This is a genomic window from Fictibacillus enclensis (genome assembly GCF_001457035.1).
In the GTDB taxonomy this organism is placed as follows: Bacteria; Bacillota; Bacilli; order Bacillales; family Fictibacillaceae; genus Fictibacillus_C; species Fictibacillus_C enclensis.
The window spans coordinates 403546-518888 of record NZ_KQ758619.1 but is presented as its reverse complement, the minus strand read 5'-3'; the positions used below and the strand labels follow the sequence as shown (position 1 = coordinate 518888).

General features: G+C 42.1%; 114 protein-coding genes, 4 pseudogenes and 1 other annotated feature (2 of these 119 only partly in view). Of the genes and pseudogenes, 39 read left to right on the top strand and 79 right to left on the bottom strand.

Annotation, left to right across the window (positions count from 1 at the left end):
• Positions 1-565 carry the 5' portion of an RraA family protein gene (locus AS030_RS17840; RefSeq protein ID WP_061974109.1) on the bottom strand. It extends 119 nt beyond the left edge of the window, so the window shows 565 of its 684 coding nt (coding positions 1-565); it begins with the start codon at positions 563-565; the stop codon falls past the left edge of the window.
• A gap of 63 nt (positions 566-628) precedes the next feature.
• Positions 629-1351 (bottom strand): FadR/GntR family transcriptional regulator, encoded by a 723-nt coding sequence (locus tag AS030_RS17835; RefSeq protein WP_061974107.1) that lies wholly within the window; start codon positions 1349-1351, stop codon positions 629-631.
• Between the two features lie 180 nt (positions 1352-1531).
• On the opposite strand from AS030_RS17835, the gene AS030_RS17830 reads away from it, so the two are divergent.
• Positions 1532-2143: a FadR/GntR family transcriptional regulator gene (locus tag AS030_RS17830; RefSeq protein ID WP_061974105.1), complete on the top strand. Its 612-nt coding sequence runs from the start codon at positions 1532-1534 to the stop codon at positions 2141-2143.
• Positions 2144-2213: 70 nt separating this feature from the next.
• Here AS030_RS17830 and catA read toward each other — a convergent pair whose 3' ends face one another.
• A complete protein-coding gene (catA, locus tag AS030_RS17825) occupies positions 2214-2861 on the bottom strand; it encodes a type A chloramphenicol O-acetyltransferase (protein WP_061974103.1) in 648 nt (215 codons plus the stop codon).
• A gap of 357 nt (positions 2862-3218) precedes the next feature.
• Here catA and AS030_RS17820 point away from each other — a divergent pair, with 357 nt between their 5' ends.
• From AS030_RS17820 to eat, 5 genes are all read left to right on the top strand, one after another.
• Entirely contained in the window at positions 3219-4637 is a 1419-nt protein-coding gene (locus tag AS030_RS17820; RefSeq protein ID WP_061974100.1) for an ethanolamine ammonia-lyase reactivating factor EutA, read from the top strand.
• Positions 4638-4664: 27 nt separating this feature from the next.
• Positions 4665-6035: an ethanolamine ammonia-lyase subunit EutB gene (locus tag AS030_RS17815; RefSeq protein ID WP_061974099.1), complete on the top strand. Its 1371-nt coding sequence runs from the start codon at positions 4665-4667 to the stop codon at positions 6033-6035.
• 13 nt (positions 6036-6048) lie between these two features.
• A complete protein-coding gene (gene eutC / locus AS030_RS17810; protein WP_061974097.1) occupies positions 6049-6762 on the top strand; it encodes an ethanolamine ammonia-lyase subunit EutC in 714 nt (237 codons plus the stop codon).
• 11 nt (positions 6763-6773) lie between these two features.
• Complete coding sequence (locus AS030_RS17805; RefSeq protein WP_061974095.1) at positions 6774-6971, top strand: hypothetical protein; 198 nt, start codon at positions 6774-6776, stop codon at positions 6969-6971.
• A gap of 159 nt (positions 6972-7130) precedes the next feature.
• Complete coding sequence (gene eat, locus AS030_RS17800) at positions 7131-8489, top strand: ethanolamine permease (RefSeq protein WP_061974093.1); 1359 nt, start codon at positions 7131-7133, stop codon at positions 8487-8489.
• Positions 8490-8943: 454 nt separating this feature from the next.
• On the opposite strand, the gene AS030_RS23165 is transcribed toward eat, so the two are convergent.
• The 3 genes from AS030_RS23165 to AS030_RS17790 all read right to left on the bottom strand — a co-directional run bounded on the left by AS030_RS23165 (position 8944) and on the right by AS030_RS17790 (position 11416).
• Positions 8944-9036 (bottom strand): zinc-binding dehydrogenase, encoded by a 93-nt coding sequence (locus AS030_RS23165; protein ID WP_141687121.1) that lies wholly within the window; start codon positions 9034-9036, stop codon positions 8944-8946.
• A 54-nt stretch (positions 9037-9090) separates the two neighbouring features.
• Positions 9091-10422, bottom strand: coding sequence for a branched-chain amino acid transport system II carrier protein (gene brnQ, locus AS030_RS17795; RefSeq protein ID WP_061974091.1), 1332 nt, complete (start codon positions 10420-10422; stop codon positions 9091-9093).
• 49 nt (positions 10423-10471) lie between these two features.
• Positions 10472-10716 (bottom strand) — a binding site (T-box leader).
• A 100-nt stretch (positions 10717-10816) separates the two neighbouring features.
• Positions 10817-11416, bottom strand: coding sequence for a GNAT family N-acetyltransferase (locus AS030_RS17790; RefSeq protein ID WP_061974089.1), 600 nt, complete (start codon positions 11414-11416; stop codon positions 10817-10819).
• A 460-nt stretch (positions 11417-11876) separates the two neighbouring features.
• Here AS030_RS17790 and AS030_RS17785 point away from each other — a divergent pair, with 460 nt between their 5' ends.
• A complete protein-coding gene (locus AS030_RS17785; protein WP_061974087.1) occupies positions 11877-12125 on the top strand; it encodes a hypothetical protein in 249 nt (82 codons plus the stop codon).
• Between the two features lie 181 nt (positions 12126-12306).
• Here AS030_RS17785 and AS030_RS17780 read toward each other — a convergent pair whose 3' ends face one another.
• Entirely contained in the window at positions 12307-12891 is a 585-nt protein-coding gene (locus AS030_RS17780; protein WP_061974085.1) for a LysE family translocator, read from the bottom strand.
• A gap of 111 nt (positions 12892-13002) precedes the next feature.
• Between AS030_RS17780 and AS030_RS17775 the strand changes: the two genes are divergently transcribed.
• Complete coding sequence (locus AS030_RS17775; RefSeq protein ID WP_061974083.1) at positions 13003-13560, top strand: helix-turn-helix domain-containing protein; 558 nt, start codon at positions 13003-13005, stop codon at positions 13558-13560.
• Positions 13561-14345: 785 nt separating this feature from the next.
• Here the strand turns inward: AS030_RS17775 and fdhA are convergent.
• Complete coding sequence (fdhA, locus tag AS030_RS17765; RefSeq protein ID WP_061974079.1) at positions 14346-15566, bottom strand: formaldehyde dehydrogenase, glutathione-independent; 1221 nt, start codon at positions 15564-15566, stop codon at positions 14346-14348.
• A gap of 655 nt (positions 15567-16221) precedes the next feature.
• A complete protein-coding gene (locus AS030_RS17760; RefSeq protein ID WP_061974078.1) occupies positions 16222-16539 on the bottom strand; it encodes an antibiotic biosynthesis monooxygenase family protein in 318 nt (105 codons plus the stop codon).
• Positions 16540-16849: 310 nt separating this feature from the next.
• Between AS030_RS17760 and AS030_RS17755 the strand changes: the two genes are divergently transcribed.
• The gene (locus AS030_RS17755; protein WP_061974076.1) at positions 16850-17449 is read left to right on the top strand and encodes a hypothetical protein; all 600 of its coding nucleotides are present in this window, start codon (positions 16850-16852) and stop codon (positions 17447-17449) included.
• Between the two features lies 1 nt (position 17450).
• Here the strand turns inward: AS030_RS17755 and AS030_RS17750 are convergent, their stop codons facing one another.
• The 3 genes from AS030_RS17750 to AS030_RS17740 all read right to left on the bottom strand — a co-directional run bounded on the left by AS030_RS17750 (position 17451) and on the right by AS030_RS17740 (position 20719).
• Entirely contained in the window at positions 17451-18008 is a 558-nt protein-coding gene (locus tag AS030_RS17750; RefSeq protein WP_061974074.1) for an HD domain-containing protein, read from the bottom strand.
• A gap of 20 nt (positions 18009-18028) precedes the next feature.
• Positions 18029-19885: an EAL domain-containing protein gene (locus AS030_RS17745; RefSeq protein WP_061974072.1), complete on the bottom strand. Its 1857-nt coding sequence runs from the start codon at positions 19883-19885 to the stop codon at positions 18029-18031.
• 78 nt (positions 19886-19963) lie between these two features.
• On the bottom strand, positions 19964-20719 hold the full coding sequence (locus AS030_RS17740) for a CBS domain-containing protein (RefSeq protein ID WP_061974070.1): 756 nt from the start codon (positions 20717-20719) through the stop codon (positions 19964-19966).
• Between the two features lie 329 nt (positions 20720-21048).
• Here AS030_RS17740 and AS030_RS17730 point away from each other — a divergent pair.
• A pseudogene (locus AS030_RS17730) lies at positions 21049-21252 on the top strand (KGG domain-containing protein); the annotation flags it as partial.
• 270 nt (positions 21253-21522) lie between these two features.
• Here the strand turns inward: AS030_RS17730 and AS030_RS24865 are convergent.
• Positions 21523-22356 (bottom strand): annotated as a pseudogene (locus tag AS030_RS24865) (M20 family metallopeptidase); the annotation flags it as partial.
• A gap of 295 nt (positions 22357-22651) precedes the next feature.
• Here AS030_RS24865 and yhfH point away from each other — a divergent pair.
• On the top strand, positions 22652-22780 hold the full coding sequence (gene yhfH, locus AS030_RS23155) for a protein YhfH (RefSeq protein ID WP_074440588.1): 129 nt from the start codon (positions 22652-22654) through the stop codon (positions 22778-22780).
• A 1220-nt stretch (positions 22781-24000) separates the two neighbouring features.
• On the top strand, positions 24001-24324 hold the full coding sequence (locus AS030_RS17715) for an STAS domain-containing protein (RefSeq protein WP_240482391.1): 324 nt from the start codon (positions 24001-24003) through the stop codon (positions 24322-24324).
• Positions 24325-24901: 577 nt separating this feature from the next.
• Here the strand turns inward: AS030_RS17715 and AS030_RS17705 are convergent.
• The 6 genes from AS030_RS17705 to AS030_RS17680 form a co-directional block, all read right to left on the bottom strand.
• Entirely contained in the window at positions 24902-25246 is a 345-nt protein-coding gene (locus AS030_RS17705; protein WP_061974058.1) for a hypothetical protein, read from the bottom strand.
• 12 nt (positions 25247-25258) lie between these two features.
• The gene (locus AS030_RS17700; protein ID WP_141687117.1) at positions 25259-25474 is read right to left on the bottom strand and encodes a hypothetical protein; all 216 of its coding nucleotides are present in this window, start codon (positions 25472-25474) and stop codon (positions 25259-25261) included.
• 488 nt (positions 25475-25962) lie between these two features.
• Entirely contained in the window at positions 25963-26682 is a 720-nt protein-coding gene (locus AS030_RS17695) for an endonuclease V (RefSeq protein WP_061974054.1), read from the bottom strand.
• Positions 26648-27106 carry a toxin-antitoxin system YwqK family antitoxin gene (locus AS030_RS17690; protein WP_061974052.1) on the bottom strand — a complete coding sequence of 153 codons (459 nt, stop codon included), beginning with the start codon at positions 27104-27106 and terminating at the stop codon, positions 26648-26650. The genes AS030_RS17695 and AS030_RS17690 overlap by 35 nt, the downstream gene beginning before the upstream one ends.
• Entirely contained in the window at positions 27096-28238 is a 1143-nt protein-coding gene (locus tag AS030_RS24380; protein ID WP_240482390.1) for a YwqJ-related putative deaminase, read from the bottom strand. Before AS030_RS24380 ends, AS030_RS17690 begins: the two co-directional genes overlap by 11 nt.
• 30 nt (positions 28239-28268) lie before the next feature.
• Positions 28269-28625: a hypothetical protein gene (locus AS030_RS17680; RefSeq protein WP_061974050.1), complete on the bottom strand. Its 357-nt coding sequence runs from the start codon at positions 28623-28625 to the stop codon at positions 28269-28271.
• A gap of 463 nt (positions 28626-29088) precedes the next feature.
• On the opposite strand from AS030_RS17680, the gene AS030_RS17675 reads away from it, so the two are divergent.
• From AS030_RS17675 to AS030_RS17655, 5 genes are all read left to right on the top strand, one after another.
• Positions 29089-30135 carry a LacI family DNA-binding transcriptional regulator gene (locus AS030_RS17675; protein ID WP_061974047.1) on the top strand — a complete coding sequence of 349 codons (1047 nt, stop codon included), beginning with the start codon at positions 29089-29091 and terminating at the stop codon, positions 30133-30135.
• A gap of 72 nt (positions 30136-30207) precedes the next feature.
• Entirely contained in the window at positions 30208-31428 is a 1221-nt protein-coding gene (locus tag AS030_RS17670; RefSeq protein ID WP_061974045.1) for an ABC transporter substrate-binding protein, read from the top strand.
• A gap of 144 nt (positions 31429-31572) precedes the next feature.
• Positions 31573-32433 (top strand): carbohydrate ABC transporter permease, encoded by an 861-nt coding sequence (locus AS030_RS17665; RefSeq protein WP_061974213.1) that lies wholly within the window; start codon positions 31573-31575, stop codon positions 32431-32433.
• The gene (locus tag AS030_RS17660) at positions 32433-33254 is read left to right on the top strand and encodes a carbohydrate ABC transporter permease (RefSeq protein WP_074440587.1); all 822 of its coding nucleotides are present in this window, start codon (positions 32433-32435) and stop codon (positions 33252-33254) included. The genes AS030_RS17665 and AS030_RS17660 overlap by 1 nt, the downstream gene beginning before the upstream one ends.
• Before the next feature lie 18 nt (positions 33255-33272).
• Positions 33273-35465, top strand: coding sequence for an alpha-galactosidase (locus AS030_RS17655; protein WP_061974042.1), 2193 nt, complete (start codon positions 33273-33275; stop codon positions 35463-35465).
• A 53-nt stretch (positions 35466-35518) separates the two neighbouring features.
• Here the strand turns inward: AS030_RS17655 and AS030_RS23755 are convergent, their stop codons facing one another.
• Both AS030_RS23755 and AS030_RS17650 read right to left on the bottom strand, forming a co-directional pair.
• Positions 35519-35659 carry a hypothetical protein gene (locus AS030_RS23755; RefSeq protein ID WP_156412590.1) on the bottom strand — a complete coding sequence of 47 codons (141 nt, stop codon included), beginning with the start codon at positions 35657-35659 and terminating at the stop codon, positions 35519-35521.
• Between the two features lie 108 nt (positions 35660-35767).
• On the bottom strand, positions 35768-36343 hold the full coding sequence (locus AS030_RS17650; protein WP_061974040.1) for an SGNH/GDSL hydrolase family protein: 576 nt from the start codon (positions 36341-36343) through the stop codon (positions 35768-35770).
• A 333-nt stretch (positions 36344-36676) separates the two neighbouring features.
• Between AS030_RS17650 and AS030_RS17645 the strand changes: the two genes are divergently transcribed.
• On the top strand, positions 36677-37531 hold the full coding sequence (locus AS030_RS17645) for a hypothetical protein (protein ID WP_061974038.1): 855 nt from the start codon (positions 36677-36679) through the stop codon (positions 37529-37531).
• 21 nt (positions 37532-37552) lie between these two features.
• Positions 37553-38341 (top strand): hypothetical protein, encoded by a 789-nt coding sequence (locus tag AS030_RS17640; RefSeq protein ID WP_061974036.1) that lies wholly within the window; start codon positions 37553-37555, stop codon positions 38339-38341.
• A gap of 17 nt (positions 38342-38358) precedes the next feature.
• Here AS030_RS17640 and AS030_RS17635 read toward each other — a convergent pair whose 3' ends face one another.
• The 22 genes from AS030_RS17635 to AS030_RS17530 all read right to left on the bottom strand — a co-directional run bounded on the left by AS030_RS17635 (position 38359) and on the right by AS030_RS17530 (position 59875).
• The gene (locus AS030_RS17635) at positions 38359-38856 is read right to left on the bottom strand and encodes a YkyB family protein (RefSeq protein WP_141687116.1); all 498 of its coding nucleotides are present in this window, start codon (positions 38854-38856) and stop codon (positions 38359-38361) included.
• A 25-nt stretch (positions 38857-38881) separates the two neighbouring features.
• The gene (locus AS030_RS17630; RefSeq protein ID WP_061974032.1) at positions 38882-39304 is read right to left on the bottom strand and encodes a VanZ family protein; all 423 of its coding nucleotides are present in this window, start codon (positions 39302-39304) and stop codon (positions 38882-38884) included.
• A gap of 71 nt (positions 39305-39375) precedes the next feature.
• Positions 39376-40002: a hypothetical protein gene (locus tag AS030_RS17625; protein WP_061974030.1), complete on the bottom strand. Its 627-nt coding sequence runs from the start codon at positions 40000-40002 to the stop codon at positions 39376-39378.
• Positions 40003-40085: 83 nt separating this feature from the next.
• Positions 40086-41168, bottom strand: a complete 1083-nt coding sequence (locus AS030_RS17620; RefSeq protein ID WP_061974027.1) for a glycosyltransferase — start codon at positions 41166-41168, stop codon at positions 40086-40088.
• Between the two features lie 54 nt (positions 41169-41222).
• Positions 41223-42608 carry a sugar phosphate nucleotidyltransferase gene (locus AS030_RS17615; RefSeq protein ID WP_061974025.1) on the bottom strand — a complete coding sequence of 462 codons (1386 nt, stop codon included), beginning with the start codon at positions 42606-42608 and terminating at the stop codon, positions 41223-41225.
• Positions 42609-42619: 11 nt separating this feature from the next.
• Positions 42620-43948: a UDP-glucose dehydrogenase family protein gene (locus AS030_RS17610; RefSeq protein WP_061974023.1), complete on the bottom strand. Its 1329-nt coding sequence runs from the start codon at positions 43946-43948 to the stop codon at positions 42620-42622.
• A 25-nt stretch (positions 43949-43973) separates the two neighbouring features.
• A complete protein-coding gene (locus AS030_RS17605; RefSeq protein ID WP_061974021.1) occupies positions 43974-45218 on the bottom strand; it encodes a glycosyltransferase family 4 protein in 1245 nt (414 codons plus the stop codon).
• Positions 45215-45775: a putative colanic acid biosynthesis acetyltransferase gene (locus tag AS030_RS17600; RefSeq protein WP_061974019.1), complete on the bottom strand. Its 561-nt coding sequence runs from the start codon at positions 45773-45775 to the stop codon at positions 45215-45217. The genes AS030_RS17605 and AS030_RS17600 overlap by 4 nt, the downstream gene beginning before the upstream one ends.
• Entirely contained in the window at positions 45772-46851 is a 1080-nt protein-coding gene (locus tag AS030_RS17595) for a glycosyltransferase family 4 protein (protein ID WP_061974017.1), read from the bottom strand. Before AS030_RS17595 ends, AS030_RS17600 begins: the two co-directional genes overlap by 4 nt.
• 82 nt (positions 46852-46933) lie before the next feature.
• On the bottom strand, positions 46934-47872 hold the full coding sequence (locus AS030_RS17590) for a glycosyltransferase family protein (protein WP_061974016.1): 939 nt from the start codon (positions 47870-47872) through the stop codon (positions 46934-46936).
• A 33-nt stretch (positions 47873-47905) separates the two neighbouring features.
• Positions 47906-49042 carry a glycosyltransferase family 4 protein gene (locus tag AS030_RS17585; RefSeq protein ID WP_061974014.1) on the bottom strand — a complete coding sequence of 379 codons (1137 nt, stop codon included), beginning with the start codon at positions 49040-49042 and terminating at the stop codon, positions 47906-47908.
• Between the two features lie 104 nt (positions 49043-49146).
• A complete protein-coding gene (locus tag AS030_RS17580) occupies positions 49147-50289 on the bottom strand; it encodes a glycosyltransferase (protein WP_061974012.1) in 1143 nt (380 codons plus the stop codon).
• A 49-nt stretch (positions 50290-50338) separates the two neighbouring features.
• Positions 50339-51502, bottom strand: coding sequence for an O-antigen ligase family protein (locus AS030_RS17575; protein WP_061974010.1), 1164 nt, complete (start codon positions 51500-51502; stop codon positions 50339-50341).
• A gap of 23 nt (positions 51503-51525) precedes the next feature.
• Entirely contained in the window at positions 51526-53040 is a 1515-nt protein-coding gene (locus AS030_RS17570) for an oligosaccharide flippase family protein (RefSeq protein ID WP_162264563.1), read from the bottom strand.
• A 59-nt stretch (positions 53041-53099) separates the two neighbouring features.
• Positions 53100-53627, bottom strand: coding sequence for a serine O-acetyltransferase EpsC (epsC, locus tag AS030_RS17565; RefSeq protein ID WP_061974006.1), 528 nt, complete (start codon positions 53625-53627; stop codon positions 53100-53102).
• Between the two features lie 45 nt (positions 53628-53672).
• Positions 53673-54752, bottom strand: coding sequence for a GDP-mannose 4,6-dehydratase (gene gmd / locus AS030_RS17560; protein ID WP_061974003.1), 1080 nt, complete (start codon positions 54750-54752; stop codon positions 53673-53675).
• A 12-nt stretch (positions 54753-54764) separates the two neighbouring features.
• Positions 54765-55721: a GDP-L-fucose synthase gene (gene fcl / locus AS030_RS17555; protein ID WP_061974001.1), complete on the bottom strand. Its 957-nt coding sequence runs from the start codon at positions 55719-55721 to the stop codon at positions 54765-54767.
• A gap of 12 nt (positions 55722-55733) precedes the next feature.
• On the bottom strand, positions 55734-56381 hold the full coding sequence (locus tag AS030_RS17550) for a sugar transferase (protein WP_061974210.1): 648 nt from the start codon (positions 56379-56381) through the stop codon (positions 55734-55736).
• A 193-nt stretch (positions 56382-56574) separates the two neighbouring features.
• Entirely contained in the window at positions 56575-57465 is an 891-nt protein-coding gene (gene galU, locus AS030_RS17545) for a UTP--glucose-1-phosphate uridylyltransferase GalU (RefSeq protein WP_061973999.1), read from the bottom strand.
• A 35-nt stretch (positions 57466-57500) separates the two neighbouring features.
• Positions 57501-58268: a tyrosine-protein phosphatase gene (locus AS030_RS17540; RefSeq protein ID WP_061973997.1), complete on the bottom strand. Its 768-nt coding sequence runs from the start codon at positions 58266-58268 to the stop codon at positions 57501-57503.
• Between the two features lie 162 nt (positions 58269-58430).
• Positions 58431-59138, bottom strand: a complete 708-nt coding sequence (locus tag AS030_RS17535) for a CpsD/CapB family tyrosine-protein kinase (protein WP_420889659.1) — start codon at positions 59136-59138, stop codon at positions 58431-58433.
• Between the two features lie 14 nt (positions 59139-59152).
• Positions 59153-59875, bottom strand: a complete 723-nt coding sequence (locus AS030_RS17530; protein WP_061973995.1) for a YveK family protein — start codon at positions 59873-59875, stop codon at positions 59153-59155.
• Between the two features lie 383 nt (positions 59876-60258).
• Between AS030_RS17530 and AS030_RS17525 the strand changes: the two genes are divergently transcribed.
• The 3 genes from AS030_RS17525 to gloA2 all read left to right on the top strand — a co-directional run bounded on the left by AS030_RS17525 (position 60259) and on the right by gloA2 (position 63649).
• Positions 60259-60561, top strand: coding sequence for a DUF3846 domain-containing protein (locus tag AS030_RS17525; protein ID WP_061973993.1), 303 nt, complete (start codon positions 60259-60261; stop codon positions 60559-60561).
• Between the two features lie 458 nt (positions 60562-61019).
• Positions 61020-62852 (top strand): family 43 glycosylhydrolase, encoded by a 1833-nt coding sequence (locus tag AS030_RS17520; protein WP_061973991.1) that lies wholly within the window; start codon positions 61020-61022, stop codon positions 62850-62852.
• A gap of 416 nt (positions 62853-63268) precedes the next feature.
• On the top strand, positions 63269-63649 hold the full coding sequence (gene gloA2, locus AS030_RS17515; protein WP_082635869.1) for an SMU1112c/YaeR family gloxylase I-like metalloprotein: 381 nt from the start codon (positions 63269-63271) through the stop codon (positions 63647-63649).
• 177 nt (positions 63650-63826) lie between these two features.
• Here gloA2 and AS030_RS24615 read toward each other — a convergent pair whose 3' ends face one another.
• Positions 63827-63961 (bottom strand): hypothetical protein, encoded by a 135-nt coding sequence (locus tag AS030_RS24615; protein ID WP_276203871.1) that lies wholly within the window; start codon positions 63959-63961, stop codon positions 63827-63829.
• Between the two features lie 150 nt (positions 63962-64111).
• On the opposite strand from AS030_RS24615, the gene AS030_RS17505 reads away from it, so the two are divergent.
• Genes AS030_RS17505 through AS030_RS17495 form a run of 3 tightly spaced genes read left to right on the top strand, consistent with a single transcriptional unit; the run spans position 64112 to position 65401 of the window.
• Positions 64112-64585, top strand: a complete 474-nt coding sequence (locus AS030_RS17505; RefSeq protein ID WP_061974204.1) for a VOC family protein — start codon at positions 64112-64114, stop codon at positions 64583-64585.
• A complete protein-coding gene (locus AS030_RS17500; RefSeq protein ID WP_061973986.1) occupies positions 64582-65076 on the top strand; it encodes a DinB family protein in 495 nt (164 codons plus the stop codon). Before AS030_RS17505 ends, AS030_RS17500 begins: the two co-directional genes overlap by 4 nt.
• Before the next feature lie 52 nt (positions 65077-65128).
• The gene (locus AS030_RS17495) at positions 65129-65401 is read left to right on the top strand and encodes a hypothetical protein (protein WP_061973984.1); all 273 of its coding nucleotides are present in this window, start codon (positions 65129-65131) and stop codon (positions 65399-65401) included.
• A gap of 43 nt (positions 65402-65444) precedes the next feature.
• Here the strand turns inward: AS030_RS17495 and AS030_RS17490 are convergent, their stop codons facing one another.
• Genes AS030_RS17490 through AS030_RS17475 form a run of 4 tightly spaced genes read right to left on the bottom strand, consistent with a single transcriptional unit; the run spans position 65445 to position 68200 of the window.
• Entirely contained in the window at positions 65445-66203 is a 759-nt protein-coding gene (locus AS030_RS17490) for an ABC transporter permease (RefSeq protein WP_061973982.1), read from the bottom strand.
• Positions 66200-66967 carry an ABC transporter ATP-binding protein gene (locus AS030_RS17485; RefSeq protein ID WP_061973980.1) on the bottom strand — a complete coding sequence of 256 codons (768 nt, stop codon included), beginning with the start codon at positions 66965-66967 and terminating at the stop codon, positions 66200-66202. Before AS030_RS17485 ends, AS030_RS17490 begins: the two co-directional genes overlap by 4 nt.
• 26 nt (positions 66968-66993) lie before the next feature.
• The gene (locus tag AS030_RS17480; protein WP_061973978.1) at positions 66994-67857 is read right to left on the bottom strand and encodes a pentapeptide repeat-containing protein; all 864 of its coding nucleotides are present in this window, start codon (positions 67855-67857) and stop codon (positions 66994-66996) included.
• A 13-nt stretch (positions 67858-67870) separates the two neighbouring features.
• Positions 67871-68200, bottom strand: a complete 330-nt coding sequence (locus AS030_RS17475) for a PadR family transcriptional regulator (RefSeq protein WP_061973976.1) — start codon at positions 68198-68200, stop codon at positions 67871-67873.
• Positions 68201-68546: 346 nt separating this feature from the next.
• Between AS030_RS17475 and AS030_RS24375 the strand changes: the two genes are divergently transcribed.
• Complete coding sequence (locus tag AS030_RS24375; RefSeq protein WP_240482389.1) at positions 68547-69329, top strand: hypothetical protein; 783 nt, start codon at positions 68547-68549, stop codon at positions 69327-69329.
• A gap of 274 nt (positions 69330-69603) precedes the next feature.
• On the opposite strand, the gene AS030_RS24860 is transcribed toward AS030_RS24375, so the two are convergent.
• The 6 genes from AS030_RS24860 to AS030_RS17445 are packed head-to-tail and all read right to left on the bottom strand — an operon-like array spanning position 69604 to position 74818.
• Positions 69604-69735, bottom strand: a complete 132-nt coding sequence (locus AS030_RS24860; protein ID WP_420889658.1) for a SunI/YnzG family protein — start codon at positions 69733-69735, stop codon at positions 69604-69606.
• Positions 69736-69773: 38 nt separating this feature from the next.
• On the bottom strand, positions 69774-70832 hold the full coding sequence (locus tag AS030_RS17465) for a BtaManbiosPhlase (RefSeq protein WP_061973974.1): 1059 nt from the start codon (positions 70830-70832) through the stop codon (positions 69774-69776).
• A gap of 12 nt (positions 70833-70844) precedes the next feature.
• Positions 70845-71786 carry an MTP-1 family protein gene (locus tag AS030_RS17460; RefSeq protein WP_061973972.1) on the bottom strand — a complete coding sequence of 314 codons (942 nt, stop codon included), beginning with the start codon at positions 71784-71786 and terminating at the stop codon, positions 70845-70847.
• A gap of 14 nt (positions 71787-71800) precedes the next feature.
• A complete protein-coding gene (locus AS030_RS17455; protein WP_061973971.1) occupies positions 71801-72631 on the bottom strand; it encodes a carbohydrate ABC transporter permease in 831 nt (276 codons plus the stop codon).
• Positions 72618-73499, bottom strand: a complete 882-nt coding sequence (locus tag AS030_RS17450; RefSeq protein WP_061973968.1) for a carbohydrate ABC transporter permease — start codon at positions 73497-73499, stop codon at positions 72618-72620. The genes AS030_RS17455 and AS030_RS17450 overlap by 14 nt, the downstream gene beginning before the upstream one ends.
• Entirely contained in the window at positions 73499-74818 is a 1320-nt protein-coding gene (locus AS030_RS17445; protein ID WP_061974200.1) for an ABC transporter substrate-binding protein, read from the bottom strand. Before AS030_RS17445 ends, AS030_RS17450 begins: the two co-directional genes overlap by 1 nt.
• Before the next feature lie 310 nt (positions 74819-75128).
• On the opposite strand from AS030_RS17445, the gene AS030_RS17440 reads away from it, so the two are divergent.
• The 7 genes and pseudogenes from AS030_RS17440 to AS030_RS24370 all read left to right on the top strand — a co-directional run.
• A complete protein-coding gene (locus tag AS030_RS17440) occupies positions 75129-76154 on the top strand; it encodes a LacI family DNA-binding transcriptional regulator (protein ID WP_061973966.1) in 1026 nt (341 codons plus the stop codon).
• A complete protein-coding gene (locus AS030_RS17435) occupies positions 76151-76654 on the top strand; it encodes a P-loop nucleotide/nucleoside kinase family protein (RefSeq protein WP_061973964.1) in 504 nt (167 codons plus the stop codon). The genes AS030_RS17440 and AS030_RS17435 overlap by 4 nt, the downstream gene beginning before the upstream one ends.
• A 36-nt stretch (positions 76655-76690) precedes the next feature.
• A complete protein-coding gene (locus AS030_RS17430; RefSeq protein WP_061973962.1) occupies positions 76691-78448 on the top strand; it encodes a carbohydrate-binding protein in 1758 nt (585 codons plus the stop codon).
• A gap of 123 nt (positions 78449-78571) precedes the next feature.
• On the top strand, positions 78572-78919 hold the full coding sequence (locus AS030_RS17425) for a VOC family protein (RefSeq protein ID WP_061973960.1): 348 nt from the start codon (positions 78572-78574) through the stop codon (positions 78917-78919).
• A gap of 80 nt (positions 78920-78999) precedes the next feature.
• Positions 79000-80370: a D-serine ammonia-lyase gene (locus tag AS030_RS17420; protein ID WP_061973958.1), complete on the top strand. Its 1371-nt coding sequence runs from the start codon at positions 79000-79002 to the stop codon at positions 80368-80370.
• Positions 80371-80689: 319 nt separating this feature from the next.
• Positions 80690-80845: a hypothetical protein gene (locus AS030_RS24050; protein ID WP_164988954.1), complete on the top strand. Its 156-nt coding sequence runs from the start codon at positions 80690-80692 to the stop codon at positions 80843-80845.
• Positions 80846-80896: 51 nt separating this feature from the next.
• Positions 80897-81115, top strand: a pseudogene (locus AS030_RS24370) (MFS transporter); the annotation flags it as partial.
• 96 nt (positions 81116-81211) lie between these two features.
• Here the strand turns inward: AS030_RS24370 and melA are convergent.
• The 5 genes from melA to AS030_RS17395 form a co-directional block, all read right to left on the bottom strand.
• Positions 81212-82534 (bottom strand): alpha-glucosidase/alpha-galactosidase, encoded by a 1323-nt coding sequence (melA, locus tag AS030_RS17415; protein ID WP_061973956.1) that lies wholly within the window; start codon positions 82532-82534, stop codon positions 81212-81214.
• Positions 82535-82545: 11 nt separating this feature from the next.
• Positions 82546-83442 (bottom strand): carbohydrate ABC transporter permease, encoded by an 897-nt coding sequence (locus AS030_RS17410; protein WP_061973954.1) that lies wholly within the window; start codon positions 83440-83442, stop codon positions 82546-82548.
• Positions 83439-84326: a carbohydrate ABC transporter permease gene (locus AS030_RS17405; RefSeq protein WP_061973952.1), complete on the bottom strand. Its 888-nt coding sequence runs from the start codon at positions 84324-84326 to the stop codon at positions 83439-83441. Before AS030_RS17405 ends, AS030_RS17410 begins: the two co-directional genes overlap by 4 nt.
• A gap of 18 nt (positions 84327-84344) precedes the next feature.
• Positions 84345-85649 (bottom strand): ABC transporter substrate-binding protein, encoded by a 1305-nt coding sequence (locus AS030_RS17400; RefSeq protein ID WP_061973950.1) that lies wholly within the window; start codon positions 85647-85649, stop codon positions 84345-84347.
• Between the two features lie 69 nt (positions 85650-85718).
• Positions 85719-86735 carry a LacI family DNA-binding transcriptional regulator gene (locus AS030_RS17395; RefSeq protein ID WP_061973948.1) on the bottom strand — a complete coding sequence of 339 codons (1017 nt, stop codon included), beginning with the start codon at positions 86733-86735 and terminating at the stop codon, positions 85719-85721.
• 145 nt (positions 86736-86880) lie between these two features.
• Between AS030_RS17395 and AS030_RS17390 the strand changes: the two are divergent.
• A pseudogene (locus AS030_RS17390) lies at positions 86881-87136 on the top strand (VOC family protein).
• A gap of 283 nt (positions 87137-87419) precedes the next feature.
• Here AS030_RS17390 and AS030_RS17385 read toward each other — a convergent pair.
• Positions 87420-88337, bottom strand: coding sequence for an AraC family transcriptional regulator (locus AS030_RS17385; protein ID WP_061973946.1), 918 nt, complete (start codon positions 88335-88337; stop codon positions 87420-87422).
• A 221-nt stretch (positions 88338-88558) separates the two neighbouring features.
• Between AS030_RS17385 and AS030_RS17380 the strand changes: the two genes are divergently transcribed.
• The 3 genes from AS030_RS17380 to AS030_RS24040 all read left to right on the top strand — a co-directional run bounded on the left by AS030_RS17380 (position 88559) and on the right by AS030_RS24040 (position 91053).
• Positions 88559-89542 (top strand): aldo/keto reductase, encoded by a 984-nt coding sequence (locus AS030_RS17380; protein ID WP_061973944.1) that lies wholly within the window; start codon positions 88559-88561, stop codon positions 89540-89542.
• Between the two features lie 37 nt (positions 89543-89579).
• Positions 89580-90431, top strand: coding sequence for an aldo/keto reductase (locus AS030_RS17375; RefSeq protein WP_061973942.1), 852 nt, complete (start codon positions 89580-89582; stop codon positions 90429-90431).
• A gap of 466 nt (positions 90432-90897) precedes the next feature.
• Positions 90898-91053 (top strand): hypothetical protein, encoded by a 156-nt coding sequence (locus AS030_RS24040; RefSeq protein WP_169792707.1) that lies wholly within the window; start codon positions 90898-90900, stop codon positions 91051-91053.
• Between the two features lie 335 nt (positions 91054-91388).
• Here AS030_RS24040 and AS030_RS17365 read toward each other — a convergent pair whose 3' ends face one another.
• The 18 genes from AS030_RS17365 to AS030_RS17280 all read right to left on the bottom strand — a co-directional run bounded on the left by AS030_RS17365 (position 91389) and on the right by AS030_RS17280 (position 112564).
• A complete protein-coding gene (locus AS030_RS17365; RefSeq protein WP_082635868.1) occupies positions 91389-92591 on the bottom strand; it encodes a sugar ABC transporter permease in 1203 nt (400 codons plus the stop codon).
• A complete protein-coding gene (locus AS030_RS17360) occupies positions 92584-94107 on the bottom strand; it encodes a xylose ABC transporter ATP-binding protein (RefSeq protein ID WP_061973938.1) in 1524 nt (507 codons plus the stop codon). The genes AS030_RS17365 and AS030_RS17360 overlap by 8 nt, the downstream gene beginning before the upstream one ends.
• Before the next feature lie 14 nt (positions 94108-94121).
• Positions 94122-95162 (bottom strand): D-xylose ABC transporter substrate-binding protein, encoded by a 1041-nt coding sequence (gene xylF / locus AS030_RS17355; RefSeq protein WP_205728274.1) that lies wholly within the window; start codon positions 95160-95162, stop codon positions 94122-94124.
• 394 nt (positions 95163-95556) lie between these two features.
• Positions 95557-96960, bottom strand: coding sequence for a UbiD family decarboxylase (locus AS030_RS17350; protein ID WP_061973934.1), 1404 nt, complete (start codon positions 96958-96960; stop codon positions 95557-95559).
• Between the two features lie 14 nt (positions 96961-96974).
• Positions 96975-98408 carry a sodium:solute symporter family protein gene (locus AS030_RS17345; RefSeq protein WP_061973931.1) on the bottom strand — a complete coding sequence of 478 codons (1434 nt, stop codon included), beginning with the start codon at positions 98406-98408 and terminating at the stop codon, positions 96975-96977.
• Between the two features lie 19 nt (positions 98409-98427).
• The gene (locus AS030_RS17340) at positions 98428-99258 is read right to left on the bottom strand and encodes a R2-like ligand-binding oxidase (protein WP_061973929.1); all 831 of its coding nucleotides are present in this window, start codon (positions 99256-99258) and stop codon (positions 98428-98430) included.
• 21 nt (positions 99259-99279) lie between these two features.
• Entirely contained in the window at positions 99280-100461 is a 1182-nt protein-coding gene (locus tag AS030_RS17335; protein WP_240482385.1) for an iron-containing alcohol dehydrogenase family protein, read from the bottom strand.
• Positions 100458-101942 (bottom strand): aldehyde dehydrogenase family protein, encoded by a 1485-nt coding sequence (locus tag AS030_RS17330; protein ID WP_061973926.1) that lies wholly within the window; start codon positions 101940-101942, stop codon positions 100458-100460. Before AS030_RS17330 ends, AS030_RS17335 begins: the two co-directional genes overlap by 4 nt.
• A gap of 34 nt (positions 101943-101976) precedes the next feature.
• Complete coding sequence (locus tag AS030_RS17325) at positions 101977-103317, bottom strand: MFS transporter (protein ID WP_082635867.1); 1341 nt, start codon at positions 103315-103317, stop codon at positions 101977-101979.
• 131 nt (positions 103318-103448) lie between these two features.
• Entirely contained in the window at positions 103449-104237 is a 789-nt protein-coding gene (locus AS030_RS17320; protein WP_061973922.1) for an enoyl-CoA hydratase/isomerase family protein, read from the bottom strand.
• 28 nt (positions 104238-104265) lie between these two features.
• Positions 104266-105819, bottom strand: a complete 1554-nt coding sequence (locus tag AS030_RS17315; RefSeq protein ID WP_061973920.1) for a class I adenylate-forming enzyme family protein — start codon at positions 105817-105819, stop codon at positions 104266-104268.
• Positions 105820-105823: 4 nt separating this feature from the next.
• Entirely contained in the window at positions 105824-106315 is a 492-nt protein-coding gene (locus AS030_RS17310; protein ID WP_061973917.1) for a (2Fe-2S)-binding protein, read from the bottom strand.
• The gene (locus AS030_RS17305; RefSeq protein ID WP_061973915.1) at positions 106306-107190 is read right to left on the bottom strand and encodes an FAD binding domain-containing protein; all 885 of its coding nucleotides are present in this window, start codon (positions 107188-107190) and stop codon (positions 106306-106308) included. The genes AS030_RS17310 and AS030_RS17305 overlap by 10 nt, the downstream gene beginning before the upstream one ends.
• A 20-nt stretch (positions 107191-107210) precedes the next feature.
• A complete protein-coding gene (locus AS030_RS17300) occupies positions 107211-107666 on the bottom strand; it encodes an SRPBCC family protein (RefSeq protein WP_061973913.1) in 456 nt (151 codons plus the stop codon).
• The gene (locus tag AS030_RS17295; protein ID WP_061973912.1) at positions 107666-110095 is read right to left on the bottom strand and encodes a xanthine dehydrogenase family protein molybdopterin-binding subunit; all 2430 of its coding nucleotides are present in this window, start codon (positions 110093-110095) and stop codon (positions 107666-107668) included. The genes AS030_RS17300 and AS030_RS17295 overlap by 1 nt, the downstream gene beginning before the upstream one ends.
• 1 nt (position 110096) lies before the next feature.
• On the bottom strand, positions 110097-110705 hold the full coding sequence (locus AS030_RS17290; RefSeq protein ID WP_240482384.1) for a nucleotidyltransferase family protein: 609 nt from the start codon (positions 110703-110705) through the stop codon (positions 110097-110099).
• Positions 110702-111775 (bottom strand): XdhC family protein, encoded by a 1074-nt coding sequence (locus AS030_RS17285; protein ID WP_061973910.1) that lies wholly within the window; start codon positions 111773-111775, stop codon positions 110702-110704. The genes AS030_RS17290 and AS030_RS17285 overlap by 4 nt, the downstream gene beginning before the upstream one ends.
• Positions 111776-112564 (bottom strand): response regulator transcription factor, encoded by a 789-nt coding sequence (locus AS030_RS17280; RefSeq protein WP_061973908.1) that lies wholly within the window; start codon positions 112562-112564, stop codon positions 111776-111778.
• Positions 112565-113116: 552 nt separating this feature from the next.
• On the opposite strand from AS030_RS17280, the gene AS030_RS17275 reads away from it, so the two are divergent.
• The gene (locus AS030_RS17275) at positions 113117-113455 is read left to right on the top strand and encodes an NIPSNAP family protein (protein ID WP_061973906.1); all 339 of its coding nucleotides are present in this window, start codon (positions 113117-113119) and stop codon (positions 113453-113455) included.
• Between the two features lie 205 nt (positions 113456-113660).
• Here the strand turns inward: AS030_RS17275 and AS030_RS17270 are convergent, their stop codons facing one another.
• Entirely contained in the window at positions 113661-114503 is an 843-nt protein-coding gene (locus AS030_RS17270; RefSeq protein ID WP_061973904.1) for a hypothetical protein, read from the bottom strand.
• A gap of 424 nt (positions 114504-114927) precedes the next feature.
• On the opposite strand from AS030_RS17270, the gene AS030_RS17265 reads away from it, so the two are divergent.
• Positions 114928-115343 carry the 5' portion of a patatin-like phospholipase family protein gene (locus AS030_RS17265; RefSeq protein ID WP_061973902.1) on the top strand. It continues 550 nt past the right edge of the window, so the window shows 416 of its 966 coding nt (coding positions 1-416); it begins with the start codon at positions 114928-114930; its stop codon lies off the right edge, out of view.

Here is a 115343-nt window from a genome sequence, read left to right as displayed (position 1 = left end):
TCTCCAGAACAATGGCTGCCTCTTCTTTTGGAACAACCATGACACCATCTCCATCTCCGACGATAAGATCACCAGGCTCAACAGGTACATTCCCACAGCTGATAGTCATATTGATCTCACCAGGCCCTTCTTTATAAGGGCCCCGGGGACTAACCCCTTTCGAAAATACCGGGAATCCCATTTTCGCGATTCCCTCAATGTCTCGTACGGGTCCATCTACGACATACCCTGATATTCCTTTTGTTTTCGCATAGTGGCACATAATCTCTCCCAGTATGGCATTCCCCATGTCTCCAAAAGCATCGATTACAATGACATCACCAGGCTGTGCCAGGTCCATCGCCTTATGTACAAGAAGGTTATCAGAGGGGTGGGTTCGAACAGTGAATGCGCTTCCAACTAAATGTATACCACGTTGACCAATAGGTTTGATCGTGTGATCCATGGCCCAAAGCCTTCCCATCACATCACCTATATTGGCAGTTGCTATTCCTTGAAACTCCTTTACAATGACAGGGTCTACACGTTCGAAATGTTTTCTGATTCGAAATCCTATATTCCCCATATACAGCCTCCTTATTTCATATTTTATTATGGTCAGACCAATTTAGGTAAAAGTAAAGGCTGCCTACAAAGGCTCTTTCTTTACTTTCCGATTGGACCAGATTTTCTTTTCATTCTTGATGAGATGGTTACGCATTGCATCTGCTGCTTTCTTTGGATCCCTGCTCTTCACCCCCTCCAAAATATCATTATGTTCTTCATACACTTCTACAAACCGGCCTGGCACTTTTGAAGATTGCAGCTTACTAATCCGAATTCCTTCTTCGAACTTATCCGCTACATTGTCAAAGACCTCTTTGTAGATGGAATTGTGAGAAGCGAGAATGATGGAATAATGAAACAAAAAATCTTCCTCTAAACCTAATCGTCCTGATGTTTGTGCTTCCAATAGTTTTCTTTGAGCCTCGCGAATGGCACTTAGATCTTCTTCTGTTGCATTGACAGCCGCTAATGCAGCAGCTTCTACTTCAAGCCCCCGCCTGAACTCCAAGATTTCCCTGTAATCCTTCTGAGACAGAAGATTATTCGTTACACGTCCTGCTATGGTGTCTCCATGCAAATCGGTCAAAAAGATACCTGCTCCGGACCGTTTTTCAATGATCCCATTCGCTTGCAGGACACTCATCGCTTCACGAACAGCCGTTTTGCTCACTTGAAAAAGGGATGCCAGCTCATTTTCAGAAGGCAGCCGCTCACCTGAAGAAATGTTCTCTTCCTCGATGTATTCCTCAATTGCAACAATTATTTCTTCAAATAACCTTCTCTTTTTAATCGGTTTTAAACCCATTCAATCACCATTTTCACAACAATGTTTTAATTTTATTTTTTTCATATGGTCTGACCAAATACCATATAGCTTTAATGAAATTTTAAATAATTTCTACTATTTAGTCAATACTAAAATTATGTTCTGTGCAAAAAGGCTTTTTGTTAAAATAGAAGTAACAAACGCTAAAGGGTGGATGAATTGGAAAAAAAGTATACGAAACGGACCGTTCCAAGAATGTTCGAGGAAGTAACCCGGTCAATCATTGAATATATATATAGTGAAAATCTCGAACAAGGAGCAAAACTGCCACCAGAAAGAGAACTTAGCGAGCTATTAGGCGTAAGCAGATCTTCGGTTCGGGAAGGACTTCGGATATTGGAACTATTAAATTATTTGGATTCCCGTCAAGGGGGCGGCACCTTTGTTTCTAAACCTTCGCCTTTCCTTATTCCCTATCGATTGATTAGTCAAAGTATGGACTCATCCAACCTGCATAAGTATTTTGAAATTGCACTTTTAAACGCAAAAGAGATACTTTTGCTTTCTTTAGAACAAAAAATAGCGGTTAACCTTCAGGAAAGTAGCACAACAGAATCTTGGCGGGAGTTTTCTTTATGGATTAATGAACTAGGAAAACAACTTTCAAATGACTACTACTTATCACTGTGGAATTCCATCTACCTTTTACTAGAGGAAAAAGGCTATTTTGCAGAGTTGAAAATGAATATGGAAATAAATGAATTAAAAATCGCGTTTTATAAGAAAGATCAACAAACCTTACTTTCTTTTTTTGATACCTTGGCCAAATAGAATCTCCCTGATATACACCGAAAAGGCCCGTTATCCTTCAAGGGCCTTTTCGGTGTACCACAAACCAGTTTCAATACATCCATTCCTCACATCGGTCAGCCAGCTCCTGAACCTCATTAATAAACAAACTCACATGATAGCCGTCGCAGACCGCATGATGCATTTGTACGGCTAATGGAAAAAGTGTTTTACCGTCCTGGTTAAAATACTTTCCGCCTGTTAGGATGGGCAATAAATAGTTGTTGTCTTCATTAATATTCAAGTTGAACCCTGTGAAACTGACCCACGGTACCATGGAGATCGGAAAGGTGTTTGGAGCTTCATGGCTTTTCGTGAAAAAGCCCTGGACATCGCCATATCGCTTCATATCTTGATTAAAGTTATGATGAAATACAGAAAAATCCGGCGAAAACTCTGTCCATATGCTGGAGAAGGTTTTGGTATCGTTGTGGAAGATCGTATAACTCGGCAGCATGTGATCCCAATAGCCCAATACCCCGTTGTTGAAGCACGTTCGAAATTCGGTATGTGCATTCACTACCTTACTGACCATGTAAATAAATGCAGGGTAAAACTTCAGTTTTTTGGTCTGAAGCCTTTCTATCAACTTCGTAATAACAATATTCGCCGTTACGCTATAGCTGCACTTTTGGCTTAAATAATGTTCATAATAGGGAGCTCGATCCCAATTTCTCCGATCAATGATATGAAATGCCATTTGATTTGCCTCCTAAAATGTAATTTTGCGATTTTAGGAGGCGAACTTATCTGCTTTGACCATTTCCCTCACCTCTACTCTATACTTTCAACATGAATGGTAGGATACCTTTTAACGCAATAAGTCTGGGAGTATCATCCCAAACGGATATAGGCTTTACTACCTGTTTCGTTCCCTTGCTAAAACATGTTAGACTGCTAGAAAGCGGTTACATCTCGTCAAATCTGCCACTATTTTAACTTTTGTAACCTTTTTCACATGAAAGTTTGTTAGATTTTGTGACACAGTTAGTGAAAGATGTCGGAAATCTGTACTATGATAGTCAACATATTCAAAAGGAGATGAAAAATTGGTGATATGACCCGGCAATGGATGACAAGCATAGGATTAGATATTGGAACAAGCACAACCAAACTGATAATCAGTGAGCTGTTGATTGCACAATCACACGATCAGTTCACGCTGCCAGGCTGTCAAATTATCGACCGCCGGGTGACGTATGCCAGTTCCATCTATACCACCCCTATGGTAAACGAAGTTGAAATTGATGTAGAGCAATTAACGCAGTTGCTACAGAAGGAGTACAAACAAGCCGGGGTCACCCTGGAACAAGTCCATGCGGGAGCGGTTATCATTACAGGCGAAAGTGCCCGCAAGCAAAATGCGGAGAAAATCGTTCATTACCTGGCGGAGCATGCCGGAAACTTTGTGGTTGCGACAGCAGGAGCCGATTTGGAAGGCGTGCTGGCCGCCAAAGGATCAGGAGCCATCGAACGCTCCACTCAAATCGGTGAAATAATCGCAAATATCGATGTGGGTGGCGGCACAGCCAACATTGCTTTGTGTCAGGACGGAAATGTCATTGAGACGTTCACCCTTCATGTGGGCGGAAGACTGATTCGTCTGGATAAGGACGGCCAAGTGACCTACGTCTCTTCCTATTTGACTGAATTTTTAGAAAACAGTTTCAATCCATTGAGGAAAGGAGAAAAGGCGAGCTTCGAACAACTCTCTTCCATCTGCCAGCTGATGGCGGAAGAAACGGTCAATTACGTCAAAGGAAGCAGGAAAGCCTCTTCCCTGCTCGTGTCTCCTCATACGAGGTCCGCGATCCATCCCGATACCCTGCTCGTGTCAGGCGGTGTGGGAGCCATGACGAAAGGGAAAAAGCCGGAAACGTTAGAGGAAGTGACCGTGCACGGAGATATCAGCCCGCTTCTTGCCTATCATTTTCAAGCTCTGGGTGTATCTCAGGCACCTGAAACCGCAAGGGCAACCGTCATTGGTGCCGGTATGCAAAATACGGAAGTGAGCGGATCAACCGTCTATATCAAGTCCGACCGGCTTCCGCTAAAAAACATTCCGATTGTGGATGTACCCGTACAGCAGGAAGAGGAGTGGGAGCCCGAGCGGTTTCAAGAACGGGTTCAACAAGCATTAACACAGGCTTCCACTCTTTATAGTGAGGACGATCCTCCGGTTGCTCTGGCGTTATCTCACTTTCCATACTGCAGCTATACAATGCTTCAGCAGTTGACAAAAGTTATCCTTGCTGAATTTACCGCTTGTTTTAAGGAAGCAAAGTGCCTTGTCGTCCTATGTGAACAGGATATCGCAAAAGCGTTGGGGCAGGCCCTCGCCAAACAGAGCAAAACGCTCGATATCATTTGTCTGGATCAGATTGATTTTACACATGGAGACTTTATCGATTTAGGATTGCCAGTCGCAGGAGAAGCTATTTCCGTCTCGGTAAAAACACTGGCTTTTTCATCCTAATCCAAACCACTTTCAAGGAGACTGACCATGTATAAAACGACGACCTTATTAGGAGAAACCTTTTCATTTCATAGTCTGAAAGAAATCATGGCAAAAGCAAACGAAGAACGTTCCGGAGACGAATTAGCAGGAATCAGCGCCGGCTCCATGAAAGAACGGATGGCCGCCAAGCAGGTGCTGGCGGATCTTACGCTTTCTGAAATTCGGAATTACCCTCTGCTCAGTCCCGATGAAGACAACGTATCCGCACTCATCGAAAATCAGCTCGAAGCTGCCGTTTATGAAATCATCAAAAACTGGACCGTCGCCGAGCTGAGGGAATATATCCTGTCCGACCAGCACGTCAGCGATGATCTGTTAACTCTCAGCCAAGGATTGAGCAGTGAAATGATTGCCGCTACCGCCAAAATCATGTCCAATCTGGATTTGATTCAGGCTGCTTCCAAAATTGAAGTGCAAACCACCTGCCAGACGACCATTGGCCAAAAAGGAATTCTCGCTTCCAGAGCCCAGCCCAATCACCCGTCCGATAACATCAAGGGCATGAGAGCTTCTTTATATGAAGCTCTGAGCTACGGAATCGGTGACGCGGTGATTGGAATCAATCCCGTCATTGACACGACCGACAACATCTATGCCCTTCTGCATGAAACGAAAAATGTGATCAATGAATGGTCGATTCCCACCCAAAACTGTGTGCTGTCCCATGTGACCAGCCAGATGAGAGCGATCGAAAAAGGCGCGCCTGCCGACCTGATTTTTCAAAGTCTGGCTGGTACCGAAGCGGGCAATGATTCGTTTGGCATCTCCCTTTCCATGCTGGATGAAGCGACCGCTTTGATCAAGGAAAAAGGAACAGCAGCCGGCCCGAACCGCTGGTATTTTGAAACCGGCCAGGGCTCGGAACTCTCATCTGAAGCTCACTTTGGCATTGACCAGGTGACACTTGAAGCCCGGTGCTACGGCCTCGCCCGCCATTATAAGCCGTTCATCGTAAACACTGTGGTCGGCTTCATCGGACCGGAATATTTGTATAACAGCAAGCAGGTCCTCCGGGCAGGTCTCGAAGATCATTTTATGGGCAAAATGCACGGCCTGCCGATGGGTGTTGACGTCTGCTACACCAATCATATGGATGCCGACCAAAATGACATGGACAACCTGAGCATGCTGCTCGGAACGGCGGGTGTAAATTTTATGATCGGCGTACCGATGGCCGATGACTGCATGCTGAATTACCAGTCCCTGAGCTATCACGACATCGCCACCGTCCGCCAGGTGCTCGGCCAGACCCCTGCTCCCCTCTTTGCGCTGTGGCTTGAAGAGCAAGGCATCACGCAAAATGGCCGCTTTACCTCCAAGGCTGGCGATCCGACGATTTTTATGAATTTAACGTAAGGAGTGGCTTATCATGTTGGCAAATTCAAAACGAGATCCGCTTGAAACGCTCAAACAATTCACCCCTGCCCGCATCGGTGTCGGCCGGACAGGAACTCGGCCCTTAACCAAGGATGTGCTTCAATTTCGTACCGATCACGCCGCTGCTGTCGATTCGGTTTACGGCACCGTGCCTGACAAAATCCTGTCCGAATTCAACCTTTTCTCGGTTACCACACAAGTAGAATCCATGGAACATTACTTAAAACGGCCCGACCACGGAAGATTATTGGCCGACGATGCAAAGGCCTTCCTTCAGAAAAACTGCCTGCAGGCACCGGAGGTACAGGTCGTTGTGTCGGATGGATTAAGTGCAAAGGCCATTGAAGAAAACCTGAGTGACGTTTATCCGGCATTGATCGATTCCCTGGAATCCTACAACCTCCAGATTGGAACCTCCTTTTTTGTCAAAGGAGGGCGTGTCGCCTGCATGGATGAAATCGGCGAGATATTAAAGCCAAAAGCCCTTGTCCTTTTGATCGGGGAACGGCCGGGACTGATGAGTGCCGAATCGATGAGTGCCTATATGTGCTACCAGCCGGGCAAAGGTAAAAAGGAATCCGATCGCATGGTCATTTCCAATATCCATAAACGGGGAACGCCTCCGATTGAAGCAGCCGCCCATATCGGAACCTTGATTGACAAGATGCTTCAGCAGCAAACGAGCGGTGTACACCTCATTGTTTAAGTGCGATTTCGTTGTCTTTGGAAGTGGTTGATTTCCGTTTCAGGTCGCTCGCTTTCCTCGGGCGGGTGCTGAGCCTTACCGGCGTAAACGCCTACTTTACCGGCGTAAACGCCTACCTTACCGGCGTAAACGCCTACCTTACCGGCGTAAACGCCTACCTTACCGGCGTAAACGCCTACCTGGTCTCATCTGTCCCGCTTTTCCCGTAGGACAAGGAAAGCTTCGGCAGCGAGACATCGCACGAAGTAAATGTGAAATTCATTTTCGAGGATCTCGCATCTTCCACTTCAATCAACTAATCAAGGAAGACTTTCTGCAACAAATGTCCCATATCAACTTGAGTAAACGCATTTAAAGGAGGAGTAGAGATGGCGCTACAAAAACAGTTAAAGCCGATTCATTTATGGGCAATTTCAGTAGGGATGGTAATCTCGGGGCAATACTTCGGATGGAACTATGGATTTGAACAGGGTGGGATTATCGGGCTTGCAATCGCTACCCTGATTGTCACTGTTTTTTACACCACCTTCATGTTCAGCTATGCAGAGCTTTCCACCTCCATTCCGCAAGCTGGCGGTCCTTCCGCGTATGCGAGACGAGCCATGGGACCGTTTGGCGGCTATATGGCAGGAATGGCGTGTCTGCTTGAATTCATATTCGCGCCTCCAGCCATTGCGGTATCAACAGGCGCGTACATTCACTTCCTCATTCCAGCTGTGAACCCGGTGTACGCCACGGTCGGAGCATTTATTTTCTTCATCCTATTAAATCTGATCGGCGTTAAGGAAGTTGCCGTGATTGAGCTTACCGCTACCATTCTGGCACTGATCGGCTTGTCCATCTTTTATGTGGCCGGCCTGCCTCATGTGGAGGCTTCCAACATCTTGAACGACAACTCCTTTCTGAATGGACCGACAGGTGTCCTGGCCGCTATCCCGTTTGCCGTCTGGTTTTACCTTGCGATTGAAGGCGGAGCGATGGCTGCGGAAGAAGTAGAGAATCCTAGAAAAGACATTCCGAAAGGTTTTATTGGTGCGATCATCACTTTAGCTACAGCTACATTATTTACGCTTTTTGTTACCGCCGGTCTTGGCGGAGGAAACGGTAAGCTTGCCGATTATCCCCTTCCCCAGGCGCTGTCCTCCGTATACGACAACGGCCTTTCAACCGTTTTGGCCATCATCGGATTGTTTGGCCTTATCGCCAGCTTGAACGGCATCATCATGGGCTTCTCCAGACAGACGTACGCCCTGGCACGGGATGGCTACTTCCCGAAGTTCTTGGCCAAAACGAACAAGAAAGGCGTTCCGGTCGGCGGCCTCTTGATTCCTGGAGCCATCGGTGTGATATGTGCAGGCTCAGCGAGCTTCGCCAACGCGCTCATCATCCTTTCTGTCTTTGGAGCAATGATGATGTACTGCATCAGCATGGTTTCCCTCTTCATTCTTCGTAAAAAAGAACCGGAGCTGGCACGTCCATTCAAGGTAAAGTATCCGGTTGTGCCAAGCATTGCCCTGATCCTCGGATTGGTGTGTTTGTACAGCATCATTAAATACAGCGTATTGACCACCAATATGATGCTGTTTGGCGCATCGGTCCCTTTGATCTATGTGATTCTTGGTATTTTCCTAGTGTCTCTGGTCTACTATGTGCTGTATGGATCTGCCCGGCTTAAGAGACAAGCGAATGCTTCGTATGCGGAGGAAGAGGGAGTTTCGGTGAATTAGAACCTGAATTAAAAAAAAGGAAAAGATACACCCGTACCTGAGGATGGTACGGGTGTTCTTCCCTCTATTCATATGGTTCCTTTGCAGGATCGTATCTTTTCCCTTTATTTAAAATGGAATAACCCTTCCAGGCTATTCCTACTTTTCTTCTAAACTATTTTCTTGGTTAAACCGTCTATTAAACGAAATATAATGGTCTTTATCTAAAATGGGATTATAATACTCAATATCATATTACCGGCTCGCCCTTAAAAAGTCTTTATCATTGAAGCAACTGAAGAACAAGTCTAGTATGATACATTCGGGTAAATTTTGTTAAGGTGTTTCATTCATCCTTTTATGGATCTCCATAAAAGGAAAGGAACCCTTGAATACAAGGGTTCTCCAGCTATTTTTTCTGCTAATAGACTTTAAAATACCTGTACATGAAACCTGAACGACTTGAGGATAATCGTTACCACTTGTTAGATAAAACGATTTTGCCTAATGCCTTCCTGGACTCCAGGTAATCGTGCGCTTTCGAGACTTCATCAAACGTAAAGCTGATGGACTAGTTATAAAAGTTTTTTGGTCTGTAGTTGTTTTAAGTCCTATTTTTAACCTATGATGCCTTCACCGTAACCACTTCTGCTGGAGCTTTTGCGCTGAATCTGCTAATCACCAGGCCTACAATAGTACCGACAAGTGCAGGCACGATCCATTCTAATCCAACAGAGGATAGGGGAAGGAGGTTTCTCAAGGTTTCAATTGGCCCTAAATCAAGGCCGAACGTATTTAAACCGTTGATTACGGCAAATACAGCTGTAAATAAGATCGCGCTTCCGTAGACTTTTTTCGCATTCTTAAAGAAGCGATGGAAAAAGGTTAGTGTGATTAATACGATTGTTAACGGATAAGCAGTGACAAGGAACGGCACCGAAACTTTAAGGATTTGGTTCAATCCCAGGTTTGAAAGGGTGAAGCCTACAAGTGTAACGGCTAACACGACCGTTTTGTAGCTTGCTTTAGGAATCAGATTCGAAAAATATTGGCCACAGGCTGATGTTAATCCGACCACTGTGGTGAAGCAGGCTAACGTAAAAATTAAGCCGAGCAAGGTTTTACCGCTCTGTCCCAATAAAAGGGTCGAAGCCGTTGAGAGAATTTCGGTGCCATTCTCAAACGAACCATTGGCCTGCATTTTTCCACCAATTAATCCGAGACTGATGTATACCAATGAAAGCAATACCCCGGCAATCAACCCGGCTTTCAACGTATAGTTCGTTAATTGTTTTCTATCACGGACGCCTCTTTGCTGGATCGCTGTAAGAATGACAATTCCAAATGCCAGTGCGGCAAGGGCATCCATTGTGTTATACCCTTCAAGGAAGCCTGTAGAAAAAGCACCGGATTCATATTTCGCTGATGGTGACTGGAGTGGCGCATCCAGTTTAACAAACCCGACTACGCACAAGACAACCATAGCTAACAGTAAAACTGGAGTAATCCAACGGCCCATGTATTTTTCCATTTTGGAAGGGTTTAAGCTGATAACATAAACAAGGGCAAAGAATAGAACAGTGAATAAGAATAAAATCAAAGATGAGTTCACTGATTTGCCAAGAAACGGTTTAACTCCCATCTCATAAGCAACGTTGGCGTTTCGCGGAATAGCAAGAAATGGTCCAATCGATAAATAAATGACAACCATAAAGGCTGTACTGAATAGCGGATGAACGCGATTTCCGATGGTTTGGACGCCGCCTTTTACAAGGGAAACGGCGAACAGCACGGCAAAGGGCAATCCCACGCCGGTAACGATAAATCCTGTCATGGCGAGCCAGTAAGATGTACCAGATTCCGCTCCAAGGAATGGCGGGAAGATCAGGTTTCCGGCTCCAAAAAACATAGAAAATAACATCAATCCAATAAATAAGGTGTCCAGTTTTCTCAAAGTAATCTCTCCTTTATTGTTTTTTAAACATAAAAAAACCCGTCCCTAATGCAGGGACGAGTTTGTGCTCGCGTTACCACCCTTATTCCGCAGCTTCCAACAAGCTTACGGCTCTCAGTCAACGTACAATCATACGTGTTCCTTGTAACGGCGGACAACCCGTCAAAGCTTACGAATGTTCAGCTTTGCACCTCAGAGATGATATTCGGACAAGACCTGAACATCGGCTTTCACCAGACACCGACTCTCTTTAGGACAGGATTCCTATCTTACTCTTCTCGTCATTGATTTTAGTTATAAAAGTAATTTAGCAAACAAAAATTGATAAGTCAATATTTTTTGGTAATTTTAAATATTGGTAACTCAACCACTTATATTGGATTGCCGGATTTAATCATTCTAAATTAAGGATATAGGTTTGGGTACTAACAGTATTTTTAAGATAATCTTCTTGGAGAATTCCATAAACTGCACAGTCCTTGTATTGATTCTTGGCATTGCGGATCTTATGCCTGATCATTCCTTCCTGTGTCATCCCAACTTTACTCATAATTCTGCCAGAAGCTGCATTATCGATGTTATGTGCTGCGGATATTTTGTGAATATTCATATACCTAAAACCAAATTCAACAACCACTCTTAACGCTTCAGTCCCATAGCCCTGATGCCACCATCTGCATCCAAGCGAATAACCTACTTCACAGTTTTCAGTGGGAATGTCAAAATTGTACAATTCGATTTCTCCAATTAGTTCACCGGTCGTTTTTATTTCAATGCCCCAGTCACAAAATTCTTTACTGCTATACTCCCTCACAATTCCATCCACCCACTCAAACGTTTCCGAAACTGTCTTGTGTGCTCCTTTGATGAGATTGTCAGTTACCCGTTCATCTGAAAGCCAATGGTCAAACATACTTTGAGCATCAGTAGGTTCCAATCTTCTAAGGATTAATCTGTCGGTTTCTATTTTTGGTGTTCCTAAATAGTTAATCATTCTGTCACCTTCTCCAATTAAACCATTATATTAAAACCAATTTCCTAACACTTTTCTACGTTTTCATTTAAATCACTCTATCTCTCGACTTCAGTCAATATAGATTGTTCCATAAACGATCAATTATCATCCATGATCTGTTTGTGCCTAACATTCCTTCCTTCTCAAACTATGGTAGAGCTGTTTTGCGGTGGAGAAAATTTATGGAGTTTAATGGATTAAACAAATTATTCAGACAGCCATCAAGGGAAGACATTGGCGTTACAATTCTTTTGGTCGTTTGCTCGGTTCCCAAGGGTGAATGTGCGGGATATTTACTATGTGTTCCTGAAGTACCGTTCGATATGTAGTAGAACTTGTTCCCCTGTCAAATAAACAATAGTAAAAGCGTACACAACCTTTGATACATTAGAGGATTTCAATTTATAAAAGAGAAATTGTGATTCATAGAGGGGGAAAGATGAATAAGCGGAGCGTTTTAACCATTGCTTTATCGACATTAGCGTTATCTTTGTTAATTGTATCAACAGATTATTTTTTCTGGAGCCGGATTGGTGTTCCAGAGAACGGACCGATCGATCTATCGGGAGTGGTCGAAACATTCATTACCTGTTTGATCGTTTTCGCATTTATGTTCAGCATCATTGAACGAAAGAAATATAAAAGAGAGAATCAAAGTAAAAAAAGAGGTCGCGATGACCTCTCATGAATTAATCCAATGTTCAAAGGAAGGGATTCGTAACTTACCGGCTTTCGTAAGATTCCGGTATTTAACGAGCCCTTTTCCTCATTTCTCATCCTTATATTTCCTTAATTATAGTAAATTAAGCCAATACAAATAAAACAAGGAGAAAAAATACCCCGTATCAGCTTCTGGTATCGGTATTGTTTTAATGAAACAAAATCGTAGCCGCCGTATAAACAAGCAACAAAGCCATGGTGATATTGAAAACCTTCTGATACTGTGCAATCCACTTCTTAAACAATGAGCCAAACAAGCTCCAGCTGAATGTTCCCAGGAATCCAATGACAGCCAACAAGATGACAAAAAGAAATTGAGACAAATAATGATGGTAAAAAGGAGCAACGAATGTGGCCGTTACGGTAATGGCATAAACGGTTCCTTTCGGGTTGATAAATTGCAGCATCGCACCTGATTTCATATTGTTGTATCGGCTATTGAACTGTTGTTCTTTCCCCAGCTTGCTCTTCATGATCTTAAAGGCCAGGTAAAGCAAATAGAGACAGCCAAATAATTTCATAATGTACTCAACTTGTGGAAAAACGGTGTTTAAGGCAACAGTAAAATAATTAGCGATCGACAATAAAATGAAAAATCCAATACCCACTCCTACACAAAATCTAAACGTGTGTTTCAAACCAAATTGATTGGCGAAATACAATGACATAATATTATTGGGCCCAGGGGTGAAGCTTGCAACAAAAGCATAAACCAACAGTGACAACACGGACATAATGGCAGCACTCCTTGTGTGCTATAAAGCACAAATATACTTTATAGCGTCATGTGCTTTAAATTGTATAATTTATACGTTATATTGTAAATAAAAAATTGAGGGATAATTGTGAAGGAAATCCATGTTGTGGTTGCTGAAAACATGAAGGCATTCAGAAGGATGAATAAATTAAGTTTGGATAAAGTATCTGAGTTGACCGGTGTCAGCAAAACCATGTTAGGCCAAATCGAACGCGGAGAATCGATTCCAACCATAACCACGCTGTGGAAAATTGCGAATGGACTAAAGGTTTCATTCACTTCGCTCATTCAAGAATCAGCGAACGATATAACGATCATTTCAAAAGAAGATTTATTGGAATTGCCCGAGAATGATGGGAAATATAAAGTATATCCCTACTTCCCCTTCGAAAACAACAAGCAATTTGAAATATACATGGTAGAGATTGAGCCAGGGGGCTATTTAGAGGCAGCTCCTCATCACGATGGCACGGAGGAATACATTACCGTTTTTGACGGTCAGCTCGAATTAACAATATCAGGGCAAACCTACTTACTCGAAAAAGATCAGTCGATCCGTTTTAAAGCCGACTGCAACCATGCCTACCATAACCCATGCAGTGAATTAACAAGATTGAATATGACGATTAATTACGGATCCATGTAGCAAAAATGAAAAAGATAAAAACCGTCTAGACGATGTGGGACATGCTCCTCAACTTGAGAACCGGAAGAAACCAATGCGTTTATGAGAGACTTTTCGCAAAATAGCTAAGGGCGTGAACCTTTAGACTTACATTAAACAAGCAGATCCTATAGGGTCTGCTTGTTCTTTTTTTCTGTTTTATATGCTTGTCCAAACAAAAACGAACACAACTGAATAATATAAAATACAGAGAAAAGTTACTATGTTTCTCTGCTCTTTTAAGGAGGGAAGACATATGCCAAAAAAACCCGGAAAAAGAAGCTCTAGCTCTAGCTCTAGCTCTAGCTCTTCTTCTCATCACAAGCGTTCCTCTAAACGATCCTCAAAACGATCATCAAAACGATCATCAAAACGATCATCAAAATGTAGACGTTCTTCTAGTTCATCAAGTTTCATTTTTAAATGTAAAAAGAAGAAAAAAAACCGCCACAGTTGCTAAGATTGATTTTATGTTGGCGTAGAGACTTTGGATAGAATCCTGGTCTCTTTTTAATTTTTCTTTTTTTTTACAAAAACTAATTTTCAATAAAATGTCCAAGCATTTCCTATTGTATTTGCATAGTAAAAGGTAGAAAAGAGAAAGAAGTATTCTCTTTTCTATCGCGCTCATGAAACCACCAAGATGTGAAAAGAAATGAAACCCTAATTTCTCATTTTAATTACGATATGTAATTTCCCTTTGGAACGTACGCACAAAGAAGAAGCTGCCCTTTAGAACAGCTTCTTTCCTCTAAAATATGATTCTATCAACTTCTCACCAGACCATGAGGATCGATAACGAATTTTTTTGATGCCCCGTTATCAAATTCGGCATAGCCGCTCGGTGCTTCATCCAGAGAGATTAATGTCGCGTTAACCGCTTTGGCGATCTGCGCCCTGCCACTCAAAATGGAATTCATCAGTTCCCTGTGATACCTCATGACAGGCGTCTGTCCGGTAACAAATGTATGAGCCTTTGCCCAGCCTAACCCCAAACGGATCTTTAAAGTTCCGTGTTTGGCATCATCGTCAACCGCTCCCGGGTCTCCCGTTACATACAGTCCGGGAATTCCAAGTCTTCCGCCTGCTCTAGTGACATCCATTATAGAGTTCAATACGGCAGCTGGAGCCTCCTCACCTGATCCTGCACCATGTCCATGTGCTTCAAAACCGACACAGTCCACAGCACAGTCCACTTCAGGTGCTCCCAGCAGCTGATCAATCTGCTCACCAAGATTGGCATGTTCACGTAAATTGACGGTTTCACAGCCAAAGCTGCGGGCCTGGGCCAAACGTTCTTCTATCAGATCCCCTACAATCACTCTGGATGCCCCTAATAGCTGGGCGGAATGGGCTGCTGCTAATCCAACAGGGCCGGCACCGGCTATGTAAACCGTAGATCCTGTCTTTACTCCAGCAGAAACCGCACCATGATAGCCTGTCGGGAATATATCAGACAGCATGGTCAAATCTAGGATCTTTTCCATAGCCTGATCTTTATCCGGAAACTTCAACAGCTGGAAATCTGCATATGGGACCATTACATATTCTGATTGTCCGCCAACCCAGCCTCCCATATCTACATATCCATAGGCTGAACCTGCCCGGTCCGGATTCACATTTTCACATACATGGGTATTCCGTTCTTTACAACTTCTACAGCGTCCACAAGCAATGTTAAAAGGAACAGAAACTAAATCTCCCTTTTTAATGAATTCAACATCGCTTCCTACCTCAATTACTTCTCCTGTGATTTCATGGCCTAGTACCAAGCCGCTTGGTGCTGTCGTCCTTCCCCTTACCATGTGCTGGTCGCTACCACAGATGTTCGTTGTAACGACCTTTAAAATAACACCATGATTACACTTTCTGCCCACGTTCAACGGGTTCACTCCGGGGCCGTCCTGCAAAACCAAATCCGGATAACTTATATCCCTTACTCCCACCTCTCCTGGTTTCACATAGACTACCGCACGATTTCCAGCCATACAAAAATCACACTCCCAAAATGTATTGGTAAAGCCACATTTGTAAACGCTTTCATGCAGTCCCTATTATACTATTTATTTTGAGTTTATCAAATTAGAAGTTTTAGAACTGAATTGAGACATTGATCTATCATTTTAGGAGAAAATTAGACTTTAATCCATATCAAATATGTACGGTCCTTTTACTAAACAAAAATAATATGGTCCTGATATTGGCAGTTATTGATTTAAAGTACCTATTATTTGGTTGTCTTGCAGCCTTTGTTTTTTTTGCTTTCCGGAAGTGGAACAATTCATAGAACGTCGGAATAACAATCAGTGTCAAAAGGGTGGAAACGAGATTCCACCCCCTATTCTTGTACTGATTTTCTTGTAATCCATTGTAGCTTCACGTAAAAAAACGATTATTTTCAGTTGATAGATTTCTTCCTTAAAAAGGTGCGTTATCTTATAACGCGCCTTTTGTTTGGGTGTTAATAGGACAAAAAGCAACAGATCATTTATCGCGTACAACGATACTACGCATTCCGCTTAAATTTCAATTTTGGGACGTTTTTAGTGTTTTAGGTATTTTTTTAATAGGGGACAACCTCTAAAAACGCTAGAAAGCCGTGTCCATCACCGCTATAATCGGACTCCAATGTTTAGGAGTCCCTTAATCCTTAATTAGAATCCCTTGTGTCAGATTTACTTTTTCAAAATGTTCCACTGTCGGAAAAGGGTGATAGAAACGATGTAATAACGATTTCCATTCTTGATACTGATTTGATTGTCTGAATCCTACAGTGTGGTCTTCTAAACTCTCCCACTTTACAAGAAGCAAATATTTACCCTCTACTTCCATACAACGCTGTAATTCGTGTGAAATATAGCCCTTCAAAGATGAAATAATCTTAGATGCTTTGCGAAATGATTCTTCATATTCCTGCTCCATCCCTGGTTTCACCTGAAGCATAGCGGCTTCCAGTATCATTGACTTTCCCCCTTTATAAACATGCGATTTGCTACTGAAATCTTGATATCATCCTATTTTACCTTACTCTGTTAATTCTTTAACTCTATCGTTTTTACCAACATGGCTCGGTCCATCTAGTGGCTTTTTACACCTCTCAACTCATTTAAACAGCAAATAAGCTCCACTTCGTCTTTAAGGATGAAGGAGAGCTTTTAACAAGGCAAAGAAGATTTTCATTTTTTATTCTCTTATTCCAACTATTCACAAAAATGGTGATTCACTATAAAATAATAAAGCTTGGCATTTTTATTATGTATGGGGGATTGGTATGGGAAATACGACAAATATGCTGATTGAGCATCTCATTAATGGATTTCATTTTTTTATCGCTTTGGTTTTATGCGCCATCATGGTCTTGGGCGTGGATTTTTTCCAGCCTTTGTTTGGTTATCTAAAGAGCACCAACAAGGATACTTTATTGGCTCTTTTTGTTCTTATGCTTCCCTTTGTTTATACACTTGGTATTTTGATAGATAACTTTGTAGATGATGTCGTTTTTAGAAAGAGAAAAAAAGAAACAAGGGACGAAAACCGAAAAACAGCACGGGAGCTCATCCTTCTCACAAATGACCAAAACCAGGCTAACCAGTTGGACTACATCCGGACGAAAATCCGTATCACCCGTACCGCTTGCTTCAACTTCGCACTCATTACTCTCTTTTCTTTGGTCATCATGTACCGAACGTACCATTTTAAATACATAGCTGTACTGATACTGATTAGTTTACTCGGCGGTTTGCTTACGTTTTTGGCCTATTGGTCATGGGAACATAACACAAAATCCTCCAACAAACGTGTGAGCGACGGGTTTCGGATTTATGAGAAGCACAAGACAGCAAAAAAAGAAGAAACTACAACACCTATGTAGTCTAATTAAAGAGGTTCTGCACCTCTTTTTTTAATTGGAGAAACAGCGGGAACGTCCCTACCCGACGGCCAAGCGCCTCAACAAGTGAGGTATAATACCACTCCTGCAAATCCTTGCCTCGTTTAAAATGGCTCCAAACGGTCTCTCCCTGCTTCTCTAGATCCTGCCTTAACGAAAGTACATTATGGAGCTTATCGGCGCATACAATTTGGCATACCTCCACCGAAGCTTCTTTCTGCAAATACGTAATCGTATGCTTTTTTCTCGCTTCCCACGATTGAGATTTATCCGGTTCAGAGCTTCCCTTCACCATCTCCATAACCCGATCGCCAAATGCTGAACGAATGTCTTCAACAGTGACATCCGTATCCTCGATCACATCATGTAAAATTCCGGCAAGAACCGTCTCCTCCGTGCAGCCTGCATCCAGCAGCAGCATTCCTACAAAATAGGGGTGAGAAATATAAGGCTTTTTATTCCCTTTTCTGACTTGTGATTGATGAGCAGCGGCAGCCATTTCAATGGCAGCGCTCATTTTATCTAATTGTTGGATTTTCATCTTTTACACTTCCCATTGGTTTATCCTTTTAAAAAACCGGCGTTCCATTGGTCGGCATCAATGTCCTTGAGTTTTTTCGCGACAGAACAGAGCCAGCCTTGAACATACTTAATGCCATCCTGTGTAAGCTGCTTCAATTCTTCCTCTTCAACATGTTCAATGACCATTTTCCGGATGTATTGGCGGTCCAAATCCATAATCGCACCATAGTACTCCTGCAGCTTGTTTCTTTTCATTTTTACAAAGGCTGGCTGCAAAACTGTGATTTCTTCCAGCTCAGTTGCCGCTTTTTCACCGAAATCATCCAAAGAAAGAGCAACGCCCTCTTCTTCAGCAATGCTTTTCCAAAGCTCCAAATCCTTCTTTACATGCTCTGTGATTTCAATCGTGAACGAAAGCTGAGTCTGTTTTAGCAGCTCAATGCATTTCACGATCGTCTCTTTCGTCAAATCGGCTTCCAGATTATAAAAAATTCCTTTAATCTTTAACGCTTTCAAATCGTTGGCATTTCGGACAAATTCTTCACAAGTGGCAATCGTAATCTCATCCAATCGGCCATCCCTTCTCGCCAAGTCATACCAGTGATCAGGACTCTTGCTGTTAAATCTCGTCAGGATCTCAACATATTCCATTTCTTTGGTCAATGTATTTACGATCGGCTGTGCGTAAATCGTAAACAACTTTTTCTGGATGATCTGATCGAGTTCCTTACTCTCCCGGTCCGCAGGCCATGCCAGCGGCAAGGACACCTCATTGGGCAAACTAATGTTTAAGCACTGAAGGGCCTTTTTCAGGTTAAATAGGGCATAAACAAAAGCGGCAAACCGGTTCAATCCCTTTATTTTCGTTCTTCTCGCATAAATCAATCCGGCGCATACTCCTGCAATATAGTAGGACGGCTGATAATCCTTAACAGCGATTTCGCCCACTTCTTCAATGAATTCCGCTCCAAAACAAGGCAAGATCTTATCGAACGGAGCAATGCCATCCGGAATATCAAGGGGTTGCTGAAGCTCTTTCATGAGGTCTCGTGTCACATAACTGCCGATTTCCATCCATTTGTCCTGATTGTCACTGGATTCCAACGGAAAGCAATCCAGCAAAAGGTGAAGCTCCAAGTACCGGTAATCATAAAATAAGTTCGTATGCTGCTTTAATTCCGCAAAGTCAATAATAGAAATATCACTCTTGTTTTTATCTGTGACGATAATATTGTTTCCATGGTAGTCTCCATGTGAATGACTGTGTTTGACATACATGGTTTCTTCTTTCCATAGATTTTTATTGTACAGGTAAACGAGGGGATTTGGGAATAGATTCCCATGGAAACTCAGTACGACAGAATTGGTATCTGCCCCCAATTCCTTAATGGGGTTAAACAGCGTCTCCCACCTTTTTGTCCCTAGTGTTTCAATCATATGATCATAAGGAGAAACGATCTTTTTTTTCTCCACGCCCCAACCATTTATAAAGTTTAATGCCTCATTGATGATGCCTGAATAATCAACAGACATCTGTTTTTCAACGGCTTCATTGATTGTAAAACTCTCAGCGGCTCCGGCAAACTCATACATGACCGCATGCTGATTTTCAAACGTTTTAATATCCAGGACACTTGGAATATAATGGTTCATATCTGCTTCACTTGCAAGATGAAGAGCCATTTTGTATGCTGCCTCTTCCCGCTCACCTTCTTCCATGGAGGTAATCTTCACGAGAGCTGGCACCCGGCGGCGTTTCTTTTCTACTTTTTTAATATATTGGACAAGGTAGATCTCTGCCCCTGACTTCCCGGTATTGATTTTTCTATGTATATCCGGTAAAAGATCAAACTCAAACCGATCAAGCCTCTCCTGGCTTTCTTCAAAATTAAACATAGACCTTATATCCCCCAAACCCCTATATGATTCGTTACATTCTACTTAAACGAAAGTTTGGCTGCAACACTTTTTCGCTTAGTCTCTGCTTACCAATAAATCAATCTCAATAAGGTCCCATGAGGTTACAATACCTAAGGGAGCTTCCAGAGGAGAACCGTTCTCGGTGACGATTACTGCTTCCAGCTTTCTTTTTTTCTGAAAGGATTCCTCATAAATGTCCTCTAACTCAAAGATATCCATCGAACGTTTAACAAACACGACATTATGATGCTCTTCATAGGGCTTAAGATTCTCCACTGTTTTTCCTTCGACATGGATACTTCCTTTGTGAATAGAAGCTGCCATCCACTTCGTTAACCCATACTCTGAGATCAAGAACTGAAACACACCCTTCTCATAGACAGGAAATTGATTGTACGAAGAAGTGCCCATGATTTTAATCAGATCTTCAAGCGGTGTTGTGAGGTTTACTGATACAACAAAAGCAGTTGCAATATCCAATACCTTCGGTGGCTTAGTAAGCAGCTTGGCGATATTTTCAATTTTAAGAACCGTGTTTTCATGGGGGGTGGCAATGAAGGTCTTTCGCTCCATTTTTTCATGAACCAGTGCATTTCGCAGCTTAGCAAACTGTTTTAAGTCATAATACACTTGCTGTATCACCCGGTGCTTGCGGCTGGAGTCCGTGAGAAGCTTCATAAAAGCATCGTTGTATTCATTAGGATTCAGGCGTTTTAAGATATGATGGATTTGGTTGAATGCTACTTCAAAGCGTTCAACGGATTCACTGTTTGAAGTCATCGTTGGTTGATCCATATTCGGTTTGTGCATTTTCACACCTCAGGTAAATGATATATAGGAATATTATACCAACCGTATATAGGCTTTTCTACCTGTATATTTTTATTGAAAACCCTTTTTTGACCTCCCTCTTCCTCTGCTCTTAGTAAAAGAGATTTTTCGCTAATTACAAGAAGGACTCCTATTAAATCTTCTCTCCACCAGTGCTTCAAGTGGATCAAGACTTTCGCTTCATGGTCCCATAAACCCCAGGAAGGTTTTGTATTTCAGCTGTGGATGTTTAAGAATGATGCAGGAGGGAATGGCTTTACTATAGCCAAGATCAAACTTGAGCATTTTAGAAAGGGAGATGAATAAACATGGCTAAAAATAATAGAGATGGCATGAGCAGAGAAGAAGCCGGAAGAAAAGGCGGAGAAGCTACATCCAAAAATCATGATAAAGAGTTTTACCAAGAAATTGGTGAAAAGGGTGGAGAGGCCACCTCTAAAAATCATGATAAGGAATTTTACGAGGAAATTGGAAGAAAGGGCGGAGAAGCCCGTAATAATAATGACAACAAGTAACATAAAACCTGATCTCTTATTGGAGATCAGGTTTTTTTGTTGTGGGAAACACGCCAAGTATAATAAATTGGGTTTTGTATCTTGCATATGGTATCACGAAACCTACCATGATACATGTCGGTTCAAAGATGTCTATGCAAACCCTCTTAGCGTACAATATCGCATTTTGTTAATAACTTCAAAAAGTCTTTCTATATAAGCTAAAATATCAATATTACTCACATTATTAAATTTTATTCTCCTGAGCCTAACAAAGGCTAAGCCCGCAATGAGTTCAAGTGTCGCTTTAAAATTTGAATCAGCCTTACCCTGCCGTTTAATAATGTCTTCTATTTCTTCCTCAATTGATGATGCTCCTGCCCTGGAACCGTGCGAATATCAAGTGTGGTCATGCATTGTGCCGGAACCACATTGATCTGGGGTTCTCCTTTAACTGGCGCTTGTAAAATAGTTGGCGTAATACTCGGCCATCCAAGATAGGGATGTTCCCCCAGCCGTTCTTTTTCTCTTTGTTCCAGTTGATCCAATTCCACAATTAATTTGGCCATTCGTGTATTGGGATTAATTCCAGTAAGCGGAATCACGCCATTGGCCATTTTTCCGTGCGTTTTTAAAACAATACGCATCGCACCTTTTTGTGTAATACAAAGCTGATTCTCCTCAGGTTCACAGATGATGGCTCCATCCACCCCATTTGCCCAGCCTTAATGAACAGTAGAAATGGCAGCAGCTAGGTTTCCTTTTGTATCAAAAGGACCTCTTCCATAAATTTTTCCGTTACTGATTTCTCCGCGAAATGGATCATACGTCCAAGAATCAAGGTCCCCTTCCGTTACTACATCTGTATGTCCTTCAATTAAAAGAGTTTTCCCTGGATGACCAGAGTCATAAATCGCAATAACGTTGGCCGTCCTCGCACTACTTCTTCATACTAAACCCAACCTCTAACCCCATGTTCTTCAGATAATGAGCTATAAAACGAGCTACCTTTTCTTCGTTTCCATCATCGACTTTTGGACGATAAACACTTTGAATACGAATAAGACTCCTTGTCAGTTCAACCACTTCTTTTTTATCAACATAATGAAGAATAGATTCTATAGCCGTTGTCATTGCTCCCGTTCTTTCTTAATGAGAATCATTGAGTTTTTTACTTGATGGAAAGCCTTCAATCGCTATAGCATTCTTAACCGCCAGGAGGGTTACCGTAGGCATCCATACACCTTGTAGCCGAGGATTAGCACTTGCTGGCCTATGTAAAACAGAACTTACAAATAAGCGTTTAAGTTAGATCTAGGAGTTTAGTAGTATTTTAAAATAATTATATAACAGCTGTTGACGATTCTTATCTGTTATAATACAATGAATTTAATTAAAAAATAGGAGGTAATGCTGAATGTTGACGTTGGAATTTTATCGTAATTTGCCAAAGAAGCAATGCCGGGAATGCGGAAAAACGATTGAGGAACAGCATGAATCATACGTTTATGAATGTGAGAGATGCATGGGACAACATGAAGCATAGGTGATCGTCAATGAATAATTTATGCAACTCCTAATACCCTGTTTGCCGTGAAAAGGTGAGCAGGGTATTATCTGTTATAAAACAGTTTAGTTTCATAGAGAACCAGGTTCTCCAGTAATGAGAAAACCGCCCACCTTATAAATGAGACGGTTCTCTTAACCTGTAAAGTGCTATACCCATTAATTGAAAATCAAGAATACTGCAAGGAATGAAATCCCCATTCCTAAGATAAAAAAAACCACGTTTTTCCATTTTCGAACAATCGGTTCCACTTCGCACCTCAGAGTTTATGTTACTTTCGTTCAGACGTATCACTGAGCAAATAAAAAGACAGGTCTTGGTGGCCTGCCCTGTCTTGATTAATTTCGAAGTGTCAATAACTTATATAAGCTATTATTCTCTATCCTCTTCGCCCTCGTCTTTGTAACGATTTTTTGTGACATGCCTGGTTTTCCTGGTTTCATTGACCCTCTCATTTGTTAACTAACTTTTTCATCATAATGTATTAAAATGAAGAAATTGATATATTTAGATAACACCCAACTTTTTTGCGTACTCTATCAATACTTCAGCATCCGTTCTAGCATTGGCCGCATCAATAATGAGATCGCTTGGACTAAACATAGTAAACCCATCTCCCCCGCAAACTGTGAACCATCTAAATTATTACAATGCCCTACTTGTTAGACAAGTCAATGACACCCAACGCCTAGAAAAAAGGCATCTAATTACAAGGCTACATTTGGAGATATCGGGGAACCACCAAATTCAAAATGGCAGGGAATCTTGGCGAAAAGGAGCGAGAATAATTTGTATGTACGTTATAGTGCGCAATTCTAAACGTAAGCGTAAAATACTTCCCACCTAGAATTAATATCAAGATAATGAGAACATCTTCCTAGAAGAGGAGGATGTTTATTTATGACAAGACTAGAGCAGCGAATCGAGTGGGAAAACCGGAGAACAAAACTATAGTAAATTATATAGGTATCAAGGTTTTCGTTTTTTATAAATCAGGGGAATAAGCGTTTATCGAAACAAAACCCATCCAAATTAATGTTGAATTAATAATTCTTTAAAATCGAACAATACAGCTTTTATATTTGCGTATTACACTATTAAAGTGAAAGAGCGGTGGCAGTATCAACGAGCAATAGGAAAATCAGATGGTCATCAATTACGACAAAAGTTTTCTAATCTTTCTCCTGGAGGTTTGCCTTATGAGTATGTCAATGGGGAATGTTATGGATCTTAATATTACACATGAAAAATTGAACGGTACACATTATTTGGAATTAGACGGAGAAGTTCAGAGCTACACAGCACCCAAGTTAAAAGCAATACTTTTCCCTTTGTCCGAACAAACTAAACAAAAAATCATTATTGATGTTGAGAAAATTGATTTTATAGATAGTGTTGGGTTAGGAGTGTTCGCCGGAGCAATTAAATCATCGATCATGAACAATAGTACGTTAATACTAAGAGGCATGACCTGTCGAGTCCGCCGACTATTTGAGATAACTGGGCTTATAGAAATGATCTAAGTCAGGTATGTGCCCTTTGTTCAGATTGAAAAGGAAGAAATGCAAATGAAGGGAAAGTTAACCAAAAAAGGGGCGGCCATTTAATCTGTATTTCTATCAACAAACGATTGCAATGCGAAGGCTTATGGAATCTGCAACGAACGAGGACTACAATGCTTCGTTGGAAGAAACAAAAACCCGCTCTCAACTGATTTGAAAGCGGGTTTTACTGTTTGACAGTCATTAAGTTATATTGCCTTTGATACGTTGAATTTCATAAACTGCATTCCATAGTATTAACAGCGCCCTTCTTTGTGTTTCATAAAAGAGTAGCCTTTTGCATTTACCAAATAACTTAGAACCCAAGTCAAAATTCCATATATTACACTGTTCATTAAAAAATAAGTAAGGGTATTTCCCCAAATATTCCAGGAAGCAAAGACACTTTTAAATGTAGTTAAAGGCGCTACCTTTTGATAACTATCGAGCCAGCCAAAGGATTTTCCCTTGCCAGAATTTACTTTGATTGCTTCATTTTCGCGAATATACCCATAATAAACATTATAATTAAATATGCACTGCATAGCATTCCTAGAAATTAATCTTCACCGTACATTAAATCATCTAACTCTTGATTTTGTCGTTGTATTTCTTCGTATCTATGAAATCTATTCATCAAGTATTCAACTGATACTTCTTTATTTTCAACTACTTCACCATCAAACAGTCTTATATTAGCGTGAATATTTATCAATTCATTAATTAAATGTTTTAGTTTTGCATCGTCTTCCTCATCTTTAAATAGATCAATCTCCAATATTGGAATCCCATTGCCTATTCTTTTTTTTATTTCAGATAGTCCAAAATTCGTATTTTTCCTTATTGTGGGTATAAATTTCATTGGATTTTCATCTTGTTCTACTACTAAAAGTACTACTGACATTTTATATCCTCCTTAAAAGTCATTATTGACTGAATCATTTAGAGGTTTACCAGGTAAGCTTTTCTTATAGCTACCACCATGCCATCGATACAAATGCTCTCTAAACGTTACTGGATATATAATTTCACCGTTTTCTCTTCTGCGTTTAAATCTCTTATTCCACCTCAATTGCTTCCATTCTTCTTTTGAGATAGTTCTATTTTTCGCCTTTTCATTCAATTGCTTCACTTTTTGACTACCCATAATTTTATATGGGGTTTCTCTTGAAGTTAAGTCTAAGCCTTTAGCTCTGCGTCTTATGCGAGCTTGCCTGGGTCAATGCCGTATTTTCACCTCTAATTTTTCAGAACCCTTTTCTTTATAACACCATCGATAACATATTTTATTTAAAAAACTCGCCGGCCTTAAACCAGCTTCATCATAATTTACTTTTACATTTACAGAAACCTTTTTTCCTTCTTTTATGAGCTGCAGCCCATTGGTTCTCTAGCTTTTTATACTTACTCAAATTCACACTACTTAATTGGGATAATCCGGAGATCCTCCAAACCTGTCTGCAGCTAAGTGCCCTGCGTGGTCTCCAGGCTTTTTACCAGGTGTATTAGCCCTTTCCAGGCAAGCTATTCTTATTTTCGCGCGGCTTAAATTCCAGACTGACACAGAATATACGTATCAGGAATGTATAAAGGGTGATGACTGTTCGTCACCACCCAAAATTACTTATTCATTAACTTTTGGTATTTTCTTGCTTCATGTGTCGCTAAATCAGCATATCTAATAGTAATAGGCAGTCGACTGTCTTCTTCCACAAAATGCATTGTAATTTGAGTAGCTGTATTTAGATCAATCCAATTCCCGCATGATACAAATATGGGTTTAACATCTACTCTTGTTCTCAATGCTCTTCCATATACTTCTCCATCAACAACAATATCTGTGAACGTACCTTTCGAATTTGGTGGCATCGTGAAATTAACATTTTTTATTTTGGAGTAAGTCTTGGCTACCCCTATGGTTGGTTTGCCTAATTCTATTGATGCATGCGTTGCAATTCCCATGTTACGAATATGCAAATAACCGTTTCCATCAAACATATAAAGGTCCGGAGTATTTTTTAGTTTTTGAACTGCTTTTACTATAAGCGGTAATTCTCTAAACGCAAGATAACCAGATATATAAGGGAATTCGACTTTCCCTACATATTCAACTTCCTCAATAACTTTTTTAGTTAAATAGTCGAAAACTTGAATGCAACAAACACCATAATCCACTTCATTATCTGACCAATAGGCTATATCTACTCCTGCAACAAGTTTTAGTTCATCTAGTGAAAAATTGTTTTCACAGTGAATTTTCTTTCTCAATTGATGTTGTATAACATTTAATTTTTCTTCTACTTTATTATCCATTTGTTTCACTGCTGAATTTTTTTGCATACAATAAATCTGCTTCGCTTGGTTCTGTTTTTTGTTCAATAATATTTCCGTTCTCATCATACTTTGTAAATGTCATCTCTAGTCCAGCAATACATTCAGATTCATACTTTTTATTATTGTTCTCATAAAACTCTACTTGATATCCTTCTGCTGAATTTTTATTCATATTCCCTATTCTTTTAACATTACCATTCGAAAAAAACTCAACATATTTTCCTTGTTTTACACCGTTTTCCACATAGAAATAACTCTCTATATTTCCATCTTCATAAAGATCATAGGCTAATCCGGTAAACAACCTTTCTTTGCCGTCAGGCGTGTACTCTACTATTCCTAAATCATAAGGACCACCAAATTCTAAATGTTCTTCAAACTCTACTCCATTCTGAATTATATAATCCTTAGTTAAAATATCATTTAACATTTTTTGAAACCTCCGTGATAATTTCAGACCCGTCCGTAAGATAAGCACAATGCGGACACCTTGGAAACATCATTCCAGCTGGTTTTATTCTGCTTTGACCCGTACGTATTACATTTACAACAAAATTATCCAAGTCAGCATTCGGATTTGCCCTTAAGGCTTTATTCAGAGCAATTACCTCAGCATGAGATCCTGCACCTTTTGAAAATGCATATGAGTCTATAACCTCTTGGGGCATAGAATTATATCTTGATTTTAATAAAGGATGAAAATCAGGCAAAATCCCATCAAAATCATTTATTGAATAATGAATCTTACCCGTTGTTTTATCATACACACCAGCAAAGGCTGGCCCCATTTTTTTCTTACTTATACCTGTATCCTTTAATTTTTGTAATTCCTTAACGGTTTCACCGCGCAAGTTAATCCTGTAATTCAATTCCTCAGAAGTAAATTTCCCATATTTATTACGCAAATAATCTATTCGACTACTTCCCGCACCCTTAACAACATCCGCCGACCCAACAACTCTCCTCGCTGCCTGACCTTCCTTCGCCACACCAATCACTTTATCAGCGGTTCTTACTAGCTTGAATGCCTTAACACCTTTCCCGATAGGAGTGAGACCAAAGACAAACATTCCTCCGGCCATAACTCTGCTCCATCCGGAGATTTTTTCTCCAGTGGCTGGATCAATACCAGTAGCGGCGCGCTGGGCATCGTATAAGCCGGTTAGTTCTCCGGCAGCGTCTTTTGCGAGCTTGCCTGCGTCAATGCCGTCCGTTTTGCCGGGATCCTTGAAGCGGTCGTCGTACTTGGCAAGGATGGCTGTGGCCTGGGTGAGCGAGAGTGGAACGTTATCCGCACCAGAGGCCTGGTGGGCAAAATATGAGAGCCAGGCGGCCTGGTATTCGAGAGTCTGTACGATCGTTTGGCTCGTTTCCTTTATACTACCATTTGTAGCGGAAATCTGTCCTGAAAACGGAGGCGGGAATTCAGAACGAGAGAGAATGGAACTGGCTTTTCCTGTTTCTCTCTCCAGGCTGTGCTGAAGCTTCTTCACCCGGTTTTGATGCTCCAGCATTCGTTTGGACAGGATTGCCAGCCGATTAGGTTCTATTTTGATTTCCATGAAGTCCCTCCTGCCTTATTTGTTGGATTCCTACTTCTTCAGTGCTTCTTTAATTTCGTGAAGGGACACCGTTAACTTGGATCGTTCGCCCTCCAAATAGGAGATCCAGTAATCCATGTAATAGACCTGCTGTCCAATGTCTCCCTCAAAGCTTGAAAGGGTCTTGTCCAGCGATTCATACATGTCCTTGTACTCCTGCTGCTTCTTTCCCTTCCAGATGTCTTCCCGCGTTTCCTGGGTGACATCACGAGCAATATTCTGAGAGAGCGTATTTGTCTCTTTTTGCAAGGTAAGCAGGCCATGCTGAACCTCTTTAATTTGCTGTATATCCCGATTAATAGATTCAATCTGCCTTTGAACTCGCACACCATCCATAAACCCAAGCATACTGGTCATCCTCCTTTCGTCCTTAACTCTTTACCGTACAAATCCCTGTAAAAGGTAGGTCACCATCATATTTTACCTTATTTTGTTAACCCTTTAACTCTATCCTTTTTACCAACCTGAATTGGTTTATCTAGTTCTTTTGGCACCCGAATTACCCAGCAACAATAAACATTTCGCTCCCTTTATTAGGAAGCTAGTTTACAACTATCACAGTGAATAACTTTAGTAAACAAACCATAAAACAGACTATTATTTTACTAAACACCGTTTAATTACTTACTGAAGAAAGCGCCTTTCAAGCATAAAATATCCTTTAAAACCATGAGTCTAGTCTTTTTTTCGCAAAACTAGTAAAAATTACGAAAAATATATTGTCAGAAAACGCTTTCCATGATATCTTTAATTTGAATTTAGTTAAATTAACTAAACATAACTAACGGAAACAATGGAAGCAGGTGTTCAGATGACGACGATTAGAGATATTGCACGGCATGCCAAGGTTTCTACTGCAACAGTATCCAGGATATTAAATAACGATTCATCCTTATCGGTTTCAGAGGAAACGAAGAAAAGAGTACTTGAGGCAACAAAGGAATTGAAATATAAGCCACTTAGAAAAAAAGCACCCAAAGTGGAAATGAAGCGAACTGACTGTCAAATAGGAGTTTTGATACTTAACGATGAAACAGTCGATACGTATTTTCAATCCATCCGCTTAGGAATTGAAAGGACATGCAGGGAATTTGATTTGAATATCGCTTCTGTAATGGCGGTCGGCAAGTCCGACATTTCTTCTGAAAGTTTCAGTGATTTCGATGGACTCATTGTTATTGGAGATATCGATATCAGTGATTTGAAAACCATTTATCATCAGAATAACAATATTGTTGTTGTCGATTATCTCCCAGTAGAAAAAGACGTGGATGCGGTTATTTCCGATTTTGAAAACGCAACGGATGAAATCCTTAACTATCTTTTCTCGCTGGGCCATTCCAACATTGCTTTTATCGGCGGTAAAGGAATGGTATATGGTTTAAGCAGTAAAAACAACCGTGAGAAAAAAGATGCCCGGCATGCGGCCTTTAACAAGATCATGAAAGAAAAAGGCCTCTATAACTCAAAGTTTATAAAGACAGATGAGTGGGGAACCGCAAACGGTTATGCATTAATGAAGGAATTGCTGGAAGAAGAACATTTGCCGACAGCAGTAGTCGTTGGCAGTGATCCAATGGCCCTCGGAGTTTACAGAGCACTTCATGAAGCAGGATTAAAGATTCCAGAGGATATTTCCATCGTGAGCTACGATGACATTGAAGCAGCTGCCTTTTTAACTCCCCCGCTATCCACTGTGAAAGTTTACACAGACGAAATGGGCAAAACGGCTGTAAAGATACTTTACGACAAGCTTAATGGAAGAAATGTTCCCTTGAAGGTAACCCTTCCCACTGAGTTAGTCATCCGGGAGAGTTCTGGCCCAGTAAACAACGCTTTACTTAGGGAGGTGAATTAACCTTCCGGACCCTTCGTTTTGAAACCGTTGTCATTTTTTAAAATTATTAAATTAGTAGAGGAGATTACTTCTATGAAAAAGACGATTTCATTCGCATTAACAGGAATGCTTGCCATATCGGCTCTTGCCGGCTGTTCTGACTCCAAAGATGCTTCATCTAACGGAAAAGTAAAGATCGAGTTTTTGTCCTATAAATCTGAGGCCAAAGGAACGTTTGATGAACTGATCAAAAAGTTTGAGAAGGAGAACCCTAAAATTGACGTCGTACAGACTCAGCCACCTGATGCTGTGACGGTTTTAAAAACAAGGATCTCCAAGCGTGATATACCGGATGTAATCGGAATGGGAGGAGACATTTCGTATTCCGATGTTGCCAAAGCCGGTGCACTTAAAGATGTTTCTAAGGACAGCCACCTGAACGATATCCAGCCAGCGTACATTGACATGCTCAAGGATATCTCCAAGCAGGACAAAGTATTCGGCCTTCCATATGCTGCGAACGCAGATGCTGTGATCTACAACAAGACGATGTTTAAGGAATTGGGGCTTGAGGTTCCAAAAACTTGGGATGAATTTATTGCAGTGGCCAAAAAAGTACAAGATGCCGGCAAAACCCCGTTCTACTTTACGTTTAAAGATGCATGGACAGCTCTTCCTGCCTATAACGTATTAGCGGCCAATACGCAGGGCGATGACTTCTTCAAAAAGCTTGATCAAGGAAAAACTTCCTTTAAAAAAGACCATAAAGAAGCCGCTGAAAAATTTCTTCAACTGATTCAATATGGACATAAAAACCAGAACGGCAAAGCTTACAATGACGGAAACACAGCATTCGCAAAAGGCGAATCAGCCATGTATCTTCAGGGTATTTGGGCGATTCCTGAAATTAAAAAAGCCAATCCAAATATTGAATTAGGCGTATTCCCTTATCCGGTTGGAGACTCAAAAGTCGTATCCGGTGTAGACTTGTTAATTGCTCAATCCTCTACTACCAGCCATCCAAAGGAAGCGAAGAAGTTTGTAGACTTCCTGTTCAGTGATGAAGCAGTAAAAATTTATTTAAAGGAACAAAATGCGTTCCCTGCCATGAAAGGATACACGCAGGAAGCTCCTGAATTGGAAGGCCTGAAAGAAAAGATTGCAGATGGCGCTTTATCAGATTTCCCTGACCACTACGTTCCAACAGCAGTTGCGCTTGATAAGCAATTACAAGTCCTTACTCAGAAAAAAGATGTAAATCTCTACCTGAAAACATTGGACAGCGAGTGGAAAAAAGTAGCTGACCGTAAATAACAATCAAGAGATGGAGAAATTGGGATTTAATCACTCATTTCTCCATCTTTACTAGGAGTGAACACGATGAGCAGAGAAGATGTTGTTTTAAACAACCCGAAATCTTCTACAGTGACCATTAAGAAAAAGAAGACGAAGATAAAAATGAAAAATATTCATTTTTATCTAATGACCATTCCTGCTTTTATTCTCTTCCTCACCTTTCATACCTACCCAGCTCTGCAAGGAATCTATTATTCTTTCACGAACTGGGACGGCTTGAGCCTAACGTACGATTTTGTCGGGCTTAAGAATTACTTAAACATATTTAAAGACGTGAATGTCTTGAACTCGTATTTATTCACCTTTAAATTCGCTATTGTTTCTACAATTCTTGTAAACATCATCAGCCTGGCCGTTGCCATGGGCTTGAACTCAAAAATTAAGGGCCGGAATTTTTTCCGGGCAGTCTATTTCCTGCCCAACGTACTAGGAGTGCTCATTGTAGGATTTATCTTTAACTTTATCTTTTCCAATGTTATTCCTAAGCTGGGTGACACTTGGCATATCGCCTTCCTTTCCAACAATATTCTTGGAAGCGAAAAAATGGCATGGATTGGCATTGTCATTGTCGCTGTATGGCAGGCTTGTGCCTTTAATATCATCCTGTATCTATCCGGTTTGCAAACGGTTCCAACGGAACTGTATGAAGCATCCGCTCTTGATGGAGCAAACAAATGGCAGGAATTCTGGAAGATTACTTTTCCGATGATTGCCCCTTTCTTCACCATTAACATGGTTTTATCAATGAAAAATTTCCTTATGGTTTTCGACCATGTTGTGGCTTTGACAGGCGGCGGACCCGGACGGGCAACCGAATCGATTTCTTTGATCATTTATAAAGGCGGTTTCTCCGGAGGCGAGTTTGCCTATCAGTCTGCCAACTCGGTCATCTACTTAATTGTCATTGTTGCTATTTCAATTTTTCAAATTAAAGTTCTCCAAAGAAGGGAGATGGATATGTAATGCTGAAGCAAAGAACAAACTGGTTGGTAACCTCACTCATCGCATTAGGTTCATTAGTGATTTTCATCCCTTTGTATCTTGTGATTTCCATCGCGTTGAAAACGCCTGACGAAATGGCTCAATCCGTCCTTTCTTTACCGACAGGGCTTCATTTTGAAAACTTTACAAAAGCCATTGAAGCGACCAATTTTTTCGCAGCCTTCAAAAACAGTACCGTGATTACCGTGGTAACGGTTGTTTTTACCATCCTGACAAATTCTATGGTCGCTTATGCGATTGCGAGAAATATGGATCGTAAATTCTTTAAGGGGCTTTATTACTTTTTTGTAAGCGCCATGTTTGTCCCTTTTCCTATTATCATGCTTCCATTGGTCAAGCAGACTTCCCAATTGGGCATGGATAACCCGGGCGGACTGATTTTCTTGTACATTGTATATGGAGCGGCGCTGAATATTTTTATCTATGTCGGGTATATCCGTTCGATTCCAAGAGAGCTTGAAGAGGCTGCTATTGTCGATGGCTGCAGTCCCTGGGGTGTATTTTGGAAGGTCATTTTCCCGCTGTTAACACCAATCAATGCAACGATCGCTATACTTACATGCCTGTGGGCATGGAACGATTTCATGCTTCCATTAATTATCTTGAACGATCCGGCAGATGCCACATTGCCACTTGTGCAATATATTTTCCAATCTGAGTTTGGAACAGATTTTAACCTTGCCTTCGCCTCGTATCTATTGGCTTTATCACCAATGGTAATCGTCTATATCTTTGCACAAAAATGGATCATTGGCGGAATCGTCAAGGGAGCAATTAAATAAGTAGGAGTTTGATAATACATGGGGATTTCGTTTAATTCTGAAAGCAGACAATTTCACTTGCAAGCAAAAGATACCAGCTATGTAATGGGTATTGAAAGAGATGGCTTTCTTCTTCATCTTTATTGGGGTAAAAAAATAAAAGCCTACCGGAATTCTAATTTTCTCCAACTCCTTGACCGTGGGTTTTCAGGCAATCCTTATAAAGAGGACAGGACGTTTTCATTAGATACCCTCCCTCAGGAATATCCACAATACGGAACCACCGATTTTCGCAAGCCTGCGTATCATGTCCAGCTTGAAAATGGCTCAACGGTTACAGACTTGCGTTACGAATCGCATCGTATCTTCAAAGGAAAAGAGCCTCTGGATGGCCTGCCGGCAACGTATGTTGAGAATGAAAATGAAGCGGAAACCCTCGAAATTACGATGGTAGATACCACGGCTGGATTAAAGGTCCTGTTAACCTATACAGTATTTGAAAACTTCAATGTGATCACCCGCTCCACCAGGTTCGTTAATAAAGGAAAGCAATCTCTCAAATTATTGAGCGCCCTCAGCATGAGTGTAGATTTCAGAGATGCGGATTTTGAATTTTTGCATTTGCACGGTGCCCATGTCAAAGAGCGCCATATTGAAAGGCTGCCGCTTCGGCACGGCATTCAGTCCATTGAAAGCACAAGAGGCGCCAGCAGCCACCAGCACAATCCTTTTATAGCCCTCTTGAGAAAAGGAACTGCTGAAGAGACGGGCGAAGTGTATGCGTTCAACTTTGTCTATAGCGGGAATTTTCTTGCTCAGGCGGAGGTTGATCAGTTTAGTACAACCAGGGTAACTATGGGCATTAACCCCTTTGATTTCAATTGGACGCTTGGCCCTTCAAACACGTTCCAGACGCCTGAAGTGGTCATGGTTTTCTCTTCAGAAGGCCTCGGCGGTATGTCCCGAACCTTTCATGATTTATATCGAACCCGCTTGGTCAGAGGGAAATTCCGTGACGCGGAACGGCCTGTTCTGGTGAACAATTGGGAAGCTACCTACTTTGATTTTAACGCCGAAAAGATTCTGGATATCGTAGAAGTTGGAGCGGAGCTTGGAATTGAGTTATTTGTCCTTGACGATGGCTGGTTTGGAAAAAGAAATAATGACAAAACTTCTTTGGGAGACTGGTTTGTAAACAAGGAAAAGCTTCCGGAAGGGCTGGGCAATCTCGCTGAGAAGGTCAGGTCAAAAGACATGCAGTTCGGCCTCTGGTTTGAACCGGAAATGGTTTCAGTTGACAGCGAGTTGTACCGTAATCACCCAGACTGGTGCCTCCATGTTCCAGGCCGTCAGCGGTCTGAGAGCCGAAACCAGCTCATCCTTGATTTTTCACGAGAAGACGTGTGTGAAGAAGTGATCCGGATGGTATCCGACATCCTTTCGAGTGTACCCATCTCGTATGTAAAATGGGATATGAACCGCCATATGACGGAGATCGGTTCAGCGCTCCTTCCAGCTGACAGGCAAAGAGAAACCGCTCACCGTTATATGCTCGGCTTATACAGAGTGATGGAACATATAACATCTGCATTCCCTGATATCCTTTTTGAAAGCTGCTCCGGCGGCGGAGGAAGGTTTGACCCAGGAATCCTTTATTACATGCCTCAGACGTGGACCAGCGATAATACGGATGCGGTTTCGCGCTTAAAAATTCAATACGGGACCAGCCTGGTATACCCTATCATTTCAATGGGATCCCATGTATCTGCTGTTCCAAACCACCAGGTGAATCGGATCACATCCATAAAAATGCGTGGCGATGTGGCCATGTCCGGAAACCTCGGGTATGAACTGGACTTGACCAAGCTGACGGACGAGGAAAAAGAAGCCGTAAAGGAGCAGGTGGCCACCTACAAGCAAATTCGCAAGCTCATCCAATTCGGCAACTTTTACCGCCTGAAGAGTCCTTTTGAAGGCAATGAAACAGCCTGGCTTTTCGTCAATGAGGATAAGTCGGAAGCCATTGTTTACTATTTCCGTACATTGGAAGAACCCGCAGCTCCTCTACGTTACCTCCGTTTGACAGGTATAAATACCGATAAGACCTATCAGATCGCTGGTACCGATTCCTTCTATGGCGGAGACGAGCTGTCCTATGTAGGCTTGAGTATTCCGACTTCCATAAAGGGAGACTTCCAGAGCTACGTTTGGCATTTAAAGGAGATTAAATAGCAGCCTAAAAAAGCTCCCCTTCATTCTGAAAATGAAGGGGAGCTTTCAAATTGTTACTCAGCCTTATATTTAACACCAGTTCTTCCGCTCTCGCTCATTCCTGTATTAGTAACAGTCAGGTAGGCCGTTCCTGCTTTGGCACCTAATTGTTTAATAGAAATGGTTACACTGGTGCCCGTTGCAGCACTTGACATAGCGAGTCGTTTTCCTCACGTGGAAGCATCATAAACTTTGATTACGTCACCCTTGGTTAATTTGGAAACAGTAATGGTATCGTTTTTACTTTTGTTGTTTACACACTTTTAATTTAAAAATTTCACTTTTTTGACCTCCTTCCAAAGCTTATCAAATATTTTTTGGTGTCCTGCTGTATTAGGATTTACTCCATCATCAGAATAAGTAGCAACCTCTTCGTATGTATACGCTAAATCAAATCTGGCTAAACCCATTCCGTTCGCGCTTGCAACCTCTGCCATGGCATCACGGTAATTTTGAATGGTTGATCGTTTCGGATCAGTAGTTTGGCTCGGCGTGCAAAGGATAATGTCTCCAGTAGGATTGACCGTTCTTAATGTATCGATCACCGTTTGCAGATTTGTTTTGTAGTTCGAGACTGGTACATATCCATTTACGGCATCATTCATACCGATTCCAATGGTGACGATATCAGGAACGACCTTGGTACACCAATGCATATTCTGAACTAAATGATTGGAAGTAATTCCGCCAATCCCGTTATTAACCAACTTTATAGGCCGATAATTTGCAGCGATGGCATCTCTTACTTTCATCGCGTAGAAGTCACTCCCTTTTGTAATCCCCGTGACCGATGCCCATGTTATTGAATCACCTAGAGCTAAATAATAACCCAAATTCATTGTAGCTTACCTCCAAATAATATATTGAACCATCCATTTTCGCATGAGCGGCATAAGGAAGTCTCGATAAGTCATGAGCTACCTTCATAACAAACGATATCATTGTCAAAATTTTATTAAATGTTACTGTATGGTTCTGCTGTAAACAGTCTCCATTCTTCGTATACGTCCATTCAACATCAATCTGCCATCTATCATTTCATTTCCAAGCAAACGTATTACTCCTGCAAAAGGGTCCTGCTCCCCAAAAAATATTTTTAAAACCCATGCCTCCTTTTCCCCCTTTTTCTCTATTTAAAGAGTGAAGACCTTTATATAGAGAGGAAGAGCCACATGGTACCTGGAAAGATTACGAATTTTAAAACCTTGAGTGAGTTTCAAACGGTAAAGGAGTTTAATGAATCCAACAAACACTTTTTGGAGGTACATGGGGAGAAGTTTACGAAGGGGGAGTTGATCGCCTTTAACCAGCTCACACGATATAGTGTCAAAGTCATTGGCGTATGCAATGCAAGGATCGGTACGCTTGTTTCTGCGTGCCATGAAAAAGGCGGCATTTCCCGTTCCACGGTTGAACGCATGCTGCGAAAAGCAAGGAAGTTTGGCGTCATCTCCATCCATCACACCATCCGGAACAAGGGCGGCTATTCCCACAACATTTTTGTGTTCCATCGTTTTGACAGAACGATTACAAAACAATTGACGGGCCGACAAAGTCCTCAAACCACTTGCAGCTCTGGGTTAAATCCCGACATTTCGGTATCGGAAACTAAAAACCCAGAAACAAAAAATATAAAAAAATTAAAAACCAAAACCATACGTAAGCAACCCGCGTTTTCTTCAACAACATTGGATTATTCATATCTTCCTGACTACATACCTATGGATTTTATTTCTGCGGTCAAACCCTTCTTCACAACCGCTGCAGAAATTTGTTCCCTTTGGCAGAAAGCAAGGATTGCCTATAAAAAATTGCAGATGGAACGGCCGCTGGAGGTATTGGTTCCAAATGTCATTCAAGCCTTTAAGATCACGGTTTACCAATACAAACTGCGAAAGATCAAATCCACGTTCGAGCAATATTTTTATGGTGTTGTCTATGGGGTTCTAACGGTTGAGCGCAGAAGAGAGCGGTATGCTGAGGTTCACACGTATGATTGGCTGAATGCAGATTCATCCGCATTGTAAAAATCCTGTTGGAGGTGAATCATGGCATTTATACGAATGGAGGAAGTAAAGTTAAACGACATTGCTTATGATTATAAAATTTTCCCTTCTAAAGCCACCATGGTGAAAAAGTACAGGTTAATGACAAATGGCATTACTGGTCCTCTAATTGAATTGGAAAAAATGAAGGACTGCTACTATGTGGCGGGTCATTTTGAATACTTTTTTAGCTGCCTGTACATGGATGCTAACGGGGTATTTAAATGCAACGTATCACAATACGAAAACAGTAATAAAATTGATCGGTTTATAAGAACGGTTAATAACCTGTTAGTAGAAGGAAGCCGATACTGGATTTTGAAAAATTTCTATGTGAAGAGCATCCTAGCTGATCCCAACTGGGACATTTCTTCCTTATCCGAAAGATTAAAGGTGGATCAGGCGGACCTTGAAAAACTAATACTAAATCCCAACCTGGGAATGAATGAAAAGTTAGCCCACACGTTAGGCGAACAGCCGTTATTCAACTACATAAAAGACTCCAAATTAAGCGCAGAAAATAAGCATTTCCTTTTTTCCATCGCCTCAAAGAACACGGTTAAACTCACTCAAAAAGACGTTTCTACCTTTATTGATTATCACATCAAAGAAGGAAATACCTTTAATTGCTTCCACCCTGGTGCAGAGAAAATCTTCTGGAAAATTGTTAACTATATGGACCATGTCAAGAACGTGCATTGGCGGAATATTGAGCAGCGTTACTTTACGAACCCATTTGTCATAAAGAAGGATATCTCAAACAACTTAAATGTAAATACCCATGTTAAATAACAGACTTAAAATTATGCTTATTTGTATGTACCATTCAAGTAGGAGGAAAACCCAGTATAAGGAGTTTGTTGCTTAGGAAGGGGGTTCTTACGATTTTCAGAAGATTTTACTGGAGGAGAATAGACATTTATTATTTGCTTGGCACGAAATATAGACATTCTCTCTTTGGGATTACGAAAACTAGAATCATATTCTAACACCTTCAATGTTCTTCGATCTTCCTTGGTGGAGGGCAGGTGAAAAAAGAAATCTTCAATTCTGACGAGTACATCCAACCGTTGCAAGGCTCTTTCCGGGTTGGGTGAATAATGCAGGCCTACTTTCTCAGCTCGTCCTTCTTTCAGCAGCTGCTCGATCGCCCTATGCTTGAAGGAATAAAGGACTGGCGCATTTTTCGCATGGTTGTTGATCACATAGATCGCTATAGCAATTTCTCGAATTATTATTTCCCTCATCTCCTTTTCTAAAATACGTGAGAAAGCATCCATTATTAAAAAATATCGGTGCTTTCTCACGCTTGTTTAGCATTGGCTTGCTTTTTTACATCGACGACTCATGACTTCTCGCTTTAAATTGCTTCAGCAGCACATACACCGAAATAATCCCCATCGTATCAATAATTACATCATACAACCGGCCATCCCGTCCAAAATACAGCTGCATTACTTCGGTAAATACAGCAAAACCAAAGGACAGGACCACAGCCCGTCCATGCTTCCCTAACCAGGCAAAAAGCAAAAGATCCAAGATGGCAAAACCTAAAAAGTGACCGGTTTTAATGAGAATGAAGTTAGGATGGATCAGGGCGATGTCTGAGAAACTGAAGAAGTGCGAGAAGTCAGGTGGGGTCAGTCTGAATTCAATAATCCGGCTGCCTAAAAGGGCTTCAAGGTTGTCCGTAAACGTATGAATACCAAGGAAAAGGGTCCAGGCAACAACGATAAGAAATTTAAATGTTTTCATAATCTATTAATTCCCATATATGAGTGTATTTAGACTCTGAGCTGCTAGTTTCAATTGGTTAACTCCTATCTTTATGTGCATTCTCTGTACAGAGTAACCAAATGATCTACCATGGCGCCCCTGTCTTTAATTAATTGAGGACATGGATGGTAATACTTATCCCCCATCCCATTCCTTTTTCCAAATGATTTAATACCAGATTCTTTAATAAGCTGAAGCCAGTTGAGCTTAGCTTGTTTTAAATTAATCCATCTTGCTTTGTACATGCAGCCCCACCCTAACAAAATCCAAGGATGTTCTTTAAGCTCCTCAAGCGTAATCATTGAATGGTTAATATCAAGTTCACCTGTTGACGTTAATTCTTCGAACACTTCAATTGCATCTTCGGATGAAGGATTCTGGAGGCTAAATAAATTATAAATATGAAGCCTTCCATCTAGTTGAGGTTGTTCGTTATACATCTTACAAACCATTAAAGTTAATTGCCGCATGGTTGGATCGAGCGTGATGCCACCACATGCAATCCCTGTATTCTCCAATTCTTTATTAAGATGACTGCTTAACTTTGACGAACCAGGATTGAGAAGAAGAAAACTTCCAATGGACCGGGTACTGTTTCCCCATTGAATGTATGCAGAATCTCTAAAAACATAATTCTTTCGTTTAGAAAATACGCCATAAGCTTTAGGCTCGTTCATGGGCACCTCCGTAAAGAAATATGAATTTTAAATCTCACTTTATAATTATAACAGAATTTTCCTTTTTATAGCTAAAATTTCATTTAGTAAGTGACTGCTTTTACATCAATGATCTTTAAGACTTTCTCAGTAATTTCCACTGCATCATTTATAAAATCGACTTTATAAGGAGATTGTTGAACATTTGATATTTGTAATCCACGCAGTTGCTCCCAACTGACTAACTGGCAAACCGCATGCTCCGTTAAATACTCAATCGTATTCCGGTCCTCATTCATCTCTTCCCTTTCAATTATTAACAATGCTTTTTGATGAACAACAGCTTCACCCACCGTCCCCCACCCTGCCTTTGAAATCACCAAGTCAGCAGCCGCTACATAGTTTTGGACCTCTGTATAGTCAGCCGGTACCTTCACCACATTAGGATGCTCAATATCTATATGGCTGGATACAACAAATACACAGTTTTCATTATTCCATAATGACCAGTCCGCCATGTTTAGTTCAATCTTCATCCCAATAGGAATAAACACTATTCGCTTTGGACCAGACGGATTCAAATCATTACGTAGCCTTTGCACTTCTCTCTCATCTGCCTCCCTGCAAAAGAAACCAAACTGCTCATTACTTTTCCGTCCAAACCCCGGCTCCTTACAGCCTGCCAATTGAATGAAGTGGTCCATTTTCTCATACATAGATTTGAACTCATTATTTAATGATGAATCAATTACTCCTTCATAAGCACTCCACCAGGTAAAATTAGATATACCAACCGTTGGAATGTTCATTTTGTCTCCAATTTCAAAAGCAATAGGAGCAATGTCAGAGAGTATACACTCCACATTCAAAGGGCTTAAGTATTCAATTTCTTGTTTAACCAAGTCACCACACTTTATTAGATATTCCTGACATGCTATATTCAACGCATCCTTATCCAGCTGCAGAGAATCTTCCCGAAGAATATAGCCAACATCCGTAACTATCTTGTGATAAACAACCCGCTCACCAAACTCCTCCAGTGAATCCCTAATTAACCCCAAAGAAAAGCTGGTACAAACAACGATTCTTAATTCTGCATCCACCTTTAACATCTCTCTCATCAAAACAATGGACCGAGTGGCATGGCCAAATCCGTATTCCGATATATAATAAGCAATCGTTTTCATGTTGTTCTCCATATGTAAATAAGCCCACTGGCAGAGCCAGTGGGCTTACGTAGTTTATACAATAACCTGGGCTTTTGAATTGTAGTAGTGTTCCATAATGTCATCCCAGTCATGGAAAAGACGGACAAAGTCCGTATCTACAACTTCTTTTCCGGTTTGCACTTCAATAAATTCCAATTCTTTAATTGCTCGGATTGCATGCTTCTTACCGGCAGAAATATGAATGATGTCTCCTGCTTTGACACGGCGAACATTTTCATCAAGAATGAGTTCACCTTCACCGCGAATGATGGTCCAAACCTCATCTCGCAAGTTATGGTAGTGGTAAGTTGAATTCTTGTTCTGATGGATGCAAATGCGTTTAGTGGCCATTTCCTCGTTCGTATACTTGGCATAATCCAACACCTTCGACCAACCCCATAGACGCTCTTCATACATTGGCGGGTGATCAAAATCCGCAATTAAGTCTTTAATCTTTGGACTGGATGCTTTATCAGCCACAAGGATGCCATCAGGGCTTGCTGCTACGACAACATCTGAAACACCCAATACCGTGACCGGGATCTCAAGCTCGTTCACCAAATGCGTATTCTTGGCATCATCAGAAATAACACCTTTCCCAATTTGAGTGGTGGCCATCTCCTCAGTTAAGGTGTTCCAAGTACCAAGGTCTTTCCAGTATCCACTGTATGGAACGGCCACAATATGATCAGCCTTCTCCACGACTTCATAGTCGAAACTGATTTTTGGCAGAAGGTGATATAGCTTAGAAAGTTCTTTATAACTAAGCGGCAATCCTTTTTCTTTTAAGATATCTATTAAGTATTGAAGCTTAAATGCAAAGACACCTGTGTTCCAAAGTGCATTTTGATTAATGAGCACCTCTGCTTTTTCCTCACTCGGTTTCTCAGTAAAACGTTCTACCTTAAAGTAATCGTTAGAGGTAATTACCTCATCAGGCACGATATATCCATACTTCGTAGATGGGTATGTAGGATTTACACCCATTAGAGCGAGATTGGCACCGGAATCTGTAAGAGCTCCTTCTACATTTTTGACATTAGCAAAAAAGCTGTCCTCGACATAAGGATCCACTGGAAGTACCACAACTGTTTCATCCAGATCCGTTTGTTTTTCATCAAATAAAAAAGCCGCCGCTAATGCGATGGCTGGAAAGGTATCCCGACGTTCGGGCTCTATGATAAGAGGAACATGTTCCCCTAATTGACTGTGTATCATTTCGGTTTGCGATTTAGATGTAGCAATGACAGTTGACTCCGCTAAACCTACCTTTTCAATCTGGTTCCAAACCCGTTGAACCATGGATTGCTTAGCACCAATTGCATTTTCAAGAACTTTCAGGAACTGCTTAGAACGTGTGTCATTAGACAGTGGCCAAAGTCGTTTACCGGATCCACCGGAAAGTAAAATAAGTTTCATTTTCGTCCTCCTTATTGAACTGCAACTGCAGGCTTAGCTAACACACTTCTTCTGCCCATCGAATGATATTCAATACTATACTTTTCAACTTCATTAAGGTCATAACAATTCCTGCCGTCAAAAATCAATGGGTTTTTCATCTTATCAACGTATGTTTGTAAATTAATTTCCTTTATTTGATCCCATTCTGTCACGATAAGTGCAAGGTCGCTGTCTTCGAGGGCTTCTTCAAGGCTTTCGGTATACTGAATGCCTTCACCAATAATCCTCCTAGCATTTGAAATAGCAATTGGATCAAATGCAATGACATCTGCTTCTTCTTCGAGCAATTTCTTACTGATCACAATAGAAGCGGCTTCACGCATATCATCTGTATTCGGTTTAAATGATAGGCCTAGTAAAGCTACACGCTTTCCTTTTAGATTTCCCACTCGATTTTTTGCCTTTTCAATAAGTAAGCTCTGTTGATTATTGTTCACCTTAATTACAGACTCTAATAGCTCAAATTGGTGATCAATATTGGATGCAATTTGAGTTAACGCCTTTGTATCTTTTGGGAAGCATGAGCCTCCATAACCGATTCCGGCATTTAAAAACATTGATCCAATACGCTTGTCCAATCCCATTCCAAAAGCTACACTCTCAATGTCAGCTCCTAGCTTTTCACAAATGTTTCCTATTTCATTTATAAAACTGATTTTTGTTGCAAGAAAGGCATTTGAAGCATACTTAATCATTTCAGCACTTTGGACATCTGTAACGTAAACAGGAATCCCAAATGGTTCATTGATTACTTTTATAACTTTAGCTGCTTCCATATTATCTGCACCAACCACAATACGATCACCATTGAATGTGTCATACACAGATGACCCTTCTCGAAGAAACTCAGGATTAGACACGATTTCTACTGTAACGTCTTTAACAAGGTTTTGCTGAATAATGTCCTTGATGTAATGGTTCGTACCTACAGGAACAGTACTCTTGGTAACGACAATAACATCCTCTTCAATATTAGCTGCGATATTTTTTGCTACTTGTTCAATAAACGTTAAGTTTGCCGATCCATCAGCTTTTTCAGGTGTACCCACAGCTATATAAATTACTTTCGAGTCCTTAAACCCTTGTTGATGATTGGTACTAAAAAAGAGCCGGCCTTCATTAATGTTTTTAACCATTAATTCTTCAAGGCCTGGCTCATAAATAGGAGATATCCCTTTATTCATTTTTTCTACTTTTTCTTGATCTATGTCTATGCATGTTACGTTATGACCAATCTGCGATAAAGCTACCCCGGTGACCAATCCCACGTACCCAGTACCTACAACTGAAATCTTCATTATTTGATTTCCTTTCTGCTTTGAATTAGCGTTCTGCTACTTCTTTTAATACTTCCCTATACTTACTTATTGAAATTTCTCTTTTTAAATGCTGCTCGAGGTATTCTCTGCCATTAAGCCCCAAAGCACGTAACTTACTTTTATCCATTTGGTAAAAATATTCAATGGCATTTCTTATTCCTTCATAATCCTGAGGTTCTACTACAATGCCATTGTTACTTTTTTCTATTAGCATCTGAGCCTCACTGCCTTGTTCTAAAACACCTAATATCGATTTACCGGCTGCCATGACTCCATAAATTTTACTTGGAACCGAAACACCCTTAATACCTTTTTGATTTACAACAAGATGAACATCAGCAGCATTTAGTGAGTACTTTATAAAATCTTTTGGCTGATAAGGGAGAAAATAAACATTTTCTATTTCTTTTTCTTTTATATAACTCTGCATAGCATCTTTTACTGCACCTTCACCAATGAAAACAAATGCTAAATCTTTATAACCTTTAAATTCATCTGTAACTTTAATAATATTTTCCAAATCGTAATAGAGTCCAATATTACCTGAGTACATAATAATGAATTTATTTTCAAGTTTATTTTCATATAAAAAATTGTGTATCGGTTGATTATCTCTATCTAAGGGTATTATTTCATTTTCATTAGTCCAGTTATTAATAACTACATGTGAGGGTATCCGTTTATTGGAAAATCTTTTTACTAATGTTTCTTTCATGTCATTTCCTACAATAATTACTTTATCCGCGTAACTACAATTCATTTTATCGATTGCTTTCGCAACTTTAAATACAGATTGCTTATTAGTATAACTAACTGCAGCAGCTTGTTCAGGATTAAAGTCTTGGATGTTATATATATGTTTAGCCCTTTTCAAAAACTTTCCGATAGTACCAATCAGCCCTCCGAGTACAGGTGGCTGCGAAATTGTATATATTAAATCAACCTTTTGCTCTCTCAACAATGCTATTTGGGCCAAAACAAAATAAGAGAATATGTATTTCATCCGACTCCATTTCGACGCCTTGTCTACTTCTGGCAATTTAATACGGATGATTTTCATATTCTCCATCTGTTCTATTTCAAATTTATTAGTTGTTTTTATTTTTTCACCCGCATACCCAGGCTGTGCTGCAATTACTGTAATATCAAAATCATTTTGAAGATCTTGACAAAGCTCAGTCATTAACTGACCGGTAGATGCAAAATCAGGATAAAAATAATTAATAACAAATGCTATTTTTCTTTTCACAATAGCTCCTCTTCCTCAAATCGTTTCTTTACATATTTAGCAGGAGAACCTGCATACACTTGATTCGCAGGTATATTTTTAGTAACAGTACTTCTAGCAGCAATTACTGACATTTCTCCAATGATGACCCCGGGGTAAACAAAAACATCACTAGCTACCCAGGATCCATCCTTAATAACAATCTTGTTTGTAATTAAACCAAAATAAGGATCCTTGATATTATGACTTCCCGTACATAAATAAGATTCTTGAGAAATTACACAATTTGCCCCAACTTGAATTTCATCTAAGCTATAAAAGTTAACGTTATCTCCTATCCATGAGTTATCCCCAATTGATACTTTCCAAGGGTATGTGAACTTTGCAGATGCCCGCACTTGAACTCCCTTACCAATTTTTGCTCCAAATTGGCGCAACAAGAAATTCCGCCATTTATACATATTGTGTAAAGAAAATCGAAAAATCGTTCCCTGCACCAACCACCAGGTAAGTACTATAAATGAATTCTTACCACGTGAGTACCAAGATTGATCATATTTATCCAGGTTTATTTTCATCCTTCTAACGCCTCATCAAAAATCTTATCTAACCGTTTTATATAATGTTCTTCTTGGTAATTTTCTAAAACAACTTTCCTGTTATTTTTTGCAAAATCAACAAGTTTTTCTCTGTTTTTCACTAGTTGATCTAAACAGTTACTGATAGCGGAGGGCGACATTGGATCAACTATAAAACCATTATTTTCATTAACTATATCCGGGATTCCCGCATGATGAGTGGTAATAATTGTAAGACCGTTACTCATAGCTTCAATTATTGATATTGGCTGACCTTCATTTGGATAATACGTGGGCAAGGTAAAAATATCTGCTAACATAAGTAAGTGTTTCTTTTTATCACCCTTAACCACGCCATGATATTCTACTATGTTTTGTAGGTCGTTCTTATTTACAAAATTAAAGAATTCTTTCTTATCTTCTTCATTAAAAAAAGCTCCAGCAAAGTGAAAAACAAATGAATTATCTTTCAAATTAGATGCAGCTTTTAAAACATCCATATAACCTTTGGTTTTTATAAAATTACTTAGATATAGGACGTTAAGTTTAGGTTTGCTTATTAAAGAGTTGATTTTCTGATTAAATTCAGTTTCATGACTTATACTACTATTTTCTACATAATTCTCACAGACTTTTACCTTTTCGGGACTAATCACATCTACAAATAGTTTTTTTAAACCCTCACTTAATGCTACCATTGTGTCAATTTTAGATATCAACGATTTATTAATTTTTTTTTGTAAGATATTCATTTTCCCATAAAGTGTTTTATAATATCCCCCATGGTAGTGAATGATCACTTTCTTTTTCTTATTCAAAAGTGTTCTCAGGATAATCATATCTCTAATATTTCCAAATAAAGATTGAGAAATAGTAAAGTAATACAAATCTGCTTCATATTTTTTTTGGATATTTCTGATATGGTTAAAAAATCTCCTGTTATTCTGTATATCTATATACTGCAAAAGATACTTATCGTTCATATAATTAGACTCGACTATTGTCTGTAATGCAGCTGAAAGACCATGTACAGGCGGAGGAAACTGGCCTATAATAAGAACCCTACCTTTCCCCATAAATATCACCTTACCTTATTAAGTGAATTATCATATGTCAATGATGATATGACCTTATTTCATTTATTTAGATAGTTTAGTTCTATATTACTTTTTTTGATTTCTTTCTTAATTTCTTTAGAGTTTTATAAATACCTATACGTCTTGAAGCCACACCCAGAAATCCAGAGATGTTTAAATTATAAAATCGTCTAAAACTTTTCAATATTTCTGAATCCATATCTATTTTTGTTGGTATATTTGGTTTATAGTTATTCAATGTGACAGTATATTTGTCTGTGTTTGGAGCATGGGTACCACTAAAATCCATTCCATTGTTCATAATAAGTGATTTTAGAGGATATACAGTGTACTTTGACTGTTTAAATTGACTATACACCCATCTTATTGCCCAAGAGTCTATTCTTCCTGCCATTTGGTCGCCTAACATAAAAGCTAAGTCGTTGCCACCTTTGTTGAATTCTCTTCTTAATCGAATATCCAATTTTAATCTTTGATAATCTTCTACATTCCAATCAATAGTAGCCCAGCGATCTTTCCAGGTAGCCCAACCCCATGAACAACCTCTAGGTGCTAGATAAACTTCATGCTTATAACTATTTTTTATTTCTAACTCAGGCGAATAACCAGATATTGACCAAATATTGTTATTAAGTTCAAAAGATTCTAAACAACTATTCATGTACGCTAAAAAGTGCGGGGAAGTAACTAAATCATCTTCAAGAACAATAACCTTTTCATATTTATTAATTATAGCCGTAACCCCATTAATTACTGAAGTCGCCAGCCCTTTATTTTGTTCCGCATTATAAACTGTTACATTCTTAAATCCTTTTACGTCACTGATTATATCTCGAACGTTGTTTACATCTTCTATTTGACTTGAATTTTTAGCAGCATCCGAAAAAATAAAAAGCTCTGATTGGGAGGCTAAAGTATTTAACTTTAAAGCTTCTAATGTTTTGCTTGTATGATTCGGTCTATTATAAACAAATAATATAATAGGAGATAAATCCTTCATTCTTCACTCCCCCTTTTGTGTTAATTTTTAAACTTATATTCTCTGATAAATTTGTTCCACTAATCTTTCTCCATATTTTTCCCAAGTGTATTCCTTAGCTTTCTTTAAGGCATTGTTACTCATTCTTTCAATTTCCGTAGGATTATTTAAAAAATACTTAATAGCAGTCTCAATATTTTCTACACTACTAGGCTGTACAATTAATCCTTCTTTTTTGTTTTCAATAACACTACCCGTATTATTAGTTACAATTAACGGGAGTCCGCATCCTAGCGCTTCATAAGTTACTACCGCACTTCCTTCACATAAACTTGGAAGTATAAAAATATGGCTATTATTATATAATTTTAATAATTCATTTTGAGATATAAAATCAATGTGTTTATATATATCTTTATATTTCTTAAGTTCATCTTTGAAATTTTTATCTATTCCGCCAACTAAGGTAAGATCAACATTATAATTATTAAATTTAAGATTAGCTATAGCATCAAGAAGGTATTTAACACCTTTTCGATATCCGATTTGTCCTACGAATATCAATTTAAGTGATTCGTTCTGTAATGCTGGTGGGACTCTATAAAAAAGTGATGAATCGTACCCATAAGGTACATATATTAATTTCTCTTTTTTAATTCCATTTTCCAACATTGAATTATATACAAATTGGCTTGGAACTAAGATATAGTCAGCAATGTCATATTCTTTAAGCTTCCTTTTTATCATTGGTGTGGAGAGGTTTGAAGGAATTTTCCCAAATTCTTTCTGGTAAATATTTATTTCTGTATTTACATGCGCTATTCTTTGTTCTAAAAATACCTTTGTTCCTCTACTTTTTACTTTCCTAATTTGATATAAGCAATAATTGTTAAAACCAACTATAAAGTCAGTATGTTTAATTTTCAATCGAACATTTAAATCAAATAGAATATCAGAAATCAAATTATAAGGAAGTATTGATCCTATTAAAGGCATTTTTCTCAACAGATATCCTAAATATAGAGGCATACGAATTCTTTTAGTATTTTCCTCATTTAGATACTCTCCTTTAACAGGTTTACCTACAAAAAAAGTTTCAAGCATATTAGATTTCGCTAAGGCACTAGCGGTAAAAACTGCATGAAACTTGGATCCAACAGAAACTATTCCCTTTTTATTATTACTTGTCATTTTCTACGCTACCTACCTAGTTACTAAAATTTTAATAGAGCCCCACAATTTTAAAAAACAATTTATCTATAAAGTAAATTGCTTCTTCATCCAAAGAATTCTATTTAATGGTTATTAGCCAATACGCTATAGTAAGCTTTTTTAAATCTACTAACTTTGATCAAATTTTGGTAATTATCTAATCCAGGTCTAATATTCGTTTTTATTTCCTCTAAATGATCAATACAATATCTTAACTTTTGAGCTAAATCGTTCACATTTTCTGTTTTAAATGTAAGTCCTAAATTATATTTTGAGATTGTATGTCCTATTTCACCATGGTTTGGTCCTATTATAACTTTTGATTTAGCAGCTCCTTCTGTAAGGGGGCCGCTTTGTCCAGCAAATACTTTCCTGTATGGTAAAACTACTATATCAGACATATTAAAGTAGCTTGATACCATTTCATCTGGTACATAACCTATTTCCAGATAAACTTTATCTTTCAAATTATAAAAATCTATATAACTTCTAACATCATTCTGCTTAAAATATTCTTCTTTCCCAATAATAAGAAGAATAAATTGTTTTTCCTTAATTATACTTGCCGCTTCTAATAAAATGTCCAGCCCTTTATCATGCCTGAGCCCTCCAAATAGAAGGATATGTGGGACACTTCCTAATTTTTGAAGAGGTGGTTCATACCCACTTTTTTCATTATCATTATGAATATAAGGATATTGTATAGATGTGACATTATCATTATTTAATCCTTTAAATTCTTTAATCAATTTATCTTTTGTATATTCCCCGTGAACAATGATATTTTTTATTATCCCTAAATTTATCATGAAATTCATAATTTTAATTTTATACATTTGCTTAGGATACCAATGAAGTGTACCAGTAACTTGGAGACGAAATAATAATAGAATGGGTAATAGTATCAGTAATTGAGGAAATATACTATCTAAGTAAAGAAAATGCACCTTCTTTATCCTACTCTTCAGCATGTAAAAAAACATTTTAATAATTAATTCCAAATCATGTAAACGCACGTTGGTTGATTTAGTATCTAATACTTTATAGGTTATTTTTTTCAAAGCCAATTGCCTCTGTTGGTCCTTGTTTAATTTTGATAAATATACATATGATTCCCCGCTAATATCGAATCCTTCCAATACATTGCAATTATATAAAAAATGATGTCCACTATTAGTGGTATCAAAAAATATCATCTTACTTCTTTTATTTCCTACCATAGTCATATACTCTACCTTTTCATATATATTATGACTCAAATTTCAAATCCCATATTTATCTGGAGATTTCTTTTTGATCAATTATCAGATTAGAATTAATAACTAATAACCCCAGACCAAGGAATAGATATTTGTGATCTACATATGTCCAACTAAATTGGAGACTAATCAGAGAAACAAACACTATTGCCAGAATAATAGCTGAAATATAATCATCTTTATCTTTCCTAATGAATCTTATATAAGAAATCAAAATCATAAAAATTATTGTGATAAAAATAACATATAAACTTAATCCATTTTCAGCTAAAATTTCTAATGAGATGTTATGTGGATAATACTCTGGACTAATGCCATTTACACCTACACCTAAAAAAGGATTTTTCTCAAACAAATGTAAAGCTTGTTCATATAAATTGATTCTTTCAGCGGACGATCCATCTTCAGTTGCATTGGTAAATCTATACAAGTAAAATTCTAAATTTTTACTCAAAAAGTCTATTTTAAATGTTCCCCATATTAAAGGGACAAAAAGTAAAATATATCGAAGTTTAATACGTCTAACAATTATCGGTAAAAAAAATAGGATAGTAATAGCAAAGGAAATGGTTGGCCCTTTAGATGCTCCTATAATCATAACACTTACACTTGGTACTAACGTAAAGATAACTGTCATTGTGTTAATTTGTTTATAGAAAAACAATAACAAAACGACAATGAAAGTCATTATTCCTAACATTGTTATTGGTATAGGATATACTACATTAAAAGCTAAATATCGTCCTAAGGGAGCACCCTTGGCAACAAAATCAGCAATAACTACCACTTCAGTAAAAACAGACATATATATTAAATATTTAAAAAATAGTGAGAAATCTTGTCTTGTCTTAATTATTAATCGAGAAAAAAAGTATGCTCCCAGTCCTAAACATATAAACTTCCCTACTTTGAACATTCCAATATCCTGGAAAGGTGTATAAAATAAACTGGCGACTAAAAAAATTGCCCATAGGTAGGGAACAAGGTCAGCTTTGTATACCTTTATTTTTTGACGTCTTAATACTAATTCAAAAGCACAGTATATATATAAAAGTATATATACAAAAAGTGTAATATCCATGAACCGTGGTAATCCACCTTTTAGAATATAACCCAATGGAATTAGGCTCAATAGAAGCATTGGATAATTAATTTTATTTAAATGTATTGATTTACTCATTGCCAAACCACCCAGCCTAATCATTAAATAGCATTAGTTTTATTCACTACGTCCTTATCGCTTTTATTCAACAACTTATACATAGCAAAAAGAATAGTAGCGAAAAATATAACATATGAAGCACTAGTAATTGTTAATATTTTCAAGCTATCCTGTTTTATTTCTCCAAACATTTCTATACCTGCCCCCATTAAAAGATAGACAGTTGTTAGAAGAATAAGGGATAACTTCAATGTGGTTTGCATATTTAATAATTTGTTTTCCAAATACATTACTCCTAAAATGATTATCGGCAAACCTACCATTCTTCCATAGCCACTACCAATTACGCCAAGTCTTGGTATTAAAACAAATGCAGCGGATAAGCTTGCAATTGATAACATAAAGTTAAAAATTGTATTTAGACGAACTTTTCTTATTGAATTATAAATATAAAAAGGCACAATAAAAACAGCTCCACAAGTAACAGATATTACTAAAGTTCTTAATAATAAAGTATTGTTTCTAGAAAAATCACTATTTATCCATACAGAAAGTATACTGTTTGCAAATAAAAATATTGTACTGCCAATAAGTACTGTTGACATAATCACAATAATATTGGCTTTATAATACTCTTTTTTTAATTGATCAATATTACCCTTTTCGTATATATAGCTAAACTTTGCAAAAAGATAACTAGCTACTGATCCTGGTATTTCATGTATCTTAATAGCTAATTGCATACATGTAGAATAAATACCTAAAGCGCTAGGTCCTAAAAAAGCATTAATAATTACTTTATCCATCTGTGTATACATTGCATTAATGATAACCTGTGCCCAAGCATAAATTCCATATTTCAATATATCTTTCGTCAATTTTCCGTCAAAAAGAAAAATTATCCTAAAGTTATCATGTATTTTACATGTAATCATATAGAAGATTATGCAAGTGATTATTGAAACAAATATTAAACATAGTACTAATTCATTAAGGTGCGCTCCCATACCAGATAAAACGGTTGTCAATGTAACTGTGCCAATATTTGCAAACATATTAACTCTACTATTAATATCATATCTTTGATAGGCTAATATTATGGAAGCAAATACACTTGTAATTATTTTTATTCCAACTATGATTCCTAAAAATTTTATAATATTTGTATCAACTTGGTTTATACTACTTCCTAATACTAAACTTAAGCTAGACTTATCTATTACAAATGTGAAAGATGTAACAGCTGTGGCAAGCAACATGGATATACCTAAAGTTATCGATATAACCTTGTTGAGTGCATAATATTCCTCCTTTGCTAAATACCTTGAACCAAAATTGATTATTGCTGTTCCTAATCCCATATTGGTTACACCAAGTAATGCAATCAAGGAATTAATAAGAATCCAGTATCCATAATTTTTTAGACCTAAGTTTTTTATAAATATAGGAGTCGAAATGATAGAAATCACAGGTACTATTAAGTAGGATAACAAATTATAAAATATATTCTTAAAATCTCTTGTTTTAAAAAAATTTAGTTTCTGTAATTTACGCACTTTTATTCCCTTCTTAAAGAGATTCATATAGCTCCTTATATATCTTCCATCTTTCTATGTTATGCACTACTACTTTTTTTTCTTATTAAAGCCGGTATACCTACTGCAATGCAGTCTCTAGGAACATCGCTAATGACCACAGCATTTGCACCTATAACAACATTATCACCAATAGTTATACCACCTATTACTTTTGCGCCAGCACTAATAGTTACATTATTTCCGATTATAGGATACTTTTGTAAGGATTGATCAGATCCATCTCCATATCTTTCTCCTAAAGTTACTTGGTGAAGAATAGTACAATTTTGTCCTAAAACAGCTCCATTGCCTATCACTATTCCATTACAATGTCTAATAATTAACCCTTTACCAATATTGGCTCCAATTCCTATATCGGCACCATTTAACCAAATATTTAATGCTTTTAATAATGTAGGTATCATAGGAACATTATTATGATATAAATAATTCTGCCAGCGCACCATTGCTATACATAGAATATTTGGATTAGTAAGTAATAATTTCAGAAATATAAGAAATCCTGGCCTATAACCAAGAAATCTTTCCAAATCATAATATAACAATGTATTTTCCACCCTTTTTGACAACTCTCTTATTTTCACTGCTGTTTAATCAAACATCCTCTTAACTTTTTCTTCGGTCTCAACCTTTTTCATATCTGCGTTAACCATGATACGAACTAACTCTTCAAAAGGCGTTTTAGTAGGGTTCCATCCCAAAAGTGACTTAGACTTTGTAGGATCCCCTAACAATTGTTCCACCTCAGCTGGTCGAAAGAACTTTGGATCAACTTCTACAATCACTTTGCCTGTTGCTTTATTGATCCCCTTCTCGTCTACACCAGTACCTACCCATTCAATTTGAATGCCGGTATGTCTAAATGCCAAATCAACAAATTCACGAACAGAATGCATTTCACCTGTTGCGATAACAAAGTCTTCCGGCTTGTCATGCTGAAGAATCATCCACATGCACTCTACATAGTCTTTTGCATAACCCCAGTCACGCAGAGAGTCCAGGTTGCCAAGCATAAGCTTTTTCTGTTTGCCTTGAGCAATACGGGCAGCTGCCAAAGTGATTTTACGTGTGACAAATGTTTCTCCGCGTCGCTCGGATTCATGATTGAACAAAATTCCGTTTACGGCGAACATGTTATAGGATTCACGGTAGTTCTTTGTAATCCAGAAACCGTAAATCTTCGCTACACCGTATGGAGAACGAGGGTAAAAAGGTGTGGTTTCTTTTTGTGGTACTTCTTGGACTTTTCCGAATAACTCAGAAGTCGATGCCTGGTAAACTCTAGTCTTTTCTGTTAATCCCAAGATTCTTACAGCCTCAAGGATATTCAGTGTTCCTTTTCCATCAACGTCTAGTGTATAAGCTGGCATGTCAAAAGAAACACGTACATGTGATTGTGCTGCCAGGTTATAAATTTCATCAGGCTGAACCTGGTTGACGATGTTAATCATGTTGGTAGCATCTGTTACATCTCCGTAGTGAAGATGAAAGTTAGAATTGTTAAGCAAAGCATTTGCTTCTTCTTCGGTTAAAAGATCTTCCAGACGCTCCTGATTATAAGAAGAGCTGCGGCGAATGATACCGTGTACTTCGTAACCTTTTTCTAATAGGAATTCTGCTAAAAATGATCCGTCTTGCCCTGTTACCCCTGTTATTAACGCCTTTTTCATGTTTTCCTCCGCTTATCGAACCAAGTTGGTTGCTTTTTCAGTTTCTAAGTAATTCAAGAATCCTTCATACGCTTTTTGTAAACCTTCATCTAAAGTTGTGCTTGCTTTCCATCCTAAAGAGTGAAGCTTTGTTACATCAACCAGCTTTCTTGGCGTGCCGTCGGGCTTGGATGTATCAAACTGCAGCTCGCCTTCATAACCCACTACATCTTTAATTTTGTAGGCAAGTTCTTTGATTTCCAGGTCTTCCCCTACTCCGATATTCACGATTTCATTGCCTTCGTAATTATTCATTAAGAATACACATGCATCGGCCAAGTCATCTGAGTAAAGGAATTCACGCTTCGGCGTTCCAGTTCCCCAGATTTCTACAAATGGCTTGTTATTTTCTTTGGCTTCATGGAACTTTCGAAGCAGTGCTGGCAAAACGTGAGATGTTTCCAGGTCAAAGTTATCATTTACGCCATAAAGGTTTGTTGGCATAACGGAAATGTATTTAGTGCCATATTGGCGGTTGTAAGACTCACACATTTTGATCCCGGCAATTTTTGCAATGGCATAGGCCTCGTTCGTTGGTTCGAGCTCACCGGTTAACAGATACTCTTCCTTTAATGGCTGAGGTGCCATTTTTGGATAGATGCATGTGCTGCCAAGGAACATCAATTTCTCGACACCATTTCGGTATGCTGAATCAATGACGTTTGTCTGAATAAGCAGGTTGTCACGTATAAAATCCGCTGGATATTCATTATTTGCCACGATTCCCCCAACCTTTGCTGCTGCAAGGAATACGTAGTCGATGTTTTCATTTTTAAAGAAGGAATCCACCTGCAACGGATCACGAAGATCTAACTCACTGCTTGTTTTGCAGACGAGGTTTGTGTAGCCCTCCTCTTGCAATTTCCGTAGAATAGCTGATCCTACAAGGCCACGATGGCCGGCTACATAAATTTTGCTGTCTTTATTCATAATTCCCACCCTTTAGTACGCGTTATCTGAACCAAATAACACTTTGATTGTTTTATAGATAATCTTCATATCAAACAGCAAGCTTCGGTTGCTGATATATTCCAAATCAAGTTCCACCATGTCACTAAAACCCACATCATTTCTGCCGCTGACTTGCCAGAGGCCTGTACAGCCGGGAGTGACCAGCAGACGCTGTCTATCATAATTCGTGTATTCCTGTACCTCTCTCGGAAGCGGCGGGCGTGGACCTACCAGGCTCATATCACCCTTTAGTACATTGATTAATTGCGGAAGTTCATCAATACTCGTCTTGCGAATGAACTTCCCGATGTTTGTAACACGTGGATCTTCTTTCATCTTAAACATCGCGCCTGCAATCTCGTTATATTGAAGCAGCTTCTCTAACTGCTTTTCGGCATCATTGACCATGGAACGAAATTTGTACATATAAAATTCTTTGCCATCTTTTCCAACACGGATTTGCTTGAATAACACAGGTCCTTTTGCATCTTCTTTTTTTATAAGAAGAGCCACGATCAGAAATAACCATGATAGTATAATAAGTCCTGCCAAAGCACCGATAATATCAATGAAACGTTTTGCTGCTTCGTACCCAAATCGTTTTTCATAATTCAATAATTGAGCTGGTGTTTCTTCCAGCAGACGGACTTGCGAATGTTCTGCCACTTGATCCCCACCTTTCTCTTTTTTTCATAATTTAATATGTAAAGAGGGCATTTAACCCGTCCTCACATCATGCTATCGACGACTCGCGTCTAAGGTGCTGTAAGACACCCACAGCATAACCGAGTGCCTCCTTTGATAGAGGTAAGGAGGCATCACCTTGTTTGAATTACTTCGTTGCTTCTGCTTTAAACAGAGCAGTTAATCTTTCCATTTCCTGAAGAAGACTTGGACGCAAATCCTTATCTTTTAATGCAAACTCCAATGTCGTTGAAATAAAACCGAACTTTTCCCCAACGTCATAACGGGTTCCTTCGAAATCATAGGCGAATACTCTTTGAAAGGTATTTAGCTTCTGAATGGCATCCGTCAGTTGAACTTCCCCACCAGATCCCTTTTCCTGCTTGTCGAGATAGTGGAAAATCTCTGGAGACAGAACATAACGGCCCATGATTGCCAAATTGGATGGTGCTTCACCTTGTACTGGCTTTTCTACGAAGTTTTGAACGCCATATAGTCTTCCGTTCTGAGAAGTCGGATCCACAATGCCGTAGCGGCTTGTTTGATCCTCAGGTACGGTTTGTACACCGATCACAGATGATCCTGTGTTTTCATATTGTTCAATGAGCTGCTTCAGGCAAGGCTTGTCCGCTTGTACGATATCATCACCAAGCAATACAGCGAACGGTTCGTCCCCGATGAATTTGCGTGCGCACCACACCGCATGTCCAAGTCCTTTTGGTTCCTTTTGGCGGATATAATGAATGTCAGCCATTCTTGAGGACTGCTGTACTTTTTGAAGTAAATCGATTTTGCCTTTTTCAAAAAGATTCTGTTCCAGTTCGAAAGCATGGTCGAAGTGATCCTCAATCGCACGCTTTCCTTTACCGGTTACGATAATGATGTCTTCAATTCCGGATTCAATCGCTTCTTCTACGATGTATTGAATGGTCGGCTTGTCTACAATCGGCAGCATTTCCTTAGGCATGGCCTTTGTTGCCGGCAAGAATCGTGTCCCTAATCCCGCTGCCGGTATAATCGCCTTTCTAACCTTTTTCATCCCTATCATCCTTTTCAACTTAAAAGTTTCGTTCTTTAAAAAAGACCCAAAAGTTTTTTCTTTTTGATTCGAGTTGGTTCTTCTGCATAAATACTTTCATTGTTAAATAACAGCTGCGCGTTCTCTCTTAGGTAATAAGACACAGTTTCATTAAATTTTTTACCTATTTCGTTATACGCTTCCCATAAAGAAAAGCCTCTTGACGAAATATTATGAGCATCGGAAGCTATAATGTGTGTCAAATGATGGTCTATTAGTTTCATAGAAAACGAGCTGATTTTTTTACCAAAGGCTCCGGTAATGCTAGAAGCTGTTACCTGGGTAAGTGCACCTTCTTTTACAAGTTCGTATAGAAGATCTGGATTCTCCATAAACTCGCTGTTTCGTTCTGGGTGGACAATAACAGGCGTAATGTCCTGCAACGTGCATTCATAAATGATTTGGCTGGTGTAACTGGGTACGCGGTTTGATGGAAGTTCGATGAGTATGTATTTATTCTGGTTGTTTAAGGTAAGCAGCTCACCTGCTGCCAGATCATCCAGAAACTCCGAATAAATGCGAACTTCTTGCCCGGGAAGTATGGTTAGAGGGATTTGATGTTGTGATAAAGCGAGATTTAATTCATCCGTTTTCATCAGGATGTCGTCTTTGGTGTTTTCATAGCGGCCATTCCGATGGTGAGGTGTGGCATATACAGTCGTAATACCGTTATCGACCGCCTGCCGGGCCATGTCGAGGCTTGACGCCAGATCCTGTGCACCGTCATCTACGTTCGGTAAAATGTGACTATGGACATCAATCAAAAGACCCACTCCCCTTTCACAAAAAAAGGTGCCAAGAACCAATGTAACCGGACCTATACCTGTCAATGGTTCTTTTTACCATGTTTTCTCATATGTTTCCTATCGTAGCATAATTACCAAATTTGAAAAGGGGCATATTTTGTCGAATGTGTAAATTTTTTGTTAATTTGCCCCGTAATAATAATAGTAACTGTTTTCATTCATTTCTTTTTGATTTAAAACGACACCCAAAATCTTTGCATTTGCGTTATCGAGCAATTCCTTCGCTTTGATGGCCGCTTCTTTTTCTGTTTTTCCACTGCTTGTTACAAGTACAACGCCGTCACATCGGTTCGCTAATATTTGAGCATCTGTTACAGCCAATACCGGCGGCGTGTCAAACAATACATAATCGTATTTGCTCTTCGCTTCTTCGACCAGCATTTCCATCGACTTTGAGTTTAATAGTTCAGAAGGATTCGGCGGAATCGGTCCGCTTGGCAATACAGACAGATCTTCAACGCTTGTTTGTACAGCTGCATCTTCCAAGCTGATTTGGCGGGTAAGAACGTTCGTGATTCCCTGGATATTACTGACCTTGAATGTATAGTGCACAGTAGGTTTTCGCAGATCACCGTCAATTAAGAGAACGCTTTTCCCCTGCTGAGCGAGTACAACGGCGAGGTTGGCAACGGTGGTGGATTTTCCTTCTCCCGGACTAGATGAAGTAACCATAATGCTTTGATAGTGTGTGTCGATGGACGAAAACTGTATGTTTGTTCGGATGGTACGGTATTGCTCAGAGATGGGCGATTTTGGGTTATTGTGTGTAATTAAGCTTCTTTGAGTTAGATCTTTAATCGTCTTGCGCATCTTGCGGCTCAATGCAATTTCCCCCTATTAATTTATACGGCTTTTCTTCGGTTGACTGGCGCTTTTGGCGCTTTTTCATCATTAACCGTGATTTTTGGAATGGTGCCCAATACCGGCAATCCTAGTATCTTCTCGATATCCTGTTCGGTTTTTAACGTGTTGTCCATGTAGTCCAGCAAAAATGCGAGTCCGACACCTGTCATCAGTCCGACAACAAGGGCAATGGCCATGTTCATTTTCGGATTTGGTTTGACTGGCGTTGGGTCATCTTTTAATTCTGCCTTGGAAAGTACACTTACGTTGTCGATCTTCATAATATTCGGTACTTCTTCTTTGAAGGTTGAGGCTATATTGTTGGCAATTTTGACGGCCATCGCTGGATCTTCGTCCTGAACGGCTACGTTTAATACTTGGGTATCTTGTTCGCTGCTGATGGTGAGTTTTCCGTTGAGTGCTTCGACTGTAGTATTAAGATTGAGGTTATCTATCACTTTACTAAGAATGGCTGGGCTTTTAATAATCACGCTGTATGTGTTTACCATCTGCAAATTGGTTTGGACTTGATTATATTCCGGTACATCCTTCGACTTTTTCTGATTAACGAGGATTTGCGTAGATGACTGGTAAACTGGTGTTAATACAAAATAAGAAACAACGCCGGCAATAGCTACTGCAATGACAGCAATCAAAGCAATCATGACGATTCGCTTTCTTATCGTTTGGTAAATATCTTTAAGACTTATTGTTTCTTCCATAACACCCTCCGAAATTATGTATAAGTAAAATTTTCACATACGCTGTATTATAGCATAGGAATTTGGTATTTAAAGACATGATTTTATATTTTTTGTAAAAAATTTTCATATTTTGTTTTCCCTGAATAATTTTATGAAATATCTTCCACTCTATTTTCCACTGGTTATCCTCCTCACTGCGTATTATAATGTTTTCATGAAATAGGAACTATACACTTAAAATTAATAGTTACAACTTAAAATCATTGTTCTTTTTATAGGACCTATTACTCATAATGTGGTATATTTTGTATTAAACCATTTATTTGGTGTAGGATATATGGTTTAATAAACTAAAGTAGTTCTTTTTAAAGAACTTAACAATGGACACCCGGAGGATGATTATGTCAGAACTTCACGTCGTGATGGTAATGCCGGAAAAAAAACGCCCGTATATTACCGACATTCCGAACTCAACTAGGGAATTTGAACAGCTGGTTGGCGGACCAGTGGATATTCTCAATTTCCATCAGCAGTATCGGTTAGTGTGCAACATTGACGAAGGCTACGACCTGACGTACAACAAAAAAAAGCCCTCAAGTACTTTTTTTATCGTCAAGTACCAAGGGCAGTTTGAGAGTTTAAGCGAAGCGGAAGCAGAAGAAGTATCCCATGTTCTTAAGCTTAAATTAAAGAAGTGGAAATAAAGTGATTTAAAAGGGAGTGCCTGGCCGCACTCTTTTTTGCTTTTATGGCTTCTATAAACTCATGGTACGTCCACTATATCGGACGTTTTTTGTCGTTGTTTAGTTGTTTTTTAAATCGTGATGTAATTGAACAGTCAAAAAAATCAATAGCCAGATCGGCAATGACATCCCCAACCCCCACATACAACCCCGGAAGAAACTCAAGTCGTCGGTCATGTACGTTATCTCCTGCTCTATTTAATGGGTCTATAGGTATGATAACCTAGATTTGTCTATTTCTGTATTGGGAAAATAGATCATTCAGTCCCGGAATATCTGTGTAGATTTTTGCTGAATTTTCCCAAGTTTTGTCGAAACACGATTACTGTCTTGAAATAACCGCGGAGAAGAAGGAATCCTGCCTTTTCTGTGAAATGGTTTAGGGAGTCAAAATTTACTTTAGGAAAGGATGTTGTGTATTGAAGATTAGAAAAATGTATGCGTTTACTTTGGGCTTATTAATAGTAGCTTTTCTTTTCCCCTCCCCTTCATCTGCAAGTGCTCCATCCACAGAAATGAAGCTGTTTAAGAACCCCGTAGTTGGTGATGGTGCCGACCCCTGGGTGGTGAAGCACACAGACGGCTACTACTATTACATGCAGACGACCGGCAACAACTTGACTATCCGGAAATCCAAGACGCTGACCGGTCTGGATGATGCTGAGAAAAAGGTGGTATGGACGCCGGATTCCGGTGCGGAAAACAGCGGCAACATCTGGGCACCAGAGCTGCACTTTTTGGATGGCAGATGGTACATCTATTTCGCAGCCGGTGACGGAAACATGGGCAAGCAGCGGATGTATGTGCTGGAATCCGAAGGCTCTGACCCGCTCGGCAAGTACTCGTATCCGAAGGGAACCAAACTTGGAAAAATTTCCGATCCATCGGACAAGTGGGCCATTGACGGCACGGTTTTTGAATACAAAAACAAACGTTATTTTGTCTGGTCCGGCTGGGAAGGTGATGAAAACGTCAGCCAGCAGATTTATATTGCCCCGATGAAAAATCCATGGACGATTTCCGGTGAGCGAGTTGAGTTGTCACGGCCGGAGCTTCCATGGGAGAAGAACGGCACTCCTTTGATTAATGAAGGACCGGAAATTTTGAAGAACAAACAGGGTGATGTGTTTATTGTTTATTCGGCGAGTGGCAGCTGGACGGATGACTACTGTTTGGGAATGCTGAAGTTGACTGGGAAGGATCCTCTGAAAGCTGGAGATTGGGCAAAGAATCCTGAGCCGGTGTTTAAAAGCAGTCCTGCCGACAATGTCTATGGTCCGGGTCATAACAGTATTGTAAAGTCACCGGACGGCAAGGAAGACTGGATTGTCTATCATGCCGCCAAGTTCAAGGGAGCTGGCTGGAACCGGAATGTGAGGATACAGGAATTCACGTGGAAGGCGGATGGTACACCGAACTTCGGAACTCCGTTGCCTGCCGATACAATGTTGCGTGCTCCTTCCGGTGAAGATGGCGGAAAGCTTGTCCCCGCTCTGCCTGGAAAGGTTTATTCCTATGAAGCTGAAAACGGAGTAGTAAACCATGCTACTATTGTAAATAATACGAGTGCTTCCGGCGGCAGCAAGGTCGGCATGATTGATTACAACGATAGCTTTGTGGAATTTAAAGTGGATGCAGCACCTGGAGACTATACACTAAAAGTTCGGTATTCCAATGGCATGGGTGAAACCTCTACCCATGTTTTGGCGTTGAACGGAAAATCCTTGGGTGAAGCTGCGTATCCAAGCTATGGCTGGGATACATGGCGAGATGCCGAACAAGAAGTTCATCTGAATGCTGGTGAGAATAAAATCAAGTTATCCAAAGGAACGCTTTTTGCCGAAATTGACCGGATTGATCTGGTCCCGAAGAAGACGAAGGTTTTTCAGTATGAAGCAGAGCTTGGATACTTGAAGAACGCCAAGGTTGTGAATGAGTATGATGCGGCCAATCATCAAGCGGTCGGTTTGATGTCTGCACATAACAGTTCCGTTCGATTTCCCATCTCTGTTGAGAAATCGGGTACGTATGAGATGAACATCCGGTATAAACAGCCTAAAGGCATTAATGCAGTTCAGGTGCTTCACGTTAATGGAAAAAAATCATTGATCCTATATAAAGGTGAAGGCAGTGACAAGTGGAAGGAAACAGCGGTAAAGGTAAAGCTTAAAAAAGGAAAAAATGATATTTCGTTTAGCAAGAGCCGAGGTGCGGTAGATCTGGATTATTTCACACTAAATCAAACGAAATAAAAAAGGGAGTGCAGATTTCCTGCACTCTCCTCCTTAATTCTAATAGCTAAAATTACTTCTGTGGTAATTGGCTTTTTGTATTAAACTTTCCTTTAATTTAGGGTCAAGGCAATCTCTTGCCATCTGATGATAGTACATGAATTTCAACTGGTGCCATTTGCTTTTTAGTTTTCTAATGAGGAAATAAGGGCTGCAAGTAAAACTCTTATAGATAAGATTCCCTCAATTGATTGGATTTGAAGGTAGTGTTTATAAAAGTAGTTGGAGGTGCTCTTCATTGAAAGTATTCGCCATACTGTTTGATCATCACTTATTGAAAATCCTTGGGAAGTGCATTCAGTGGACCTTGCAGCCGAAAAATAGAGATATTAAAAGCCAGCGATTGTAGCCGGCTTTACTTAGATAAAGGAGAGATCATGCTTACAAAAGTTCATCACGCCGCCATCATTTGTTCCGACTATGAAACTTCCAAAAACTTTTATGTGAATATACTGGGCTTGCGTGTGATCAATGAGGTCTACCGGGAAGAACGAGACTCCTATAAGCTGGACCTGGAGATTGGGAATGCCCAAATTGAACTGTTTTCCTTCCCCAACCCCCCGGAGCGTCCAAGCTATCCGGAAGCCCGCGGACTGCGGCATCTGGCGTTTGAAGTGGAGAATATTGAAGAAACGGTCTTACATTTGGAGAAACATGGAGTGACAGTTGAGCCTGTCCGGGTGGATGAATGGACTGGGAAAAGGTTTACGTTTTTCAGTGATCCGGATAGTTTGCCACTGGAGCTGTATGAAAGGTAAGCGTGCAGAGAAATCTTGAACGCTTTTTTAGCTTGGTTTATGAAAATGTGGTGATATGTGACTAAACCATGTCGAAAAGCAACTAATTCTTGTCGAACCGAAAAAATAGAGGACAATTACTTTTGGATGTAATCCTCTAAGGCCTCTATGGCGAGATCAATCGCCCTGATCCGTCTTTCAATGATCGTCTTCTGGGCTGCCCTCTTTCGCTTTCTCATACTGTTTTTGGATAGATGGTAGTAATCCTTGAAGAGTTTGTTTTGCAGATAAAATAGTTTCTTCATCGTATGAAAATTCCGTTCCATGCTTCATTTTTCACATCCCCCTTTCTTTTCAGGTAATCCATTGTTACATAGTTAAGGGTATCTTACAATCACATATTTTTGATGGAATCGAAGGGGGATTCGCTGGGTTTCTATGGAATATACAGGTGTACATAAAATTCATAAGGGAGAGGTTCGCATGCAAAATCAAACGCAATCACCAGCTAACATTTTGGGGACGAACGTGATTACGCAAATCGGGATTCTCGTTCATGACATTGAAAAGACGGCACAGGCGTACGCCGACTTTTTTGGCGTGGAAAAGCCGCCGTGCAACTGGACGGATAGTGCAGACATCGCCCAAACCGAATACAGGGGCAAGCCTTCCGAGGCACGCGCCATGCTGGCCTTTTTTGACATGGGTTCCTTGCAGCTGGAACTGATCCAGCCGGATGAAAAACCAAGCACCTGGCGGGAGTATCTTGATGAGCATGGAGAAGGCCCGCATCATATCGCGTTTGTGGTCGAGGGTATGAGAGAAAAAGTGATGCTGATGGAAGGCAAAAACATGTCCCTCCTTCAAAAGGGAGAGTATACCGGCGGACGGTACGCCTATATGGATACGTTCAAGGATTTGAAGATCATTTTTGAACTATTGGAGAATGACAAATGAGCGAGTATCTTTTTACACAGCTGCGATTTGTCAGAGGTAACACGCTGAAACTTGTCGAGGGTTTGAGCGAGGAACAGTCCCAGATTATCCCAGACGGTTTTAATAACAACATCAAGTGGAACCTGGGGCATATTTATAACATTCTAGAGAGGAATGCCTTTTATTTTGCCAAAGAAGACTGGGTGATGCCCGAGGTGTTTCCGTCCCTTTTCAACCCCGGTACAAAGCCGGAAAACGGACAAAGGATGCCGGTCAGTCTATCTGAAATTCTGGAGCTATTGGAGAATCAGATAGACCGGATCGAAAATACGTTCAGCGGCCGTTTGAAGGAGAAGACAGCTGAAGACTATACCACTTCCCAGGGACTGTATATGTCTACGGTCGAAGAGTTTTTGAGCTGTAATTTGTATCATGAGGGCATGCACCTGGATCGGATCAAGGTGCTGAAGAAACTGAACAGCACAAAGGTAAATCAAGGCACCAATCATTAGAACGTATCGTAAAATAAGAGGTATGTATATTTAAGGATCAGGAGGAATCTCCATGTCTATCCTTACATTTCTTTTACTTGCGGTGTCGTTCATTGCGTTGCACCAGACGATCAGGAACCGAACGTTTTCGAAAAGCTTTCTTTTGTATTTGGCTTTGTTTGTTTCGGCTTTCCCGCTCGCCTATGCCCTGTATGATGATGCTAAACATCCCACTGCGGATGCGAACATCGGACTTGGTCTCGCCTTCTTTTTGACCTGGGGCATTACTGCCGGTGTGGCGATCGTTGCTTTTGTTAAGTATTTGGATAAGCGAAAAAAAGCCTAGGAAACCCTGATAAGTAGGGTTTCCTATTTTTTCGTTTGAATCTTCATATTCGTGCTTTATACGCCCTCATCGCAAAGAAATAAGCTACAATCATAATTCCCACGCACCATGCCAGCGCTATCCATATCTCGTTTCCCACCGGCTGGTTTGACAGCAGCGCACGAATGGACTCCACGATCGAGGTTACGGGCTGGTTTTCGGCAAAGGCGCGGACGGCGGACGGCATTGATTCGGTGGGTACAAACGCTGAGCTGATAAACGGCAGGAAGATTAACGGGTAGGAAAAGGCGCTGACACCGTCCACTGATTTGGCGGACAGTCCGGCAATCGCTGCGATCCAAGTGAGGGCGAGGGTAAACAGTGTAATGATACCGGCTACAGCGAGCCATGAGAGCACCCCTGCCGGTGAGCGAAAGCCCATGATGAGCGCTACGAGAATGATGATGATAACAGAAAGGGCGTTGGATACGAGCGAGGTTAGGACGTGCCCCCACAGCACAGTGGAACGCGCAATCGGCATGGAGTGAAATCGTTCAAAGATCCCCTTTGACTTATCCAGAAACAGGCGGTAAGCCGTATAAGATATACCACTCGCAACCGCGATCAGCAATATGCCGGGCATCAGGTAGTTCACATAATTATCCGTGCCGGTTTTAATGGCACCGCCAAACACATAAACGAACAGCAGCAATAGTGCGATTGGCGTAATCGTGACCGTAATTATAGTGTCCAAGCTTCGCGAAATATGGCGCATCGACCGTCCAAGCATAACACCCATGTCACTGAAGAAATGTTTATTCATCCTAATTTTTCCTCCTTTTTATTGATGATCGTGAGGAATATTTCTTCCAATGAAGGTTGTTTTTCTACATACTCTACCTTCGCAGGCGGGAATAGCTTTTTCAGTTCCTGGAGCGTACCGCTGGCAATCACCCTGCCCTCATGCAGGATGGCAATTTTGTCGGCAAGCTGTTCTGCCTCCTCCAAATACTGAGTGGTCAGGAATACCGTCGTTCCTCTGTCCGCCAGTTCTTTGACGACCTTCCAAACCTCGATACGCGCCTCGGGGTCCAGCCCGGTCGTCGGTTCGTCGAGGAATATAATCTGCGGTTTGCCGATCAGGCTCATCGCAATGTCGAGCCTTCGGCGCATACCGCCTGAATAAGTAGACGCTCTGCGATTTGCGGCCTCGGTCAACCCGAAGCGCTGCAGCAGTTCATCCGCAACCTGACGGGGCTGCTCAAGGTGCCGGAGTCTGGCGATCATGATCAGATTTTCCCGCCCGGTCAACACCTCATCCACGGCGGCAAATTGCCCCGTCAGGCTGATCGACTTCCTCACATTCTCGCTCTTTGACACGACCTCGAATCCGTTTACGGTGGCCGTGCCCTCATCCGGTTTGATCAGCGTAGAGAGGATTTTGACGATGGTCGTCTTGCCCGCTCCGTTAGAACCGAGCAGGGCAAAAATACTGCCCTTTTCCACCTCGAAATCCACACCCTTTAATACATGAAGATTCTTATAGGACTTTTGCAAACCTTTTACCTGAATGGACTGGTTTTGCATCCTCTTCTCCTCCTATTCTAAACTCCTTAAATAACGGTTACCTTTGATAAATCGGCTTCCAGGCCTTTAAGCGCGGCATATGTGAGTTTATCCATTCTTGCCTCGTCAAAGCAGATGGTTTTGATCGCACGGTAAAATCTCTTGGACAAAGCTGGCCCCTTGAAGGATACATTTTTGAGGGTTGCGCCTCTGAACGTCACGTCTTTCAGCCCAGCCTTATCAAATTTGACGCCGATAAAGGTTTGATGGTCCAGGTTCAATCCTTCCAATGAAGAGTTGGTGAAATCTACGCCATCAAAGGTGCAATTTTCAAAGGTGGTTTTGCTAAGATCGGTCATGGTCAGTTTTACATCGGTCATGGTGATATCTCTGAATGTGACGCCGGCCAGCGACGACTTACTGAAGGTTGTGCGCACAAGGATGGAATGGTTGAAGCTTGAATTGGAGAGGTCTAAGGTGGAGAAAGTGCAGTCTGTCAGATTAGCGTTGTTGAAATTGGCTTCACGCACATCGCTTGACTTAAATGAGCTGCCGGTCAAGTCAGCGCCCGAGAAATCGGAGCCGTGCAATGAGCTCCCCGCAAACTTTCCTTTGTGTGCGGTAACACCTGCAAAGTCACTATTTGTTAAGTCGCTTGAGCTGAGGTTGGTCAACACCTGACGCTCCAATGATCGGGTGAGGTTGGCAACCTCCTGTACCGTTTGTTCAATATCACCAATGCTGTCAATCGTCATCTCTAACGCTGTTTCATCGTCCTTCCCTTCTTTTTTTAGTTCGTTGAACCGCTCCTGCAGATCGGACAGCAGATCAGCCTGTAATTCATCCACACTTTTCACCCCGCTATAGGGTGCAAAAACGCCATTTACGTATTGATTTAATTTTTCGTTCATACGTCACGTCTCCTTATAATAATTTTTCGAGTACACGTTTGGCATACTCCCAATTGCTGATATTGTTGGCGTGAGTCTCTTTACCTTTTTCGGTGATCTTAAAATACTTACGCCGTCCTCCCTGAGATCCATCGCCCCAGTACCACTCCACATCGCCGTCTGCTTCAAGCCGGCGAAGGCTGGAGTACATCGTGGCTTCCTTTAACTCATAATTGCCGTCCGACCGTTCAGCAATCAACTTCACAATTTCGTACCCATACCGATCCGCTTCGGACAGAAGCCGTAAAATCATCGTATCGGTATGGCCCCGCAGCAGGTCGGATGTGATCTTGTTTTCACTCATAAAATTACCTCCATATCTGCATTATGCAATGAAGTACTGTGACTGTCAAGGTAATATTATAATTTATATACTATGGATGAAGAAATAATACGTGCAACTATTTTCCACTTCCTTTAAAAATCAGCACTGGCGTGGTTTTTTTAGTTTTTTAGACATCAAAAAGCCTCAATCTTAACACGCTCATCGGCTATTTGGTGGAGGCTTCCTATTATTTGCTAATGATGTAAATGATGATGTATTCATTAGGAATAAGTCCTAAATTATGTAAAATGACGATACTATAACATAGGTACATACTACCTGTTCTTCAGCAAAGAAAATAATCGCTAAATCGGGAGGTCGTTACATGGAATTGGAACGAGCAAAACCGGCATCAAAGTGGAAGAAGGTAGTAAAAGTCGCGGGGATTATTGCTGGGGCTATTGTTATTCTACTGATCGGTGTGGTTTGGGGATCATGGGGAGCAAAAATATCCCTTAATGAGCGCAAGCTGGATTCCATTGCCCTTGAAAAGCAGATAGACAAACAGAAAAATGAGTCTGAGAAATTACAAGGAGAGTTAGATGCTCTGGAAAAGGACATTTCATCAAAGCAAGAGGAAAAAGAGAAAGTGGTTGCCCTAATAGATAGCCGGGACCAAGTGGAGAATGAACTAAAGGATACAAAAGACCAACTTAAAGATATAAAAGGAACGTTGGACACTGAATTGAAAAATGGCCGCGCCAAAATTGAGCAGCAGCTTAAAGACGCTCGTACGAAAGCTGATGAAAAGATATCAAGTATTAACAGCGAAATGGATGACGCAAAAGCCAAGTTAAAGGATCTTCAATCCGAAGTGAAGAGCAAAAAAGGAGAACTAGCTTCATTAACTGGACAGATACAAAAGGCGAAAGGCGCACCGAAGATTCTTCAGGCAGGTAAATATACCGTAGGAAAAGATCTTCCGGCCGGCCGCTATTTGGCAACACCTGTAGGGTCCGGAAGCAACTTTGTAGTATGGGATTATAGCGGTGGTTTGGAGGTTAATACAATTCTCGGCAGCAACGGAAACCCATCTTATACATTTGAAGCGGATGATGAATATACGATTCAAACCGAAGCAACCGTGAAGTTATCACCGATTCAATAACCTCTCTAACTAAAAGAAGATATTAACTGAAAACAATCCAACAATGCAAATCCCATATAACGACCAGGCGAGAAGTTTATTGCTTTATTATAACGGCAAAAGATTGTAGCGAAATTTATCGAAATCCAATAGGCATAAACCATTTGAGAATAAAAGAGGGCTTTTTGAGAGTAAGTTAAATTGTGGAAGCGAAAAAACCGCTCAAAAAGAAGAGTGCAGGTCAATCTGCACTCTTCTTCTTGCTTTCCATTAGTCCTCCGCCGCAAAACCTCTACTATGCAGCCATAAACGATAAGATTTGACCTTTTATGCCGCCAACGTTGGTGAAAAGTATGTATGTTCCTTTTTTACTTTTGATTACGACTCGATCAGTCGTAAGATAGGGAGCAAATTCTAAAAAGAACAGCCCTGATCAGAGGGCCGTTCCGTCTTTTATGCTTCAACTCATGAAGTTAATGAGTCCAAAATCTCGCTCAAGCTCAATTCCGCACATGCCATCGATGTATCCGACACACCGTAATACATTCTCACTGTGTCTCCCTCAACCAATGCCCCGCATGAGAATACGACATTTCCGAAGAAGCCGTTGACTTCATAGTCTGCTTCGGGCTCAAGGATTGGATTTTCCGAGCGGGCAATAACCTTGGTTGGGTCGTTCAGATCAAGGAGTACTGCACCCATGCAGTAGCGGTTGTCCTTGCTAGCCCCGTGGTACAGTTCTAGCCAGCCTTTATCCGTCTTGATCGGTACAGCTCCCCCGCCGATACGGCCGTCATCCCACTTGCCGTCGCGCAATCCTAGTAGATATTTGTGATTTCCCCAGTGCAAAAGGTCAGGAGATTCAGCGATCCAGATTTCCGGTGCGCCCGTGCTTTTGGGTACCGGACGGTGAAGCGCGTAGTATTTGCCGTTCACTTTTTCCGGGAAAATAAGCACGTCCTTGTTTTCCGGCGCAAAGATCATGCCATGATGCTCGATGGTTTGAAAGTCTTTTGTCGAAATCATCGACTCTCCCACACCAACCGGTGAAACCGCACTGAAGTAGATATAGTACGTGTCGCCGATCTGCGTGATGCGCGGATCCTCAATGCCAAAGGACTCCAGCTCATTGCTAGGATAATAGAATGGCTCAGGATCGATCGTAAAGTTGCGGCCGTCTTTGCTTCGGGCAATTCGTGTATACGATAACGACGTAAGATACGCAAACCGGCTCAGGTCATCGCTTTTCCGAATCGTACGCGGATCGTCAAAATCGTATTTTTCATCAGATGTATCGAACTCCAGGATTTCAAGTTCATTTTTTTCCGTATTAAAAACGGGCGCTTTCACAATAGTAGGATCGTCACTCACCGGACGCTCTGCCACGCGAAGCAGCATGATGACTTCATCCTTGTATCGGGCGATACCCGCGTTAAACGCGCCAATTACTTCAAAATCATCACGGTGAGGTTTAACATCACCAGGTGTTACTAAGGGGTTCTCTTCATATCGATTTACGTTCATGCTGCAGTCTCCTTATCTCTCATAGGGTAGGAACGGATCTTGAATCGTCAGTTTATGGGCCTCGGCGTCCGAGATGCCCGCATACAGATCAGCTGTTCCATCGTCTTTTCGCACCAATCCGCCGCTGAACACCACATCGACCAGGTCGGGACGCTTCGTTTCTCCCGGCAGAAAGTCATTTCGTACAGCGATCAGCTCGATGTCCGAATGCTCACCGGTTTTCGGATCCACAATAAAGCGCATTGGATAGTAATGCCGGTCGCCCTGCTTATCAAAGCTAGCGATATGGCCAAGCACACCGATCAGCCCGCTGGAGAGGACATGAAGCTCGTTCGCCCCTCCCCATTCTTCGTCAATAAACTGATTTTCCAGCAATGGCGCATGGTCGATCACTTCAATGGACAAATCATCGAGCGAAGGAACGGTCGTTAACCCGATCTTCCCTCTGCCGCCTTTTTCGCCCTGCGGCCGTGTGAAGATGGCGATTGAGCCGTTGAGAAGCTCAGCAATCCGGAGGTCCTTCATGCCGTCCGGACCTTTGAAGAATTCTTTCAGGTCGTTGATGTTGCTGCCTTTATAAAAAACGGTGCGCCAGCCAAGGGCATTTTCAATGGTCGGATGCGGAAAGGTCTGCACACCGCCCAAAACAAGCTCGCCTGCGATATGGGTAAAAAACGGATCCTGCAGCTTCAGGACCGGAGCGCCTTCTCTTGGCATCCAAACCTCTCCGGATTGAATGAAGAAATGAACCTCGGATTGCTCGCTGTCCCGGGCTTCCACCCTACCGGCGATTACAAGCTGACCGTTATCTTCAAATGGTGCTGTGATGTTGTAGACGTCATGGTTTCCTACACCTTCAAAAATAAGCTTTTCCGGCAGACCCGGCTTGTCTTTTTTCTTGTATTGGTTCAGCAGCCCGCTGCACGTTTTAACATCAGATTTTGTTAGTTTCAAAGGGTTTGCCCTCCTTATTTCAGTGTAAATTGCATACCTTCCTTAAACTGTTTGGCAAAGAACAGGAATAGAATGATGATCGGCACGGTCAGGATCACGGATGCCGCATACATCGGTCCCGGATAACCGCCGTACGGGCCGAACATCTGGGACAGGAGCACGTTTAGGGTCAGCATGTTGTCACTTTTGACGACAATCATATCCCACAGGAGCTCGGTCCAGCGTTCCATGAACAAGAACAGGAAAACGACGATCGTGATGGATTTGGACATCGGCAGAATGATCCGGAAGATGATCTGCCAGTCGGATGCCCCGTCCAGTTTTGCCGCTTCAATAAACGTGTCCGGAATCGCCCGGAAGAAGTTCGTGTACATGAAGACCGCCCACAAGCTCAGTGCTTTCGGAAGAATCATCCCCCAGTAGGAGTCATACATACCGAGTCTCTGGATGATGAGGAACGTCGGCACAAGCAGGATGATCGCCGGGAAAAACATCTGAAACAGGATGGCGTTGTTCAGGAAGTTGCGGCCGCGGAACTGCAGCTTGGCAAGCGCATAAGCCACGACCACACCGGTAACCATCATTAAAATGGTTGAACCGGATGAGACGATCAGGCTGTTGAAGAAGGCCCGGATCCACGGACGCGGTTCGGCAGATTGCCCGCCGCCGAGCAGCCATTCATACGAATGAAGCGTAAAGCTCGTCGGAATCAGCTTGCGGTCCACCTGGCTCCAGTCCGCAAACGAGTTGAGCACCATGTACAGGTACGGAAACACCATAAGCAAAAGCAGAAGGAACGCGATAATATAGCGGATGGTGAGTGATTTTTTCTTATGTCCAACCATTTCGTTTCCCCCACATTTCCAAGAATTTTCGAATGATAAAAATCGAGATGAACGTTACGACCGATGCGATCAAGGCAACGGCAGAAGCATAGCCGGCGGACAGGTTCTGGAACGCCTGCTTGTAGATCTCCATCTGCCATGTGTTGGTCCCAAAGTTGGGTCCACCGCCTGTCAGCTGGTACACCTCGGTAAAGATCCCGAAGGTCACGCCGATCGAAAGGATCAGAGTTGTGAACAATGCCGGATACAGCAGCGGCAGGGTAATTCTCCAAAAGCGCTGCCAGCCGTTTACGCCGTCAATGGCAGCCGCTTCGTAAATTTCCTGGTTGATGGATTCAAAGCCCGACGTTAAAATGAGCGCGTAATAGCCGGTAAACTTCCAGGCGATAATGACCGCCACAAGAAGCAAGGCCGACAATGGTGTGCCGAGCCAGTTGATGTCGAGTCCTAACTGTCCTCTTAGGAAGGTGTTCACCGGGCTGTTGTAGGAAAGAAATCCTTTCACGATAAAGGACGATACAACGCCGGATGCGAGATACGGCAGGAAGAAGCCGATCAGGAACAAGCCTTTGAAGCGCGGCAGGCCGTGAACGACAAGTGCCACGATTAATGATGACGCGATAACCATCGGCACGAACACGATCATGAATTTGAAGGTGACAAAAAAGGCCGCATGGACGCCTGGACTTTTCAGTGCCTTGATAAAGTTGTCAATCCCAACATGATGAAATACCGGGGCGATCAGGTTCCAGTCGGTGATCGAAAGATAGAACGACCAGCCGAGCGGAATGAGAAAGAAGATCAGCCCGTATAAAAGGTAAGGACTGGCAAATAGCCAGCCCATCCCGTTGTTATTTTTGGCTCTCATTACTTGAGATCCCCCTCAATGGCCTCTTTCATCTTTTCCCAGCCTTTCTTCGGCTGTACTTCCCCTTTAACGACTGGGTTGACGGCATATTGGCCAATGTACGTTTGAAGCTCATTGTATTTCGCATTATCAATGGACGGCACGGCGTTCGGAATCGCTTCGGCATACGGCTTCAGCGCAGGATTCTTCTCATAGATCGCTTTGAACGCATCGTTCGTTGCCAAATCGTCACGTGCTGGCGGAAGGTTCGTTTTCTCCATCCACTTCACATCATTTTCAGGTTTTGAATAGACCCACTTGATGAATTCCATCGCTGCTTTTTTCTCATTTTCAGGAGCGGAGGAATAGATCACAATGCCTTTTGTATCTGCAAATGTGGATACATTTTTTGTTTCGGTGCCATCCGGAACCGGAGGCGTAGAGAATGCAAAGGTTTTGTTGTATTTCATTTCAGGGAATTTCTCTGCCCAGTATTGAAGGGTCCATGGTCCGATGTCGGTAAAGATGCCAAGACCGGTTTCAAACGGATCCTTGGATTGCTTGGTCAGAATTCCTTTTTCCTTGCGGATGTTGTCCATGAAGTTCAGGACGTCCACACCGGCTTTATCGTCTGCTACGAGCTTGTTGCCTTCGATGAACTTGTTGCCGCCGGATGCTGCGTCATATAGCATGAAGAAGTCAAACCAGCGCTTCCATGCGGTTGGGTCCGCAAGGTCAGGTTTTGCCCACAAGTATTTGTCCGGGTATTTTGCTTTTAGTTTCTTGGTTACATCAAGCACTTCACTGTATGTTTTTGGCGGCTCGTTGTAGCCGAGTTTCTTCAGGATATCGAGTCTCCAGCCAAACAGCATTGCATTGGAGTAGATTGGCAGGACGTACTGGTTGCCGTCAGAGAACTTCCAGCCTTTGATGGTGTCACTCATGCTCCGTGACTTCAGGATATCGTCGTATCCTTCCATCTTGTTCAGCGGCTCGATCGCTTTACTTTCTGCCAGCTGGGCGGCAAATCCGCGGTTAATGTTTTCCGACATAGTTGGCGCTTCCTTACCCGCGATGGCGGACTGGATGCTCGCTTCAGATGTAGGGCTTTCCTTAATCGGGCTCACCTTGATCTTGATTTTCGGGTGATCCTTTTCAAACGCTTTAGCAGTTTCTTTCCAATAAGCTTGCTGTGGCGGGTTTGGCGCAGCCCAGAATTCAATCGTGGTCGTTCCGTTCTTGGACGTCGAATCCTCGCTCGCCGGGTTTCCGGTTGAACAGCCCGCAAGTGAACCAGCCAATACTGACGCTCCAAGCAATAGTGATGCTGCCTTTTTCATTTTCATCACAATATCCCCCAATACGTTTTTTGATAGCGCTATCATTCAATAGTAGAAAAAAATCCAGCGCCCTTCCTTTTCCTTGCCGAAAAACATTACATTTTATTCTATTTGTCACTTTGTAATGTGATTAATAACCTTACAATTACAGTTTTACATGATTACAAAAGTTCTGTCAACTTTTTTTCGCATAAGTCTTTAAGATGATTTTTATGAGTGGTTGTTTACCAATTGCCTCAGTTAGGTTATGATTATTTTGTAACGTGACAAATTAATGATTGTCATTATCTGTTGAAAGGTTTGAGACCCTATGGCAAAAAAAATATCCATGCAGGATATCGCTGATGCATTGAATATATCGAAAAACTCCGTTTCCCAGGCTCTGTCCGGAAAGCCGGGCGTAAGTGACGCCACCCGGAAACGAATTGAACAAAAAGCTCAGGAGCTGGGCTATCGAGTGAGAAAGAATACCCTCTCGATTGATCCCGTCAGCCGGGGTACCGGCAATATCGGATTGATCGCCTCGGATTATGCTTTTTCGCTGAAAAGCTTTTTCGGCGAAATCTACCTGAGCATTGAAAAAGAAGTGACAGCACGCGGCATGAACCTGCTCATTCAGTCGGTGAATACCGGGTCACGGGGCAATCTCGTGCTTCCGTCCTTTATCGCTGAAGGTAAAGTGGATGGCGTGCTTATTCTTTCCCACATCAGCAACGAGTACACGAACGCGGTGATCGCGACCGGTATCCCGACGGTCATGATCGACCATCACCACCCGCTCATTCATGCGGACGCCATTTTAACGAACAACCGGTTCGGTGCCTATACTGCGGTCAAACACTTGCTTGAGCTTGGCCACCGGGATATCGCGTATGTCGGAAATGCGAAGCTCTCCCCGAGCTACCAGGAACGGTTGGAAGGCTATGATCTAGCACTCGCCGAGCATGGGATCGAGCGGAAGGATGAGTTTGTATTTAGTGCAATAGAAGAAGATGAACGAGATGTGAATGGGCTCTTGCAGGGGCTCGATGTGTGGCCGACCGCCTGGTTCTGCGTCAATGACGGATTTGGCTTTTTCGTCCGGTCCGCCCTGCAGCAGCACGGCATCTCGGTTCCTGACGCGGCGTCCGTGGTTAGTTTTGACAACGGTATGCTCTCCCGGCTGACCACCCCTAAAATCACAACGATGAACATCGACCTTGATCTGTACGGCCGTAAAGCGGTCGAGCAGCTTACCTGGCGCATGCAGCACCGTAACGAGCCGATCATCGAACTGCTCCTTCCGGCAGAATTAATTGTGCGGGAATCAACCGCCAAAGCGAGATCCAACTCATGAACCAGATTTACATTTTTTCCGGACCGTGCGGGGTGGGTAAATCCACGTTGACCAAGCTGCTGGCCGAGAACATGGAAAAAGTGGTCCTGATTCACGGGGATGACATCCATTCAATGTTTGTCGGCAGGGATCAGCCGTCCTGGGGAGATCAGCTGTCCATCGTCTGGCAAAACACCCTCTCCATAACGCGTAATTTCCTTGATCACGGGTTGAATATCGTCCTCGATTATGTGGTGGAAGATGAGCTGGAGTGGTTTTGCCAAGAGCTGTCCGGGTATGATGTTGAGCTTTATTATGTTGTGATGCGGGCGGATGAAGATGTTCTTGTGCAGCGGCTGCAGGAACGGGGAGATGTGAACGTGATTGACCGGTCGCTGTTTTTATTGAACCAGCTTGAGAATGATCCCGCCAACCGGCGTTATCTATATGACACCACGAACAAGACACCAAAGGAAATTCTTGAGGAGTTACGTAACCGTTTTCATGAATTCAGGCTTTAACTTTTTAAAAGTTTTACGATATAAAGGAGGATGATCATGAAAGGATTTAAAATGCTTTTGGCGTTTGTGGTGGCCTTTTGCCTGGCATCACCGGCTTATGCACATGCGGCGGGGAAACCGTCGGAAGAAAAAACACCGGTGAATCTGGAACACCTCAATTTTTTAAACGAGGATGTGACAATTGACGGTGTGGACATGCTGATTACCCACATCTATTCGGAAGCTCCGGATTACAAATGGGTGGATGCGTCAGGTGAAGGGATTGCCTGCGTAGATGATGTGGCCCGTGCAGCGGTCGTGTACCTGAACGATTATGAAGAAAACGGGAATAAGGATTCCTTGGAGAATGCGAAGAAAGCGTTGAATTTTGTCATGCACATGCAGGCGGATGACGGCGAGTTTTATAACTTTGTCAACAAGGACCTCTCGATCAATACCGATGGCCCGACAAGCAAAAAGTCGTTTGACTGGTGGGCCGCACGCGCGATGTGGGCCATGGGACAAGGATACGGCGTGTTCAAGAAAGCTGATCCTGCTTATGCTGCTAAATTGAAGGACAGTTTCCTTTTAGCGAATCAAGCCCTGCAGAAAAAAGTGAACGAGAACTATGGTGAATACAAAAATGTACACGGTTACAGAGTGCCCGTATGGATCGGCGGCTTTGACGCCATGTCCAATGCCTTGCTGGGTCTTGCTTATTTTTATGAGGTTGAACCTCTGGCGAGTGTAAAGAATTCAATGAAAAAAGTGGGCCGTGGACTCGATGAGTTTCAGTATGGTTCGTATACGCAGTACCCGTACGGTGCCCATCTTGGCTGGGACGGCTCCCCTACCCTCTGGCATGCATGGGGCAGCGGCCAATCCTTTGCTTTGGCAAAAGCCGGCCGTGTGCTCGGTGAAAAGAAATGGGTCAAATCCGCACAGCAGGAAGCGGATCAACTCTTCTCCCACCTGCTTGTTACGGGAATGATCAAGGAAATGGCGCCAACGATGGCGAAGGATGAGCAAATCGCCTATGGCGTGAACATGCTGACACAGGGATTTGCGGAGGTTTTTAAAGCAACGAAAGATCCAAAGTATGCTCAATATGCGGGATTGGCTGCCTCCTGGTTTACAGGCAACAATGATGCAAATGCCGTGATGTATGATTCAAAGACAGGCCGCGGCTATGACGGTTTAAACGGTGTAACCGGAAAAGTAAACTGGAACTCCGGTGCTGAGTCGACGATCGAAGCGCTAATGGCGCTGCAGATGGTAAATTCCATTCCGAAAGCAGAGAAGCTTTTACATGCAAAAACCGTTAAGCGGCATACAGCGGTTGTAGACGAAGCTGAAGATTTTGATACGGTGCTTGGCATGCCGGAGACGGTGACACCTGAAAGCTCATGGACTGGCGATGCTTCCTATAGCGGAAAAATTGTGAGATTAGGAGATTCTGATGTCATCTCCAAGAAGGTTACTGTCGATAAGAGCGGCTTGTACCTGTTGTCCGGTGCACTGGTTCGGGAAGCCGGTTCTGCCGGCAAGCTTGATGTGCAGGTCGATGTCCGAAACGTGAGCTTTATGAAGGTCCTCCCTTCCCCGGATACCAATTTTCTGACGTTAGTAAATGCAGAGCACCCTGTTTATCTAAGCAAGGGTGTGCATGAGCTCAAGCTGAAGTTCAAAGGTGAGGAATTGCTGCTCGATAACGTGGTGTTACAGCCCGCTGTGGAGTATGCAATGTTCAAGAATGAAGGCAAGACCATGATATTTGAGAGGGATTTGCTTAAGGGACGTAATTTGTTGAAGTGATATAAAAAGGGAGAAACTCGTCAGCCTTAGATGAGTTTCTTTTTTGTGCACAAACTTCTAAAATTAGGATAATGGCTAGGTTATAATGGACTTGTACAAGTTAACAGAGAGGGGTCAGATACGATGATAAAGGGTTTCGGAGGAATATTTTGGAGAACAAAGAATCTGGAGGCTACCAAAAAGTGGTACAGTGAAGTGTTGAAGATTGATCTGGAAAATTGGAACGGGACAATGATTAAACCCGAATCAAGAAATGAAACGATCTTCTCTTTCTTTACCGAGGATGACAGCTATTTTCCAACAGAACAGCAAGTGATGCTAAATTTCCAAGTACATAACCTGGATGAAACGATTCATCATCTTGAACAAATTGGCGTCCCTCTTGAAAAGGACAAAGAGGTTAGTGAATATGGAAAGTTTACTTGGATTAAAGATCCTGACGGTCGACTTGTCGAGCTTTGGGAGAAATAGTGTGCAGGACCTCATGATCAACTGTATTTAACATTTATTCAATTATACTTTACTTTGTTTCGGTGACGATAATCAAGTCAATGAGGAGGAGTAATAAAGTGAAAGATATTGAATTCAGAGAACTAGAAACATGGAAAGAACACTATCCTTTACTAAACCAACTCATTTCAATGAAGGAAATATTGTGGTTAAATCCAAATATTGAAAAGTTTAAAACAGGAATGAAAAAATCCCCCCTTACTCAAGAGGATGTAAGGGATGCAGAGGAAAGGCTGAAACGTTTCGCTCCATACATTGCCAAAGTTTTCCCGGAAACAAAAAAGATGAATGGGATAATAGAATCTCCTTTAACACGAATTCCTTCCATGAAACAATCCTTAGAGCAGAATTATCAACAACCTATACTGGGTGAATTATTGCTTAAGTGTGATAGTCACCTTCCTATATCAGGGTCTATAAAAGCAAGAGGCGGGATTTATGAAGTTCTCAAACATGCAGAAAAATTAGCTCTTCAACATCAATTGTTGACGATTCAAGATGACTATTCCATTTTAGATAGTGAAAGGTTTCGGACATTCTTCTCACAATATTCAATCGCAGTAGGCTCGACTGGAAATTTAGGACTTAGTATAGGCATAATGAGTGCAAAGTTAGGATTTCATGTGACCGTTCATATGTCGGCTGATGCAAAACAATGGAAAAAAGACTTACTTCGAAACAAAAATGTGAATGTAATTGAATATGATTCAGATTATAGTAAAGCAGTAGAGGAAGGTCGGCTCCAAGCAGATGCGGATCCTGCATGTTATTTTGTAGATGATGAAAATTCTAATGATCTATTTTTAGGATACGCAGTAGCAGCATCTCGATTAAAAAAACAATTAGAAGAATTAAAGATAACCATTGATAAAAATCATCCTTTGTTTGTTTACCTTCCATGCGGAGTAGGCGGTGGTCCCGGCGGTATAGCTTTTGGATTGAAGTTATTGTATCAAGACCATGTTCACTGTTTCTTTGCAGAGCCTACCCACTCGCCATGTATGTTACTTGGTTTAATGACTGGACTTCATGATAAAATTTCCGTACAAGATATTGGGATTGATAATGTAACAGATGCTGATGGACTTGCTGTTGGAAGACCATCTGGATTTGTGGGTAAAACCATAGAGCCGTTTCTAAGTGGTAATTATACAGTTAGCGATGAACAGTTGTATAAGCTATTAAAGGAACTAATTGATACAGAGGGCATTCATTTAGAACCTTCAGCACTGGCAGGCATGATAGGACCAATTAAATTAAGTAAAGAAGGAACCGATTATTTACGAAGGCATAATTTAACGGAAAAAATGAGTAAAGGAACCCACATTATTTGGGGGACTGGCGGAAATATGGTTCCCGAAGAAATGATGATGCAATATTATCAAAAAGGATTGAATTTAACACGGGGTTAGTTGACCCTGTGTTTTTTATTAAACTATCCTGCCGTTAACTCCATAAGAAAAAGCTGCCGCAACGACAGTCCTAATCCTCAACTATCGTGCAGCACCATCAAGATAACCATCCCCATTATTACACCTAAGACGATCCCAGCCTGTGTGGTTGAGCTTCTCTAAATCGAACCGGAATTTCTGGTGGTCAACCGGATATTCGTGTGGTGATTTTTTTAAAAAAAGGAAACCTGTTTGTCCAGTAATTTTGCATAACTTTGGGATTTACAAGGTTTTTTTGTAAATAATAAGATTGTTACACAAGAATTTGAGGAGGAATGATATGCAACAGGATCAACAAGCTAAAGGGAACTCAGGTTCAATGAAACCAGAATTCTCTGGAACTGATGCACAAAAAGTGAAACAAGAAATTCAAAAAGATGTAAGCGAAGGACAAGGCGCAATGACTTCCCGAGAGGCAGGAGCAATGCGTGATTAAAAAACCACTCCGAGTGTCCAGTATTGATTAATATTACCTCCTATTCCTGCTACGTCTGCAGCTCCAGAAGCACCTGATTTCGCAAATGGATTATTTTTATCCTCCGTTAACTTAGGAACAACAATTGGTACAGCTGCAGGAGGAGTGTTTATTTCTCAATTAGGTACACCATACGTGGGATTAGTGGGGTTACTATCTCTGGCATTAAGTTTGGTATTTATTATGTATAGAAACTACATGAATACTCCTGCACAGCAACTTTCTAGATAAGGTACTCTTGCAACCCAGTTGAATATCCCGTTATTTTCACAAAAGATCTCACGCATAAAAAACAAAAAGCACTCGCGGAGTGCTTTTTAAACGTTTTTATTGAACCAATTCCTTCTTAATAAGGTTTCGGCCAGATGTAAACTTCGGAAGATGCTCTTCATGTGCAAGTAACAGTTCATTGGTCATTGACCACATCTCCTCAAGAGATAATACAGATGCTGTATGCGGATCCATCATCACTGCTTGATAGACATAATCTATATTTCCTGTTAAAATCGCTTCAACCACCAGTTGCTGGACATTAATGTTTGTCCGATTCATCGCCGCGAGTTGTACGGGAAGATCTCCGACGTGACAAGGCTGGATGCCAGATTTATTAACCAGGCATGGCACCTCCACACATGAATCTGCAGGCAGGTTTGTAATTAGATTTGTATTCAGCACGTTCCCCCAGATCACACGATTTGTACCTGTTTCCATAGAGTGAATAATAGGTGCTCCATATTCATGGCTCTTTTCTGTACGAAATGACTCGCCTTTTTCTATTTTTTCTCTGGTTTCGGAAAAACGCTCAAGGTTTCTTTCACTTCTTCGTACATATTCATCGATTGGAATATCAAATTGCTCAATTAATTTTTCATCCTTAATGAAGTAAGGTGTATATTCAGACATATGCTCACTGGATTCTGTGACGAAAAAATTCAACCTGCGCATCATCTCGAAACGCACCTTGTCCTTACTGAAAACATTATCCTTTTCCATTGCTTTAAACAACTCGGGATACAAATCGACTCCGTTCCTTTTAAGTTCAAGAAACCAGGCCATATGATTAATCCCAGCCACCTTATATTCAAGTTCTTCCACCGGAATATTCAAGTAGGATGCCAAATCATCTGCTGTATTCTGAACACTGTGGCAAAGCCCGACTGATTTAATGGAACTTGACTTAGCTACTGCATGCATGAGCATGGCCATTGGGTTTGTGTAATTCAACAATAACGCGTTTGGACACACCTCTTCTATATCCCTGCAAATGTCCAACAAAACTGGGATCGTCCGGAGTGCCCGAAAAATCCCACCTACCCCAAGAGTATCAGCAATGGTTTGCTTTAAGCCGTATTTTTTGGGAATTTCAAAATCGATTAGTGTAGATTGATGCATGCCAACTTGAATGAGATTCAAAACATAATCTGCACCAGCCAATGCTTCCTTCCGATTTAACGTTGCCTCTACCTTTGCATAGCCGCCATTCTCTTCGACTATTCTTAGAGCCATCTTTTCAGCTGTGCCTAATCGCTCTTGGTTAATATCTGTTAATGAAAACGTAGTGTTCTTTAGTTCGGGAAAGCTCAAAATATCAGTAATCAACCTTTTTGCAAATACTACACTACCTGCTCCGATAATTGTAACTTTTGCCATATTACAGCCTCCTATTCTTTCATTCCGGAACCAACCATACCTTTGATAAAATACCGTTGAAAAATTAAGAACACGATTAAAATAGGGATAACGGAAAGCAAAGTCAGTGACATGAGCTGAGTCCAATTAATAAAGTGTTCTCCCTTCAGCATCGCTAGCCCCAATTGAACGGTATACATACTCTGTTCGGAAACAGCAATCAGCGGCCATGCAAGCTCGTTCCATCTCCACATAAAAGTAAAAATGACCAACACTGCGATCAAAGGTTTGATATTGGGTAAAATCACTTTCCTAAAAATTTTAAATTCACTAGCACCATCAATTCTTGCAGCTTCGATAAGGGAATCAGGAATATTCATGATGTATTGTCTGGCTAAGAACAGCCCAAAAGCTTCTGCAGCCCTAGGGACAATTAATCCTGCATAGCTGTTAATCCATCCCAAGTACTTTAGAATATAGAAATTGGGAATCATCGTTATTTGAACAGGGATAATCAAGGTGCTCAAAATCATCAGAAAAAGGAGATTTCTCCCTCTGAATTTATATTTTGCAAAGGCATATCCTGCCAAACAGTTGATAAACACAGTTAAAATTACTGCTAATATACTTACGATCAGGCTGTTTCCAACATAACCAGCAAAGGGAGCCGCGTGGAGAGCGTCTGAAAAGTTGCTCCACATCAATTTATCCGGAATAATATGGGTATCTTTTGCAGTTACTTCTGCCGGGGTTTTTAACGCTGTGGACAACATCCAAATAAATGGGAGCAGAAAGAGGAAAGCCATCCCACATAAAACCAGAAAGATTACAGTAGTTTTAATCTTTTTCGGACTCAGTCTCGGCAAGGAAAGGGGCTGAGAAACGTCAAGTTTACCTTCTTTTGCAAGCAAGGCTTTATTATCACTCATTGTTTTTCCCTCCCTAACCTCATTTGTACCAAAGTAAGAATCATGACCAGAAAAAAGAAAAAAGTTCCGATGGCCGAAGCATACCCCATCTCACCTTCAGTAAAAGCCTTTTGATAGATATATTGCACGATAACGGTAGTTGAGTAGCCAGGACCGCCCTTTGTCATAGTGAAAACCAAATCAAAAACCATAAATCCATGAATAATTTCCATTACTAGAATAAAAGTAGTGGTCGGCTTAATCGTGGGCAAAGTAATACGCCAAAACTTTTGCCAGCCATTGGCACCGTCCATATCCGCTGCTTCATAAAGTGAGTCGGGTACTGCCTGGAGACCAGCTAAGTAGATCACCAGGCAATAGCCAATTCTTACCCAAAGTGTTGTCAGAATAACAGCCGGCATTGCCCAGGTGGATGAGGAAAGCCAATCTACTCCATGGACACCGAACTTGCTCAAAATTTCATTAAACAATCCATAATTAGGATTAAACATCCATGACCAGATAAGGCCAGCCGCAACTAGTGACACGACAACAGGAGCAAAAAATATCGTTCTAAAAATCGCGCGCAGGGGAACCTTTTGATTCAGCATCAGGGCACCAATCAAACCAAGTGCTGCACTAAACGGAACCGTACCTGCCGTATAATAAACTGTATTTCGCAGCGATATCCAAAAAACTTTATCCCCAAACATCCGTGAGTAATTCTCAAGCCCGATAAAGCTTGGCTTTCCAAACATCCCCCATTGTTGAAAACTAATATAAAACGTAAAGAAAATCGGGATAACCATAAAGGTCAGAAATAGAATGATATTCGGTGCGATGAACAAATAAGGGGCAATTTTTATCGATCTCTTTTCGTACCATTTTGAAAGACTTGAAACCATTGTCCTCCCCCCTTCATTCTATTTCAGGATTGAATTTATTTTTTCTTCCAATTCTTTCGCTGTTTTCTCAGGAGAAGCATTCTGGGTATATAACGCTTCAAAAGAATCTCCTAATGCCTGATTCACTTTACTGAACTCCGGAATGGTCACCGTTTTCGCTAAATCTACCGGCACGGTTTGAGATTGTTCAATAAATAAATTCATCATTTTTGGATCTTTGATTTGATATTCAAACGGTCCCTTAACATCTGTGCGGCTAGGTAAGAACAGACCTTCCTCTACAAATGTCTTCATATTTTCCTTTTCACCCATAAATGCAATAAATTTCTTTGCGGCTTTGGAGTGTTTGCTATTTGCCGGTACCGCCAATCCGTTTCCTCCTAAATCCGACGCAGCACTATCCTTCACAGGCATGTATGTAACGCCCCATTCATCCTTCATATCTTTTTCAAACAATGGAATCATCCAGTTCCCCGTAATAAAGAGCCCTGCATTACCTGAAGTAAATAACATATTTGGATCATCTGCGCCTTTCATGCTGTTGCCTTTAGACATATAGTTCTTATACATTTTTTGAAGAAAGGCTAAAGTTTCGGTTGCTTCAGGTGTATTCACATTTGCTTTCTTTAAGTCTTTCGTTAGCAATGAAGCTCCATTTTCAAAAAAGAAGGGAAGTGTTCTGTAGGCAGATGAAGCAGATATGTTAGCCGCTATACCGTTTGGTGCTAACTTTTTGTCCTCGATTTTTTTTGCAACATCTAATAATTGATCCCATGTCCATGCGTCCTTCAAATTGTCAGGAGCTTTTATATTCAATTTATCAAGGAACGTTTTATTGTAAAAAACGGCTAGCGTGTCTGTATGGTGCGGCAAGCCATAAATCTTATTTTTATAAGTAACAGCTGTCAGTAAACTTGGGTTGTAGTTTTCCTTGTCTTTACCTACAACGTCTGTCAAGTCCATCAATGCGCCCTGACTGGAAAACTCGCCAATCTTTTGATATTGGACCCGGAAGACATCAGGTGCATCATCTCCACCCATTCGAGTTTGTATTTTTGTATAATAATCACCCTGATTCGGAGGAGGCACTTGGCTTTTCTTTACTTTTATATCAGGATTCTCTGATTCGAATTTGCTTACTAAATCATTAAATCCTTTTTCTTCGCCCCCAGCTGCTGCCCAATATACAAACTCAATTGTTTCTTTGCCGTTCTTTTTTCCTGCGTCCTCTGAAGTATTCGAATTCGATGCGGCACATCCACCAAGGAGAGAAACTACTAACATCAACATAAAAAGGTTTTTACCAATTAAAAGCGCTTTCATTATTAATCCTCCCTTTTCAATATGTGGAACAACTACTTAACGCCGATCCCCCTTTCATGGAACAAAAATTTATGTTAATGGTTCGCAGCTTTCACGAACAATTAATTCAGTGGGCAAGTAAGTCGTTAGCGGAAAGCGAATACTATCATCCATTCTTTGGAGTAACATTTTGACAGCGATTCTGCCCATGTCCTCCTTATGAACATGAATGGTAGATAACTGCGGATTTACGTATTTCGACATTTCGATGTTATCAAAAGAAACAATAGAAATATCCTTGGGAATGGACAAACCATATTCCTGTATGGCTTTATATGCACCGTGAGCCATGCGGTCACTTGCTGTAAAAACAGCAGTAGGCAACTCTTTATCCATCAAAATTCTCTTCATTGCTTTATAGCCGCCTTCAATTGTAAAAAGCCCATCTTGAATCCACTCTTTTTTTAATTGCAGCTTGTGGGAAGCCAATACTTCCTGAAAGCCAATGAATCTATCATCTTCTTCCGCAGGTATATTAAGAGCGGAAGAACTTGAACTAATACATGCAATTTTTTCATGCCCCAACCCTATCAAGTAATCAGTTGCCCTTTTAGCCGCTTCTTTAAAATCTACTGTTACATAATCAATATTAAGCCCCGGTTTACCTCCTACAGAAATTACATAAGGGACACTATTTGATAGATTCTTCAATAAATCTTCATGTAGTGCTCCAACCACAATAACTCCCAAAGTATCATCCTTATATTCTTCTTTAAGATCCAAATGGATTAAGTCTTTATCATTGTATGAAAAACTCATTTTATAACCTTGCTCAATCAGCTCCCGCTCTACCCCATAAATCATTTCAGAAAAGTACGGATCCTGGTATTTACTTTTAATATTATTAATTACACAACCGATTTTTTTCTCATTTATTTTCTCGTTTTTTCTATTATTAAGTTTTTTATATCCCATTTCTTTAGAAACTTTAAATATTTTTTCTCTCATTTCTTCAGGAATTGAATTAGCATGATTATTTAATACCCTTGATACAGTTGAAATAGATAGGCTTACTTCCTCAGCGATATCCTTCAAAGTGACTTTCATTTCAGCAACTCCTTGTTCACATTCGGAAATATTTTTAAAAATTTTCTGATATTTTCTGAGTTATTTAATCATATCAGCTTATTGTAAATTAGACAATTATAAATTTTCTAAATTTTTCAGTTTAATTTAATAGGGGGTAGATACAATGATTAAAGGTTTAGGAGGAATATTTTGGAGTTAAGAATCTCGAAGCTACAAAAGGTGTACGGTGAAGTGCTCTGCGGATTCATCTGGAAAATTGGAACGGGACGATGATTACACCCGAACCAGGAAATGAAACGATTCATCATCTTGAACAAATTGGCGTCCCTCTTGAAAAGGACAAAGAGGTTAGTGAATATGGAAAGTTTACTTGGATTAAAGATCCTGACGGTCGACTTGTCGAGCTTTGGGAGAAATAGTGTACAGGACCTCATGATCCGGTGGATATGAGGTCTTTTTTATCTCAAATAGATATGGGTACTTACGGTTCGACAAGGACTGCTTGTATTTCAAGTCATTTTTATAAAAATGTCCAGGCACAAAAACCAAAAAGACACTCCACGGAGTGCCTTTTTAGGAAAACCTATTGGACTACTTCCTTACTTATGAACGAGGCAGGACACCTCCACGCATGAATCAGAAGGTAAATTTTTATTTGGCACCTTCCCCCAGACCACACGATTTGTACCTGTTTTCAGAAACTCAAGCGTTAATTGTTTTATCCTTGTTCTGTTTGAGGCGCTTAATGTCTTCTTTAGGCGGCAAACCGAACATTCGCGAATATTCACGACTGAACTGTGATGGACTTTCATAGCCAACCCGAAAGGCAACATCAGCGGCATCCGGTATTTCCGATAACAACAGGCTCCGGGCTTCTTGAAGCCTTAGTTGTTTTTGAAATTGGATCGGGCTCATTGCGGTTACCTCTTTAAAATGTCGATGAAGTGAGGAGACACTCATATTTCCTATTTCCGCAAGTCCCTCAATTTTGAAAGACTTTTCATAGTTTTTCATGATATGCTCGATCACATCACTGATTTGATTGGTGTAACTTCCTTCTATTGCAATTTGTTTCAGTATCCCCCCATGTTCTCCTTGGAGAACTCTATAGATAATTTCTTTCCTAATTAGAGGAGCAAGTACCTGGATTTCCTTTGGATTTTCCAGGAGTCGAACTAATCGAGTTACCGCGTCTAGCAAAGGTTGCTCTATTTTGCTGACGTACATACCTCTCTTCACATTTTCCTTCTTATCAGCTTCTATTTGGGTATCACGTAACACCTCTACTATTTCACTCGGCGTAAATTCAAGTTTTAGAGCCAAGTATGGTTGTTCCAAAGAGGCTTGTGTCACTTGTCCGGTTATCGGCAGTTTAACGGATGCAACAAGATAATCGGCAGGACCATACTGAAATCGTTCCTGTGATAGGAATACCTCTTTCATTCCTTGAACGACAATGCATAGGGAAGGCTTGTGGACTCCGTAATTTGGTCCAGTTTTATTCGGGTAACGGGAGAAAAACAAAGACGGAATAGCCGTCATGTGAGTACCGTTCTGACTTAAGTAGCCATTTATGAGTTTGGAGAGTTCCATTCTTTGTCTATATAATTGTTCAAACATAAAATCCCCCTTTCTTCATCCATGTTGGTCCTATTATAATGCTTATTTCCTCTTCGCGTAAATGACCGTGAGAGGATTAGGCAATCATTTGACATGATTGTGATACCGGTCGTGAATTTATTTGTTGGATAATGTGAGTAGTAAAAGAGTTCTTTCAATAAATTTGTTTCAGCTTCACATTGGTTCACCAAATCGGACAAACAAAGAAAGGAAGATAACTAATGCAAAAGCGTACATTAGGAAATAGCGGCCTTGAGGTTTCATCCATTGGATTAGGATGCATGGGAATGAGCCACGGTTATGGTCCTGCTTCGGACAAGAAAGAAATGATTTCACTGATTCATGCGGCCATCGATCGTGGTGTAACGTTCTTTGATACCGCCGAAGTTTATGGTCCTTATGTAAATGAGGAGTTGGTAGGAGAAGCGCTTAAACCTTATAAGGAAAAAGTGATCATTGCCACTAAATTCGGGATCCAAATGGAAAATGGCAAGCAGGTGCTTGACAGTAAACCGGAGACCATTCGGCAATCCGTTGAAGGTTCACTGAATCGCCTGAAAGTTGACACCATTGATCTTTATTATCAACATCGGGTGGATCCAAGTGTCCCGATTGAGGAGGTAGCCGGAGTAATTCAAGACCTAATCAAGGAAGGCAAGATTAAGCATTGGGGACTTTCTGAAGCTGGGGTGGAAACGATTCGTCGTGCACACTCCGTTCATCCACTGACTGCCATTCAAAGTGAGTACTCCATGATGTGGAGAAATCCTGAAGATGAATTACTCCCTACCCTTGAAGAACTTGGAATCGGCTTTGTTCCATTTAGTCCCCTGGGCAAAGGCTTCCTTACTGGAAAAATTGATAAAAATGCAACATTCGCCAGCTCCGATTTTCGCAGTATTGTACCTCGTTTCAAACCGGAAAACATTGAAGCGAATCAGATATTGGTTGAACTGATAAAGAAGATTGCAGCAGAGAAAGGTGCAACACCTGCTCAAGTCTCACTAGCATGGGTACTTGCTCAGAGGCCATGGATTGTTCCGATTCCCGGTACAAGGAAATTGGAACGACTGGAAGAAAATCTTGGGGCAGCGAAAGTGGAGCTCACTCCTGAAGAACAGCATGATTTGAACAACGCCCTATCAAAGATTGAAATTTCAGGAGAGCGCTACCCAACAGAATATGCAAATAGAGTGGGCAAATAAAGACAATCAATATGTAATAAGCCAGGAGCGAATATATATGAAAAAAGTTATCTTAAACAACGGTGTTGAAATGCCGGTACTCGGTTTTGGTGTTTATCAAATTCAAGATCAAAAAAAATGTGAACAAGCTGTTTATGACGCTATTATGACAGGCTATCGTCTGATTGATACCGCAGCTTCTTATTTAAATGAAGAAGCGGTCGGAAGAGCTATTAAGCGGAGTGGCGTTTCAAGAGAGGAATTGTTTATTACCACTAAACTCTGGGTTCAAGATACAGGTTATGAAAAGACAAAGAAAGCATTTGAAAAATCACTGGAACGACTGCAGCTGGATTATTTGGATTTGTACTTAATTCATCAGCCATTTGGCGATGTTTACGGTTCATGGCGGGCAATGGAGGAATTGTACAGCGAGGGTAGGATTAGAGCAATTGGAGTCAGCAACTTCTATCCGGATCGCCTGACCGATTTCATTATTCATAATGAAGTTGTTCCTGCCGTAAATCAAGTCGAAACACACGTCTTCAATCAACAAATTGAAAGTGCTGAATGGATGAAAGAGAACAATGTTCAGATTGAGTCTTGGGGACCATTCGCTGAAGGAAAAAATAACATGTTCCAAAATGAAACTTTAGTATCAATAGCCGAAAAGCATAATAAATCCGTCGCCCAGGTGGTCTTACGCTGGTTAACGCAAAGAGCCGTCGTTGCGATTCCGAAGTCTGTTCATAAGGAAAGAATCGTTGAAAACTTCAATATTTTTGACTTTGAGTTAAACCAAGAGGATATGGAGAGCATTGCTGCATTGAATTCGAAAGAAAGCCTGTTCTTTTCACATCAGGATCCAGAAATTGTGAAATGGATTGGTACCCGTAAACTTGATATTTAATGACCACTTTTCACGTTACTCCTTTTTATCAAAATGAAAAAAAGTATTTGAAAGAATGTACTTCAACTATAGGGTACTTTTAGTTGAAGTACATATATCTCAGCGTTTTCATAACCCCGCCGTATAGCAGAACCCACAAAAAAGAGCGCTAACCAAGCGCTCTTTTCATCATTTAGTGCCTTTATTTAATTCCCATACCCGCTTGTTTACCATTTTAGCGACAGACTGGAGTCCTCCACCGGAAAGATTTTGGACCACGAAAGCCCAGTCCTTTTTTGTCAGTCTGCCTGTCGAAAAGGGAAACCGCCTGAACGAAACGAGAGCTCTGGTGGTCAACCGGATATTCACGTGTTGGTTTGTTTTTAAAATGGACAACTGTTTGGCCAGTTATTTTGCAAAACGTTGGTTACAAAAGGTTTTTTTGTAAATAATAAGATGGTTAAACAAGAGATTGAGGAGGAATTATATGCAACAGGATCAACAAGCTATAGAGGACTTAGGTCCAATGAAACCAAAATTCTCCGGAACTGATGCACAAAAAGTGAAACAAGAAATTCAAAAAGATGTAAGCGAAGGACAAGGTGCGATGACTTCCCGAGAGGCAGGAGCAATGCGCGATTAAAAAACCACTCTGAGTGGTTTTTTATTTTACTGCTTTAAAATTAAAAAATTTGATCGCCAAGTCCATGGCGATTACGAAAATCTCTCTTTTCCTTTTGCATCGGGAGCCGTTTACATCATATTATTATTAGTACGGTTTACATTGCCTATGGCTATCATTACTTTAATTTGGGGAATATTAGTAGGTATACATGCATACTCCTGCACAACAACTTTCTAGATAAGGTATTCATGCAACTGTTGTTGCCTATCACGTCATTTTCATAAACCGCCTCCCGTATAAGACGAATAAAGAAAGCCGCCCGAGTTCCCGGACGGTTTTCCCTATTTTATTCCCTATTGCTTCCTTTTCGTAGAAACATCCATCCAAACCGCTATCACGAGAATAGAGCCCTTAACAATGTACTGCCAGAACGGCTCGATGTTCATCATGCTCATTCCGTTATCGATGCTGACCATGATCAGCGCTCCGATGATGGAACCCATAATGGTCCCGACACCACCCATCAGGCTCGTTCCCCCGATAACGACTGCTGCGATGGAATCCAGTTCCAGCATGTTCCCTGCCCCGACGGTTGCCGCGTTCAGGCGGCTTGTCAGGAGCACTCCGGCAATTCCGGCGAGGAGTCCCATCAGCATGTAAACGATGAGAACATTGCGCTTGATTTTGATCCCCGAGTATTTGGCGGCGTCCGCGTTGCCTCCGATTACATACACATGGCGGCCAAACGTTGTTCTTTGCGAAAGGAAAATAAAGATTCCTGCCACAACAAGTACTGCCATAATCGGTGCCGGGATTCCAAGGTAACGGTTCATCATGTAGACAAACAGCAGAAAAACGATCGAGAAAAGAGCAACTCTTCCGTACGCCGCGTTTTCATTGCCAAGCGGCAAGCCGAGCTTTATCTTTTTTACACGGTTTTTAAAATAAAGAGCAAACAAGGCGGCAACAACGATGACGGCGATAATGTAGCCGACCGTGTATGGAATGTAGCCCTGGCCGATCATTTTAAAATTATCCTGAAGCGGAGCGATCGTTTCCCCGTTGCTTACCCCGATCAGAATACCTCGAAACACCATCATTCCGCCAAGCGTCACAATAAACGCGGGCACATTTTTATAAGCGATCCACCAGCCTTGCACAGCGCCAAGGATGACACCGAGGATAAGGGCGACACCGATGGCCGCAAACGTGTTCCAGTCATACCAGACATGAAGGATGGCGGCGATTCCCCCGGTCAGACCCACCAGGGAGCCGACGGACAAATCAATATGCCCCGCAACGATGACAAGCGTCATCCCGATAGCCAGGATCCCTGTGACCGACATTTGGCGGAACAGGTTGGACAGGTTCCGCGAAGTGACGAATGAACCGTCTGTCGCGATCGTAAAGATAACGAAAATCGCCAGAATGGCAATCAGAAGTGAGTACTGACGAAAATCCAGGCGGAATTTCCCTTTTTGTTCTGGCTTAATTTCTTTCCTTTGTGGCGCTGGATCATTAAGATTGCTTTGTGTATTCGCATTTGCATTAAGCATGGACAGCCCCTCCTGTAGCCCATTTCATAATGGTATTTTGATCTGCCTCTTCGATGGAGAGCTCTTTGGCAATCCGGCCATCCGACATGACAAGCACACGATCGGCCATGCCGAGCACTTCGGGCAGTTCTGAAGAAATGATAATGATTGAGATTCCTTGTTTGGCGAGCTCATGGATAAAGGCGTAAATTTCCGACTTTGCGCCGATATCAATTCCTCTTGTAGGCTCATCGAGAATCAGGATTTTCGGACTGGTCATGAGCCATTTGCCGAGCACCACCTTCTGCTGGTTCCCGCCGCTTAGCGTGCCGACCTTCGTTTCGATGGAAGGCGCCTTTGTCCTGAACACTTTCATGTATTTCTCCGCTTCATGCACCTCTTTGGCTTCATCAATAATGCCGTTTCCACTGACGGAATCAAGCGCCACCATTGTCGTGTTGTTGCGTATGCTCATATCGAGCACGAGCCCCGTCTTTTTCCGGTCTTCGGATACATAGGCCATGCCACATTTAATGGCGTCTGCTGCTGATTTAATAAAAGCTTTCTGCCCATCGATCGTGATTTCTCCGCTGTATTTTCCTTCAAAGGCACCAAAAAGACTCGTAAACAATTCCGTCCGGCCAGACCCCATCAGGCCGGCAATGCCCAGGACCTCACCTTTTCGCGCCATAAAGCTCGCCTCTTTAATTACATGCCTGCCCGCATAGTCATGGACGTTGAAGTTTTTCACTTCCAGAACCGGTCCACCGATATAGTCCCCGGTTTTTTTCGGATAAAGCTGAGTCAGTTCCCGGCCGACCATATAGGCAATGATTTTGTCTTCATCCATATCATCGATCGGCTTCGTAACAATCGTTTTCCCATCCCGTAAAACGGTAACCGAATCACAAAGCCTCATCACTTCGTTCAACTTATGGGAAATATAGATGCAGGTCACATTCTGGCGCCTGAGCTCCTCCAGAATACCGATCAGTGTTTCGACCTCGCTTTCCGTGAGGGCAGCTGTAGGTTCATCCAGGATGATCAGATCATTTTTTTTGGAAAGTGCCTTTGCGATTTCAACAAGTTGCTGCTGGCCAACGCCAAGATCCTTAACTCTTTTATCAGGGGAGATATCCAGCCCCACCTGATCGAGCCATCTTTTCGCCTCCAGATTCGTCTGGTCCCAGTTAATGATGCCCTTTTGTGCTCTTTCATTCCCGAGGAAAATGTTTTCCGCTACCGTTAACTCTGGCGCGAGCGCGAGTTCCTGATAAATGATGGAGATTCCGGCATTTTCCGAGTCTTTGATCGTATGAAACTGCTTTACTTCACCATTTACTAGGATATCCCCGTCATACGTCCCTGGTGGATAGATACCGCTCAGCACCTTCATCAGCGTTGATTTTCCGGCGCCGTTTTCCCCGCACAGGGCATGAATCTCACCTCTTTTGACGGAAAAAGTGACTTCATCAAGGGCTTTTACACCTGGAAACTCTTTGGAGATGCGTTTCATCACAAGAATATCGTTGCCCATTTTGCAACCTCCAGTTACTCTTTAGTGTTGTTCGTTTTTTTGTAAATCTCTTGTTCCTTATGGAAGCCGTCCTTCACGACCGTTTCCTTGATATTCTTTTTATCCACGGCAATCGGATCGAGCAATACGGATGGCACGTCCTTCTCCCCGTTATTCACCTTGCCGTTCGTTTTGATCTTTTTCTTTTGGGCGACATCTACTGCTAGTTTGGCTGCTTCAGTTGCGAGTTTTTTGATTGGTTTGTAGACTGTCATCGTTTGCGTTCCGCCAGCAATCCGCTGTACCCCTGCCAAATCCGCATCCTGACCCGAAATCGCCACTTTTCCGGCAAGTCCTTGTGCTGCAAGCGCCTGAATAGCTCCGCCTGCTGTGCTGTCATTGGATGCCACTACTGCATCAATGTTGTTTTTATTGCTCGTGAGCCCGTTTTCCATGATGGACATCGCTTCATCTGCCTGCCAGTCCTTCACCCACTGGTTGCCAACAACTTTAATGTCGCCTTTTTTGATCAAGGGCTGCAGCACGTTCATTTGTCCTTTGCGGAACAGCTTCGCGTTGCTGTCAGTCGGAGAGCCGCCCATCAAAAAGTAGTTTCCTTTTGGCACTTTATTCACGAGGTATTCCGCCTGCATTTCGCCCACTTTTACGTTATCAAACGAAATGTAAGCCGTTACATTCGAGTTTGTAATAAGGCGATCATACGCCACAACGGGCACTCCCTGCTTTTCCGCTGAATCAACTGCCGATGCCATGGCGTCAGAACTGTGAGGAATCACTACAAGCACATCGACTCCTTGCGATAGCAGGTTTTCCGACTGGGAAAGTTGCTTCGTATCATCGCCATTGGCCGACTGGACCATTACCTTCGCACCAAGCTTTTTCGCTTCTTTTACAAAAATATCGCGGTCGTTCTGCCAGCGCTCAAGCCTCAAATCATCAATGCTCAAGCCGATTACGACCTGACCGCTCTTCTTGCCCTTCTGCAAACCCTGACCGTGGGCTGTGGCAGCAAATATAAGCGCCGCAAGCACCAAAACGGATAATACCTTCTTCATGGACATCCTCCCCGCTATGTAAGCGTTATCGTAACCGCTCAAAAAAATTAGTAATGACTTTTCAAAAGTTAGTTTGTTTAATGGAGAAACTAACTTATACACATCATAATCAAACTATGAAAGTATTTCAATGATTATTTTTATTTTCAATCATTTTATAGAAAAGGAAGTCGGAACAACCTACGGCCTTGCAAAACGCCACTACCCTCGGCGTCTCCTCCATCATCTTCAAGCAATTCTTGGCGATGAAGTGGGTTTTTAGGCGGCCAGCCGGGTGGGATCGGCTGGCTTTTTGTAGTTTAGTTGCGGGGGAATTTAGTTGAATATCACGTCATTTTCATAACCTAGCACCCATCCATAAACACCAAAAAAGCACCCCGAAGAGTGCTTTCCTTCATGTTAGGACTTTGTCTGTTTCAAAACTCTCTTTCTTTGATTCAGACGCGTCGTGAGAAAGATAGTCTTGTAGATTTAGCTCATCATATCCCGGAATGGTGATTCTCTTATATCTCATAGGTTCACTATTTAATGGGATGGTGCAGTCAAAACCGGTTTTTGAACCTAAGCCGTTATCGGTAGATGGATCGAGCTTTGAACCTTGGGCATCGTGAATCACAACCATATCTTTGCTGGCCTGGAAGCGGGTGGCGATAGCCCATTCGACTTCCTCCATGTTAAAAATATCAACGTCCTCATCAGCAACTACGACATGTTTAATGTCAAAGCTGTTGGCGAAGGCAGCGAGAATGGCATTCTTGGCTTCACCTTCATTTCGTTTTTTTATCGAAACGATGGCATGATATCGACACGTGCCTCCCGGACTCATATGGACAGCCGCTACAGAAGGGACTGTCTGTCGTATGCTCTCGAGGAGGCTTGCTTCTCTTGGAATCCCCCCCAATAAAAGATGTTCATAACCTGCTGGGACAATAGTATAAAAGATGGGATTATCTCGATGGGAAATGGCAGTGACCTGCACGATTTCTTTGTCGCTCCGCGGCCCATAGTATTTAGGGAATTCTCCAAACGGCCCCTCAGGTTCCCGTATATGAGGAAGGATTTTTCCCTCTATTACAATTTCGGCGCGGGCAGGCACATCGATGTCCACCGTTTCACATCGTACGGTTTCCAGCGGTTCAGAACGCAATGCGCTCGCGATTTCCAGCTCATCCACGCCAAATGGCGTACTCGCCTGCGAGGCTAGCAGTGTCAGCGGATCGACACCAATCACGATGGCGCATTCCAATGGTTTCCCCTGCTCCTCTGCCTGTTTATATAGATGATGAGTGTGCCTCGGAAGCAATAATACACCAAGCTTGTCCTTACCTGAAATTTGCAGGCGATGAATCGATACATTTTGCTTGCGCGTGTCCGGATCGCGTGTAATGAACAGTGCTGCCGAGATGTAATGACCTGAATCCATTTCATGATGTATAGGAATAGGAAAGGTTTTGAGTATATCGATGTTTTCCGTTATAATATTTTCCTTTACTGGGGCATCCTCCTTTTCTATTAATCTGCACGGCTTTGGAATTGAAACCGCCTTAGAGAATTTAGGAATGATTCCTTTTTCATCGGTTTCCAAGGCATCTGCAAAATCCTGACGGCTCGAGCATATTCCTGAAACCAGAGGAACTTTATAGCCATCTACATTTGAGAAGTAGGCTGCTTTTTGGCCATCAAGCTTTTTGGCCACTGCCGCAATCTCAAAATCAGGACTCACCTTTTTATTGATTACGGCCAACCGTCCCTTTGATTGAAGATGATCCAGCCATGTACGAAAAGTTCTAGCTTTCATACAACTCTCTCCTTTCATTCTATTTTCTTCACTTGATAACTGTCATTCATGTCGATAGATTGTTCATTTTGGTGTACCCGTTTGTTTTTCCGGAATAAGTGATCTATGCTCATTACAATTAAAGGTGTGATCGCTGCAATGTAAATGTTATCAATATGAAGAGGGTTTCCGGATAGGAACCAGATTGTGGTTGTAACAACCGCAGACACCATGCCCATTGTAGCTCCAAAACCGCTGCTGAAGCGGGGAAAATAAAACATAAGGATGACAATCACTGCAATGGTCGTGCGAAGAGCTCTGGCAAAGAATATTGTATTCAGGATTTCCGGAGCAAAAATGGCAAACGGAATGGGCAACAGCCCCATAACAATAGTTGCTATCCTAGAAAATCGTAATGATTTAGAATCAGATCCTTCTCTATTAAAAAACGGTGTATAAAAATCTTTTAACAGAAGGGCAGCGGCTCCAATCGTAGAAGCGGCTACCGTGCCAAAGACAGCAGCTATCAAGCCGGCGATGACCAGCCCGGCCAAGAAAGGATTCATAAGAGTGGTTGTCATCGGAAAAGCCTCAGAGGAAGCAATATCAGGAAACAATACAGAGGCTGCCATTCCGATCAGAGCGGCCATTATTCCAACAGGAATAACCATAAGGCCTGCATAAATGCTCGCTTTTTTAGCGTTGGCATCATCGGTTGTTGAACTGACGGCCTGGATGATATATTGGGTAGAGAAAATGGAGCCGATGTTAGCAATGGTCCATGCAATAATGGTCGGCCATGAAATTCCTGTCCAATTAAGCATGGATGGCTTCATCTCTATTGATAATCCAGAAAAACCCCCAACTGCTGCCAGTGAAAAGGAGACAGCCAGAATTAATCCCACGTATTTAAAAAAGGCATGAATCAAATTGGTATAGGCTACAGCGAACATTCCGCCCAGTGACACATAAACGACTGTCACTACTCCAACGAGAATGGCTGCCATAGAATGGGGAATATGCAATATGGCAGATAACGTAGCTGCACCGCCGGCATACATGGAAACATTGACCACTCCCAGCGCATATATCATGACAATGGACGTGATGGTTCTCGCACCATTTCCATATGTTTTGGAAATGGCCCCTGATATCGTATATTCTCCCCGTTCATGAAACTTCTTGGCGAGCGTATAGGCAAATAGAGCAAAGGCAAGTGCAAGGGTGATTAGATTCCAAGAAGCGGAAATCCCTTCGGAAAAAGCGGTTTGAGCTGTACCAATTGTTGAGCCGGTGCCAATAAATTCAGACATCATCAAGACGCCGATCACAAACGGGCCAAATGCTTTTCCCCCTGTCATGTACTTATCCGAGCTTTTCGAAAACCTTTTCGTATATACGCCAAGGCATGAGGTTGCCAAAACATACAAAATCACTATACCCATAATAATAGTACTGGCTGTCAACAAAATGGATTTCCTCCTTTGTTCAGCTCACCGAAACGACTCCAAAAATATCCTTCAGGCGGCGCTCAAAAAGTTTCATCACGCGCTCTCGACCGTTTACTTCTGGGGGAACAGGAATTTGGCGGCCGTTGACGATAACCGGCTGATCATACCGGATGGCAATGAGCGGACGATATTCTTCATACACTCTCCGAATGCTGGCTGCATGCTTTTCCTGTTTCGCGAGCACCTTCAGCATGCGGAGTCCAAATCCGACATGACGCCCTTCATCTTCCTTGATCCGTTTGAATCCTTCCTTTAAACCCGGCAAAATCCCTTTACTGCCATACACGGCTTCGAAAACGTCGTAACCTGCCATGGCCTGTACGCCTTCAATGATTCCCTGGTAATGAGCGAGCCCCTCCACCAGAGCCTCTTCCTTCTGCTCTTCACTGCCTTCCAGAGCGTTCAGCATCCTTTTGCCCCGCTCGTCCAGCTTTTGCTGAACCGCATTTTGCACACCATCAGTCCTGTCGATGCCGAGTACTTCCTGAAAATAGCGAAGAAAAAATTCCGTATGCTTGAATTCTTCCACGAGCTGCGTGCTAAGAAAGGCCTGCTGCTGAGTGGAAGCCCCAAGCATGATCCATGGACAGAATTTCAAAGCTACATTTTCTTCCGCGTCGAGAAAACCGGTACAAAAGTGAATGAGGTAATCTTGCAAATCCTTGTCCAGTCTTTCATAGTCCTCCCTGTCTCGTGATAGGTCAATTTCAGCAGGATCCCACGTGCCAAACCGAATCGCTTTTCGATAAAGCTTCCAGGCCACCTCATCCGTACTTTCATCCAAACCAAATACCAGTTCTTCAGCCATCGAACATACCTCCCCAGTGGATTAATATATTTTCTTCAACAGTTCCAGCACCTCAGCCTCGGACGGCTGTTTCGGGTTCCACTTCATCATTCCGCTTTTGAAAGAATCCAAAGCGATAACACCAAGCTGATGTTCAGATACATCAACGTCTCTTAACCGGGTCGGCAGACCAATATCAGAAACCAGTTGAGCTACGGCTTCTGCTGCCTGCGCCGCTAGGGATGAAGATGATCCATTATGGATTCCCAGCAGGTTCGCAATGTTTGCTGCCTTTTGAACATTCTCTCCCGCATTGAACTCGATGACATGCGGAAGCAACAACCCGATCGCTATGCCATGAGGAACGTGACAATGTCCTGAAAGCGCGCTGCCAATGGCGTGCGCCAGTCCAAGCAATCCGTTATTGAATGCCATGCCTGCGAGCAAGCTTCCATGTGACATCCGGGTCCTGGCCGCCTTGTCATGACCATTCTCCACCGCTGCTCTTAAAGAAGATCCTATCGTTGCAATTGCCTCTGTCGCCAGTGCGTCGGTTGCCGGGCTGGCCCGGCGGGAAAAGTAGGTTTCAATTCCATGGGCCAATGCATCAATTCCGGTGGATGCGGTTATTTTTTTCGGCAGGCCCAATGTCAGCTCAGGATCCACAATAGCCAATGTCGGTGCCATATATCGGCTGTTTACGGTTACTTTTACCTGGTTTTCCCAGTCCGAGTAAACTCCGAAAATCGTAACCTCACTGCCCGTCCCGGAGGTGGTTGGTACCGCGACAAGCGGAATGACCGAACCACTTTTGATCCGTTCGACTCCTGCGTAATCCCCAATACTTTGACCGTGTTGAGCTACGATTCTTATTCCTTTGGCCGTATCCATCACGCTGCCTCCTCCAACGGCAATCAGGACATCGCAGTGACTTTTGCGAAAACAATCCGCTCCTCTGTCAATCGTTTTAAAACTGGGATCCGGTTCCACCTCGAGATACAGTTCAGATGAGATGCCAGCTTCTTGAAGAGAGGCATTAATGTTACTTAATAATCCTGCGGACACCACTCCCTGGTCACTTACAATAAACGCCTGTTTCACTCCCATTGCAGCTAGGTGTCCGCCAAGTATGGAGGCTTTGCCAAACCCGAATTCAATTCGGGTCGGCAGATGAAAGGAGTAGCTTTGCTCCGACTGTTGAGTAATGGAACTACTCTGCATCATACTTCCTCCCCCGGTTCTTCGACTTCAATATGGACATGCTTCGTTTCACAGTATTCCATCAAACCATCCACGCCCCGTGTCCGGCCCAGACCGCTTTGCTTGTAGCCGCCAAACTCTGCTTCAGGGAAGTTTTTATTATACGTATTGATCCATACGGTTCCAGCCTTAATCCCTTTTGACAATCGCATGGCGCGGTTAAGGTTGGATGTCCATACTCCCGCAGAAAGCCCAAAGTCACTGTCGTTTGCCAGATGAAGCGCTTCTTCTTCGCTCGAAAACGTCTGAACAGCGAGTACAGGCCCGAAAATTTCTTCCTGCATCACCCTGCTGTCACTCGCAAGCCCGTCAATAATGGTCGGTTGGAAGTAATAGCCCAGGTCGTGCGATCCCCCGGTCAAGCGCTCACCGCCAGTTACAATCGTCCCTTCCTGACGCCCCAGATCGCAATAGCCTTGGACTATGTCCAATTGGCTTTGCGACACAAGCGGCCCCATATCGGATGTTTCCAAAAGGCCGTTATCCACCTTGAGCTGTTCGGCATATTCTTTCAACCGCTGAACCACTGTGTCCTTAATGGATTCCTCAATTATTACTCTGGACCCGGCCATGCAGATTTGGCCGGCGGAAATAAAAATGGAACGGCCGATGATCGGAATGGCCTTGTCCAGATTGGCATCCTCAAAAACAATATTGGGGGATTTGCCTCCAAGTTCGAGCGCGATCTTTTTGATATTTTTGGCCCCTGTTTCCATGATCGACTTTCCGGTCGCTGTATCTCCGGTAAAACTGATCATATCGATCTTTTCACTGGCCGCCATCGCCGCACCAATTTCTCTTCCGGGACCTGTTATGAGACTCACGATTCCCTTAGGAAAATGAGGGATCTCGGCGATCAGCTTGAAAATTTCAGCAGAAATCGAGGGCGTCAGGCTCGCGGGCTTGACGATGACCCCATTACCGGCAGCAAGCGCCGGGGCAAGCTCACGGACCATCAGCAACGCGGGCCAGTTCCACGGAGAGATGATGCCCACCACCCCGATGGGTTCTTTAACAATCACCCCGAAGTTGGCAGGTTCCAGCTGCATGGAACGCCCAAACACGGTTCTAGCGGCCCCGGCAAAATATTTAAGAGTGTCGATGCAGCCCGCCAGTTCCCCTCTTGACTCTCGTATGGTCTTCCCCTGGTCAATCGTGAGAATCCGGGAAAGACGCTCCAGGTTCTTTGTTATATTTTCAGCGAGAGCCAGCAAGGCTTCATAGCGGCGCTTTGGATTTACCGCCCAGTCACTGGTCAGAAAGGCGTGCCGTACAGACTCAATGGCAGCTGTAACATCTCTTACATTTGATTTTTGCGAGTAGCTAAACAGATCTCCAGTCGCAGGATTGTACGACTCAATCAGCTCATTGGACGTGGATTCTGTCCATTCACCACCGGCAAAATTATAGTAGGTTGGTACTTTCTGAGTAACGAAAGTGGACATCCCATCATACTCCTTTCCGTTTTAGATTGGATGATTATTGCAGCCTTCCTTTGGTCTCTGGTATGATAACGCTTCCAACAATGTAGACAAGATAGATGACAATGGCAAAATACATTAGAGTGTGTGGAATATTATCAACCGTTCCGCTTGCTAGGGTGACAAAGGTAGGCATCATGCCTCCAATGGCAAAACCCATGTTCCAGGACAGGCCGGTGCCGGTCGATCGGATGGAGGTCGGGAACCGCTCGTTTAAGAATATCAGGACAGGAGCGTAGGCCGCATTTCCCAAAAACACAAGACATACCACGTAAAAGTAGATGGCAGTAACTGAGCCTGCATCGGCCAGCGAGAGATAAAAATACGGCAGGCCGATCACGTTTAACAACCCGACAACCATGAAAACCTTTTTCCTTCCATACACTTCACTCAGATGGCCGGCAATCATGGCCGATATGATCGTCGCTATACTTGCGGCGATAAGAACGCCTGACAGAGTTGCAGAAGATACCTTATTGACGACATTGAGGAACGTTGGAATAAATCCGGCGGTTAGATAATAACCGGATCCTCCCCCGATTACGATCATCAAGTTAACCAGCAAAATTTTTGAATATGTCGTAAATAGGGCTTTGACGGGTTTTTGTTCCACCACATTCTGATTCTCATTCTTTTTCTTTTTCATTTCCGTCCATAGTGGGGATTCTTCCAGTGTCCGGAAAACAAAAAGACCAGCAACAGATCCCAAAATCCCCGTAAAGAACATGACTCTCCATCCCCAGCCCTCAAATGCTTCACCAGGGAAAATGGCAGAGACCACCATAAATGCGATGGAAGCAAACAGTGCACCCAATCCTGCACCGCCTCCGCCGATCAACCCCGACATGAGTCCCCTCCATTTAGGAGGCGCTGATTCGGTACCGATCGTATGGGTGGAAGCAACCACCCCTCCAACAAAAACACCCTGAACCAGGCGAAGCAGTAAAAAAAGAAGGGCAGCAAAAAACCCGATTTGAGGAACCGTGGGGAGCAGCCCGAAAACAGCGGTGCTTAAACCCACTCCTATAATGGCTACGGTCATCGCATTTTTTCTTCCGTGCTTGTCCGCATAGGAACCAAATATGGCGGATCCCAGCGGCCGCATAAGCAGGGTAACGGCGAAAGAGGCATACACCGCAGCAAGAGACAGCGTAGGATTGGTCGTTGGAAAAAATAATTTGCCTATGGTGGGTGTCACATATAGCAGGATGAAAAGGTCATATAAATCAAACGACCAGCCCAGTAGAGAAGCGGCGGTAGCCGAAACGATCTGCTTGTTTTCCGTTTTTTTCGGTTCTGTTTCTCTTACTACACCGGTAGATACAGCATTTGACATCATTATTTCCTCCAATACTAAAGTTTTTATGTGACTTAGCTTGGATGAGTTATAAACAGAATATTCAGTTTTTTAATTATGCAAAAAACGGGTACAGAGTAACCCCGCCAGAATCGCGGGATTACTCTCATCCGTTACTTCCCAGTAAATTTAGGTTTTCTTTTTTCCACAAAAGAATCGACACCTTCTTTAAAATCCTCCGTGCATCTCAGCATTCCGTAAGCTCTTCCCTCAATCTCCAAGCCTGTACTCAAAGGGCCTTCTTCGGCGGCATTTAAGACTTCCTTGCAAACCCGCTGTGCCAAAGGAGAAAAACGGACAAGCTCTTCAGCCAAACTGTTCACTTCATTTTCAAGCTCGGCCTTGCTAACAACCTTTGTCAGCAATCCCCATTGATAGGCTTCATCCGCAGGAATTCTTCTTGCCCTCATAATCATATCCTTCGCCCTGGTCAGTCCAACCGCACGTGCTACACGCTGGGTTCCGCCGCTTCCCGGAATCATTCCAAGGTTCATTTCCGGCAATCCAAGCAGTGTGTCATCGGCGGCGATCCGGAAGTCGCAAGCCATCGCAATTTCAAACCCTACACCGAACGTATATCCCTGAAGCTGGGCAATAACCGGTTTTGGAGAGCGTTCGGGTGCAGCCACATTAACTCTTAATCGCGACAGTTCTTCAGGGTGGGTTTCCATGAACTGCGGAATGCTTCCTCCCGCACTAAAGCATTTATCGCCTTCCCCCTTTACGATAATTACGCGCACATCTTCATCCGCATTTAATTCATCAAAGATCTTGGAAAACTGAGCTCTCGCCAGCATGCTGATATAATTCATTTTTTCTGGCCTGTCAAAGATAATTGTGGCTGTTTGTGCCGCCTCGTTTTTTTCCACACGGATATGGTCATATTGAGTTGCAGTTGTCATTTTCATTTCTCCTCTCATTGATCAGCAATTACACTACTTTTTCTGTTCCAAATGGTTCAAATTCCCCGTCTCTGAGCTTCCGCCGCAGGATTTTACCAACCGGGCTTTTTGGGATTTCCTTAACAAATACATATTTGCGCGGCCGTTTGTAATTGGACAGTTGGGGATGGTTCTTGCAAAACTCATCAAGCTCCTGGATAGACACCGTATGGCAGCCGGGAACAACAAAAGCGGATACAATTTGCCCCCACCTGTCATCCTCTTCCCCAACGATCGCAACCTCCAGTACCTTTTCATGTTCGGCCAGCACGTCCTCCACCTCCAAAGGATGGATATTCTCCCCGCCCGATATAATCATGTCATCCACTCTGCCGACCACGTACAAGTCACCGTCTTCATCCATCACACCAAGGTCTCCGGTAAAATACCAGCCGTCCCGAATGGCTTTCTGGTTCGCATCTGGCCGGTTCCAGTACCCTTTGAATGCTTCTCCCGATTCCAGGTTGACGATGATCTCCCCTACCTCGTCTTTGCCCACAATTTCTTCACAGGTTGCTGTTGCATCCGGGTCCGCCCTGACCAGCCTGATGTTTTGGTGGAATCCTGGTTTTCCGGCACAGCACGGTTTTTCGAATACGTTCGAATTGATCGTAAACGTGTAAACCTCTGTGCTGCCATAGTGGTTTACAAACACCTCGGGCTTTAGCTTCTCGATGCACTTTTCGGTCAGCGATGTGGTCATCGAGGCTCCCGCGTATCCGATCTTTTTCAGGGCAGAAAGGTCGTATTCGGCAAATTGGGGATGCTTCAGGATGTCATGGTACAAAGTGGGAACAAGATACAGACAGGAAACTGCTTCTTTACTGAGTAATTCAAGCGCATCCTTCGCATCGAAGTCAGGCAGTATAACCAGTTTTCCATTTAAAAAGGTAATGGAGAGCAGAGACCGCATGCCCATCGTATGGTAAAGAGGCATGGTGCCGAGTGTGCTTTCCCCTTCCGAATATTGATTCTGGATGATATGAGCAAGTGCCGACGCATACTCATTTTTATGACTTCTTGGCACACCTTTTGGCTTTCCGGTTGTTCCCGATGTGTAAAGCATTAGCGCAATGTCATCATCCTGAATCGCGGGTCTCTCATACGTATTGGGGCTTCTTTCAATCAGTTCGGAAAAATAGATATCCGCTCCCTCTACTCCATTAAGACCAATGTATACCGGCCGTTCGTTAAACCTTGCTTTTAACACCGCCTCCTGACTCGCATCTTCATAGACAATCGCCGTTGCTTCCGCGTCATTGAAGCAATACTCTACCTCCTTTGCCGATAGCCTGAAGTTCAACGGTGTGTATATGGCTCCCAGCTTTTGCAGAGACCAATAGAGGATTACATTTTCTACCCGGTTTTTGAGCAGAACCATGACGCGATCCTGCTGCTTGATTCCAATCCGTTGAAGCGATGCGGCAAGTTTATCAATCTGGTTGTTCAGTCTGGCGTAGGATATACGCTCTTCTTGCTGTACAACTGCATCCTTGTTCGGAAACCGCTCAACTGCAAATTCAAGTAACGTTCCAAGATTCATGGGTTCAACTCCTTTGCAAGACTTCTTTTTGGTTATCCTGAACCGTTTTCTGTACAGCCTTTACAATTCCGTCATAGCCTGTGCAGCGGCACAGATGCCCTGACAGGGTCTCTTTGATTTCTTTTGTGGATGGCTGTGGGTTCTTTTCAAGGAAATCGGTGATGGACATCAAGATTCCGGCGGTGCAAAAACCGCACTGCAGACCATGGCATTCCACAAAGTTCTTTTGAAGCGCTGTCATTTCTCCGTTGCAGGCCAGTCCTTCGACCGTCTTTATTTCCCTGTTATCGGCCTGCACGGCAAAAATGAGGCAGGACCGGACAGCTGCACCGTCCATGCTGATGGTACACGCGCCGCACACGCCATGCTCACAGCCGACATGGGTGCCTGTCAATCCGCATGTTTCACGAATGAAGTCACTTAGCAGCATTCGCGGTTCCACCCATTCGGAGTATGCTTTGCCGTTGATCGTCACATTTATCTCGGTTAAGGACATACTGCTGACCCCTTTGCTCTCTCGTATGCTTGGTGCACTACTCTCGTCGTCAATACCTTCGCCAATTGTGTCCGGTAGGCCGCAGAAGCGTGCAGATCCGATTCAGGCTCCACACTGCCCGCCACCACATCGGCCACTTTTTGCAGCGCTGCATCCGTAAGCCTTTCTCCTGCAAGAAGTTCTTTCGCATCACTAATTAAAAGGGGAATCGCCTCGACCCCGCCAAGAGCCAGCCGGATATCTGAAATTCGGTCATGAGCATCAAGCTCAAGCTGACAAGCGGCGGCTACAAGAGCAAAATCCCCATGACGCCTCGCCACTTCCTGAAAGGAAGACCCGACCCGTCCCTTCCAAATAGGCAAATGAACTTCAGTCAGCATTTCGTTGGGCATCATATCTGTCGTTAGAAATGTGAGAAAAAAATCCTCCGCCTTCACGCTTCTTGTTTCGTCTTCTGAAGAGATATGAAGCGTGCCATTGAGCGCCATCATTACAAGAGGAAGCTCGGCACTGGGGTCGGCATGGACAATGCTTCCTCCGATCGTTCCACGGTTTCTCGTTTGAAGATGGCCGATATGTGCAACCGCTTCGGTAACGAGACCGCATTGATCTTTGATGAGTTGTGAAGTCTCCACCGTATTTTGCCGGGTCATCGTCCCGATCTTCAACACACGATCATCGCTCTCGATAAAATTCAGATCCTGAAGACCGTTAATGTCAATTAAACATTCAGGTGTTGCCAGCCTCATGTTCATAATCGGCACCAGGCTCTGTCCCCCTGCAATAATCTTGCCGTCAAAACCGCTTGATTCGAGAAGAGACAGCGCTTCCGGAAGATCCTTAGGACGGTAGTAATCGAACTTGGCCGGTTTCATTATGTGCTCTGCCCCTTTCTTTAGGCGCTCTGTTCCATTCGTTTTAGTTCCTTGCCCAGTTTCTTAAAAAAGTCCTGAATCACCAGTTTTGCTACCCCTCCGAGCATTCGCTGGCCCACCATCGCTACCTTTCCGCCTACTTCTGCTTCATAGGAGTAGTTTAGAAGAGTCGAGCTTTCGCCATCCGGCGTCAAGTCTACGATTCCAACGGCTTCTACCGTTCCCGGAGCTCCTTCACCCTTGACCGCCAATTTGTAATGACGGGGCTCTTCCAGGTCGAGGATCTCAATCGTTGAAGAGTAGTTTCCTTTGATAGCCGCAATTCCAATGGACAGCTCTGCTTCATACTTGTTGTCATCCACCAACACAAGTTTTTTGCAGCCCATAATGCATTTTTCAAGCACAGCAGGATCAAGGAGCACTTCATACGCTCTGTTTACTCCTGCCTCCAATACCATATTTCCTTTTCCTTCCATTAGACGGTCACCTCTTTATTTTTGTTTTGCTTCGCTTGATTCAGAAGCGTCCAAATTCGATTGGGACTCAGCGGTAATGTGTCAATTTCTATTTGATATGGAGTGAGTGCATCACTCACCGCATTGGCGACAGCCACTGGCGCACTCATCGTATTGCCTTCCCCAAGGCCCTTGGCACCAAGCGGAGTCATGGGAGATGGCGTTTCGATATGCTTGATTGTCACGTTCGGGATTTCCGGGGCAGTCGGACACAAATAGTCCATGAATGATCCGGTTAGCAGCTGCCCTTTGTTGTCGTATACGAGCTCCTCATAGAGCGCCCCGCCCAGCCCATGGGCAAGCCCGCCAAAGATTTGTCCATCGACGATGAGTGGATTCAGTAGTTTCCCGGCATCGTGAATCGTGACATAATCGAGAATACGAACCTCCCCAGTATCCGGGTCAATCTCCACTGTTACCAGATCAGCCACAAATCCGTACGTGACAGATGAGTTGATGAGATCATTTTCATCAGGCGGCTCAGCCGCTTTTACAGAGTAATAGTATGTTTCATAGATTCCAGGTTCCATTCCTTCTGGAAGAGAAAGAGGATTCCAATGGGCAGATCCCGCCGCTCTTTTTAATGCATATTTTTTTGTCGGGTCGTTCTTTTCATAAAAAGCTCCGTCTCGCAGTTCCAGTTCACTCTCACTCACTTTCATCTGGTGAGAAGCAATTTTCATCAATTTTTCCTTCACCTTGTGCGCTGCATAAAAGACTGCGCTTGAACCCAATGAAGCAAAACGGCTTGAATAGCTGCCTGACGCAATGGACCAGGCGCTTGTGGACGTGTCCAGCTCTGCCACCACCTTGATTTTATCCGCCGGAATGCTCAATACCTCAGAAACGATTTGTGCCGCAACGGTTTCATGCCCTTGTCCGGAAGGTGTTGTACTGATCCTAACGTTCACGCTTCCCATTGGATCCATCGAAACGGTAGCCGCTTCCGAACAGCCCGATTTCGGCAGCGATTTTGCCCGTTCTTCCGGAGTCAGTGCCACCGTGATATATCCCATGTTAGACCCCGAAGGTTCGACAATGCAGGCAAGACCGACACCGACGATTTTCCCTTCCTTTCTTGCTTTTTCTTGTTTTTTGCGGAATTCCTCATACTTTCCGGTCTCCAGTGCCAGTTCGAATCCTTTCATATAGTCCCCGCTGTCATACATGCCGCCTGAAGCCGTTTTGTAAGGAAACTGCTCTTTTTTAATGAGATTTTCACGAATAACATCCGCCGGATCCAGATTCAGCTCGAACGCCACCCTTTGCATGATCCTCTCCAGAGGAAAATACAGTTCCTGGCCACCGTAGCCTCTGATCAGCCCTGTAGGCAGCTTATTCGTCATAATGGCGTAAGCATCAATATGCAGGTTGGGAATATCATAGGCACCCGTTGAATTTGCGTGTGTACGGTACAGGCAGGCGGGCTCGGGAGCCCTGATGTAGGCACCCACATTATCGATCATCTTCATGCGCAGCCCGGTTACCTTCCCGTTGTTCTTGACCGCCGCTTCAATATAGGTTACCCTGTCCGTTCCGCTGGAGCTGGCCGACAGGTGCTCCTGGCGGTCTTCAATCCACTTTACCGGGCATCCGGCAATCCGGCTGGCCACCGAAAGGAGCACCATGTAGGGAAAAGTTCCCGCTTTGATGCCATAGCTTCCCCCAATGTCCTTTGGAACAATAATTCTCAGCTTATTGCTTGGTATTTTCAGTGCCTGAGCCATGATGGCCTGGATAACAAACGGTCCGTGAAAATTAGCGTGCACCGTATACTGATTTTCACTTGATTCATAGTTTGCGATAATTCCGTATGTCTCCACAGGGGTTGCGGTATATTTCGGAAAAAGATATTTATGCTTAATGATCCTGTCCGCTTCTTCAAACGCCTGATCGACTTTTCCGTAATGAAACGTACGGTGATTGGCGATGTTGGATCCAACGTTTTCATGAAGGATGGGGGCATCTTCCTCCATTGAACCCTCAATATCAACGACCGGCGGGAGCGCTTCATACTTCACTTTGATCCGTTCCATCGCATCCTCGGCGATATATCGGCTTTTTGCAACCACGACCGCCACAGGCTCTCCGACATACCTTACTTTATCAACGGCGATTGGATAATAATGAACGGGAGCGCTGACACCTACACTGAACGGCTCAAGGTATTTCTTCACCTGCTCACCGGTTATTACTGCTTTTACTCCTGGCACCTTTTCAGCCTCAGCCGTATCGATCGAAACAAGATTGGCATGGGAGCTGGAGCTTCTTAAAATGGCCGCTTGAAAGGTCTGGGCAGGGGTTCCGATATCATCAATGTATTTGCCTTGTCCGGTCAACAGCCGCATGTCCTCAACTCTTGTCACGGCCTTGCCAATAACTTTGTCCATTTTAGGAGACCTCCTTTCTTAATAGCCTTCTGTAATCGTCCTTGGTATCAATATCAAAAGGGTGGCTTCTTCCCATTTCAACGGTTTGGGTCTCTCCGGAAAATTGCCTGATCACCTCGCGGCCCCCTTTGTCGCCCTTGACATCAAGCAGCCGGTCGAACATACTCCGTTGAAACAAGACAGGGTGTCCCTTCTTTCCCCGATAGGACGATTGATATATGGAATAAGCCTGGTTCCCCTGAAACTCCTCCAAAAGTAAATCAATCTCTCTGGTGGTGACAAGGGGCTGGTCCCCCAGCAGAAAAATGGCGGCTTCTGCTTCTGACGGCAACACGTAAAGGCCTGATTTCATAGACATCGACAATCCGCTGTCCGACTGATCATTCAAGAAAACCTTGCTGACCCCCGGAACAGAAGCCTCTGCAAGCAAACCGTCTACTTCCGGGTTAATCACAATGATTACACCGTCTGCTTTAGAATTTACAGCCGCATCTATTACGTGATGGATAAGTGTTTTTCCCTTGTGGCGCAGCATCATTTTTGGCGTTCCCATCCGTTTTGACTGCCCGGCTGCCAAAATGATGGCCCATGTGTTTTTTTGGGGAGTCACAATGCCAGTTCACCCACTTTCTTTTCCATGTATTTCGTGAAGCTCGTTTCCTTCATCACATGAAGAGGATTTCCGCTTCCCTTGTCTCGGTAGATCATGGTGATTTCCGCCAAAATACTGAGCGCAATTTCTTCCGGTGTTTTTGAGCCGATATCCAAGCCAATAGGACTGTGGAGACGAGAAAGTTGCTCCTGGGTAAGCCCGGAATTCATCTGATCCAACAGCTGGTACGTCCGTTTGTTCGGACCAAGCACCCCAATATATGGAGCCGCTGTTTTCAGTGACTGCTTCAGAAAAAGAGCATCCTGTTCAAAATGATGGGTCATAATGACCACAAACGAATAGCTGCCTATCTGAAGGTCCGGCCATTCTCCTTTTGAAACACAAACGAGATGATCGGCCTCCGGAAAATGTTGTTGGTTCACAAAAGCAGGACGATGATCGATGACAGTCACTTGCCAGTTCAATTGCTTTGCTCCCTTAATGAGAGGCACTGCATCCGGTCCTGCACCAAAAATGACCAGTTGTGGAGGAGGCGTGAGGGTTTCTGAAAATACAAGGGCCTCTTTCTCCCCGTAAGGGATGGAATATACCCCTGCCCTGGATTGATGAAAAGGAACCTGTTCACATACCCATTTTTCACCAATCAACACAGGGTCAGGTGCTTCTACAATAGTGGCGATGCTGACTTCATGGGCAAGTGCCGTTTGACAGATCTCCATGCTACGGGCTGCCTTTTCAGGGTCACCCAGTGAATCAAAGGGCTCCAGGAAAATATCAATGGAACCGTTGCATCCGAGGCCAAGGCCCCATAAATCGTCACCGCCACCTCGGAAATCATAGCTTATCGTTTTACAGGATGCCGACTTCAACACCTCTTTTGCGTGTTCCATGAAGTCTCCCTCAACACACCCCCCGCTTAATAATCCGGTTAACGTTCCATCTTCGCTCCAAAAGCATTTGGCCCCTGACTTTTGATAGGTAGAGCCTTCCGTACGGATAATTGTCCCCAAAACTCCCCGGAGACCGTTTTGGATACAGCGTTTCATTTCAAGATAAATCGGGAGCATCTACACACCTCCAGCTGATATCGTTAGTCCCTGCTCAGCCTCTAAATGAAATTGCTCACGGTAATCGCTCGGTGTTATTCCAGTAAGCTTTTTAAAGGTAGTGGCAAAATATCCCGAATTCGCAAAACCGGCATTGTTGGCAATCACTTCAATGGGCAGTGTTGACATTCTCAGCAGGGATTTGGCTTTTTGCACTCTGACAAACGACAGATATTCAACAAACGTCATTCCTGTTTCCTCTTTAAACAGTTTGCTGAAATAAGAAGGGCTCAGGTATACCTTGTCTGCAACACCTTTTAATGTGAGGGGTTCGCTGTAATAGATTTGCATGTATTGGATGGCGCTGCCGATCGGATTTTTCAGATCTGCAGTAAAGGGCTCTTCATTTGATTTCATAACCTGGTTTATACTTTTGCTCAGAACAGGAATCAACACCCTGTCTAACGTTTCAATCAGTTCATTTTTAGAAAGCGGTTTCAATAAGTAACCTAAAAAACCGGCATTGATGGACGATTGAACGAGTTCAAACATCTTTAATTGGGTCATCACGATAATCGGAAGGTCCGGATACAACTGAAGAGCTATTTTGCCAAACGCTATGCCATCGGTATCTGGCAAGGAAATATCAATCATGAGTGCGCTCGGCTTGCTTTGTTTCAGCAACAGCATCCCTCGATGGGCCGTACTGGATTCATAAATGGATAAAAAGCTGTATTTACTTTCCTGAATGATTGCACAAACTTCTCTTCGGCATTGTTTATCATTATCGACAATAAGTAATTCCGACACGTGTGCCCCCCCTCACATTCTTAAAGTAACGCAATTACAAAATCAGCAGTTTTAAAATCGAGTTTTGATCGTTTTAAAATTTTGTTATAATTTTCTGATATTGTTAAGATAACCGACTATAAAAAGTCGAAATATGTAGAATCTTTATCTATATCAAACCATAATAACACCACCCCGACAACAGACAGCGAGGTGGTGTTTCCTTTTTTGTGAATTTATGAGATTACTTGCGGTTCGACAAAGAATACTTGCATATCACGTCATTTTCATAAACCCTCCTCCGAGCAATGACATAGACTGACATAGAGGATTTCAGGGTTTTTCTCTGAAATAAATTCCATGGAGATGTTTGGCCCATTCACAGGATCGGCGTGACTAAAGGATTCCGTTTCGAGGTGCTTTTACAATAAACTTTTCGTAAAGATTGTTGCTTTTAAATAAGACAAGTTTAAATTTACTTTTTATGGTATTATTTTTTCAGTGCTTATTCAGCAAACGTAGCAGGATTGTGGAGGATAAGCGAACAGGCGATACATAATAGGAGGTTCAGATATGTTTTATCGAAGAAAATTTTATACTGTTAAAAGTGATTTTGTTGAGGAGTTCAATGCGCACTTTAACAATACAAACTTACCTAATCAATTAAAGCATGGTGCACGCTTGGTAGGGAGATGGATGAGGGATAACAAGGACAATACTGTCGAAATCTTTGCCATATGGGAATATGACAGCTATGAAAAATATGTGGAAATTGAAACAAATGTGAAAAATGATAAAGCACATGTTCAAAGGATTAAAGATTGGTACGAAAACAATGGCGGTAGAGAACAGGTGCTTAGTAAGTACATACTTGAAGTTAAAAATGAAGCACTAGAGTCTACACTAAAATAATTCATCTTCTATGCAAACTAGTATTGAATAACGAATACAGCCAGTCTATCGAAGAATGGCTGTGATTCTTTATACTATTTAGGGGGTTAAAAAAACAACAATCGAGCCTTTTATTATAAATTGCCAGTTCGTCTTCAACTCAAGCACCTTTTGTTTACGTACAACTATTGTTTACGTATCACAAATTTAGTGTTGAAGTCCTTTTCTACATTTCCATATTACTTACCTTTTGGGGGTTGTGCACCTGCAACCATTTATCAGCTTCGTTTATCATCCACGTTCCCATATCATCTAAAAAAACAATGATCGCATTCCCATTTTCTGTAGGATTAATAGCATATTTAACTGCTTGTTTCATTTCAGATTCTTTCTCTGGATAATACTTAGAAAATATCTCATACGCTGGGTACAAGTCTCTTGTATACTTCCTTTCTTTCTCAATGACAAGTGCAAGGCCTGCCCTAACGATGATTTTCATGATCCATGCGCAACAATCCAATATATCTTCTTTATCGTCATTGCCTGCAACGTCTTCTTTAGCTTGTTTGATTTGATTCTTTAAGTTAACAAGATGTTGGTTCCCAAGTGTTTTATCTGCCTTATAGTTAGGTAATTTCCCCCTTATATCTTCTCCATATACACAAACACTATGAGTCTTAATCATAAACGGAATGATTGAAAAGTTAATGGTTTCTATCATATCTTCAATGGAATAGAAACTAAACTCTACACCCTTTATACAATCATATTTTCTATTCAAGTCATTTTCTGCTTTATCCACCCATTTCAAGTCTATATCATTCTTTTCTCTATTCGTTATTGCTATTGTATCTAAGTCTGAAACCCCATATATACCCAATCCACGGGGAACTGACCCCCTGACATATACACTATGCAGATCGGAGCCCAAGTGTTTTTGGTAATTTTCTACTACCTCTTCTATCACCTTGTAAAATTCAGGTTTAACCTTTTCTAAATTTGAGTCGTTTATTATATAACCATTATCATTCGTCAAACAAAAACGTCCAATATTTTTAATATCAGTCAACGTATCTCCCCCTTGCTTTCTTTAAGTAATCTGCCCCGTTAGTTAGATGCGAAGCGCATATTGCCAGCATCCCAAGTGGCACTGATCTTGATCCGCACTACTTATTGTCCATTATAAAATATAATGTCATTTGCAGTGCCAAAAATAAGGAAACAAGCTAAAACTAGACTAAATAGGGAAAATGACGTGTGCCAATTCACACGTCATTTATTATGTCATTTATCAATAAAGCAACCGAAAACGGAATCCTTTAGTGTGTGACCGGTTTGCTTTTTTGCGATTAGTTGCTTGCGGCATGATTTAGTTTATCACTTTGAAACAAAAAAGATCGGTGGATAAGGGAGATCTTCCGCCCATACACCTGCCGCCACACTAACATAAACTGAAGGATACTTTTGTTCGGAATAGAAAGGAGAAATTAACTTTGGGCAAATTCCGGATCATGACCTTTGATGGAGGCGGCACTTTGGGGGCATTAAGCTTACAGCTTTTGAACCGATTGGCGAAAGTAACCCCGCAGCTCGTCCGTAAAACGGATCTTTTCGCCGGCACTTCCGTCGGTTCATTCACCGCCCTTGCGCTAGCCAGCGGAAGAACGCCAAAAGAGACCTTCCGTTATTTTAAGGAAGAAATTCTGCCGCCTTTCAGTGTTTCCCGGCCAGGTGGACCTGTTTTCAACCAGCAATTACCGTATTCTGGTTTCATTCAAGCGATACGAGAGTTTTTTCCGGATGACCTCCGCCTGAAAGACTTAAACCGCAGAGTGGTTGTGCCTGCGTTTCACTTGTACGACCAGAAATTGGATCGTTGGAACGTTGTCCTGTTCCACAACTTCCCCGG

Excerpts from the sequence above, each read along its gene's own strand:
- AS030_RS17835 (WP_061974107.1), bottom strand. The coding sequence starts at position 1,351 with ATGGGTTTAAAACCGATTAAAAAGAGAAGGTTATTTGAAGAAATAATT.
- catA (WP_061974103.1), bottom strand. The coding sequence starts at position 2,861 with ATGGCATTTCATATCATTGATCGGAGAAATTGGGATCGAGCTCCCTAT.
- AS030_RS17820 (WP_061974100.1), top strand. The coding sequence starts at position 3,219 with ATGACCCGGCAATGGATGACAAGCATAGGATTAGATATTGGAACAAGC.
- AS030_RS17815 (WP_061974099.1), top strand. The coding sequence starts at position 4,665 with ATGTATAAAACGACGACCTTATTAGGAGAAACCTTTTCATTTCATAGT.
- eutC (WP_061974097.1), top strand. The coding sequence starts at position 6,049 with ATGTTGGCAAATTCAAAACGAGATCCGCTTGAAACGCTCAAACAATTC.
- eat (WP_061974093.1), top strand. The coding sequence starts at position 7,131 with ATGGCGCTACAAAAACAGTTAAAGCCGATTCATTTATGGGCAATTTCA.
- AS030_RS17790 (WP_061974089.1), bottom strand. The coding sequence starts at position 11,416 with ATGATTAACTATTTAGGAACACCAAAAATAGAAACCGACAGATTAATC.
- AS030_RS17785 (WP_061974087.1), top strand. The coding sequence starts at position 11,877 with ATGAATAAGCGGAGCGTTTTAACCATTGCTTTATCGACATTAGCGTTA.
- AS030_RS17780 (WP_061974085.1), bottom strand. The coding sequence starts at position 12,891 with ATGTCCGTGTTGTCACTGTTGGTTTATGCTTTTGTTGCAAGCTTCACC.
- fdhA (WP_061974079.1), bottom strand. The coding sequence starts at position 15,566 with ATGGCTGGAAATCGTGCGGTAGTCTATGTGAAACCAGGAGAGGTGGGA.
- AS030_RS17760 (WP_061974078.1), bottom strand. The coding sequence starts at position 16,539 with ATGATACTGGAAGCCGCTATGCTTCAGGTGAAACCAGGGATGGAGCAG.
- AS030_RS17755 (WP_061974076.1), top strand. The coding sequence starts at position 16,850 with ATGGGAAATACGACAAATATGCTGATTGAGCATCTCATTAATGGATTT.
- AS030_RS17750 (WP_061974074.1), bottom strand. The coding sequence starts at position 18,008 with ATGAAAATCCAACAATTAGATAAAATGAGCGCTGCCATTGAAATGGCT.
- AS030_RS17745 (WP_061974072.1), bottom strand. The coding sequence starts at position 19,885 with ATGTTTAATTTTGAAGAAAGCCAGGAGAGGCTTGATCGGTTTGAGTTT.
- AS030_RS17740 (WP_061974070.1), bottom strand. The coding sequence starts at position 20,719 with ATGCACAAACCGAATATGGATCAACCAACGATGACTTCAAACAGTGAA.
- yhfH (WP_074440588.1), top strand. The coding sequence starts at position 22,652 with ATGTTGACGTTGGAATTTTATCGTAATTTGCCAAAGAAGCAATGCCGG.
- AS030_RS17715 (WP_240482391.1), top strand. The coding sequence starts at position 24,001 with ATGAGTATGTCAATGGGGAATGTTATGGATCTTAATATTACACATGAA.
- AS030_RS17705 (WP_061974058.1), bottom strand. The coding sequence starts at position 25,246 with ATGTCAGTAGTACTTTTAGTAGTAGAACAAGATGAAAATCCAATGAAA.
- AS030_RS17695 (WP_061974054.1), bottom strand. The coding sequence starts at position 26,682 with ATGCAAAAAAATTCAGCAGTGAAACAAATGGATAATAAAGTAGAAGAA.
- AS030_RS17690 (WP_061974052.1), bottom strand. The coding sequence starts at position 27,106 with ATGTTAAATGATATTTTAACTAAGGATTATATAATTCAGAATGGAGTA.
- AS030_RS24380 (WP_240482390.1), bottom strand. The coding sequence starts at position 28,238 with ATGGAAATCAAAATAGAACCTAATCGGCTGGCAATCCTGTCCAAACGA.
- AS030_RS17680 (WP_061974050.1), bottom strand. The coding sequence starts at position 28,625 with ATGCTTGGGTTTATGGATGGTGTGCGAGTTCAAAGGCAGATTGAATCT.
- AS030_RS17675 (WP_061974047.1), top strand. The coding sequence starts at position 29,089 with ATGACGACGATTAGAGATATTGCACGGCATGCCAAGGTTTCTACTGCA.
- AS030_RS17670 (WP_061974045.1), top strand. The coding sequence starts at position 30,208 with ATGAAAAAGACGATTTCATTCGCATTAACAGGAATGCTTGCCATATCG.
- AS030_RS17665 (WP_061974213.1), top strand. The coding sequence starts at position 31,573 with ATGAAAAATATTCATTTTTATCTAATGACCATTCCTGCTTTTATTCTC.
- AS030_RS17660 (WP_074440587.1), top strand. The coding sequence starts at position 32,433 with ATGCTGAAGCAAAGAACAAACTGGTTGGTAACCTCACTCATCGCATTA.
- AS030_RS17655 (WP_061974042.1), top strand. The coding sequence starts at position 33,273 with ATGGGGATTTCGTTTAATTCTGAAAGCAGACAATTTCACTTGCAAGCA.
- AS030_RS23755 (WP_156412590.1), bottom strand. The coding sequence starts at position 35,659 with ATGTCAAGTGCTGCAACGGGCACCAGTGTAACCATTTCTATTAAACAA.
- AS030_RS17650 (WP_061974040.1), bottom strand. The coding sequence starts at position 36,343 with ATGAATTTGGGTTATTATTTAGCTCTAGGTGATTCAATAACATGGGCA.
- AS030_RS17645 (WP_061974038.1), top strand. The coding sequence starts at position 36,677 with ATGGTACCTGGAAAGATTACGAATTTTAAAACCTTGAGTGAGTTTCAA.
- AS030_RS17640 (WP_061974036.1), top strand. The coding sequence starts at position 37,553 with ATGGCATTTATACGAATGGAGGAAGTAAAGTTAAACGACATTGCTTAT.
- AS030_RS17630 (WP_061974032.1), bottom strand. The coding sequence starts at position 39,304 with ATGAAAACATTTAAATTTCTTATCGTTGTTGCCTGGACCCTTTTCCTT.
- AS030_RS17625 (WP_061974030.1), bottom strand. The coding sequence starts at position 40,002 with ATGAACGAGCCTAAAGCTTATGGCGTATTTTCTAAACGAAAGAATTAT.
- AS030_RS17620 (WP_061974027.1), bottom strand. The coding sequence starts at position 41,168 with ATGAAAACGATTGCTTATTATATATCGGAATACGGATTTGGCCATGCC.
- AS030_RS17615 (WP_061974025.1), bottom strand. The coding sequence starts at position 42,608 with ATGAAACTTATTTTACTTTCCGGTGGATCCGGTAAACGACTTTGGCCA.
- AS030_RS17610 (WP_061974023.1), bottom strand. The coding sequence starts at position 43,948 with ATGAAGATTTCAGTTGTAGGTACTGGGTACGTGGGATTGGTCACCGGG.
- AS030_RS17600 (WP_061974019.1), bottom strand. The coding sequence starts at position 45,775 with ATGAAAATAAACCTGGATAAATATGATCAATCTTGGTACTCACGTGGT.
- AS030_RS17595 (WP_061974017.1), bottom strand. The coding sequence starts at position 46,851 with ATGGGGAAAGGTAGGGTTCTTATTATAGGCCAGTTTCCTCCGCCTGTA.
- AS030_RS17590 (WP_061974016.1), bottom strand. The coding sequence starts at position 47,872 with ATGAAGGATTTATCTCCTATTATATTATTTGTTTATAATAGACCGAAT.
- AS030_RS17585 (WP_061974014.1), bottom strand. The coding sequence starts at position 49,042 with ATGACAAGTAATAATAAAAAGGGAATAGTTTCTGTTGGATCCAAGTTT.
- AS030_RS17580 (WP_061974012.1), bottom strand. The coding sequence starts at position 50,289 with ATGACTATGGTAGGAAATAAAAGAAGTAAGATGATATTTTTTGATACC.
- AS030_RS17575 (WP_061974010.1), bottom strand. The coding sequence starts at position 51,502 with ATGAGTAAATCAATACATTTAAATAAAATTAATTATCCAATGCTTCTA.
- gmd (WP_061974003.1), bottom strand. The coding sequence starts at position 54,752 with ATGAAAAAGGCGTTAATAACAGGGGTAACAGGGCAAGACGGATCATTT.
- fcl (WP_061974001.1), bottom strand. The coding sequence starts at position 55,721 with ATGAATAAAGACAGCAAAATTTATGTAGCCGGCCATCGTGGCCTTGTA.
- galU (WP_061973999.1), bottom strand. The coding sequence starts at position 57,465 with ATGAAAAAGGTTAGAAAGGCGATTATACCGGCAGCGGGATTAGGGACA.
- AS030_RS17530 (WP_061973995.1), bottom strand. The coding sequence starts at position 59,875 with ATGGAAGAAACAATAAGTCTTAAAGATATTTACCAAACGATAAGAAAG.
- AS030_RS17525 (WP_061973993.1), top strand. The coding sequence starts at position 60,259 with ATGTCAGAACTTCACGTCGTGATGGTAATGCCGGAAAAAAAACGCCCG.
- gloA2 (WP_082635869.1), top strand. The coding sequence starts at position 63,269 with ATGCTTACAAAAGTTCATCACGCCGCCATCATTTGTTCCGACTATGAA.
- AS030_RS24615 (WP_276203871.1), bottom strand. The coding sequence starts at position 63,961 with ATGAAGCATGGAACGGAATTTTCATACGATGAAGAAACTATTTTATCT.
- AS030_RS17505 (WP_061974204.1), top strand. The coding sequence starts at position 64,112 with ATGCAAAATCAAACGCAATCACCAGCTAACATTTTGGGGACGAACGTG.
- AS030_RS17500 (WP_061973986.1), top strand. The coding sequence starts at position 64,582 with ATGAGCGAGTATCTTTTTACACAGCTGCGATTTGTCAGAGGTAACACG.
- AS030_RS17495 (WP_061973984.1), top strand. The coding sequence starts at position 65,129 with ATGTCTATCCTTACATTTCTTTTACTTGCGGTGTCGTTCATTGCGTTG.
- AS030_RS17490 (WP_061973982.1), bottom strand. The coding sequence starts at position 66,203 with ATGAATAAACATTTCTTCAGTGACATGGGTGTTATGCTTGGACGGTCG.
- AS030_RS17485 (WP_061973980.1), bottom strand. The coding sequence starts at position 66,967 with ATGCAAAACCAGTCCATTCAGGTAAAAGGTTTGCAAAAGTCCTATAAG.
- AS030_RS17480 (WP_061973978.1), bottom strand. The coding sequence starts at position 67,857 with ATGAACGAAAAATTAAATCAATACGTAAATGGCGTTTTTGCACCCTAT.
- AS030_RS17475 (WP_061973976.1), bottom strand. The coding sequence starts at position 68,200 with ATGAGTGAAAACAAGATCACATCCGACCTGCTGCGGGGCCATACCGAT.
- AS030_RS24375 (WP_240482389.1), top strand. The coding sequence starts at position 68,547 with ATGGAATTGGAACGAGCAAAACCGGCATCAAAGTGGAAGAAGGTAGTA.
- AS030_RS17465 (WP_061973974.1), bottom strand. The coding sequence starts at position 70,832 with ATGAACGTAAATCGATATGAAGAGAACCCCTTAGTAACACCTGGTGAT.
- AS030_RS17455 (WP_061973971.1), bottom strand. The coding sequence starts at position 72,631 with ATGGTTGGACATAAGAAAAAATCACTCACCATCCGCTATATTATCGCG.
- AS030_RS17450 (WP_061973968.1), bottom strand. The coding sequence starts at position 73,499 with ATGAGAGCCAAAAATAACAACGGGATGGGCTGGCTATTTGCCAGTCCT.
- AS030_RS17445 (WP_061974200.1), bottom strand. The coding sequence starts at position 74,818 with ATGAAAAAGGCAGCATCACTATTGCTTGGAGCGTCAGTATTGGCTGGT.
- AS030_RS17440 (WP_061973966.1), top strand. The coding sequence starts at position 75,129 with ATGGCAAAAAAAATATCCATGCAGGATATCGCTGATGCATTGAATATA.
- AS030_RS17435 (WP_061973964.1), top strand. The coding sequence starts at position 76,151 with ATGAACCAGATTTACATTTTTTCCGGACCGTGCGGGGTGGGTAAATCC.
- AS030_RS17430 (WP_061973962.1), top strand. The coding sequence starts at position 76,691 with ATGAAAGGATTTAAAATGCTTTTGGCGTTTGTGGTGGCCTTTTGCCTG.
- AS030_RS17425 (WP_061973960.1), top strand. The coding sequence starts at position 78,572 with ATGATAAAGGGTTTCGGAGGAATATTTTGGAGAACAAAGAATCTGGAG.
- AS030_RS17420 (WP_061973958.1), top strand. The coding sequence starts at position 79,000 with ATGAGGAGGAGTAATAAAGTGAAAGATATTGAATTCAGAGAACTAGAA.
- AS030_RS24050 (WP_164988954.1), top strand. The coding sequence starts at position 80,690 with ATGCAACAGGATCAACAAGCTAAAGGGAACTCAGGTTCAATGAAACCA.
- melA (WP_061973956.1), bottom strand. The coding sequence starts at position 82,534 with ATGGCAAAAGTTACAATTATCGGAGCAGGTAGTGTAGTATTTGCAAAA.
- AS030_RS17410 (WP_061973954.1), bottom strand. The coding sequence starts at position 83,442 with ATGAGTGATAATAAAGCCTTGCTTGCAAAAGAAGGTAAACTTGACGTT.
- AS030_RS17405 (WP_061973952.1), bottom strand. The coding sequence starts at position 84,326 with ATGGTTTCAAGTCTTTCAAAATGGTACGAAAAGAGATCGATAAAAATT.
- AS030_RS17400 (WP_061973950.1), bottom strand. The coding sequence starts at position 85,649 with ATGAAAGCGCTTTTAATTGGTAAAAACCTTTTTATGTTGATGTTAGTA.
- AS030_RS17395 (WP_061973948.1), bottom strand. The coding sequence starts at position 86,735 with ATGAAAGTCACTTTGAAGGATATCGCTGAGGAAGTAAGCCTATCTATT.
- AS030_RS17385 (WP_061973946.1), bottom strand. The coding sequence starts at position 88,337 with ATGTTTGAACAATTATATAGACAAAGAATGGAACTCTCCAAACTCATA.
- AS030_RS17380 (WP_061973944.1), top strand. The coding sequence starts at position 88,559 with ATGCAAAAGCGTACATTAGGAAATAGCGGCCTTGAGGTTTCATCCATT.
- AS030_RS17375 (WP_061973942.1), top strand. The coding sequence starts at position 89,580 with ATGAAAAAAGTTATCTTAAACAACGGTGTTGAAATGCCGGTACTCGGT.
- AS030_RS24040 (WP_169792707.1), top strand. The coding sequence starts at position 90,898 with ATGCAACAGGATCAACAAGCTATAGAGGACTTAGGTCCAATGAAACCA.
- AS030_RS17365 (WP_082635868.1), bottom strand. The coding sequence starts at position 92,591 with ATGCTTAATGCAAATGCGAATACACAAAGCAATCTTAATGATCCAGCG.
- AS030_RS17360 (WP_061973938.1), bottom strand. The coding sequence starts at position 94,107 with ATGGGCAACGATATTCTTGTGATGAAACGCATCTCCAAAGAGTTTCCA.
- xylF (WP_205728274.1), bottom strand. The coding sequence starts at position 95,162 with ATGAAGAAGGTATTATCCGTTTTGGTGCTTGCGGCGCTTATATTTGCT.
- AS030_RS17350 (WP_061973934.1), bottom strand. The coding sequence starts at position 96,960 with ATGAAAGCTAGAACTTTTCGTACATGGCTGGATCATCTTCAATCAAAG.
- AS030_RS17340 (WP_061973929.1), bottom strand. The coding sequence starts at position 99,258 with ATGGCTGAAGAACTGGTATTTGGTTTGGATGAAAGTACGGATGAGGTG.
- AS030_RS17335 (WP_240482385.1), bottom strand. The coding sequence starts at position 100,461 with ATGATGCAGAGTAGTTCCATTACTCAACAGTCGGAGCAAAGCTACTCC.
- AS030_RS17330 (WP_061973926.1), bottom strand. The coding sequence starts at position 101,942 with ATGTCCACTTTCGTTACTCAGAAAGTACCAACCTACTATAATTTTGCC.
- AS030_RS17325 (WP_082635867.1), bottom strand. The coding sequence starts at position 103,317 with ATGATGTCAAATGCTGTATCTACCGGTGTAGTAAGAGAAACAGAACCG.
- AS030_RS17320 (WP_061973922.1), bottom strand. The coding sequence starts at position 104,237 with ATGACAACTGCAACTCAATATGACCATATCCGTGTGGAAAAAAACGAG.
- AS030_RS17315 (WP_061973920.1), bottom strand. The coding sequence starts at position 105,819 with ATGAATCTTGGAACGTTACTTGAATTTGCAGTTGAGCGGTTTCCGAAC.
- AS030_RS17310 (WP_061973917.1), bottom strand. The coding sequence starts at position 106,315 with ATGTCCTTAACCGAGATAAATGTGACGATCAACGGCAAAGCATACTCC.
- AS030_RS17305 (WP_061973915.1), bottom strand. The coding sequence starts at position 107,190 with ATGAAACCGGCCAAGTTCGATTACTACCGTCCTAAGGATCTTCCGGAA.
- AS030_RS17300 (WP_061973913.1), bottom strand. The coding sequence starts at position 107,666 with ATGGAAGGAAAAGGAAATATGGTATTGGAGGCAGGAGTAAACAGAGCG.
- AS030_RS17295 (WP_061973912.1), bottom strand. The coding sequence starts at position 110,095 with ATGGACAAAGTTATTGGCAAGGCCGTGACAAGAGTTGAGGACATGCGG.
- AS030_RS17285 (WP_061973910.1), bottom strand. The coding sequence starts at position 111,775 with ATGCTCCCGATTTATCTTGAAATGAAACGCTGTATCCAAAACGGTCTC.
- AS030_RS17275 (WP_061973906.1), top strand. The coding sequence starts at position 113,117 with ATGTTTTATCGAAGAAAATTTTATACTGTTAAAAGTGATTTTGTTGAG.